Raw genomic sequence first — 88,654 nt, 5'->3', positions numbered from 1 at the left:
TGAAGACCTTCGCCCGCGGCTGGCAGTTCGTCATGGAGCCCGACGGCACCCTGCACGTCACCACCCCGTCCGGGATCACCCGCACGACCTGGCCACCGGGCCTGCGCCGACCCCCACCCGAACCACCCCCGGACCAACCCGACGACGACCCACCGTTCTAGGAGCCTGCTGGATCGGGGACTCGTCCGACGGGGGGAACGGCGCGACGCTGAGATTCAGGAAGGGCACTGGCCTCCTAGAGCACCTTCGACAGGAACGCCTTCGTCCGTTCGTGCTGGGGGTCGGCCAGCATCCGTCGGGGTGCGCCCGCCTCGACGACGACGCCGTCGTCCATGAACACCAGGGTGTCGCCGACCTCGCGGGCGAAGCCCATCTCGTGCGTGACGACGAGCATCGTCATGCCGCTCTCCGCGAGACCACGCATCACGTCGAGGACCTCACCGACCAGCTCGGGGTCCAACGCCGACGTCGGCTCGTCGAAGAGCATGAGCTTGGGTTCCATGGCCAGGGCGCGGGCGATGGCCACCCGCTGCTGCTGGCCGCCGGAGAGCTGGTTCGGGTAGGAGTGGACGCGGTCCCCGAGGCCCACCCGCTCCAGCTGAGCGGCCCCGAGGTCACGGGCGGCGTCCCGGCGGAGCCCCTTCACCTGGATCGGCGCCTCGATGACGTTCTCCAGCGCGGTCATGTGTGGGAAGAGGTTGAAGCGCTGGAACACCATGCCGATGTCCCGTCGCTGCGCGGAGACCTCCCGGTCCCGCAGTTCGTGCAGCTTGCCGCCCTTCTCCCGGTAGCCGATGAGCTCGCCGTCGACCCACAACCGGCCGGCGTTGATCTTCTCCAGGTGGTTGACGCAGCGCAGGAACGTGGACTTGCCCGACCCGGAGGGGCCGATCACGCACATCACCTCGCGCGGGGCGACCTCGAGGTCGATGCCCTTGAGCACGTCGAGCTGGCCGAAGGACTTGCACACTCCCTCGGCCTTGACCATCGGGCCGGCCGGCACCGGGCCGCCCGCGTCGCCGGTCAATGCGAGCTCCCCACGATCCGGGCCGTTCGCTCGGCGCGCTGGGCCCGCGTCTCCCGCGTGCCGAAGCCGCGGCTGAACCGCTTCTCCAGGAAGTGCTGCCCCACCATGAGCAGGCTGGACAGTGCCAGGTACCAGAGGATCGAGGCCACGGCCATCGGGATGATCTGGAAGGTCCGGCTGCCGATCGCCCGCAGCTGGAAGTTCAGCTCGCTGGTCACGGGCACCGCGATGAGCAGCGAGGTGTCCTTGAGCATGGCGATCGTCTCGTTGCCGGTCGGCGGGATGATCACCCGCATCGCCTGGGGCAGGACGATCCGGCGCATCGTCCGGCTCCGGCTCATGCCCAGCGCGCTGGCGGCCTCGGTCTGCCCCGGGTCGACCGACTGGATGCCGGCCCGCACGATCTCGGCCATGTACGCCGCCTCGGACAGCGCCAGGCCGATCAGGCCCGCGGTGAAGCCGGCGAAGATCTGGTTGCCGTCGAGGCCGAGGAACCGCAGGTCACCGCTGAACCCGAAGAAGTCCATCAGCTGGCGGTCGAACGGGATGCCGAGGTCGTAGGTCGCGTACAGCGCACCGAGGTTGGCGCAGAAGAACAGCAGGACGATGCGCGGGATGGCGCGGAAGAACCAGATGAAGGTCCACGCCGCCCCGGACACGACCGGGTTCGGCGAGAGGCGCATGACCGCGAGGACGATGCCGAGCAGCACCCCGAGCACCATCGCCAAGACGGTCATGATCAGCGTCGTCCGGGCTCCGCGGAGGACCGCCGGCGTGAACATGTTGTCGACCATGAAGCCCCACTGGAACACGGGGTTCGTGACGAGCATGTGCACGAACATCGCGATGAGCACCGCGATCAGGCCGGCGGCGATCCACCGGCCGGGGTGCCGCACCGGGATCGCCGTGATCTGCTCCGGCGGCGCCTGCCGGGTCGCGGTGTCGGAGGCCGTCTCGGGGGGCATGGCGAACGGGACTCAGCCGGCGGCCGGGTTCACGGTCGGATCGTCGATCGCGCCGTCCTCGACGCCCCACCGCTGCAGGACCTCGAGGTAGCTGCCGTCGTCGACGAGCGCCTGCACCGCGTCGGCGAGCGCCTGCGCGAAGTCGGTCTCGTCCTTCGGCACGACGTAGCCGTAGGGGGCGGAGTCGTAGATGTCGCCGAGCAGCTCGAGCTGGTCCCCCGTCTGGTCGACCGCGTAGGCCATGACGGGGGAGTCGGCCAGGCCGGCGGCGTCCCGGCCCGAGGCGATCGCGGCGGTGGCCTGGTCCTGGCCGTCGTACTGGTCGATCGTGATGGGCTCGTCGCCGGCCGCCACGCACGCGTCGGAGCGGGCGGTGATGTCGTCGACCTGCACGGTCGCCTTCTGGACGGCGATCGCCAGGCCGCAGGCGTCGTCGGGGTCGACGTCGTCCGGGTTGCCCGCCCGCGTCGCCCATTGGGTGCCGGCCGAGTAGTAGCTGACCATGTTCACCTGGGTCATGCGCTCGGCGTTGATCGTGAACGAGGAGACGCCGACCTCGTACCGCCCCGATCCGACGCCGGCGATGATCGAGTCGAACGGCGCCGTCTCGAACTGCGCCTCGAGCCCCAGCTTCTGGGCCACCAGCGTGAACAGGTCCACGTCGAACCCGACGATCGTCTCGCCGTCCTCGGCGATGAACTCGCTGGGCGCGTAGGTCGTGTCGCTGCCCACCGAGATCACGCCGTCCTCGCTGACCGCGGCGGGCACCATGGCGGCCAGGGCGTCGTCGGCGGCGACCGACGGCAGCGGGGTGGCGCTGCTGCCGTCCCCCGAGCCGGACGACGTGTCGCCGGAGTCCCCGCCACAGCCCGCGGCGACGAGGGTCACGCTGGTCAGGGCCGCCACGGCAGCGGCCGCTCGACGGGTCAGGGGACGTCCGGTCACGGCGACCACTCCTCGGGAGGCGTACGACGCCGACTGTCGCGCGCGGAGCGTGTCGCGTCCGGACCCAGTGGTCGCAGGTTCGCAGGACCTACGTCACCGGTCCTGCCGCTACCCCGTCGGGGTCGCCGTCGTCGGGACCGCCGGCACCGACGTCGTCCCCGTCGTCGTCGGGACGGTGGGGGTGGTCTCCGACGGGAGCGTCGACTCCGTGGTCGGTGCGGTCGTGGTGTCCTCGGGAGTGGTGGGGACGGCGGTGCTCGTGGGGGCGGGCGGCGTGGTCGTCGTCGGCGCCGGGGTGGTGCCGCCGGTCGTCGTGGCGGGCTCGGTCACCGGGGTGTCCCCGCCGGTCGTCGTCGTCCCCTCCGGGTCGGGGCGCACGTTGAGGTAGAGGGCGAACAGGGCCAGGAACAACACCCCGAGGACGGCGGTGGACGTCCGCGCTCGCCCCAGGTGCGAGGGGATGCCCGACCACCAGCGGTGCGGCCGGGCCGGCGGCGGGGCGGTGCTGACCGTCGGCTGGTCCACGACCTCCTGCTCGCGGGTCGCGTCGTCGGGCCCGGTCATGCGTCCCCCTCCCGGCCGGCGCCGTCGACGAGTGCCGCCTCCTGGGCCGGCGGGGGCGCCACGGTGATGCCCTGGCCGGCGAAGGCCCGCACGATGCGGGCGCGCAGGTCCCGCCCGACCTCGAACTGCTTGCCCGGCAGCGTGCGTGCGACCACCCGCACGTTCACCTCGTCCAGCCCGAGGCTCTCCACGCCCATGACGGTCGGCGGGTCGAGCAGCAGCGGCCGCATCGCCGGGTCGCGGAACGCGTCCCGCCCGACCTCGCGGAGGATCTCGTTCACCCGGTTGACGTCCACGCTGGTCGGGACGGGGACGTCGACCACCGCCCGCGCCCAGTCGCGGGACAGGTTGACCACCTTCACGATCTGCCCGTTCGGGACGGTGATCACCTCGCCGTTCTGGGAGCGCACGCGGGTGACCCGCAGCGTGACGTCCTCGACCGTGCCCTCGGCGGGGTCGCCGCCGCCGACGACCTGGATCGAGACGACGTCGCCGAAGCCGTACTGGCGCTCGGTGATGATGAAGAAGCCGGCCAGGACGTCGCCGACGATGCGCTGGGCGCCGAACCCCAGACCCACACCGAGCACGGTCGCTGGTGCGACGAGGCCGGTCACCGGGACGCCGAGCCGCTCGAGGACGAAGAAGACCGAGATCGAGTAGATGAGCACGATCGCCGCCCAGGTGAGCACCTGGGTCAGCGAGTGGCGGTGCTTGGCCGCCTCCGAGCGCACGAGCGCGTCCCCGCCGGTGGCCTTGGCGTCGATGCGGTCGGTGATCCGGTTGCCGGTCCAGGCGACGAACCGGGCGAGCAGCACCGACCCGAGGATGATCAGCACGACCTCGAGGCCGCGCCCGGCGAACCAGGTCAGGACGTCGTCGAGGGCTGCGGACATCAGCGGGCCTCGACGAACAGCGACTGTGCCGAGCGGCCGATCGCGCCCTCGGCGTCGAACAGCACGGCGAAGGCCTGGGCGGCGCCGGAGTCGCCGAGCACCGTCCGCGCGTCCATCCCGAGCCACTCGCCCCGCGGCGGGCGGTGCAGGGCCACGGTGAGGTCGACGTTGGCGAACGTGGCGGCCTGCCAGTCGAGCGCCGCGGAGATCCCGCTGGCCGCGTCGGTCATGACCAGGAGGTGTTCCAGCGGCGACATCGGCTCGCCCTCGACGAGGGTGCACTGCGGCCGGGTCCACGCGGCGGCCGGTCCGGGTGCGTTGAAGCTGCCCGCGGCGAAGCGCCAGTCCAGGGCCCGGTGGTAGGCGATCTCCTGGGTGAAGAAGGCGGCCGATTCCGGCCGGCTCTGCTCGGGTCCGGCGGGCACCGGGACCGGGGGCGCGTCGACGGGCGTCGCGCCGTCGTCGCGGACGCGCATCCGCCAGGCGGTCAGCCGCATGAGGGGGCGGTCGTCGGCGCCGGAGAGCACCGCCTCCAGCAGCTCGATCCGGCGGCCGGGCCGGAGCACCTCGGTGGAGATCCGCATCGGGCCGACCGGGACGGGCCCGAGGATGTCGTAGGCCAGCCGGACGGTCTGGCCGCCCTCGATACCGCTCGCCCGCTCCGCCGCGCGGGCCAGCAGCGCCGCGGGAGGGCCGGCGTGCTGGAAGGCGGGGTCCCAGGGGCCGATGGTCAGCGCGGTGGCCTGGAACTCGGTGGCCTGGAACTCGGTGGCCGCGAATTCGGTGGCCTCGAAGCCGTCGGCCGTCGTGGGGACGTAGAGGGCGCCGGGCAGATCCATACCCGCAGTCTGGCCTGGCGGACCGACGCTCACCGCGAGGGGTCGGGCCCGCCCGGGCTGATCCGCACCGCTCGCCTCAGGGCGCACAGCTCGTCGTCCGTCGCCACCCACCCCGGCGGCATGCGGAGCCCCACCTTCTTCGCCCCGGTGGTGCTGATCGCGGTCCGCACCACCGCCGCGGTCTCCGCCGGGTCCTCCACCAGTTCGCCGCGGGCGGCCCACCGCCGGCCACGGGCGGTGACGGTGACGGAGGCGCCACCGGTGAAGTTCAGCGCCCACGAGGCGTCGGTCAGGGCGTACAGCGCGCCCGCATGGGGACGAGCGAGCACGGGCACGCTCAGCTGTCGTCCGCTGCGCCTGCCGGTGAACTCCAGCAGGAGCACCGCGCCGGTCACGCCGGCGGCGGGGGACCGGGCCAGGGACCGGACTACGGGATTGACCACCCAGCGCATGAGCGTGCGCGGCGGAGGCGTGGACCGGGGGCCGGCCGCGGTCGTCACCGGACCGCACCCATGGTGCGCCGGACGGCTTCGGCCACGCCGGATCCGTCGTCGTCCACCGGCTCCATGTAGAAGCGCGCCCACCGGACGACGTCCTGGTGCCGTTGCCGGTCGAGGCCGAGGACGGTCACGCCACGCATCCGCAGGACGCTCCCGTCGGCCCGGTTGCCCGACCAGTCCCACTCGGCCCAGAGCGCCGGGTCCTCGGGGGAGCCCTCCGCCCAGCGGAGGAGGACGGCCCGGAGATCGGGCACCGCCGCGAGGATGTGGGTCCAGTTCGCCCGGACCTGGTCGCGGCCGGCGAAGCCGCGGGCGGGATGGACGGGCGTCTCGTTGCGGTAGTCCGCCGCGAACAGCGCCACGAGCGCGTCGAGGTCGTGTGCGTCGATCGCCTGCTGGAGGCGGTGGAGCATCGTGGGCGGGTGATCCGTCATCGCGGACCGCCTTTCGTTACATGCCTCTGTATCGGATAGTGGCACCGTGGACTCCTCCCCCGGTGCGGTCAAGAGGCGCTACGACACGACGCGTCGCCGGGCGCGCGCCGACGATGCGCGGCGGCGTGTCCTCGACGCAGCGCAACGGCTGTTCCTGCACGGTGGATATGCGGCCACGACCATGGCCGCGGTCGCTGCCGAGGCAGGCGTCTCCGTGGAGTCGGTCTACAAGGCGCACGGGAGCAAGGCGCGACTGGTCCTCGCCGTCTTCCACCATGCGATCAGGGGAGACGCCCGCGAGTCCGCGGAGGAGCGCGCCGACCGGATCTCGGTCCACGAAGCGGACCCGGTGCGCCGGCTCCGGGGCTTCGGGGCGATCGTCGGCGCGGTGACGGCGCGCGTGGCGCCGCTGATGCTGCTGGTCAGTGCGGCGGCGGGGGCGGACGAGGAACTCGCGGCCGCGTGGCAGCAGATGCAGGCAGAGCGGCTGGAGAGGATGGCCGGCCACGCGCGACGCCTCGCCGACGGCGGACATCTGCGCGCGGGTGTCACCGTGGACGAGGCGCGCGACGTCTTCTGGCTGTTCACCGCCCCGGAGGTCTACGACCTGATGGTCGGCCAGCGGGGGTGGTCGACCGACCGGTTCGGCGCCTGGGTCGGCGACGCGTACGTCGCGGCGCTCCTCGAACCGCACGCTCGGACCGCCTCGTCAGGGCCGGCCGTCTGACTGCCCGCTCCGGCGTGAGTCCCAGAGCGCGGCGGCGGTCCAGGCGGCCGTGACGACGGTGCCGGTCACCCACAGCCAGCGCAGGTCGGCAGGGGTGGACAGCAGCAGCAGGACGGCGACCACGAGGGAGGCGCCGGCCAGCGGGACCGAGCGCGCGAGCGTGCCCAGCGTGCCGGGGCCCGGGACGGCGACGAACACGACGGTGGCCACCACGAAGAGGAACGCGCACAGCGCGGCGAGGATCGCCGACGTCGCGCCGAACTCGCCCGGGAGGCCGATGCCGGCCAGCGTGAACGCGAGCATCGCGCCGGCCAGGGCCAGCAGGGTGCGGCGCCGCCGGTCGGACCAGGGGGGCCGTGGTTCCACGGGACCTCCTCGGTGTCGCTGCGGGCGCCTGTCCAGGGAACAACGCGCCGGAGCCCGCCGGCGTCCCGCGGTGCGCCGGACGACACGTCGCGACTCCCCCCGGTAGGGGGCACAACCCTGGACGGGGACTACATTGCCGGGGTGCCCCGCACCGCCCATCCGGCCCTCGGCTACGCGTTCACGCTGGCGGCCGCGGCGATCTTCGCCGTCAACGGCACGGTGTCGACGCTGGCCCTGCAGGCCGGGATCCCCGCCACCAACCTCACCGCGCTGCGCTGCACCGGGGCGGCGATCACCCTGGTCGCCGTCCTGGCCGTGGTGGCGCCGGCGCGCCTGCGGATCACCTGGCGCGAGGTCCCGTTCCTCGCCGTCTTCGGCGTCGTGGGCGTCGCGCTCACCCAGTTCCTGTACTACGTGGCGATCGGGCGGATGCCGGTCGGGATCGCGCTGGTCTTCGAGATGACGGCGCCGGTGTTCATCGCCCTCTACGTCTGGCTGGTCCGCCGCGAGAAGGTGCGCAGCCGGCTGTGGCTGGCGCTGCTGCTCTCGCTGTCGGGGCTGGTGCTGGTCGCCGAGGTGTGGCAGGGCGGCGGCTCGCTGAACCCGGTCGGCGTGGGCGCCGCCCTGATCGCCGCGCTCTGCCTGGCCACCTACTACCTGATGGGCGAGCGGGGCACGGTCACCCGCGACCCGGTGGCGCTGACCTGCTGGAGCTTCGTGGCGGCGGCGGTGTTCTGGGCGATCGCCGCGCCGTGGTGGAGCTTCGACGCGGGCGTGCTCGCCGAGGACGTGCCGCTCTCGCTGGGCTCGCTCGAGCTGCCGCTGTGGGTGCTGGTCGCGTGGATCGTCGTCCTCGGGGCCGTGGTGCCGTTCTGGCTGTCCATCGCCGCGCTGCGCCACCTGCCCCCGACGGCGGCCGGCCTGGTCGCCACCGCGGAGCCGGTGTTCGCCTCGATCGTCGCCTGGCTGTGGCTCGAGCAGGTGTTGTCGGGATGGCAGGTCGCCGGTGGCGTCGTCGTCCTGACCGGGATCGTGCTGGCCCAGACCGCCCGCGCCACGCCGGTGCCCACCGTTCTCCCCGAGACGCCCGCCGCCCTGGCGAGCTAGCGAGACCGTTCAGCGGAGGCGGCGCACCGGGACGACCATCGGCGTCCCGGCCACGGGATCGGGGATCACTCGCGCCTCCAGGTCGAACACGTCGGCCAGCAGCCGCTCGGTGAGCACCTCGGCCGGTGTCCCCGAGGCCACCAGCGCGCCGTCCTTCATGGCCACCAACCGCTGCGCGTAGCGCGCCGCGAGGTTGAGGTCGTGCAGCACGACGACGACGGTGCGCCCGCGGTCGGCGTGCAGGCGGAAGACCAGGTCGAGGACGTCGATCTGGTGGGACAGGTCGAGATAGGTCGTCGGCTCGTCGAGGAGCAGCAGGTCGGTGCCCTGCGCCAGCGCCATGGAGATCCACGCGCGCTGCCGCTGGCCGCCGGACAGCTCGTCCACCGGGCGGTCGGCGAGATCGGACAGGTCGGTCCACGCCAGCGCCTCGGCCACCACCGCCTCGTCGTCCCTCGACCACTGCCGCAGCCAGCTCTGGTGCGGGTGCCGGCCGCGGGCGACCAGGTCCGCGACGGTCAGCCCCTCCGGCGCGGTCGGCGTCTGCGGGAGCAGGCCGAGCACGCGGGCCACCTCGCGGGTCGGCGTCCGTGCGATCGCCCGGCCGTCGAGCAGCACCCGGCCCGCCTGCGGCCGCATCAGCCGGCCCAGTGCGCGCAAGAGTGTGGACTTGCCGCAGCCGTTGGGTCCCACGATCGCCGTGAACGACCCCTCGGTGAGCTCGAGGTCGAGGTCGTCGACGACGACGCGATCGTCGTAGGCCAGCCGGACGCGCTCGGCCGCGAGACGGACCGGTCCGGTCCGGACGGGTGGGCGGTGCAGGACCTGGGTCATGTCGTTCTCCGCCTTCCGCGGACCAGTAGCCAGAGCAGGTAGGGCGCGCCGAGGACGGCGGTGAGGATGCCGACGGGAAGCGCCTGCGGGAGCGCCGTCCGGGCGGCGAGGTCGGCACCGACCACGAGCACCGCGCCGAGCAGCGCCGAGGCCAGCAGCGGCGGCCGGGAGCCGCCGGTGAGGCGCACCGCGATCTGCGGGACGACCAGCGCGACGAACGTGACCGGTCCCGACGCGGCGACGGCGACGGCGACGGCGACCACCGCGAGCAGCACGACCACCGTCTGGGCCAGGGGCAGCCGCACGCCGAGCCCGCGGGCGGTGTCGTCGCCGAACTGGAGGACGCCGAGCACCCGGCTCGTGGCCAGCGCGAGGGGCAGGACCACGGCCAGCGTCCCCAGCAGCGGCAGGGCGTGGTCCCAGGTGCGGGCGTTGAGCGAACCGGTGATCCAGACGTAGGCCGCGGCCGCGTCGGTGATGTCGGCCCGGGTGAGCAGCCAGTCGGTCAGCGCCGCGGCGGCCGACCACAGCGCGATGCCCACGAGGACCAGCCGGTAGCCGTCGATGCCCGAGCGCCACGTCAGCGCCAGCAGCAGGCTCCCGGCGAGCAGGGCGCCGGCCAGGGCGGCGACGGGGACGCCGAGGCCGCCGAGCAGCGCCCCGGCCGGCCCGCCCCCGCCGGCGAGCACGATGGCCGCGACGGCGCCCACCGACGCGCCCTGGGTGATGCCCAGGACGTCGGGGGAGGCCAGCGGGTTGCGGGCGAAGGTCTGGAACAGCGCACCGGCCAGGCCCAGCGCCGTGCCGACCAGCGCGCCGACGACGATCCGGGGGGCGCGCAGCTCGAGGAGCACGAACGCCTGCGACGGATCGCCGAGGCCGACCAGTGTGCGGAGCACGTCGCCGACGCCGATCGGGAAGTCCCCGCGGCCCAGGCTGAGCGCCGAGACGAGCACCAGGACCACGCCGGTGGTCAGCGGCACGAGCACGGATCGCCAGCGCAGCCGCCCGGACACCGGACCGAGGCGCACGGCCTGGGCGGTCGCCGTCGTCGCGCTCACAGCCCGACCGTCCGGCGGCGGCGGACGAGCGCGATGAAGAAGGGAGCCCCGATCAGCGCCAGGACGATGCCCGCCTGCAGCTCACCCGGCCGTGCCGCGACGCGGCCGAGCACGTCGGCGGTCAGCAGCAGCACCGCCCCGAGGAGACCGGCGCACGGGATCAGCCATCGGTGGTCGGGGCCGGTGAAGGCGCGGACGACATGCGGCGCGACCAGCCCGACGAACGCGATCGGCCCGCAGGCGGCCGTCGCGGCGCCGCAGAGCAGGGTGACGGCGAACAGCCCCACGGCGCGGGCGGGCCAGATGCGCTGGCCCAGCCCGCGGGCGACGTCCTCCCCCAGCGACAGCAGATTCAGCGCGGGCGTGTTCGCCACGGCCAGGGCGATGCCCACGGCGATGAACGGCGCGACCTGCCAGGCGACATCGGCTCCCCGGCCGGCCAGGGAGCCGACGACCCAGAAGCGGAAGCTGTCGAGGGTCTGCGCGTCGCCGACGAGCAGCGCCCGCACGAGGGCGTAGAGCAGGGCCGAGAGGGCCGCGCCCGCCAGGGCGAGGGTCAGCGGGGTGGCGCCGCCGGGGCCGGCCGAGCCGATCGCGTACACGAGGACGGTGCCGGCCAGGGCGCCGGCGAGGGCGAACCACACGTAGCCCGCCGGCGTCCCCACACCGAGCAGCGAGATGGCCAGGACGACGGCCAGCGAGGCGCCCGCGGTCACGCCCAGCAGCCCGGGATCGCCGAGCGGGTTGCGCGTGTGCCCCTGCATCAGCGCGCCCGCGATGCCGAGCGCGGTGCCGACGAGCAGCCCGAGCACGGTCCGGGGGATCCGCAGGCCGCGCACGATCACGGCGTCGTCGGTGGCCAGGGACGGGTCGGCCAGCGCGCGCCAGACGTCGCCCAGGCCGATCGACCGGGTGCCGACGGCGATGCTCGCCAGTGCGGCCACGACCGCCAGTACGACCAGCAGGCCCAGGCCGAGCAGTCGCCGGGTCCGCACGGGCATCCGCCGGGCCGGGGAAGCCGGTGCGACGACCGGAACGGTCACGTGCGGCTCCCAGAGGCGAGGGCAAGCTAGGGAAGGCTTACCTTACTCATCTCCAGGAGATGCGGAGCGGCCCGGGCGGCCCCAGGGCGACCAGGGCCGCGCGCAGCGCCCGGAACCCCTCGGCCGGCAGCCGCGCGCGCCAGCCCTCGACCACCTCCGCGGCCGCCTCCTCCGCGGCGGCTGTGCACGCGCGCCCGCGGTCGGTGAGTTCCAGCAGTCGGGCGCGGGCGTCGCGCGGATCGGGGTGTCGCACGACGTATCCGCGGCCGACCAGCTGCTCGACCAACTGGCTGGCTGCCTGCTTGGTGATCCCCAGGTGCTCGGCGATGTCGGCGTTGGTGGCGGCGCCCGCGCTGATCCGCGCGAAGGCGAAGCCGTGAGCCGGTCGGACGTCGGAGAAGCCGCGCGCCGACATGCCGGCCTGGACGCCGTCGATCAACCGGCCGGCCAGACCCAGCACCGCGGCCGCCGTCGTCCAGTTCTCCTCGTCCATGGCTCCACCTTGACAGAGCAGTCAAGCAGCTTGACCATATGGTCAACCAACTTGACCACTGGAGGAGATCCCTGTGCCCGTCTTCCGCGCCCCCGACGCCCAGACCTTCGAGACCCACGGCAGCCGCTTCACCGCCTACGTCGCGCCCTCCCGCGGCAGCCGCGAGCTGTGCAGCTGGCGGCTCGACGTGCCGCCGGGCCTGATCGGCGCCCCGCACCGGCCCAGCCGCGAGGAGGTCCTGCTCGTGCTGGCCGGCAGCCTCGAGGTCACGCTCGACGGCGAGCGGGCGCAGGTGTGCGCGGGCGACGTCGTCCTCGTGCCCGCCGATGCCGAACTTCAGGTCGACGGCGGGCCCGCGGGAGCCGCTGCCTGGGTGACCACCACCCCGGGCCTGGAGGCCCGGCTCCCGGACGGTTCGACGATCGCGCCGCCCTGGGCGAGCTGAGGCGTCAGTCGGTGCCGGCCTCCATGGCGGCGCGGTCGAGCAGTTCGTCCTCGTCCGAGACCTCGCCGCGCGAGGCGATCACCTCGGCGCCGCCCGCGGTCATCGCACCGATGAGCCCGGTCGAGGCCGCCTGTGCGGCGCCGATGGCCGCGGGCGTCGAACCCCCCACCATGCCGAGCCCGGCGTACTGCTCGAGCTTGGCGCGGGAATCGGCGATGTCGAGGTTGCGCATCGTCAGCTGGCCGATCCGGTCCACCGGGCCGAACGCCGAGTCCTCCGTCCGCTCCATGGAGAGCTTGTCGGGGTGGTAGCTGAAGGCGGGGCCCGTGGTGTCGATGATCGAGTAGTCCTCGCCGCGCCGCAGGCGGAGGGTCACCTCGCCGGTGACCGCCATGCCGACCCAGCGCTGCAGGGACTCCCGCAGCATCAGCGCCTGGGGGTCCAGCCAGCGGCCCTCGTACATCAGCCGGCCGAGCCGCCGGCCCTCGCTGTGGTAGCTGGCGAGGGTGTCCTCGTTGTGGATCGCGTTGACCAGCCGCTCGTAGGCCGCGTGCAGCAGCGCCATGCCGGGCGCCTCGTAGATGCCCCGGCTCTTGGCCTCGATGATGCGGTTCTCGATCTGGTCGGACATGCCCATGCCGTGCCGGCCGCCGATGGCGTTGGCCTCCAGCACCAGGTCGACGGCGGAGGCGAATTCCTTGCCGTTGATCGTCACCGGCCGGCCCTGGGCGAAGCCGATCGTGACGTCCTCGGGGGCGATCTCGACGGCGGGATCCCAGAAGCGCACGCCCATGATCGGCTCGACGGTCTCGATGCCGGTGTTGAGGTGCTCGAGCGTCTTGGCCTCGTGCGTCGCACCCCAGATGTTGGCGTCGGTCGAGTAGGCCTTCTCGGCACTGTCGCGGTACGGCAGACCGTGGGCGAGCAGCCACTCCGACATCTCCTTGCGGCCGCCGAGCTCGTGCACGAAGTCGGCGTCCAGCCACGGCTTGTAGATCCGCAGCGAGGGGTTGGCGAGCAGTCCGTACCGGTAGAACCGCTCGATGTCGTTGCCCTTGAAGGTCGACCCGTCGCCCCAGATCTGGACGTCGTCCTCGAGCATCGCCCGCACGAGCAGGGTGCCGGTCACCGCCCGCCCGAGCGGGGTGGTGTTGAAGTAGCTGCGGCCGCCGGACCGGATGTGGAACGCACCGCAGGTCAGGGCTGCGAGCCCCTCCTCGACGAGCGCCGCGCGGCAGTCGACGAGCCGGGCGATCTCGGCGCCGTACGCCGTCGCCCGGCCGGGCACCGAGTCGATGTCGGGCTCGTCGTACTGGCCGATGTCGGCCGTGTAGGTGCAGGGCACCGCACCCTTGTCCCGCATCCACGCGACGGCCACCGAGGTGTCGAGCCCCCCGGAGAAGGCGATCCCGACGCGTTCGCCGACCGGCAGGGAGGTGAGCACCTTGGACATGCTCAGGATTATGCACGCCTATGCATGACCATGCAAAGGCGGTCAGTTCGCGAGCGCCGCCTCGATCGCCTCGCGGACCTCGGGCGCCTGCGGCTCGACCTTCGTCCGGAACCGGGCGACGACGGCGCCCCTGCGGTCGATCAAGAACTTCTCGAAGTTCCACTGCACGTCGCCCGCGGTGCCCGACGCGTCGGGCGCCTCGGTCAGCCGCTCGTAGAGCGGGTGTGCGTCCGGCCCCTTCACGTCGACCTTCTCGGTCAGCGGGAACGTCACGCCGTAGGTGGCCGAGCAGAACTGCGCGATCTCCTCGGCGGTTCCGGGCTCCTGGCCCTTGAACTGGTTGCACGGGACGCCGAGCACGGTGAAGCCGCGGTCGCGGTACTCCTCGTGCAGGGCCTCGAGGTCGGCGTACTGCGGCGTGAACCCGCACTTGCTCGCGACGTTGACGACGAGCGCCACGCGCCCCTCGGTCAGCGCGCCGACGGTCGCCGGGTTGCCTTCCAGCGTGGCCACGGGCAGGTCAAGGAGGTCGCTCATGCACCGCCGCAGCGCTCAGGGTGCGGACTTCATTCCAGGCTGCTGACGTCGTCGGGCACGTCGACCGCGTACTGGCGCAGCGCCTCGAGGGGCACGATCTCCAGGGCGCGCTCGTTGGTGGCCGCCAGCACGACGCCGGACGCCGCGCCGGCCTGGTAGGCCTGCATCCAGCGGGCGGCGACCACGCACCAGCGGTCCCCCGGCTTCAGCCCCGGGAAGCCGTACTCCGGTCGCGGGGTGATCAGGTCGTTGCCGAGGTCGCGCTGCAGCGCCAGGAAGTCGGCGGAGACGACGGCGCAGACGGTGTGCCGGCCCAGGTCGTCCGGTCCGCTGGTGCAGCTCCCGTCGCGGTAGAAGCCGGTGACCGGGTCGGTGCCGCACGGCTCCAGCGGGGCGCCGAGCACGTTGCGCTCCTCGGTGGGCTCGGGCGTCACGGCGGCTCCTGGCTCCAGAGGGACGGGCGCGCGGTCAGGATGGCAGGGTGCGGACATGAGCGTCGAACCGTCGACCCCCGAGGTCCTGTGGCAGCCCACGCCGGAGAGCGTCGGCGCCACCCGGATCGCGGCGTTCGCGGCATCGGTCGAGCGGCGGCGGGGCCTGTCCTTCGGCTCGCCTCCCGACTACGACACTCTGTGGCGGTGGTCGCTCGAGCACCTCGACCAGTTCTGGGCCGAGGTCGCCGAGTGGTCCGGCGTGCTGCCCGGCGTCCCGGACGACGAGGTGCTGACCGACCGGTCGATGCCCGGCGCCGTCTGGTTCCCGGGACGCACGGTCAACTACGCGGAGCAGGCGTTGCGGCACGCCACTGATCAGCGCCCTGCGCTCATCGCCACCGCCGAGGACGGCGACCCCGTCGAGATCTCCTGGGCGACCCTGCGCGGCCAGGTCGGCGCCTTCGCGGCCACCCTGCGCGAGCTCGGCGTGCAGCCGGGCGACCGGGTGGCCGGCTACCTGCCCAACGTGCCCGAGGCGGTCGTCGCGTTCCTCGGCACGGCCTCGATCGGGGCGGTGTGGTCCTCCTGCGCGCCCGACTTCGGCACCCGCGCGGTGCTCGACCGGTTCGCCCAGATCGAGCCGAGCGTGCTCGTCGCCGTCGACGGCTACCGGTTCAACGGCAAGGACTACGACCGGCGCGACGTGGTCGCCGAGCTGCGGGCCGCGCTGCCCACCGTGCGGGCGACGATCGCCGTCCCCCGGCTGCGCGACGACCTCCCCGACGGCGCGCTGGCGTGGGCCGACGCGGTCGCGGGCGTCTGCGAGCCCGAGTTCGCGGCGCTGCCGGTCGACCACCCGCTGTGGATCGTCTACTCGTCGGGCACGACCGGGCTGCCCAAGGGGATCGTGCACGGCCACGGCGGGGTGGTGCTCGAGCAGCACAAGAACCTCGGCCTGCACCTCGACGTCGGGCCGGGTGACCGCTTCTTCTGGTACGCCTCGACCGCCTGGATCATGTGGAACCTGGCGACGTCGGCGCTGCTCGTGGGCGCGACCGTGGTCGTCCACGACGGCGCCCCGGCCTACCCGCAGCTGGACGCCCAGTTCGCCCTCGCCGCGCGCACCGGCATCACCTACCTCGGCACCAGTGCGGGCTACCTGACCGCGTGCGAGAAGGCCGGCCTCCGGCCGGGCGAGGACCACGACCTCTCGGCGCTGCGGACGATCGGGTCGACCGGCTCGCCGCTGCCCGCCGCGGCCTTCCGGTGGGTCTACGACGCGGTGAAGCCCGACGTGCTGCTCGGCTCGCTGTCGGGCGGCACCGACGTGGCCACCGGGTTCATCGGCAGCTCGCCGTTGCTGCCGGTGACGGCGGGGGAGCTGCAGCGGCCGATGCTGGGCGTCGCCGCGGCGTCCCGGGACGAGGAGGGACGGCCGGTCGTCGGCGAGCTGGGCGAGCTGGTGGTCACCGAGCCGATGCCGACGATGCCGCTCTACTTCTGGAACGACCCGGACGGGTCGCGGTACCGGGAGGCCTACTTCGAGCCGTGGCCCGGCGTCTGGCGGCACGGCGACTGGCTGGAGATCACCGAGCGCGGCACCTGCCTGATCACCGGCCGCTCGGACTCCACGCTCAACCGCGGCGGCGTCCGGATGGGCACCGCCGACATCTACGCCGCCGTCGAGTCGATCCCGGCGGTGCTCGACTGCGTCGTCCTCGGCGTGGAGCAGCCCGACGGCGGCTACTGGATGCCGCTGTTCGTGCAGCTGGCGCCCGGGGAGTCGCTGACCGACGAGCTGGTGGCCACCCTCCGGGCGGCGATCCGCGAGCAGGCCAGCCCCCGGCACGTGCCCGACGAGATCATCGAGGTCCCCGCCGTCCCGCACACGCGGACCGGGAAGCGGCTGGAGGTGCCGCTGAAGCGGCTGTTCCAGGGCGTCGACCCGGCGAAGGCGCTGAACGTGGGGGCCGTCGACGACGCCGCCGCGGTCGAGCACTACGTCCGCCTCGCCCAGGAACGCCGTCAGGCCTGAACCAGCTTTCTGTACCGAAAGCTGACTCAGGGGCGGAACGGGCCGCGCAGGACGGCCCACTGGAGCAGCATGATCGTCTTGGCGTCGGCGATCCGGCCGTCGTCGATCATGTCGAGTGCCTCGTCGATGTCGAGCTCGACGACCTCGATGTCCTCCCCCTCCTCCTCGAGGCCGCCGCCGTTCCCGGTGCGGTCGGCGGGGGAGTACGGCGCGACGTAGAAGTGCAGCCGCTCGGTCACCGACCCGGGGCTCATCCACACGTCGAACACGTGCTCGACCTCGCCGACGGCGACGCCGAGTTCCTCCTCGACCTCGCGGCGGACGGCGGTCTCCGGGTCCTCGTCGTCGAGCAGGCCCGCGGCGGCCTCCAGCAGCATGCCGTCGGGGTGGCCGTTCACGTACGCGGGGAAACGGAACTGCCGGCTGAGCAGCACCGTGCGCCGGTCGGCGTCGTAGAGCAGCAGCGTGGCGCCGTTGCCCCGGTCGTAGGTCTCCCGCTGCTCGGTGGTCCAGGTCCCGTCGGGACGGCGCCGCTCGAGCGTCGTCCGTCGCAGCACGTGCCATCCGCTGGCCAGGAGCTCGACCTCCCGGACGACGATGTCGGGGTTGCCGGCGAGGTCGCGGCCCACCCGGTCCAGGCCGGTGCGGCCGCGATGGTCGGGGACGTCGACGCCGGGCACGCTCACGGGTGAGCACCCTAGGGCGTGGTCTCGCTCACCTTCCGGATGACGACGGCGTGCGGCGGGCATCCCCAGCCACCAAGGTGTACGAACCCACACCCGAAGAGCCCGCCCGCCCCACCCCGCCCGCCGAGGAGTGAGCCGACGATGACGTCGAGCGAGAGCGAGACCTGGCAGCCGAAGCCGCCGGAGCTGTTGCCGCCGTGGCACACGCCGGAGCGGGAGAAGCTGCAGGAGCAGGCCCGCCGGTTCGCGATGGACGAGGTGCTGCCGGTCGCTAACGAGCTGGACCCGCAGAAGGGCGAGATCCCGGCGTCCCTGCTGTCGCGGCTGGCCGAGCTGGGCTACTTCGGCATCACCGTGCCTGCCGAGCAGGGCGGGCTCGGGCTCGGCGTCTTCGAGTACTGCATGGTCAGCGAGGAGCTGGCCCGCGCGTGGATGTCGACGGCCAGCATCCTGGCCCGCTCCCAGGGGCTGGGCACCGCCGTCCTCGACGCCGAGCGCCGGCACGACCTGCTGGCCCGCAGCGCGCGCGGCGACTGGATCGGCGCGATCGCGCTGTCGGAGCCCGACGCCGGCTCCGACCTGGCCGGGGTCTCGACCCGGGCGGTGTTGGACGGGGACGTGTGGGTCGTGACCGGCCACAAGCGCTGGTGCGGCAACGCGAAGGCCGCCGACTTCATCCAGGTGCTGGTCCGCGAGCGCGACCCGGAGGAGGGGGAGTCGCGCTCGGCCGGGCTGGTCAACCTGCTGCTGGAGAAGGAGCGGGGGCAGTTCCCCGAGGGCCTCTCCGGCTACCCGATCGACAAGGTCGGCTACCACGGCTTCCTCACCTGGGACCTGCAGTTCGACGGCGTCCGCATCCCGAAGGACAACGTCATCGACCAGGCCAAGGCCGCCCGGGAGGACAGCGACGAGGAGGGCGAGGCCGCCGAACAGGCCGGGTTCGCCGAGGCGCAGAAGTTCCTGAACACCGCGCGGGTGCACACCGCCGCCCGGGCCGTCGGCCTGGCCCGCGCCGCGCTGGAGGACTCGATCCTCTACCTCCAGGAGCGCGAGCAGTTCGGGCACCCGATCGCCGACTTCCAGGCACTGCGGTTCAACGTCGCGGAGATGGCCGCGCAGATCGAGCAGTCGCGGGCCTTCTACCGCCAGGTCGCCCACCTGCTCGACCTCGGCCTGCCGTGCGCGAAGGAGGCGTCGATGGTCAAGCTCGAGGCGACCGAGATGTCGGTGCGGGTGACCAACCAGGCCATGCAGCTGCACGGCGGGAACGGCTACACGACCGAGCGGCAGGTCGAGCGGCACTGGCGCGACGCCCGGCTGACGACGATCTTCGAGGGCACCAGCGAGATCCAGAAGCGGATCATCAGCGACCGCCTGCTCCCCCGCAGCCCGCTGGCCTGAGCCGCCGTCGTCCGTCCGCGCTCTTGCGCGGTTGCTGCCGCCTTCTGGGTGGTGCACCACTCGCAGGGCGCGCGCAACCGCGCACGAGCAGTCACGGCAACCGCAGCACCCGGGCCTCCCACGGTGCCAGTACGGCGGGGTCGTCGACCGGCAGGTTGCCGAGCACCAGCTCGGCCCCGGTGGTCTGGGGGAGCAGGTCGGCCAGCGGCTGCGGGGTGCGACTCAGGTTGCAGGCCACGAGCAGCACCTCGCCGTCGAGGGACCGCGTGAACGCGTACACCTGCTCGTGGTCGGGCAGCAGCATGTGGAAGTCGCCCAGGGCGACGACCGGGTTCTCGTGCCGGAGCGCGATGAGCCGCCTGTAGTGGGCGAGCACCGACGTGTCGTCGGACCGCTGCCGCTCGGCGTTCCACTCCACGTGGTCGGGGTTGACCGGCAGCCACGGCGTGCCGGTGGTGAAGCCGGCCGACGGCGACGCGTCCCACTGCACGGGGGTGCGGGCGTTGTCGCGGCTCATCTTCCGGAGCGCGGCCAGCACGTGGGCCGGTTCCTCGCCGGCGGAGACGGCGTGCACGTAGTGGTTGAGCGACTCGAGGTCGGAGAAGTCGTCGAGGGTCTGGAACGGGTAGTTGGCCATCCCGATCTCCTGCCCCTGGTACACGTACGGCGTGCCGCGGTGCAGGTGCAGCAGCGTGGCCAGGCAGGTCGCGGAGTCGCGGCGGTAGCGCGGTGAGTCGTCGCCGAAGCGGGAGACCGCGCGCGGCTGGTCGTGGTTGTCCCAGTACAGGGAGTTCCACCCGGAGGTGGCCAGGCCGGCCTGCCATCGGCCGAACGACGCCTTGAGGTCGCGCATCCGCAGCGGCTGGATGTCCCACTTCCGGGCGCCGTGGTCGAGCCCGACGTGCTCGAACTGGAAGACCATGTCGACCTCGGCGCGGGCCGGGTCGGTGAACAGCTCGGCGTCCTCGACGGTCACGCCCGGCATCTCGCCGACGGTCAGGAACGTTCCGTCCCGCCCGGCGAACACCTCGCGGTGCATCTCGGCCAGGAATTCGTGGATCCGCGGGCCGCACAGGAACTGCCCCGAGCCGTCGCCGAGGGAGGAGCCCGGCAGCGGCGGGCCGTCGTGCAGGTGGCCGTCGTCGGCCACCACCTTGCTGATCATGTTGATGACGTCCATGCGGAACCCGTCGACCCCGCGGTCGAGCCACCACCGCATCATCGCGTGGACCGCCTGCCGGACCTCGGGGTTCTCCCAGTTCAGGTCGGGCTGCTTGCGGTCGAACAGGTGCAGGTAGTACTCGCCGCTGGCCGGGTCCAGCGTCCAGGCGGGGCCCGAGAAGAACGACTGCCAGTTGGTCGGCTCCGCGCCCGGGTCACCGGCGGCCATGCCCCCGCGCGGCGGGCGCCACCAGTACCAGTCGCGCCGGGGCGAGGCCGGGGACGACCGGGACTCCCGGAACCACGGGTGCTCGTCGCTGGTGTGGTTGACCACCAGATCCATCAGCAGCTTCATCCCGCGGGAGTGCAGCGCCTCGATCAGCTCGTCGAGCTGGGTCAGCGAACCGAACAGCGGGTCGATGTCCTGGTAGTCGCTGATGTCGTAGCCGTTGTCCGCCTGCGGCGACGGGTAGACCGGCGAGAGCCACAGGACGTCGACGCCGAGGTCGCTCAGGTGGTCCAGCCGGGAGAGGACGCCGCCGAGATCGCCGATCCCGTCGCCGTCGGAGTCCATGAACGAGCGCGGGTAGACCTGGTAGACGACCGCGCGGGTCCACCAGGGGGCGTCGGCGGTCACCGCGTCCTCCTCGGAGTCGGCCTCCGTCAGGACGACGGCGGCGAGTGGTGGACCGCCTCGACGTTGTTGCCGTCGGGGTCCCGGACGAAGACGCCGTAGTACCCCGGGTGGTACTCGGGCCACACCCTCGGCTCGTGCAGGATCTCGGTGCCCGTCTCCTTCGCGGCGGCGAACACCGCGTCGACGGCCTCGCGCGAGGGGGCCTGCAGCGCCAGGTGCACCGGGCGGTGGCCGGAGTCCTCCATCGGGCTCACCCACAGCTGGGGCATCCCGTCGGGCCCGCAGAGGCCCACCACGGGGCCGTTCGGGGTGTCGTGGCGCATGGCCTCGCGGATGCCGCAGGCGGCGAAGACGCGCACGTAGAAGGCGGCGGCGGCCTCGGCGTCGGCAACCTGGAGGCCAAGGTGGTCGATCATGCCCGGACCGTAGCGGCGGGGGCCGACACCCGGGTAGGGCGGACGCGCCGCCGTCGTCCCGGGCCCTTCCTGCGGCCCCACCGGAGCGCTGATTGGATGGGACGACGACGCCGGGACCGTCCCGGTGCGGGAGGGAGAACCGTGGCCGAGCTGACCCGACCCGAGGTCGACCCGCCGACCGGGCCCGCCCCGGACGACCTGGTGATCGAGGACCTCGTCGTCGGCGACGGCCCCGAGGCGACCGCGGGCAGCCTGGTGAGCGCCCACTACGTCGGAGTCACCCACGAGGGCGGCGAGCAGTTCGACGCGTCCTGGGACCGCGGCGACCCGCTGGAGTTCCGCCTCGGCGTGGGCATGGTCATCCAGGGCTGGGACGAGGGCATCGCCGGCATGAAGGTCGGCGGCCGCCGCCGGCTGACGATCCCCGCGCACAAGGCGTACGGCGAGCGCGGCGCCGGCGGCGTCATCAAGCCCGGCGCCACCCTGGTGTTCGTCGTGGACCTGGTGGCGGTGCGCTGACGTCGATCGGTGTCCCCCAGGCGGCCATGTCCGATGCCGAAGCGGCCGCCTGAGGGACATCGTTCCGGCGCACGGGCCGGGAAGTTGAACGTGCAAGGAATCGAGGTGGGTGGCGCCGCGTTGGGCCGGGCGTGCAGGTAGAGATCTGGTCCGACGTCGTGTGTCCGTGGTGCTACATCGGCAAGCGCCGGCTGGAGGCCGCGCTCGAGCGGTTCCCCCACCGCGACGAGGTCGAGATCGTCTGGCGGTCCTTCCAGCTCGACCCGAGCGTTCGCGAGGGCGAGACGCACCCGACGCTGCCCGCGCTGGCCGCCAAGTACGGCACCACCCAGGACGCGATGCGCGCGAACATGGCCCGGGTCGAGCAGGTCGCCCTCGAGGAGGGCCTGCGGTACCACCTCGCCGACGGCGTCAGCGGCAACACGCTGCTCGCCCACGAGCTGCTGCACCTGGCCGCCGAGCGCGGACTGCAGGGTCCGCTCAAGGAGCGGCTGCTGCACGCGCACTTCGAGGAGGGGCGCTCGGTCTTCGACGTCGACGCGCTGGTCGCGCTCGGGGCCGAGGTCGGCCTCGACGAGGGCGAGGCGCGCGAGGCCCTCACCGACCGTCGCTACCTGGCCGCCGTGCACCAGGACGCAGAGACCGCGCGGGCCCTGGGCGCGACCGGCGTCCCGTTCTTCGTGGTCGACCGGACGTACGGCGCCGCCGGCGCCCAGCCCGCCGAGCTGCTGCTGCAGATCCTCGACCGCGCCTGGGCCGAGAGCCACCCGCTGGTGACGGTTCCGGCCGCCGACGCCTGCGGCGACGACGGCTGCGCGCTCTAGTCAGCCGAGCAGCTTCGCCGCGGCCGCCAGCGCCTTCTCCGCATCGGCGGTGAGCTGCCGGACGACGTCGGTCGCCGAGCGCTCCGCCGTCACTAGCCCGACCGCCTCGCCCGCGTAGATCGGGGCGGTGGCGGGGTCGCCGGTGCTCCGGCCCTCGACCACGAGCCGGCGTGCGGCCTCGTCCTGGACGAGGTCGTCCTCGCGGCCGTGCCAGACGCGGGAGAAGTCGTTGACCAGCGCCCGGCCGGGCCAGCGCACGGGCCAGTCGATGCCCTCCGCGACGTCGAAGGCGCGGGTCAGCACGGTCTCGTCGCCGGTGGCCGCGCGCACCCGCTCGCGGGCGGCGGCGCCGTTGAGTCCCTCGGTGCAGGCGAGCAGCGCCGTCCCCACCCAGACGCCGGCGGCGCCGGCCGCGAGCATCGCCGCCATGCCGGCGCCCGTGGCGATGCCGCCGGCCGCCACGACCGGCCGGTCGGTGAGGGTCAGGACCTCCTGCAGCAGCGGGAGCAGCGCGCGCTGCCCCGTGTGGCCGCCCGCCTCGGTCCCCTGGGCGACCAGCACGTCGACGCCGGCGTCGACGGCCCGGGCGGCGTCGGCGAGGGTGTTGACCTGCGCCGCGACGGCGATCCCCGCGTCGTGCAGCGGGCCGACGTAGGGCCCGGGATCGCCGAAGGACATCGACACCAGGCTCGGCTGCGCGGCCACGGTGGCGTCGAACAGGTCCGGCCGGTCGGCGAGGGTCCAGATCATCAGCCCCACGCCGAACGGATCCTGCGAGGCCGCCGGGATCGCGCACTGCTCGGTCACGAACTCAGGCGTGTGCCGGCCGCTGACGCCGATCATCCCGAGGCCGCCGCCCGCCGAGACCGCCCGCGCGAGCTCCCCGCCGGCGACCCCGGCCATCGGCGCCCCGATCACCGGGGTGGTGAGGTCGAACCAGCGGGTCAGCGGCGTCCGGATCACCGGGCCATCGTGCCGCGCGCCGGCCGCCGGCGCGCAGGCGGTGCACCGGCGCCTGCGATCAGGTCGGCGGGGCGATCTGCGTGAACGGCTCGCCGGTGTCGGCGTCGTCGTCGGCCTGCGCGGCGTCGTCGGCCGGGGGCACGCCTCCGGTCAGGGGGAGGCCGCCGGCCGCCGTCTCGTCGGCCGACGACTCGTCGAGGTCGGGGGTCTGCGGGTCGGTATCGGTCATGGCGGGCCCATGCCCGCGCCGTCGCCGTCCGAACCGCTGGTCAACGCGTAACGGATGTGTTACGCATGTGCCGTGCAGTCCCTGGCGGCGCTCGCGGACCCGATCCGGCGGGAACTGGTCGACCTGCTCGCGGGCGGCGAGCGCTCGGCCGGTGAGCTGGCGAGCCGCTTCCCGGTGAGCCGGCCGGCCGTCAGCCGGCACCTCCGCGTGCTGCGTGAGGCCGGGCTGGTGCGCGTGCGCACCGACGGCAAGCGGCGGCTCTACGTCCTGGACCCCCAACCGCTGCGCGAGCTGGACACCTGGCTGGAGCGCTACCGCGACCTGTGGGCCCAGCGACTGGATGCCTTGGACACCGAGATCGCCCGCGGACGGCGGGCAGCGAGGAACGGAGGGCCGTCATGAGCGAGCACGCGAGCGCCGAGGACCGACGGGGGACGGTGACGGCCGAGGCCGACGGCCGTCAGCGGCTGGAGTTCCGCCGGTCCTGGCCGGACCCGATCGACGACGTCTGGTCCGCCCTGACCGAGCCCGAGCGGCTGGCGCGGTGGATCGGCCGGTACGAGGGCGAGCGGGCGCCCGGTGGCGCGGGCACGTTCTTCATGACCCACGAGGAGGGCGAGCACACCGGCTCGCCGGCGACGATCGTCGAGTGCGCGCCACCGCGGCGTCTGGTGGTCGACACGACGGGCCCTGGGGAGATCTGGCGGCTCGAGCTGGACCTGGCCGAGGAGGGCGCCGGCACGGTGCTGGTGTTCCGCCAGTGGTTCGCCGCCGACGCCGACGTCGCCGACTTCGCGGGCGGCTGGCACTGGTACCTCGACAAGCTGGACGCCGAGGTCAGCGGCCGGCCGGGGCCGGCCGAGTGGGACACCTTCTGGGCCGAGGTGGGGCCGGGCTACCGCCCGGCCTGACGATTCGCGCCCGCGACGGCCATGGCGATCGTCCCGGCGAAGCCGACGACGACGATCGGGGTCTCGACCGGGTCGACCACGCGGCCGGTGAGCACCTGCCGGTTGAAGCGCTCCGAGAGGTAGCCGCCGATCATGCTGGTACCGAGCAGCCGGAGCATGCCGCGGGCACGGTCGTCGGGCCCGGCGGCGAGCCGAGCGACCGCGTACGCCTGCGCGGCGAGCATGTAGGACGGCGCGCTGTACGCGGTGCCGAACCACCACGAGTCCCGGCCGACGTGGTCCGGGCTCCCCGTCATGAACGGCACGTCAAAGTGGCGGCGGCGCCGGAGGGCCACGACCTGACCGGTGACGCTCGCGGCGAGCTGGACGGCGGAGACGGCGACGAGGAGCCGGCGGGGTGACATGCCCGCGCACGATAGGGGCGCCGGCCCGTCGACAGACCATGAGATGTGGCGCACACCGCGCTCCGCCAGGGACTTTCGACCTGAACGCAAGACGTCCTAGACGTAACATCTCTCACGGTTACAGACGTCTAGAACGTCGGTAACCTGACGCGATCCGGATCCTTCGACACCTTCCGTCGTTGTCCGGAGCGAGCACCAACGCCGGTGCAGGACTCCGCCCCGGCCCCCCAGAGGATGGAGACGCCGTGACTTCAGTGGCCACCCCCGGTCTCGACAACGCCCCTACGACCCATGCCCGGCTGCTGGCGTGGGTGCAGGAGATGGCCGAGCTGACGACGCCGGACCGGATCGTCTGGGTCGACGGCAGTGACGAGGAGTGGGAGCGGCTCACGGCACAGCTGGTCGAGGCGGGCACCTTCACCCGCCTGCAGGCCAAGCCCAACTCGTTCTGGTGCGCCTCCGACCCCACCGACGTGGCGCGCGTCGAGGACCGCACCTTCATCTGCTCGGTCGACGAGGCCGACGCGGGTCCCACCAACAACTGGATGGACCCGACCGAGATGAAGTCGGTCATGACCGAGCTGTACCGGGGGTGCATGCGCGGCCGGACGATGTACGTCATCCCGTTCTGCATGGGCCCGGTCGAGGCCGAGAACCCGATGTTCGGCGTCGAGCTGACCGACTCGGAGTACGTCGTCGTCTCCATGCGCGTGATGGCCCGCATCGGCAGCCACGTGCTCGAGGCCATGGGCACCGACCGCGCGTTCGTCCCGGCCATGCACTCCGTCGGCGCCCCGCTCGAGCCGGGCCAGACCGACGTCCCCTGGCCCTGCAGCGACACCAAGTACATCGTCCAGTTCCCCGAGGAGCGGATGATCTGGTCCTACGGCTCGGGCTACGGCGGCAACGCGCTGCTGGGCAAGAAGTGCTACTCGCTGCGCATCGCCTCGGTGATGGCGCGCGACGAGGGCTGGCTCGCCGAGCACATGCTGATCCTGAAGCTGACCAGCCCGCAGCAGAAGACCTACTACGTCGCCGCCGCCTTCCCGTCGGCCTGCGGCAAGACCAACCTGGCGATGCTCGAGCCGACCATCCCGGGCTGGAAGGTCGAGACCCTCGGCGACGACATCGCCTGGATGCGGTTCGGCGAGGATGGCCGGCTCTACGCGCTCAACCCCGAGTACGGCCTGTTCGGCGTCGCGCCGGGCACGGGTTGGGAGACCAACCCGAACGCCATGCGCACGATCGAGAAGGGCAACTCGGTCTTCACCAACGTCGCCCTGACCGACGACGGCGACATCTGGTGGGAGGGCATGACCGACGAGCCGCCGGCGCACCTCACCGACTGGAAGGGCCGGGACTGGACGCCGGAGAGCGACGAGCCCTCCAGCCACCCGAACAGCCGCTTCTGCACCCCGATCACCCAGTGCCCGATCCTGGCGCCGGAGTACGACGACCCGAAGGGTGTGCCGATCTCGGCCATCCTGTTCGGCGGCCGCCGCAAGACCACGATCCCGCTGGTCACCGAGGCCCGGGACTGGAACCACGGCGTGTTCATGGGCGCGACGCTCTCCTCGGAGACGACCGCCGCGGCCACCGGTGCCGTCGGCGTCGTCCGCCGCGACCCCTTCGCCATGCTGCCGTTCATCGGCTACAACGGCGGTGACTACTTCCGGCACTGGGTCGAGACCGGCAAGGCGCACGACTCGACCAAGCTGCCGCGGATCTTCTACGTGAACTGGTTCCGGCGCGACGAGGGCGGCGGCTTCCTGTGGCCGGGCTTCGGCGAGAACAGCCGGGTCCTCAAGTGGGTCATCGAGCGCATCGAGGGCACCGCGGCGGCCGAGGAGACCGCGATCGGCCACGTGCCGACGGCGGACTCGCTCGACGTCTCCGGCCTGGACATGACGCCGGAGCAGGTGGAGCACGCGCTGCGCGTGGACAAGGACGAGTGGCAGGCGGAGATCCCGCAGATCACCGAGTGGTTCGAGAAGTTCGGCGACAAGCTGCCCACGACGATGTGGGACGAGCTGGAGATCCTGAAGAGCCGCCTCTCCTCCTGATCCACAGCCCCCGATGATCAGCCTGGCTGGTCGTAAGGGGTCCTGCCTCACCATCGACGCTGAGCCAGGATCCCTTCCGATCAGCCAGGCTGTTCGTCGTTCCGGGGGCTGATCGTCGTTCCGGGTGGCTGATCGTCGTCCCGGGAGGCGCTGCCCCGTCATGTCGAGGCGTCGCCGGGGCGTTGCGGTACTGCGTCGGTTAGCGTGAGTCGCCCTCACTCGTACGACGACAGGCTTCCCCGCTCGTGGCCAATCCCTACCTGCAGGTGCTGCGGACCCCGCACGCCCTGCCCATGGTGTTGGCCGCGTTCATCGGGCGACTGCCGCTGTCCATGGTCGGGCTCGGGTGCGTCCTGCTCGTGGCCTCGGAGACCGGGTCCTACGGGCTCGGCGGCGCGGTCGCGGCCGTGGGCGCGGTCACGACCGCCCTGGCCGGCCCGCTGCTCGGCCGGCTCGCCGACGCCCGAGGTCAGCGGCGCGTGCTGCTCCCGGTGCTCGGGATCTTCGTCGTCAGCGGGGCCTGCTTCCTCGCCGCGGTGAAGGAGGACTGGCCGCTGTGGACGGTCTTCGCCTCCGCCGGCATCGCGGGCGCCTGCATCCCGCCGGTCTCGTCGATGATCCGCGTCCGGTGGACGCACCTGCTGCGCGGCAGTCACCGGCTGCCGACGGCGCTGGCGATGGAGTCCGTCGTCGACGAGTTCGTGTTCATCGTCGGCCCCGTGCTGGTCACCTTCCTGTCGACGACGGGGCACGCGACCTCCGGCGTCGTCACCGCGTTCACCCTGGCCGCCGTGGGGGCCCTGCTCTTCGCGGCGCAGCGCCGCACCGAGCCGCCGCCCGGAGGGCACGAGAGCCGCAACGGCCCGTCGGCCATGCGCACCCCCGGCCTGCGCGTGCTGTTCGTCGTCGGTGCCGCCGTCGGGGCGATCCTCGGGACGCTGGAGATCGCGCTGGTGGCGTTCGCCGACGAGGAGAACGCGATGGCGCTGTCCGGCGTGCTCATCGCGGGGCTGGCCGTCGGGTCGATGGCCAGCGGCATCGGCTGGGGCACCGTGCACTGGAACCACCCGCTGCGGCACCGCCTGGCCGTCGTCCTGATCCTGCTCACCCTGCTCAGCGTCCCGCTGCTGCTGATCGAGGACGTCTGGATCATGGTCCCGTTCGTCGTCGTCGCCGGGGTGGCCGTCTCGCCGTCGCTGATCAGCTCGTTCACCCTCGCCGAGCTGCTGGTGCCGCGGGCGGTGGTCACCGAGGCGTTCACGTGGATCGGCACGGCGCTGGGTCTCGGTGTCGCGGTCGGCGCCTCGGTCGCGGGCAAGATCGTCGACGTCTACGGGGCGAACGCCTCGTTCCTGGTGGCCACGGTCGCCGCCGGCATCGCCGCCGCGGTCGTCGCGCTCTTCCAGCGGTTGCTGCACGTGCCGGCCGAGCACGCCGCCTCCCCGGCACTGGCCCGCTGACGTCGCCGGCCCGCGGGTGACCCGGCCCCGCCCCGCCGCAGGCGGTGGCCGTCGCCTCGGCGTCGAGCCCGAGCGGCTCGGCCGTTGGCTGGACGGCGTCGCCGAACGGCACGGCGCGTTCACCGACGTCCTGCTGGCCGACGGCACCGTGCAGGTCACCTGCGCCGACGGCACGACCGTCGCGCTGCGGGCACCGTTCGACTGGACGCCCGGCCCGGCCCTGCTGACGTCGTTCACCGCGGCGGCCCGCGAACCCCGGCGCGCCGCCGTCCTGCTGGTCCGCCGCGGCCGGTGGGCGGTCGGCGTCTTCGACGGTCGCGATCTGGTGGTGTCGAAGGTCGACGCCCGGCAGGTGCAGGGGCGGACGGCGGCCGGGGGGTGGTCGCAGCAGCGGTTCGCCCGGCGCCGGGGGCACCAGACCGACGCGGTCGTGGAGCACGCCGTCGAGACCGCCGCCCGCGTGCTGCTGCCGCACGCCGCGGAGGTGGTCGCGCTGTTCACCGGTGGCGACCGCGGGCTGGTCGACGACGTGCTGGCCGATCGCCGGCTCGCGCCGCTGGCCGCGCTGCGGAAGGAGCCGGCGCTCGACGTGGGGGAGCCGACGAAGGCCGTGCTGCTCGAGACGCCGAAGCAGTTCCGCGCGGTCGACGTCCACATCGTGGAACCCGGAGAGCGCGTCTGACCAGCTTTCGGTACCGAAAGCGCGATCTCGCACCGGAGCTTTCGGTACCGAAAGCTGGATGACGGTTCCGACGGCGGGGCGTAGCGTCCTTCGACCGTGTCCTCCGCTCTGAGTGAGTCGACCGAGTCCCCCGATCCCGTCCTCACCGCCGAGCGCGCCCACCTGGCGCGCGCGGCCGACTGCCTGACCGAGATGCGCGCCGCGGCGAGCGCCGTGACCGACGCCGGCGTCGACGCCTGGGCCTCCGAGCGCCTGGGTGCCGCGCGGGCCGAACGGCTCCGCGCCCTGGCCGCGGATCCGCACGTCCCGCCGTTCTTCGGCCGCACGGACGGGCGGGTGGGAGAGCGCACGGAGACCTTCCACATCGGCCGCCGGCACGTCCGCGACGCCGCCGGTGACCCGGTCGTCATCGACTGGCGGGCGCCGATGAGCCGGCCGTTCTACCAGGCCAGCGCCGCCGAGCCGCAGGGTCTGGAGCGGCGCCGCCGGTTCGGCTTCGACGGGGGCGAGCTCACCGGCTACGAGGACGAGCTCCTCGGTGCCGGCGACGAGCACGAGAGCCACTACCTCCGCGAGGAGATCGAGCGGCCCCGCAGCGGCCCGATGCGCGACATCGTCGCCACCATCCAGCCGGAGCAGGACGACATCGTGCGGGCGCCGCTGGCCGAGTCGATCTGCGTCCAGGGCGCACCGGGCACCGGCAAGACCGCGGTCGGCCTGCACCGCGCCGCGTACCTGCTCTACACGCACGGCGGCCAGCTCAGCCGGACCGGGGTCCTCGTCGTCGGGCCCAACCGGGCGTTCCTGCGCTACATCGAGCAGGTGCTGCCCACGCTCGGTGAGGTCGACGTCGAGCAGACGACGGTCGCCGGGCTCACCGCCCGGGTGCCGGTCCGCGCGGTGGACCCGCCGCAGGTCGCCGTCCTCAAGGGCGACGCCCGCATGGCCGAGGTGCTGCGCCGGGCGCTGTGGGGAGAGATCGCCAAGCCGGTGGACGACGTCCAGGTGACGCTGACCGGCCGCCGGTACCGCGTGCCGGTCGAGCGGCTCAAGCGCTACGTCGACGACCTGCGCCGCCGCGGCCGCACCGACGACGACCAGCAGTTGCTGCACTACGCCGCCGGCCGGGAGCGCCTCGCGATGCTCGTGGCCGAGGACGCCCGGCGGCAGAAGGAGGCGGCCGGCGGCAGCCCGACCGACGCCGAGACGCGCAAGGCCGCCCGCACCCCCGAGGTCCGCGGCTTCTGCGACACCGTCTGGCCGGCCCGCGACGCCGCCGGGCTGGTGCACGCCCTGCTCACCGACGCCGCCCTGCTGCGACGGGCCGCCCGCGGGCTCCTGGACGACGAGGAGCAGGCGGCCCTGCGCTGGGACCCCGCGCCGCGGAGCGTCCGGACCGCGCCGTGGAGCGAGTCGGACGCTGTCCTGGTCGACGAGGCGGCCGGCCTGCTCGAACGGACCGAGGGCTACGGCCACGTGGTGCTCGACGAGGCGCAGGACCTCTCCCCGATGCAGTGCCGTGCGGTCGCGCGGCGGCTGGCCGCGGGGTCGCTGACCGTGCTGGGTGACCTCGCGCAGGCCACCAGCCCGTGGGCGCCGTCGGACTGGCGCGAGACGCTGGCCGGCCTGGGCCGCCCGGGCACCGTCGTCCGCCCGCTGACCCGCGGCTACCGCGTCCCGGGCGAGGTGCTCGAGTACGCCAACCGGCTGCTCCCGGTCATCGCACCCGACCTGCCGCCGGCCACCGCGGTCCGCTCGGAACCGGGCTCGCTGACCGTCCGGCCGGTCAGCTCCCTGGCCGGCCCGCTGGCCGACGTCGTCGCCGGACTGGCGGCCGTGCCCGGCTCGATCGGCGTCGTCTGCGCCGACCCCGCCGTCGGCGAGGTGGTCGCGCTGCTGGCCGCGGCGGGGCTGCCGGCGGTGGCGCTCACCGACGACGGCGACGCGGCCGCCCGCATCGCCGTCGTCCCGGCGACCCTGGCCAAGGGGCTGGAGTTCGACGCGGTGGTCGTGGTCGACCCGGCCGCGATCGTGGCGGCCGAGCCGCGCGGTCTGCACCGGCTCTACGTCGTCCTCACTCGGGCGGTCAGCACCCTCGTCGTGCTCCACCGCGGCGACCTCCCGGCGCCGCTGATCGACGACCGCGAGGACGACGGCGCAGCCGTGGGACTCGCGTGACCGGAGGTTTCCGAGGGTCGAGCCCGCCCACCGGCGGCGGCGCGGATGGTTGTGAGGCGATCCGTTCTCTGTTGGGGTGAGCCGTTCCCGGAGGGAGGGTCATGGATCGGCACGCGCTCGCGACGCTGCTCAAGCTCGCCGTGACCGTCGTCGTCGCGGGCGCTCTCCTGGCCGGGATGCTGCTGCCGTGGGTGGGCGGTCCGGCGCTGGCCGCCCAGCAGTCGACCAGCCTGCTCGGCGACCTCCCCCTCGAGCTGACCGACGAACCGCCGGCGGGCAACACGGTGATGCTGGCCGCCAACGGCGAGGTCATCACCTCCTTCTACGAGCAGAACCGCGACCCGGTCGCGTCGGAGGACATCGCCGACGTCATGAAGCACGCCATGGTGGCCATCGAGGACGCCCGCTTCTACGAGCACCGCGGCCTCGACCTGCAGGGCACCCTGCGCGCGCTGGTGACCAACGTGGCCGCCGGCGGCGTGCAGGAGGGCGGCTCGACCCTCACCCAGCAGCTGGTGAAGCAGACCCTGCTCCAGACCGCCGACACCCCCGAGGAGCGACGCTCGGCCACCGAGCAGACGCTCGGCCGCAAGCTGCGCGAGGCGCGCTTCGCCATGGCGCTCGAGGAGGTCTACAGCAAGGACGAGTTGCTCACCCGCTACCTCAACATCGTCTACTTCGGCGGCAACGCCTACGGCGTGCAGCCCGCGGCCCGGGCGCTGTTCGGCGTCGACGCCGCCGACCTCACCCTCACCCAGGCGGCGCTGCTGGCCGGGCTGGTGCAGAGCCCGTCCGACGACGACCCGTTCTCCAACCCCGAGGGCGCCACCATCCGGCGCAACCAGGTGCTGGGTCGCATGGCCGAGCAGGGCTACATCACCCCGGACGAGGCCGCCGAGGCCAAGGCCGCCCCGCTGGCCCTCACCCCGGAACCGGCCCCGCGGCGGGGCTGCGTCGAGGCCAGCGTCGGCGCGTACGTCTGCGACTTCGTGCAGCAGTACCTCACCGAGCGGCTCGGCATCAGCCAGTACGAGCTCGACCACGACGGCTACGTCATCCGGACGACGCTCGACCCCGAGCTGCAGCGCTCCGGCGACGCCGCCGTGCTGGCCACCCTGCCGATGGGCGACTCGAAGGCGGCCACGTTCAGCGCCGTCGAGCCCGGCACCGGGCACCTGCTGGCGCTGTCGGTCAACCGGATCTTCGGCTACGACCGGAACGACCCGGCGCAGGAGTCCTACAACCTCAACGTGGCGCCCAGCCGGGGTGCCGGGTCCACGTACAAGGTGTTCGTCGCCGCCGCCGCACTGGCCCGTGGCTACTCGACGCAGTACACGCTGCGGACGTCGGACCCGTACTACTCGCGTGTCTACAAGAAGGACGGCGGCCCGTACCCGGTCCGCAACGCCGGCTCCTACCGCGCGACGCTGGATCTCACGACGGCGCTCTACCAGTCGTCGAACACCTACTTCCTCGCCCTCGAGGACGCCCTGGGCAGCGTCGAGGAGCCGGTGCGGATGGCCGAGGCGATGGGCCTGTACCAGTTCGGGCCCGACGGGCTGGCCGACCAGGTGATCGAGGAGAACCGCGGGTCGTTCACCTTCGGGCCCGACGCCACCAGCCCGCTCGGCCTGGCCAGCGCCTACTCGACGCTGGCGGCCGGCGGCACGCAGTGCGACGTCCTGCCGATCACCGAGCTGCTCGACCGGTTCGGCGAGCCGGTCCTGGCCGACGACGGCGGCGGCCTCGTCCCCACCGGCAACTGCACGCCCGAGGCCATCCCGCCCGGGGTCGCCACCACCCTGAACCAGATGCTCCGCCGCGACGTCGAGCCCGGCTGGGGCGGGCAGACCGGCCGCCGGGCCTACGTCCCGGGGCACCAGATCGCGGGCAAGACCGGCACGACCCAGAACAACTACTCGGTCGCCTTCGTCGGGTACACCCCCGAGATCGCCGCGAGCGTCATGGTGTTCAACCCGAAGCGGAACGAGAACGTCGGCGGCTTCGGTGGCGGCAAGGGCGCGACCATCTGGCACGACGCGATGGCCCCGATCCTCACCGCCCGCGGCAGCAGCGAGTTCCCGCCCGCCGACCCCGTCGTCGAGGCGGGCAACACCCGGCCGGTGCCGTGGTGCAACACGCTCGAGGACTGCCGCAGCGCGCTGATCGCCTGGGGTTTCACGCACACGACCGTCGAGGTCGACAGCGACCTCGAGGCCGGTCTGCTCACCGAACTCAGCCCGCCCCGGGGCGGCCGCGGCGTCCCCGGCCAGCTGGTCACGATCCTGGTGAGCAACGGCTCCCGGTACGTCCCGCCGCCGCCGGTCCCCGAGCCGGCGCCCGTCCCACCCCCGGCGACGGATCCGCCGCCCGCGCCGGACCCGGTCCCCGATCCGCCTCCGGATCCCGATCCCGACCCCGATCCGGAGCTGCCGGCCATCCCGCTCCCGCCGGGGTGGCCGCCGATCCCCGGGCTACCCCGGGGCTGAGCGGCCGGCCCGACCCGCGTCGTCCCGCGCCCGCCGTGCCAGCCTGGCGTCGAGGGCCTGCGTGGCCAGCCAGCCGATGAGCACCACCAGGTGCAGGGCGAACAGCCACAGTCCCAGGGCGACGACACCGCCGACGACCGTCAGCCCGCCGAACGGGGCGCCCAGGTCCAGCGGCAGGGACAGGAACAGCACGAACCCCTGCAGGAACCCTGAGACGCAGGCCGCCGTGAACAGCGCGCCGCCGATCAGCGCGATGCCTCGCACCCGTCCCCCGCCCACGACCCGGAACCCCCAGGCCAGCGGCAGGGTCAACGCGACGAGCACCGAGTAGAAGCCGACCGCGATGCGGCCGAGTGCCGCCCCGGCCCCGCCGGTGTCGGCGAGGTCGGCCATCACCCCGGCGGCGAGCAGCAGCGGGTAGAGCAGCACCGGGGCGAGCAGCAGCAGCGGCAGCGCGGCGAGACGGCCGCGCCAGGCGGTCATCGCCTCCTCCCGCCCGCTGAACCGCAGGAGCGCGCGGCGCAGCCCCTCGCCGTAGAGCGACATCGGCAGCAGGGCCAGGACCCCACCGAGCAGGTCGAGCCGCGCGCCCGCGTCGACCAGCCGGGCGAGGGCGTCCGGCGCACCGAGCTCGGCCGGCAGCAGGTCGCCCAGCCGGCCGCCGAGCTCGCGCACGGTGCCGGTGGACGTGAGCAGCCCGGTGAGCGCGAACGCCAGCACCAGCAGCGGGACGACGGCGATGCCCGCGTAGAAGGTCAGGCCGGCCGCGATGAGCGCGAGGTCGCGGCCGTGCAGACGCCGCCGGATGTCCGAGGCGAGGTCGGCCAGGCCGGCTCGGAGGCCTGGCCCCGGTGTCAGCGCGGGTCCAGGAGGTGGCGGGCCGCCGCGTAGCCGCCGAGTCCGCTGACCGCACCGCCGCGCACCGTGCCACCCGAGGACGCCGCGACGATCCGCGGGTGCCCGGTGGCCACGCCCCAGCCGCCGACCTCGTCGTCGGTGGCGGCGACCGGCCAGGCCAGGTCGCCGTGGAAGATGTGCCCGCCCGGCATGCCCAACGACGCCTCGACGTCGACGGGTGAGGCGGCCTGCAGGCAGGGGCGCCCGTGCGCGTCGCGGGCCAGACAGTCGAGCAGCGGCTCCTCCAGGTGCGCGTCGAGCTGCGCCACCACCCGGCGGACCGCCTCGTCGCGCGTGCCGTCCGGGTCGTCGCGGTAGAGCTCGGCGGGGGTGTGCAGGCCGAACAGGGTGAGCGTGTGGTGCCCGGTGGCCCGCTCGGTCGGGCCGAGGATGGACGCGTCGCTCAGCGAGTGGCAGTACACCTCGAACGGGATGACGTCGGGCAGCCGGCCGGCGGCGGCCTGGGCGTAGGCGGCGTCGATCTGGCTCGCGGCCTCGTCGACGTGGAACGTGCCGGCGAAGGCGGTCGCCGGGTCGGTGCCCGACCGCAACCGGGGCAGCCGGGCCAGCACCATGTTGACCTTCAGCTGCGAGCCCGACGGCCGCGGCCCGGGATCGGCCCCGGTCAGCTCGGCCAGCACGGTCGGGGCGGCGCCGCAGACCACGTGTCCCGCGTCCACCGAGCGCTGCCTCCCGTCGTCGTCGGTCCAGCTGACCGTGACGCCGTCGGCGCGCGGATCGAGCGCGGTCACCGTGGCCCGGGTGACCAGCTCGGCGCCGTGCCGCCGCGCGGCCGCCGCCATGGCCCCGCTGACGGCACCCATGCCGCCCACCGGCACCCGCCACTGCCCGGTCCCGTTGCCCACGAGGTGGTACAGGAAGCAGCGGCCGGCCAGGCCGTCGGCGGCGTGCACGTCGGCGAACGTGCCGATGAGCCCGTCGGTCAGCGCCACGCCGCGCACGACGTCGTCGCTGAGGTGGTCGCCGACCACGTCGGCCAGCGGCCGCTCCCGCAGGTCGTGCCACAGCTCCGGGTCGCGCAGCCGCGCCTCGAGCTCGGCCGGTGCGAGCAGGGGCTCGACCAGGGTGGGGGCGAGGTCCTCGGCGAGGCCGGCCAGCCGGCCGTAGAAGCGCTGCCAGCCCGCGAACTCGGCGTCGGAGCCGGTGAGGGCGGCGAACGAGGTGGCCGTGGCCGGGCCCTCCTCCCGCTCGACGAGCAGCCCGCCGGGGCGGCCGTCACGGGTCAGCGCCGTGTAGGACGCGACCGTGCGGTCGGCCAGCCGGATGTCGAGGTCGAGATCGCCGACGATGCGATCCGGGAGCAGGCTGACCAGGTAGGAGTACGCCGACAGCCGGACGTCGACGCCCTCGAACACCTGACGGCTGACCGCGGCCCCACCGAGGGCCGCCTGCCGCTCGAGGACGAGGACCGACCGGCCGGCCCGGGCGAGGTAGGCGGCGGCGACCAGGCCGTTGTGCCCGCCGCCGACCACGACGACGTCGTATCTGCTGTGCTCCACCGGCGGACGGTATCCGGCCCGTCCGGGGCACTGCCACCGGCCCGTCACCGGCGGGGATTCCGCAGCGTCACCGCCGTCGTCACGAGACCGTGACGGACCGGTTCGCGCAAGGGTTCGGGAAAGTTGGTGCAGAAGGCCACAAATAACATCTTTGTCATTGTCACGGCGTGGTCACGCACCTTACGGTGCGTGTGTCCATCGGGGCTTTCAGTCACTGTCTGAGTGACACCCGGATGGGCGCCGTCGAGCCGGTCGCCCGCACTCGCAGGCGACGGGCCGGGGACCCACCGAAGCACTGGGGTGCAGCGCCGCATCCGCGACGCCGGGCGAACTCCCGCCCGAACCCGTCAGCTAACCCGGTAGGCGGCTCGTGGACGAGAACGGAGAGCCGCCGCACCATGGCGACTGCAACCCCCGCCGCACCGCGCGCGGCCACCCGCCGCCGGTTCGCCCTGCGCTCCGGCTTCGCTCTCGTCGCGGCCGTCGGCATCCTGGTCGCGGGGGTTCCCGCCCAGGCCGCCCCCGGCGATCCGGGCACGTCCGCCGAGGCCGCCGAGCTCGTCGCGGCCCGCGGCCACGAACTCGAGGTCGTCACCGAGCAGTTCAACGAGGCCCGCGAGACGCTCGTCGCCCAGCACGCCGCCGCCGAGGCCGCCGTCGCCGCGTCCAACCAGGCGCAGGCCGCGCTGCTGGCGGCCCAGCAGGCCGTCCGCGGCATCGCCCGCACCGCCTACACCGGCGAGTCGATGAGCTCCTTCCGCGCGCTGATGACCAGCGAGTCGGCCGACGAGTTCGTCGACCGCGTCGCCACCCTGCAGATGGTCGCCGGCCACCAGAACGAGGTCCTCGGCGTGGCCGCCACCGCCAGCATCGCCGCGGCCCAGGCCCAGGCCACCGCCCAGGAGGCCGCGGCGCAGGCGCAGGCGACCTACGACGCCGTCGCCGCCCAGCAGGCCGATCTCGAGGCGCAGATCGCCGACTACCAGGCGCTCTACGACCGGCTCAGCCTGGCCGAGCAGCAGGCCGCCGTCGCCGCCCACCACGGGGACGACCGCGCCAGCCGCGACGACCGCAGCGAGCTCGTCGCCGCCACCGGCCCGATCGTCGCCGGCAGCCAGGCGGCGCAGGTCGCCGTCGACACGGCCATGGCCCAGCGCGGCAAGCCCTACGTCTGGGCCGCGTCCGGGCCGCGCTCCTTCGACTGCTCAGGGCTGACGGCGTTCGCCTACGCCGCCGCCGGCGTGCGGCTGCCGCACTCCAGTCGCATGCAGGCCGGCATGGGCCAGTCGGTCTCCCGGGCCGAGCTCCAGCCCGGTGACCTGGTCTTCTTCTACAGCCCGGTCAGCCACGTGGGCATCTACATCGGCAACGGGCAGATGGTGCACGCGCCGACCTCCGGCGACGTCGTCAAGGTCGCCAGCATCGACGCGATGGGTGGCTACGCCGGCGCTCGCCGGATCGCCGGCTGATCACCCCACCCGCTGCAACAGCCCCCAGACGAACGCCGCCCGGCGCCCGCCGGGCAGCTCCACCTCCCACCGGGTGACGACGCCCGGGTCGACGCTGCGGGCCCCGGGCAGGCCGACGACGTCGTCCAGGGTGTGCTCCCACACGAGCAGGGCGTCGGCGGTGGCCGGCGGGACGGGGGAGCCCGGCGCCCGCACCAGGTGCTCGTTGAGCACCGAGCCGCCCGGGCCGGTCAGCACCTCCCAGTAGAGGTGCGGCCACAGCGGCACCGGCCAGCGGCGCACCTGGACGTCGAGGTCGCCGAACCGGCGGTCCTCGAGCTCGTCGGGCGGGCCGAGCACCGCCGTGCGCAGCGCCAGGCCGCGCGGGGCCCGGGGCGAGTGCTGCAGCGCCTGCCAGCGGGTGTGCGCGGCGTGCGCCTCCCGGCGGCTGGCGCCCAGCCGCGGGAGCGCCTCGGCGACGAGATCCGGGCGGACGTCGGCCATCCGCCGGAGCAGCACGAGGCAGAACTCCCGCCTGGCCAGTCCCCGCACGGGCCCGACCCTGCCAGGATGCGGTCGTGCTGATCGACCCGGCCACCGCCGCGGGGATCGCGGACGGCTCGGTGACCCTCGCCTTCCGCCGCTGGGACCGCCCGCGCATGCGCCCGGGCGGCACCCAGCGGACGGCGGCAGGCGTCGTCCGTATCGACTCGGTCGACGAGGTGGACCCCGACAGCCTGACCGAGGACGACGCCGTGCAGAGCGGCGTCCGCTCGCTGGCCGAGCTCCACCGGCTGCTCGACCGGCGGCCCGGCGCGCACGTGTACCGCCTGCGGGTGGGGCCTGCCGGCCCCGATCCGCGGGTGGAATTGCGCGAGCAGGCCACGCTGTCGGCCGACGAGCGCCGCGCCGTCGACGCCCGGCTGGACCGGTGGGACGCCGCGGCCCGGGGCGGGCGTGGACGCGGCAGGTGCTCGCGCTGATCGCCGACAGGCCGGGCGTCCGCGCGCCCGACCTCGCCGCCTCGCTCGGGCGCGAGACGCTCTCGTTCAAGCGCGACGTCCGCAAGCTCAAGGAGCTGGGACTGACCCGCAGCCTGGCGGTCGGGTATGAAATATCACCCCGCGGCCGGGCCTACCTGCGCTGACCGGCCGGGGAGGATCGGGGCTGTGAACCCCCGTACCGCAGCCACCGCGTTCCGTGCCGTCGCGATCGCCGAGGCGATCTCCTGGATCGGCCTGCTCGCCGGCATGTTCGTCAAGTACGTCCCGCAGACCACCGAGATCGGCGTGCAGGTGTTCGGCCCGATCCACGGCGCGGTCTTCGTCGCCTACGTCCTCCTCGCCCTGGTCGCGAGCCGGGCCCTCCGCTGGTCGCGGGGCACCACCCTGCTCGCCCTGCTCGCCTCGATCCCGCCCCTGGCCACCGTCTGGTTCGAGCGCCGCGCCACCCGCGCCGGTGACCTCCCGGTCGGGAGTGCCGTTCCCGCGTCCTGAGCGGCGCACGCCGGCGGCGGATGGATACGGTCCCCGTCATGCCCGAGCCCGTCCTGCCCTCCACCGCCCGCCTGCTCCTGGCCCGCACGGCGCGGACCCAGCGGGAGGGGCGGGCGCCGAGCCTGGTCGCCGGGGTCGTGCGCGACGGCGGCCTGGCCTGGTCGGCCGCGCGGGGTGAGGTGCCCGAGCCGCACGCCGACGTCCAGTACCGGCTGGGATCGATCAGCAAGACCGTGACCGCCGTCGTCGTGATGCGGCTGCGCGACGAGGGTCGGCTGCACCTCGACGACCACCTCGAGGAGCACCTGCCGGGCACGCCGCTCGGCGACCGCACGGTCGGTCAGTTGCTCTCCCACCTGGCCGGTGCCTCGGCCGAGAGCCCCGGCGGCTGGTGGGAGCGCACGCCCGGCGGCTCGCTCGGCGAGCTGGGGCTGGGGCCGTCCGACGTCGTCCTCGGTGCCGCCCGCCGGTTCCACTACTCGAACCTCGGGTTCGGGCTGCTGGGTGAGCTCGTGGCGCGGCTGCGCGGGACCTCGTGGGAGGACGCCGTCACCGCCGAGGTGCTCGCCCCGCTGGGCATGACCCGGACGACCCCGCGCCCGGTCGAGCCGGCCGCCGAGGGCCGGGCGGTGCACCCGTGGGCCGACGTCGTCCTCGCCGAGCCCGAGCACCATGCCGGCGTCATGGCCGCGGCCGGCCAGCTCTGGGCGTCGCTGACCGACCTGGGGCGGTTCGGCGCCTTCCTGCTCGGCGACACCGCCGGCGTGCTCGACCCCGCCACGCTCGAGGAGATGACCGTCCCGGCGGGCGTCGACTCCTCGGCTGCGGGCTGGGCCTCCTACGGGCTCGGCCTGCAGGTGCTGCGCGTCGACGGGTGCACGCTGGTCGGGCACGGCGGCTCGATGCCCGGCTTCCTGGCCGGGGTGTTCGTCGACCGCGACGAGCAGATCGGCGCGGTGTCCCTGACCAACTCGACCTCGGGCGTGGACCCGCTGGTCTTCGGCCTGCTGACCGACCTGCGGGCCGCGGAGCCGCGGATCGTGGAGCCCTGGACGCCGGCGCCCTCACCCCTGCCGCTGGAGCGGCTCGGCGTCTGGTTCTGGGGCCCGTCGCCCTACGTGCTGCGCTCCGTGGGCAGCGACCTGCTGCACCTGGGCCCGTTGCCGGGCCGCAGTGGGCGGGCCAGCCGGTTCTCCCCGCGGGACGACGGCACCTGGGTTGGGCTGGACGGCTACTTCGCCGGCGAGACGCTGCGGATCGCCGAGGACCACCTGGACCTCGACACGTTCATCTTCACGCGCACGCCCTACGACCCCGAGGCGCCGGTGCCCGGCGGCGTGCACGAGCACGGCTGGCAGTAGCCCTCACGCGCCGCGACGGCGGCGGAGCAACCAGGCGCTCCCCAGGCCGACCGCGAGCACCACCGCCGCACCGAGCCCGAGCAGCAGCAGGTCCGGGCCGCCGGGCTGCTCCGTCCCCGCCTCGCCCTCCAGGGGAAGCCCTCCGGGGGCCCCGGTCGACGTCGTCAGGTTCGTCAGGTCGGCCAGTTCACCGACCACGAGCGGGTCGAGCTCTGCGGTCCCGCCGCAGAGGCCCGCTCGGTACTGGCCGTCCGGCAGATCGGGATCGCTGGTCGCGAAGACGACGAACGGGCCCTTGCCCGACAGCTCCAGCCCGCAGCTGGCGCTCGACGACGCCGTGACCACGCCTTGCGCCTCGCGCACCTCACCCTTGAACACCACGTGCGCGGTGAACACGAGCAGCGCCGGGTCACCGCTGCCGATGACCGGCCAGTCGGGGTGGTCGACGTCGCGGGAGAGCAGCGATCCGGTGAACACCGCGTCGGCGTCGGCGAAGTGCTGTGCGGTCGTGGCCTCGGCGCAGCTGCACGCCTGCGCGGGTGCGGCGACCAGCAGCCCGGCAACCGCGAGCAGCGCCGTCAGCAGCAGGGTGACCATTCCGCGACGCACGGCCGGAGCATGTCGCATCCGGCCCCGCGAGGCGAGATCTGCACACTGGCCCACCTCAGGCGCCTGAACCGGGCCAGTGTGCAGATCTGGCCCCGGGTCTACGCCTCGCCGGCGGCGCTCTCCAGCAGCGGGCCCATGCGGTGGTCGACGAACCGGCGCAGCGCCAGGGCGGTGTCGATCCGCTGGACGCCGGGGATCGCCAGGAGCTGCTCGCTGATCCGCCACAGGTCGTCGGCGTCGCGGGCCACCACGTGCACCAGCAGGTCGGCCACGCCGGACAGGCCGGTCACCTCGAGCACCTCGGGGATGTCGGCGAGACCCCGGCTGACCTCGGCCAGGCTGCGCTGCACCACCTGCACGGTCACGTAGGCGCCGAGCCGGTAGCCCAGCGCCTCGGGGCGCACCCGCCGGTCGAAGGGCGCGAGCACCCCGTTGCTCTCCAGTCGGGTCAGCCGCGCCTGCACGGTGTTGCGCGCCAGCCCGAGCCGCTGCGACAGCGCCATCACGCTCGCCCGGGGATCCTCGCCCAGCGCGAGCAGCAGCCGCGCATCGGTGGCGTCGACATCGGCCATGTTGCTCAGTCTGACATGCGAGGACGTCCTACTACTGCGTCTTCTGCGCAATCATTCCGAGGGATCTTGCGCAGATCGATATCGGGGTGGTGTTGTCGTCGCACCGGGTGGTCGTGTCACCATGTGTGAGTGGCACCACACCCCGGCCGCCACGAGACGTCCACACACCGAGGGCGCCGGTCACCCCGGCACCCGCGGGAGACGGCGAGGAGAATTCCGTGACCGCGTTGAGCCAGGCCACCGAGGTGGTCGACCCCGTACCCGGGGCCGCCGCCCCGCACCTGCCGCAGCAGCCCGACCTGATCCAGCTGCTGACGCCCGAGGGTGAGCGGGTGGAGCACCCCGACTACGCCGTCGACCTCAGCGACGAGGAGCTGCGCGGGCTGTACCGCGATCTCGCGCTGGTCCGCCGCTGGGACGTCGAGGCCACCGCGCTGCAGCGCCAGGGCGAGCTCGGCATCTGGGCCTCCCTCCTCGGCCAGGAGGCCGCCCAGGTCGGCGCCGGTCGCGCGCTGCAGGACGGCGACATGGCCTTCCCCACCTACCGCGAGCACGGCGTCGCCTGGACCCGCGGCGTCGACCCGCTCGACGTGATCAGCCTGTTCCGCGGCGTCGACAACGGCGGCTGGGACCCGGTGGCCACCGGCTTCAACCTCTACACCGTCGTCATCGGCGCGCAGTGCCTGCACGGCACCGGCTACGCGATGGGCATCCAGCGCGACGGCGCCGAGAACGCCGTCCTCGCCTTCCTCGGCGACGGCGCGACCAGCCAGGGCGAGGTCAACGAGGCGATGATCTGGGCGGCGAGCTTCTCGGCCCCCGTCGTCTTCTTCTGCCAGAACAACCAGTACGCGATCAGCGTCCCGCTGGAGCGGCAGTCGCGGGTGCCGCTGTACCAGCGCGCCGCCGGCTTCGGCTTCCCGGGCGTGCGGGTCGACGGCAACGACGTCCTCGCCGTCCTGGCCGTCACCCGCGCCGCGCTCGCCGCCGCCCGGGAGGGCCAGGGCCCGACCTTCATCGAGGCGTTCACCTACCGCATGGGCGCGCACACCACGTCCGACGACCCCACCCGCTACCGGCTGGCCAGCGAGCTGGAGGAGTGGAAGCTGCGTGACCCGATCGCGCGGCTCAAGGCCTACCTCGTGCGCAGCGGCAAGGCCGACGCCGCCTTCTTCGAGGCCGTCGAGGCCGACGAGACCGAGCTGGCCGCGAAGATCCGCCAGGGCACCACCGAGATGGCCGATCCGCCGCTGACCAGCATGTTCGACCACGTGTACGCCGAGCAGACCCCGCACCTCGCGCAGCAGCGGGCCGAGTTCGTCGAGTACCACGCCAGCTTCGCGGACGGGGGCGACCACTGATGAGCACCCAGACGCTCACGATCGGCAAGGCCCTGAACCTCGGCTTGCGCAAGGCCATGGAGGACGACGCCAAGGTCGTGCTCATGGGCGAGGACATCGGCAAGCTCGGCGGGGTCTTCCGCATCACCGACGGGCTGCAGAAGGACTTCGGCGACGACCGCGTCGTCGACACCCCGCTGGCCGAGGCCGGCATCCTGGGCACCGCGGTCGGCCTGGCCATGCGCGGCTACCGCCCGGTGTGCGAGATCCAGTTCGACGGGTTCGTCTTCCCCGCCTACAACCAGATCGTCACCCAGGTCGCGAAGATCCACGCCCGGAGCAAGGGCCGCCTGCCCATGCCGATCGTCATCCGCATCCCCTTCGGTGGCGGCATCGGCGCGGTCGAGCACCACAGCGAGAGCCCCGAGGCCTACTTCGCGCACACCGCCGGGCTCAAGGTCGTCGCCGTCAGCAACCCGGTCGACGCGTACTGGGGCATCCAGCAGGCGATCGCCCATCCCGACCCGATCGTCTTCTTCGAGCCGAAGCGGCGGTACTGGGAGAAGGCCGAGGTCGACACCGACGCCACCCCGGGTCCGCTGTTCGCCTCCCGCGTGGTCCGCGGCGGCGACGACGTCACCGTGCTGGCGTACGGCCCGATGGTGAAGACCGCGCTGCAGGCCGCCGAGGCCGCCGCGGAGGAGGGCCGCTCGCTCGAGGTGGTCGACCTGCGCACCCTGTCCCCGCTCGACCTCGACCCCGTGTTCGAGTCCGTCCGCCGCACCGGCCGCTGCGTCGTCGTCCACGAGGCGCCGCTGACCCTCGGCCTCGGCGCGGAGATCGCCGCCCGGATCACCGAGACCTGCTTCCACTCGCTGGAGGCACCGGTGCTGCGCGTGGGTGGCTACGACACCCCGTACCCGCCGTCCAAGCTGGAGGAGGAGTACCTCCCCGACCTCGACCGCGTGCTCGACGCCGTCGACCGGTCGCTGGGGTTCTGAGGACATGTCGAACCTGAAGCAGTTCAAGCTGCCCGACGTCGGCGAGGGCCTCACCGAGGGCGAGATCCTGCAGTGGCTCGTCGACGTCGGTGACACCGTCACGGTCAACCAGCCGCTCTGCGAGGTCGAGACGGCGAAGGCCGCCGTCGAGCTGCCCTCCCCGTACGCCGGCACCGTGACCGAGCTGCTGTTCGACGCCGGCACGATGGTCGACGTCGGCACGCCGATCATCACCATCGACGTCGGCGGCGGCAGCGCCCCCGCTCCCACTCCCGAGCCCGCCGCCGAGCCCGCCGCTGAGCCCGCGGCCTCCGACGAGCCGGCCGCCGGCCTCATCGGCGGCGCGGCCCCGGGCGGGCGCACCGCCGTGCTCGTGGGCTACGGCCCCCGCACCACCGAGGCCCGCCGCCGGCCCCGCCGCACCGGGGAGACGGTCGCGGCGCGGGCGACCGCACCCACGACGACGGTGCCCGTCGACCATCCCCCGCTCCTGACCACCGCACCCGACGCGGCCACCAAGCCGGTGCGGCACGGGGGTCTCGAGGTCGGGCGGCAGGCCGAGGCGCACGCCCTCAGCGAGGCGGCCGCCCCGTCGTCGGCCGCGCCGCACGGCCGGGGCCGGCTGCGCCCGCTGGCCAAGCCGCCGGTGCGCAAGTACGCCAAGGACCTCGGCGTCGACCTGACGACCGTCCGCGGCAGCGGCGAGAACGGCGTGATCACCCGTGCCGACGTCGACGCCGTCGTCGCGGCCCGCAACGGCGGGGGCACCCTGCTCCAGGGCGACTTCGGCGACTTCAGCGGGTTCCCCGGGTTCGGCGGCGAGCCCACCGCGCGGACCGGCGGCGAGCAGCGGATCCCGATCAAGGGCGTCCGCAAGCACACGGCTGCGGCGATGGTGGCCAGCGCCTTCACCGCGCCGCACGTCACCGAGTTCCTGACCGTCGACGTCACGCGGATGATGAAGCTGCGGGCCCGCCTCGGCGCTCGCCCGGAGTTCGCCGGCCTCAAGGTCAGCCCGCTGCTGTTCGTCGCCAAGGCCCTGCTGCTGGCGGTCAAGCGGCACCCGATGGTCAACAGCTCCTGGGACGACGCCGCGCAGGAGATCGTGGTCAAGGACTACGTGAACCTCGGCATCGCGGCCGCCACGCCGCGCGGCCTCGTCGTCCCGAACATCAAGGACGCCGACCGGCTCTCCCTCGCCGAGCTGGCGGGGGCGTTGGGCGACCTCACCGCGACCGCCCGCGAGGGCAAGACCTCACCCGCGGACATGTCCGGCGGCACGATCACGATCACCAACGTCGGGGTGTTCGGCGTCGACACCGGCACGCCGATCCTGAATCCCGGCGAGTCGGCGATCCTGGCCTTCGGGGCCGTGCGCGAGATGCCGTGGGTGCACAAGGGGAAGATCGCGGTCCGGCAGGTGACCCAGCTGGCGCTCTCCTTCGACCACCGGATCATCGACGGCGAGCTGGGGTCGAGGTTCCTGGCCGACATCGGCGCCATGGTCTCCGACCCGGGGATCTCGCTGGCATTCTGACGCGGTGGACCGACGTCGCACGTCCCTCGTGCTGCTGTTCGTCTTCGTCGGTTGCACGGGTGCGGCGATCCTGATCGGCGGCGGCCGGGCGGCCGGTGAGCAGGGTGTGGCGCCGCTGGTGGTCCAGGCGGTGGGCTCGGTCTGCGCGCTCGCCGCCGCGGTCCTGCTGTGGGCCGACGGCGCGCACCGGGCCGGCGGGGTGGTGGGGGGAGCGGTCGTGCTCCTCGCCGTCCTGGACGGGTTCGCGCTGGCCGACTCCGGTGGCGGGGCGAACATCGGTGCCGGGCTGCTGCGCCTGGTGTGCCTGCTGCTGATCGGCATGGCGACCGCCCGGCTGGCCGTCGACGAGGCCCGCAGCAGAAGGCCGCAGTGACCGACCTCGACCGGCTGCTCGCCTTCGCCGAGCGTTCCCGGCTGCCCGAGGGGGGCTTCGGCTACCTCGGCGACGACGGCCGGGTCGTCGGGGGGCGGCCGGTCGAGACGTGGATCGTCGCCCGGATGACGCACGTGTTCGGGCTGGCCCACCTGCTGGGCCGCCCCGGGGCCGGTGACCTGGCCCGGCACGGCGTCGAGGCGCTGACCGAGGGCCCGCTGCACGACAGCGAGCACGGCGGCTGGCGGGCGAGCACCGACGACGACACGAAGGCGGCCTACCCGCACGCCTTCGTGGTGCTCGCCGGATCGACGGCGGCCACTGCGGGCGTCGAGGGCGGCCGGGCGCTGCTCGGCGAGGCGCTCGCGGTCTGGCAGGACCGCTTCTGGGACGACGACGCCGGCATGGCCGTCGAGCAGTGGGACCGCAGGTGGAGCCGGCTGTCCGACTACCGCGGTCTCAACGCCAACATGCACGGCGTCGAGGCGACCCTGGCCGCCGCCGACGCGCTGCCCGTCGCCGACCAGGACGGCAAGCGCCGGCTGCGGCAGCAGGCACGGCGCACCACCGAGCGGGTCCTCACCGAGTGGGGCCGCGACTTCCGGTGGCGGCTGCCCGAGCACTTCTTCGCCGACTGGACGCCGCTGCCCGAGTACAACCGGGAGCGCCCGGCCGACCCGTTCCGGCCGTACGGCGTGACGGTCGGGCACCTGTTCGAGTGGGCGCGGCTGGCGGTGCACGTCCGGGCGGTCACCGCGCAGCCCCCCGCCTGGCTGTCCGACGGCGCCCGGAACCTGTTCGCGGTCGCGTCCACGGTCTCCGACGGCCACGCGGGCTTCCCGTACACGCTCGACTGGGCGGACCGTCCCGTGGTCGGGGCCCGCATGCACTGGGTGCACTGCGAGGCGATCGCTGCCGCGCACGTGCTCGCCGAGGCATTCGCCGACGAGGGCTACGCGTTGCTCGCGGAGGACTGGCTCGACCTCGGCGAGCAGCTGTTCGCCGACCCCGCCACGGGGAGCTGGCACCACGAGCTCACCCCCGCCGGAGACGTCGGCAACGGCACCTGGGTGGGGCAGCCCGACGCGTACCACCTCGCCCAGATGCTGCTGCTGGCCGGCCGGCCGGTGCGGGGCAGCGTCGCCGAGGCGCTCCGGTAGCGGCTCAGCCGGTGCGGGTGGTCTCCACCAGGTCCTCGCGGCCCGACCCGCCGGAGATCTGGACGGTGAGCACCTGGCCCACGCCGGGCGCGTAGAACTTCAGCTCGGCGACGTCGGGTTCCAACGGCGTGGTCTCCCGGGTCATGAGGACGCCGGTGTAGGTACCCGTCGCGGTCTGCACCTGCTCGTCGGTGGACAGCACCACCGCCGCGTCCTCCGCCTCGTCGGCCAGGTACTCCTGCCGGTACGCGACGCCGGGGCGGGGGTCGGCCGGGACGGCGATGCCCGGCTGCGCCCCGTCGACGCCGGCCTCCCAGGAGCCCTCGGTCGAGACGACCTGCCCGTTCTCGTACTCCGCGGTCTGCTCGCCCAGGTACCAGACGTTGCCGTCGGCGTCCTGGGCGTACCAGTCGAGGGTGTCCTCGACGACGACGCCGTCCTGGCTGACCACGTCGTGGACGACTCGCGCCTCGATGCCCGACGCCACCGTGTACGTCTCGTCCAGCACGCTCACCTCCACGCGCGCGACGCCGCCCTCGCCGTCGGTCTCCTGGTAGACCCACCGGTCCCCGGGCGCCATCGGCCACCACCGGTTGGTGATGTCCACGGTGAAGTCCGCCGGGTCGAGGTCCACGGCCTCGTCCCCTTGCGGCAGGCCGGCGTCGGCGATCGGTGCGGGGTCCGCTCCGCAGCCGGCGAGCGCGGCGCCCGCCACGAGCAGCACCGCGGCGGCCGCCCGGCTGCGGTCAGTCCGCGCCCGCATCGTCGTCCTCCACGTCGGCGTCGCTGCCGACGACGGCGAAGTCCTCGTCGAGCTGGACGTCGACCTGGCTGCCGTCGTCCAGGGTCACCTCGACCTCGTAGTAGCTCTCCTCGTCGCCGACCTCGGTGCCGGTCACCCGGCCGCCGCCGGTCTCGGCCAGGGCGGCCCGCTCGGCCTGCTCCAGGGCGTCGCCGGTGATCGGGACGTCGGGACCCTCGCCGGAGTCGTCCGAGCCGCCGGCGGCGGCCACCCCGGCGCCGGCGGCGACGGCGGCGGCGAACGCCGTCCCGGCGATGATCTTCGTGCTGCGCTTCATGTCTGCCTCCGCTGCTGGGTCGTCATCGTGACGCCGCCGATGCTGGCGACCCGTCCTGAACGGGAGCTGACCCGTTCAGCCCGCTGACAGCCGCTGCGGGTGATCATGGTCGCGAGGGCCGGAGGGATCGCGCGCATGAAGCTGCTGATCGTCGACGACGACGCGAAGATCGCCGCCGCCCTGCGCCGGGGTCTGACCGCGGAAGGCTTCACCGTCGAGGTGGCGCCGGACGGCGTGGAAGGGCTCTGGCGCGCCCGGGAGGGCGGCTACGACCTGATCGTTCTCGACGTGATGCTGCCCGGCCGCAACGGGTACCGCGTCTGCGCCGACCTGCGCCGCGCGGGGGACACGACGCCGATCCTCATGCTCACCGCCAAGGACGGGGACCTGGACGAGGCCGAGGGGCTCGACACCGGGGCCGACGACTACCTGCGCAAGCCGTTCTCCTTCCCGGTGCTGGTGTCCCGGGTGCACGCGCTGCTGCGCCGGGCCGCGCTCGGGGAGCCGCCACCGCTGACCGCCGGTGACCTGGTCCTGGACCTGCGCGCCCGGCGGGTACGCCGCGGCGCGGGAGAGGTGGAGCTGACCGCCCGCGAGTTCGACCTGCTCGCCTTCCTCGTCCGCCGCGCCGGCCAGGTGGTGTCCAAGCAGCAGATCCTGGCCGGGGTCTGGGACGACGCTTTCGAGGGCGACCCCAACGTCGTCGAGGTCTACGTTGCGCGGCTGCGCCGCAAGCTCGACGAGCGGGCGGGCGGGGGCACGATCCAGACCGTCCGGGGCGTCGGGTACCGCCTCGCCCGGGCGTGACGAGCCGGCGCGCGCGGCGTCCGCGCACCCTGCGCGCACGCGTGGCGCTCGGGGCGGCGGTGGCGGTGCTCGGTGTCCTGGCCGCCGCGGGGGCGGCCCTGGTGCTGACCCAGCGGGCGATCCTCACCGAGAACGTCGACGAGACCCTGGCCCTCGCGGCCGACGGCGCGGCCCGGGTCGTGCGCGCCGGCGGCACGGTCACCGCCGAGGATCTCGCCAGCGACGACGTCCTCGTCCAGGTGCTCGACGCCGCCGGGACCGTCACGTCGTCCGTGCCGCCGTCGGACGAGCCCCTCCTCGGCGGCGCCGTTCCTCCGCCCGACGGGGAGACCCGCACGGTGGAGCTGCCCGCCGACGGGAGCGGCCGGCTGACCACCCGCGCGGCCGGCCCGGCCACGGTGGTCGTCGCCGCGCCGCTGGACGACGTGGAGGAGAGCACGGTCGCGCTGGTCCGCGGGCTGGCGATCGGCGTCCCGCTCAGCGCCGCCGTCCTCGCCGCGCTCGTGTGGTGGGCGGTCGGGCGGGCGCTGAGCCCCGTCGAGGGCATCCGGGCACAGGTCGACCGGATCACCGGCCGCCGCCTCGACGAGCGGGTGCCCGAGCCGGCCACCGCCGAGGAGATCGCCCGGCTGGCCCGGACCATGAACGCGATGCTCGCCCGGCTGCAACGCTCGGCCGAGGAGCAGCGCCGGTTCGTCGGGGACGCCTCGCACGAGCTGCGCAGCCCGCTGGCCCGGATGCGCGCCGAGCTCGAGGTCGACGCCGCGCACCCCGGCTCGGCCGATCCCACGGCGACGGCGACGAGCGTGCTCGCCGAGGTGACCGCGCTCCAGCGGCTGGTCGAGGACCTCCTCCTGCTGGCGCGCGGCGATGCGGGGGCGCCGGCGCGGGCGGTGCCGGTGGACCTCGACGACGTCGTCGATCGCGTCGTCCGGGCGCGGTCGGACCCGAGGGTCGACGCCGATGACGTGCGGCCGGTCCAGGTGGTCGGCGATCCCGAGCAGCTCGAGCGGGCGGTCCGGAACCTGCTCGACAACGCCGTCCGGCACGCGCGCGACGCCGTCGTCCTGACCCTCCGCGAGCAGCCGTCGGGCACGGCGGTGCTGACCGTCACCGACGACGGCCCCGGCATCCCGCCCGCCGACGCCGGCCGGGTGTTCGAGCGGTTCACCCGGCTCGACGACGCGCGGTCGGCGGGCGACGGCGGGGCCGGACTCGGACTCGCCATCGCGCGGGACGTCGCCGAGCGGCACGGGGGCGGTCTCGAACTGGACCTGACGGTCCCGGGCGGCGCGCGGTTCGTGCTGCGGCTCCCCGTCGCCCGGACGGGTGGACGTCCCGTGTGACCTGCATACCGGCGGGGTAGGTGGTGCACGACCGAGTTCACGAGCGAAGAGGAGCCAGCAGTGGCCAGCGTGCAGGAGTCCGTCGACGTCGACGTCCCGATCCGGGTCGCCTACGACCAGTGGACGCAGTTCGAGTCGTTCCCGCAGTTCATGGGCGGGGTGGAGCGCATCACCCAGCTCGACGACACGCACACCCACTGGGTCACGAACATCGACGGGGTCAAGCGGGAGTTCGACGCCGAGATCACCGAGCAGCACCCCGAGGAGCGGGTCGCCTGGACGAGCACCGGAGGCGAGGCCAAGCACGCCGGCGTCGTCACCTTCCACCGGCTCGACGAGAACAAGACCCGCGTGATGATCCAGATCGACTGGGAGCCCGAGGGCCTGGTCGAGAAGGCCGGCGCGGCGCTGGGCTTCGACGACCGCCAGGTCAAGGCCGACGCGAAGAAGTTCAAGGAGTTCATCGAGAGCCGCGGCACCGAGAGCGGCGCCTGGCGCGGGGACGTCGAACGCCCCAGCTGAGGGCGATGGTGGCCGGCCCTGGCTGACCACCATGGACGACGACGGCGCCCGTCCCCTCGCGTGAGGGGGCGGGCGCCGTCGTCCTGGGGTCTCGGGTTACTCGGCGTCGAGGTCCTGCTTGACCAGGTCCGCGATCTGCTCGAGCACCGCCGGGTCGTCGCTGGTCACGACCACCTCGGCGCCGCACTTGGCGCCGAGTGTCATGAGCATCAGCGGGGAGCCGGCGTCGACCGGCATGCCGCCGGGCGTCGCGAGCGTGACCGGGACACCGGACTTGCTGACGGCCTCGGCGATCAGCGCCGCCGGGCGGGCGTGCAGCCCGACCCGGGACCCGACGGTGACGGTCTGACTGGGCATGTGTCTTCCTTCCTGCGGAGGGACGCTGTGGGCAGGATGCCCGGTCAGGTGGTTGCCGGCTGGGTGGCGTGCGTGGGGACGTGGGCGTGGGCCAGGTCGACGGCGTCCTCGGGGACCTCCTCGACCTTCGGCCGGCCTATGCTCTTCGCGACGGTGACCGCGATGCCGCCCACGATCGCTCCGACGACGATCGCCAGGAGCCACACCAGGAAGCTGGTGATCGCGAAGAACACGAACACCCCGCCGTGCGGGGCGCGCGCCTCGATGCCGGCGACCGCGACGATCGCGCCCGTGGTCGCGCCGCCCAGCATCATCGACGGGATGACCCGCAGCGGGTCGGCGGCGGCGAACGGGATGGCACCCTCGGAGATGAACGACAGCCCGAGCAGCCACGCCGCCTTGCCGTTGTCCCGCTCGGCCGGGGTGTAGAGCTTCGGGCGGAGAGCCGTGCTCAGCGCCATCGCCAGCGGCGGCACCATCCCGGCTGCCATGACGGTCGCCATGATGACCAGCGAGCCGCTGGTCTGCGCGGACAGCCCCGCGGTGGCGAACAGGTACGCCGCCTTGTTGACCGGCCCGCCCAGGTCGAAGCACATCATCAGGCCGAGGATGATGCCGAGCAGGATGGCCGACGATCCGCTGAGCCCGTTGAGCCAGTCGCCCATCCCGCTCAGTGCCGCGGCGAGTGGCCGGGCGAGCACCACGACCATGAGGCCGCTGGAGATCACGGTGGCCAGCAGCGGGATGATCACGACCGGCTGGAGACCCCGCACTCCCGTCGGCAGCTTCCAGCGGCTGATCCAGAGCGCCGCCAGGCCGGCGATGATGCCGCCGATCAGGCCGCCGAGGAATCCGGCGTCCAGGGTGACCGACACGGCGCCGACGACGAATCCGGGCGCGATCCCGGGGCGGTCGGCGATCGCGTAGGCGATGTACCCGGCCAGGGCCGGCACCAGGAAGCCGAAGGCGGCCTGCCCGAGCACGGTGAAGACAGCGCCGAGGTAGCCGAGGAAGCCGCCGTTGAGCCCCTCGAGGTCCGGGGCGACCGGCAGGTCGAAGAACGAGTTGTTCAGGACCCAGGTCCGGGCGAAGGACAGCCCCTCGCCCGAGGGGTCGGCGTTCACGATCTGATAGCCGCCGAAGAGGAAGCCCAGCGCGATCAGCAGACCGCCGGCCGCGACGAACGGGATCATGTAGCTGACGCCGGTGAGCAGCCAGCGCCGGATCTCGGAACCGGTGCGGGCGCCGCCGGCCGACGACGACGCCGCCGCCTCCGCTCCGGCCCCACCGCCGGCCACGCGGCGGGCGTTCGGGTCGTCGGCGGCGGCCAGGGCCTCGCGGATCATGACGTCGGGCTCGTTGATGGCCCGCTTCGTGCCGCTCTGCACGAGCGGCTTGCCGGCGAAGCGGTGCTGGTCGCGCACGCCCACGTCGACGGCGAAGATGACCGCGTCCGCTGCGCGGATCACGGCCGGGTCGAGCGGGGTCGACCCCGAGGAGCCCTGGGTCTCGACGTGGATGTCGACGCCGGCGGCCTGCGCGGCGGCGGTCAGCTTGTCCGCGGCCATGTAGGTGTGCGCGATGCCGGTCGGGCAGGCGCTGACGACGACGACGCTCTTCCGCGGAGCGGCGGGCGCCGCAGCGGTGGCCGGGACCGACGCGGCGGGCGACGCCGCGGCGGCGGGTTCCGGCGCCGGCGAGACGACCTCGTCGACCAGCCGGACGATCTCCTCGTCCGACGCCGCGGCGCGCAGCGAGGCGACGAACTCCGGCCGCACGAGCGCGCGGGCCAGGGCGGTGAGCAGCGTGAGGTGGTCGGCGTCGCCGTGCGCCGGCGCGGCGATCAGGAACGCCAGGTCGGCGGGGCCGTCCGGGGCGCCGAAGTCGACCTTCGGTGAGAGCCGCGCGAAGGCCAGGGAGGCCTCGGTGACCGCGGCCGAACGGCAGTGCGGGATCGCGATGCCGCCGGGCAGCCCGGTGGCGGCCTGGGCCTCCCGGGCGAGCACGTCGGTCTGCAGCGCGTCGGCGTCGGTGGCTCGGCCGGCGGCGGCGACCAGTTCGGCCAGCCGGCGCACGACCGCGCCCTTGTCGGCGCCCAGGTCGGCGTCGAGCGCGACCAGGTCAGTGGTGATGAGTGCGGGCATGGGGGACCTCTCCCGAGGCGTCAGCGGGCACCCCGGCCGGCGGCCGGGGCGTGGGGGGCGGGCGGGGTGGAGACGCCGCGGCGCGCGTCGGCGGGCGCCCCGGTGGTGACCCGAACAGCGGAGCCGTCGACCTGGGCCGGGGTGGGGACGGCGGATCCGGGCAGGGAGGCGCTGGCCGACCCGTAGGCGACGGCCGTGCCCAGGCGTTCGGCCGGCGGGGCGCCGGCCAGGTCGGCGAGCACGTAGCCGGCCAGGCTGCTGTCGCCGGCCCCGACCGTGCTGCGGACGGTGATCCGCGGCGGCTGGGCCGACCACAGGCCCCCGTCGGCGGTGGAGAGCATCGCGCCGTCGGCGCCGAGCGTCAGCAGCACCGCGGCCACGCCGCGGTCGTGCAGCGAGGCAACGGCGGTGAGAGCCACGTCGGGGTCGGCGAGGATCGCGTCCTCGGGCACCCCGGTGAGCTGGGCGAGCTCCTCGGTGTTGGGCTTGAGCAGGTCCGGCGCGGCCGCGGGGCCGGCGCCGAGCAGGGCCTTGAGCGGCTCCTCGGAGGTGTCGACGGCGATCCGAGCTCCCGTGTCGCGCAGGGCGGCGACCAGCGAGGCGTACCAGTCGAGCGGGGTGCCCGCGGGCAGCGAGCCCGAGAGCACCACCCAGCGGGCGCCGTCGGCGTGCTCGTGCAGCGCCGCGGTGAGCGCCGCGCGGGTCGCCTCGTCGAGCGCGGTGCCGGGCTCGTTGAGCTTGGTGGTGGTGCCGTCGGGCTCGGTGAGCGTGTAGTTGGTGCGCACCGGCGCGGGGACCGGCACGCTGGCCAGCCGCAGCCCCAGCCCGTGCAGCGCCCGGACGATCGGGTCGTCGTCGGCGGCGGGCAGGACGCAGACGACGTCGCCGCCGGCGGCGGCCACGGCGCGCGCCACGTTGACGCCCTTGCCCCCGGGCTCGGTGGAGCTGGGCCCGAGCCGGGCGACCGCGCCGCGCTCGAGCGGTCCGGGCAGGGAGAGCGTGCGGTCGAGGCTCGGGTTCGCCGTCAGTGTCACGACGCGGCCGGCCGGGCGGGGGTTCATGCGACCAGGACCTCGATCCCCATCGTCTCGAGCTCGGCGACGACCGAGGGATCGGCCTCGCTGTCGGTGACCAGGACGTCGACATCGTCCACGGCGGCGAAGCGCACCAGGTGCTCCCGCCCGATCTTGCTGCTGTCGGCGAGCACGATGACCCGCTGCGCCGCGGCGACCATCGCCCGCTTGGTGGCGGCCTCGGCCTCGTCCGGGGTGCTGAACCCGTGCCCGGGGCTGATCCCGTTCGTGCCCAGGAAGACGACGTCGACCCGGAGGTCCTCCATCGCGCGGACGGTGGAATCACCGACCGCGGTCTGGGTGATGCCGCGGACGCGGCCGCCGAGCAGGTGCAGCGTGACGCCGGGGGAGGCCGACAGCCGGGCGGCGATCGGCACCGAGTTGGTGGCCACGTAGAGCCGTCGATCGGGAGGCAGCACGTCGGCGAGGGCCGCGGTGGTGGTGCCGCCGTCGAGGATCACGCTGCCGTCCATGCCGGGGAGCAGGTCCAGGGCGACCGCGGCGATCTTGCGCTTGGCCTCGATGCGCGTGCCGTGCCGCTCGCCCAGGCCGGTCTCGACCAGGGTGAGGGCCGCGCCGGCCGGGACGGCCCCGCCGTGCACGCGACGCAGCAGGCCGGCGCGCTCCAGCAGCGCGAGGTCGCGCCGCACCGTCTCGGTGGTGACTCCGAACCGCTCGGCGACCGCGGTGACCGACACCCGGCCGCGCTCGGCGACCAGGCCGGCGATGGCGTGCTGTCGCTCCTCGGCGTACATGCTCACCTCCGGCTCGTGCGATCGGCCGCCGACCGGATGCCCGGTCGTGTGGGTTTGTGATTGCTACTACGTTGTTTTACGTGGGTTCCGTTGACAAGTCAACAGGAAGTCGTGACTCTGGTCACTGCACCTGCCCCCGCCCCCACACGTTCCAGCGAGGTCTGAGATGTCGAGCACCACCTCCGGCACCGAATCGCTCCCCGCGACCTCCGGCCCCGTCGTGCTCACCGGCACCCCCGTGGTGCCCGGTGTGGCGCTCGGACCCGTCATCCGCCCCTCCGGCACCGTGCGCCTGCCCGACGGGGACCAATCCGACGTGCCGGAGAGCGAACGCCCGGCGGAGAAGCAGCGGTTCGTGGCGGCGGCCGACGTGGTCGCCGGGCGCCTGGCTGCGCGGGCCGCGGCGTCCACCGGCGTGAGTGCCGAGGTCCTCTCCACGACGGCCGGCCTGGCCCGCGACCGGGGGCTGCTCACGGCGGTGGAGCAGCGGATCGATGCGGGTCGTCCCGCCGCGGTCGCCACCTGCGAGGCCGCGCAGCAGTTCGTGGACATGTTCACCGCCCTCGGCGGGCTGATGGCCGAGCGGGCGACCGACGTGCGCGACGTCCGCGACCGGATCGTGGCCGAACTGACCGGTCAGGGCGAGCCCGGCGTCCCGAGCCCCGAGGTGCCCTCGGTGCTGCTCGCCGACGACCTGGCCCCGGCCGACACCGCCGGTCTGGACCCGGCGCGGGTCATCGGCCTGGCCACCCGGCTGGGGGGCACGACCAGCCACACCGCGATCATCGCCCGCCAGCTCGGGCTGCCGTGCGTGGTCGCCGTCGGCGGGCTGGACGACGTCCCGGCCGGGGCGACCGTCCTCCTCGACGGGGAGCAGGGCACCGTGACGGTCGACCCGGAGGAGACCGAGGCGCGGCTGCGGGTGGCGGCGGCCCGAACGGCCGCGCAGGCGCTCGCCGGCTACACCGGGCCGGCGACGACCCGTGACGGGTTCGCCGTAGCAGTGCTGGCCAACGTCCAGGACGGGGCGGGCGCCCGGGCCGCGGCAGCTGCCCACGCCGAGGGCGTCGGGCTGCTGCGCACCGAGCTCGCCTTCCTCGGGCACGCCCAGGAGCCCTCGATCGAGGAGCAGGCGCGGGGCTACGCCGAGGTGTTCGAGGCCTTCGCCGGCCGGAAGGTGGTGCTCCGCACGCTGGACGCGGGGTCGGACAAGCCGCTGGCGTTCGCGACCCTCCCCGACGAGGCCAACCCGGCGCTCGGTGTCCGAGGGCTGCGCATCGCCCGCCGCGATCCCGGGCTGCTCGAGCGCCAGTTGGACGCGGTCGCCGAGGCGGCGCGGCGGACCGGGTCGACCCCGTGGGTGATGGCGCCGATGGTCGCCACCGTGGCCGAGGCGGCCGGCTTCGCGGCGCTGGTCCGCGACCGCGCCCTGGTCCCCGGCGTGATGATCGAGGTGCCGTCGGCCGCGCTGCTCGCCGAGCGGCTGCTCGACCACGTCGACTTCCTGTCGATCGGCACCAACGACCTCTCCCAGTACACGCTGGCCGCCGACCGCCTCTCGGCCGATCTCGCGGACCTGACCGACCCCTGGCAGCCGGCGCTGCTGCACCTGGTGTGGCTGACCGCCCAGGCGGGGCAGCGGGCGGGCAAGCCCGTCGGCGTCTGCGGCGAGGCTGCCGCCGACCCCCTGCTGGCCTGCGTGCTGGTGGGCCTCGGGATCACGTCGCTGTCCTGTGCCGCCTCGGCGGTGGCCGGCGTGGGGTCCCGCCTGGCGCTCACCGATCTCGACGCCTGCCGCCGGGCGGCGGAGGTGGCACTGGCGGCGGCACACCCGCACGAGGCGCGCACGGCTGTCCGGGCGGTGCTGGCGAGCTGATCACTCACCCGTGCGGGTGAGAGAACGTAGCCTAGATCTCAAGTTCGCCTGCGTTTCGTCGGAATATCAAGGTGTGCGCCTGGATTACTATGGGTGTACTTCCTGATCGAACGACGAAAGAGGCACCGAGATGAGCAGCGTGACGTCCAGCTGGCGCAAGCGCATCCAGGCAGCGCGTACCCGGCGGGCGCTCGACGCGGCCCTGGCGCGTACGAACAGCCCGGCGATGCGGGACGAGCTCCTGACGCTGGCCAACAGCAGCCAGTTCTCCCGCTGAGTTCCCGGCGCCGGCCGACCGGCGCCGACGCATCGCGACCCCGGCCCCCTCGAGGGGGCCGGGGTCGCGTGCTGTCCGGGGGGAGGCCGGGCACGGAGAGCTGTCATGCTGTTGCTGTGCGTGCCCGTACCGGATCCCTCCCGGAACTGCTCCGGGGCGTCGGCCGTCGTTCCGCCTCCCCCCGCGTGGGGACGGCGCTCAGGTTCCGGCCGCGATGTGCCGATCTCGTTGTCGTGGGCAACGAGGGGACGTCGGCGGTAGCCGGGTGGTCCGCCGGTCGGCGGACCCTCCGTCTTCCGACCCACCCCGTCGCCCGGTGGCGGGTCGGATGACGACCGCGCGACACGACGAGCCCCGCGAGACCTCCGGCGCCACCACGGGCGGCCTGCTGCGCTACGTCCGGGGACAGCAAGGTGACGCCGCGGTGGCCGAGGTCATCCGGCGGGCCGGCGTCGCGGCGACGGCTGCCGAGCTCGACGACCAGTCCCGGTGGTGGAGCTACGACACCCGGATCCGGCTCTTCCAGGCCGGCACCGAGGTGCTCGACGACCCCCGCACGATGTTCAAGGTCGGCGCCGCCGCGCTGCACACCGGGTTGGCGCACTCCCTGGTGATCCTGCTGCGCGCGATGGGTTCCCCGCGCCAGGTGTTCGGCACCCTGCCTCGCGCCGTCCAGAAGTTCAGCACCACCTCGACGATGGAGATCCTCGAGGTCGGGCCGACGTCGACCACGATCCGCTACCGGCTGCACGACGGCTACCCGCACTCACGGCTGGACTGCGACTACACGCAGGGCCTGCTGACCACCGTCCCGGAGATCTTCACGCTGCCCCCGGCGACGATCGTGCACGACGAGTGCCAGTCCGACGGGTACGCGGCCTGCGTCTACCACCTCACCTGGGAGGCGCGGTCCCGCCTGCCGTGGCGCCGCCGCTCGGCACCCCGCGCCGTCGACCCGGAACTGCACGCGCTGCGGGGCCAGCTCCAGATCCTGCAGTCCGCCGCCACCGACCTCGTCGCCAGCGACGACCTCGACACCGTCCTGCACCGCATCGTGGCCCGCGCGGCGGAGGCCGTGCTGGCCCCGGCGTACCTGCTCGCCGTCGACGACCCCGCCGGAGGTCCGCCGCTGGTGCACAGCGCCGGCGTGCCGGACGAGCAGGTCGCCGGCCTCGCCGCAGCGCTCCGGGCCGGCGGCGACCTCGGACCGGGTGCGGTCGTGGTCGAGGTGGCCTCCGCCCGCCGCAGCCACGGCCGACTGGCGGCGCTCTACCGGCCCGGCGACGGCGCCATCGGCGACGAGACCTCGATGCTGGCCGCCTACGCCGGCCACGCGGCGGCCGCGCTCGACCTGATCATCGCCCTCGAAGGGGCCCGCAACGAGGCCGACCGTGCGGGGGCCCTCCTGGACCTGGCGCACGAGCTGGCGGCCACGACCGACGCGGCCGCCGTGTCGGAGATCGTCAGCGAGGCGCTGCCCCGCATCGTCGGCTGCAGCAGCGCCGGCATCCTGCTCTGGGACCCGGCCAGCGGCTCGCTGCGCTCGGACTCCTCCGTCGGTCTCGACGACGACGGGCACGCACTCCTGCAGGCCACGGTGCTGCGGGCCGAGGACGTGCCGGAGCTCGTGGGCATGCTCACCGACCGCGAGCCCCGGATCCTCAGCGCCGCGACGAGCAGCCCGGTCATGCGCCGGGTCCTCGACGGGGTGGGCACCAGCGACGTCGTCGCCGTCCCGCTCCTGGCCGGCGGCACCTTCCTGGGTGTGGCGACCGCCGGGTGGCGCGACGGCGAGACGCCCACCCAGCTCGACGGCGACGTCCTCGCCCGGCTGCGGGGTGTCGGTGACCAGGCGACCACCGCCCTGCAGAAGGCCCGGCTGCTCGAGACCGTGCGCCACCAGGCCACCCACGACGCGCTCACCGGGCTGCCCAACCGCGTGCTGTTCCTCGACGCCCTCGACCGGGCCATTCGCGGCGTCACCGCGGGTGCGCACCTCGCCGTCCTGTTCTGCGACCTCGACCGCTTCAAGTCCGTGAACGACACGCTCGGTCACGCGGCGGGCGACGAGCTGCTCCGCCAGGTCTCCGCCCGGCTGCGGGCCGCGGTCCGTCCCGGTGACACCGTGGGCCGGCTCAGCGGTGACGAGTTCGCGATCATCCTGCCCGGCCTGGTCGACCCCGCCGATGCCAACAGCCTGTCGCAGCGGGTCGTCGGCTGCTTCGACGTGCCCTTCCGGCTGGAGGGTCAGGACGTGACGGTGGGCACCAGCGTCGGCGTGGCCGTGCAGGAGCCCGGCGCCACGGACTCCGCCGAGCAGCTGCTGCGCCGGGCCGACGCGGCCATGTACCGGCACAAGCAGTACGGCCGGTCGCCGGAGGACGCGCGCTAGTCGCGCAGCCGCGCCCGCAAGGCCGCCTGGTCGGCGGCGCCGAAGCCGTTCTCGTGCAGCCAGCCCGTCGGCCCGCCGAAGCGCTCGTCGAGCAGCGCCAGGACCCGTTCCATGGTCTCGGCCCGCGGGGTGTGACTGGCGACGTCGCGCTGCTCCATGTCCTCGGCGTAGGTCGGGGACGCGGCCAGCTTGGCGACGAGGGCGTCGATCACGTCGGCGGTCATCGCGTAGTCGGCCACGATCTCCTCGTGCGGCACGCCCGCGACCGCCAGGCTGAGGGCGACGACGACGCCGGTGCGGTCCTTGCCCGCGGCGCAGTGCACGACCGAGGCGCCACGCTCCGCGGCGGCCACCGCGCGCAGGGCACCGACGACGGCCTCGCTCCGGTCGTGGAGGTAGCCGAGGTAGTAGCGCACCGCCGGTGGCTCGTCCAGCGCGTGCTCCGGCGCCTGCCGCGGCAGCAGCGACTCGACCCAGCCCTCGGGGAGGTCGGGCAGGTCCTCCTCCTCGACGGCGAACACGTCGGTGTGGTGGCCGCGCTCGGGGAGCAGGCTGAAGTGACGGTGATCGACCTCGGGCAGGTCCCGGAGCGGGCCGCGACCCTCGAGCAGGATCTCCGCCGTCGTCCGCAGGTCGACGACCTGCCGCAGCCCGATCTCCTCGACCAGCACGCGGACGTCCCCGGGGGTCAGGGTCTGCAGGTTGTCGCTGCGCAGCACCCGGCCGGGCACGGTGCGCCCGCCGTCGGTGGTCGGCAGGCCACCGAGGTCGCGCATGTTGGTCAGGCCGTCGAGCCGCACCCAGCGGTCGGTGCGCGTAGAGGTCACCCCCTGACGGTACGACGAGCCGACCCGGCGCCGCCCCCGTCCGGGGCAGTCGTGAGCAGGGTCTCGCAGACGCCGAGCAGGCGGACGCGCAGCTCGCCGGCGCGGTCGGCGAGCTCCCGCTGCCGGCGCACGTACTCGGCCTTGCCCTCGGTGGTCTCGATCGCGACCGGCGCCAACCGGTAGGGCGTGAGGTCGTAGGGCGAGGCCTGCATGTCCAGCAGCCGGACGTCGGCGGCGAGGGCGAAGCAGTCCAACGCGAGCTCCCCGGGGACGGCGGGGCCCAGCTTGGTGGCCCACTTGTGCACGTCCATCGACGCGTGCAGGCAGCCCGGCTGCTCCAGATCGACCTGCGTGGCGCGGGTCGGACGCACCCGGTTGAGCGCCACTGCGGCGGGGGTGAAGAAGCGGTAGGCGTCGAAGTGGGTGCACCGGACCTGGTGGCCGTCGACGACCGCGTCCGTGCCGGCCTGGCCCAGGCGCAGCGGGAGCGCGTGCCGGTGCTCGTCCTGCCGGTAGACCATCGCCCACTCGTGCAGACCGAAGCACCCGGTGAAGGCCGGGCGGGCGGCGGTGGCGGCCAGCAGCCGCTGCACGAAGCGGACGGTGTCCCCCCGGTCGGCGAGGAACGCCGCGACGTCGAGCCGCACCGCACCGTCGTCACCGGTCGCGTACCAGCGCCAGGTGGCGTGCGGCGTGGGACCGGAGCCCGGCTCCAGGACGGCGCCGGCGCCGGGATGCCAGCGCCGCAGCAGGGCGGGGCGGGTGCTGTAGTACTCGTACAGGAAGTCCTCGACGGCGTGCCGCTCGCCGGTGGCCCGGCGCGCCCGGTGCCCCGCCGTCAGGGCGTCAGCCCGCTCGGCGTGCGCCCGCGACCGGGCCGACCACTCCTCCACCGGCAGGCGGACGGCGACAGGCGGCACCGGCCCAGCGTAGGAGCGGTGTCGGACCGGGCGCGCAGGCCGTCGGGAGGTTCGGCAGAGTGGGGAGGGCGGTCGAGCGGTATCGCCGACCATCCACCGACGGAGGTCCTGACCCCATGCGCGTGCCCGATCCTGACCGGCGCAACCTGCTCGAGGGCCAGGTCGCCCTGATCACCGGCGGGGGCGGCAGTCTCGGGCTGGCCACGGCGCGGCTGTTCCTCAAGGAGGGTGCCCACGTCGTCCTGGCCGACCGCAACGCCGAGGGACTGGCCGCGGCGGCCGCCCGGCTGGACGACGTCCAAGTCTCGACCGTGGTGGGCGACGCGACCCGCGAGGAGGACGTCGCCGCCGCCGTCGACACGGTGGTGCAGCGGCACGGCCGGCTCGACGTGCTGGTGGCCAACGCCGGGACGCCGGCGTCCGCTGCGCCGATCAGCGAGTTCGACGTGGCCGAGTTCGACCAGACCTTCGCCGTCCACGTGCGCGGGGTGTTCCTGGTCTGCAAGCACGCCCTGAGGGTGATGAGCGACGGCGGCAGCGTCGTGATCGTCTCCAGCGTGGCCGGGCTGCGGGCCGATCCCGGGGTCGTCGCCTACGTGGCCGCCAAGCACGCCCAGGTCGGGCTGATGCGCTCGGTCGCCAAGGAGGTGGCCGCACGGGGCATCCGGGTCAACACGATCCACCCGGGGCCGGTCGCGAACGCCTTCCAGGCGGGCATCGAGCAGCGTTTGAGCCAGGTCATCGGCACCGACGCGACGAAGATGTTCGACCAGCAGATCCCGCTGGGCCGGCATGCCCAGCCGGAGGAGATCGCCAAGTCGGTGCTCTACCTGGCCTCGCCGATGAGCAGCTTCACCACCGCGAGCACGCTGGTGGTCGACGGCGGCATGAGCGCGTGAGCACTAATCGGGCTCGTTGCCGGGGCGGGTGACTGCGTCCTCGCGCTGGGCGTCGTCGTCGGTCGTGAGGGGCGTGCCGGCCGACCTCTCGGGCGCCTCGCCCGCGCCGTCCGGGTCGGTGGTGTCCGGGGAGTCCCCGTAGCCGCTGGGGTCTGACTCGCTCATGCCCCGAGCATGCCCGTCAGCCGGGGGACCAAACGACGGCGGCCGCCTCCCCGTCGTCGGGGAGGCGGCCACAGCGCCCGAGATCCTTGCGATCAGAAAGCGGCTTCGTCGACCTCCATGAGGGCGTTGTCGGTGTTCTCGACGATCGCCCGCTCCGAGGTCAGGCGCGGCAGCACCTGGCTGCAGAAGAACCGGGTCGCGGCCAGCTTGCCCTCGTAGAAGAACCGGTCCTTCTCGCTGACCTGTCCCGACAGCGCGGCGAGGGCCACCTCGGACTGGCGGACCAGCAGCCAGCCGGTGATCAGGTCACCGGCGGCCAGCAGGAGCCGGCTGGTGTTCTGGGCGACCTTGTAGACCGCCGTCATGTCCTCCTGGGCCTCGGTGAGGTGGCCGAACATCGTGGTCAGCATGCCCTGCACGTCGGACAGCGCCGCCTGCAGCAGTGCCCGCTCCTCCTTGAGCCGGCCGTTGCCGACCTCGGCGTCGATCGTGGCCTGGATCTCGCCGGCCAGCCAGGTCAGCGCGACGCCGCCGTCCTTGACGATCTTCCGGAAGAAGAAGTCCTGGCCCTGGATCGCGGTCGTGCCCTCGTAGAGGGTGTCGATCTTGGAGTCGCGGATGTACTGCTCGATCGGGTAGTCCTGCAGGTAGCCCGAGCCGCCGAGGGTCTGCAGCGACTCGGCGGTGAGCAGCTGGGTGGCCCGCTCGGAGCCGAAGCCCTTCACGATCGGCAGCAGCAGGTCGTTGACCCGTTCGGCGAGCTTCGCCTCCTCGCTGTCGGCCGCGTCCGCCGCCTCGGCCGCGATGACGCGGTCGCGGAAGCTGGCGGTGTAGAGGTACAGCGCCCGCATGCCCTCGGCGTAGGCCTTCTGCAGCATCAGCGAGCGACGGACGTCGGGGTGGTGGGTGATCGTCACCCGCGGCGCGTCCTTGGAGGTCGCGGTGAGGTCGGCGCCCTGGACGCGGGTCTTCGCGTAGTCGAGCGCCACCTGGTAGCCGGCCGACAGCGTGGCGATCGCCTTCGCGCCCACGAACATCCGGGCGTGCTCGATGACCTTGAACATCTGCGCGATGCCGTCGTGCACCTCGCCGACCAGCCAGCCCTGGGCCGGCACCTCGGTGGCGCCGAAGGTGAGCTCGCAGGTCGTGGAGACCTTCAGCCCCATCTTCTTCTCGACGTTGGTCACGTAGACGCCGTTGCGCTCGCCGAGCTCACCGGTCTGCGGGTCGTAGTGGAACTTGGGGACGACGAACAGCGACAGCCCCTTGGTGCCGGCCTTCGCGCCCTCGGGCCGGGCCAGGACCAGGTGGATGATGTTGTCGGAGAGATCGTGCTCGGCCGACGTGATGAACCGCTTCACGCCGGTGATGTGCCACGAGCCGTCGGGCTGCTGCACGGCCTTGGTCGTGCCGGCGCCCACGTCGGAGCCGGCGTCGGGCTCGGTGAGCACCATCGTGGCGCCCCAGCCCTTCTCCAGCATGAGCTGGGCGAGCTGCTTCTGGTCAGAGGTGCCCACCTCGTCGAGGATCGCCGCGAACGCGGCTCCGGAGCCGTACATGAAGACCGCCGGGTTCGCGCCCAGCACCATCTCGAACGCCGCCCAGGTCAGCGCGTGCGGGGCGCCGAAGCCGCCGAGGTGCTCGGGCAGGTCCAGGCGGTACCACTCGCCGTCGTGGATGGCCTGCACCGACTTCTTGAACGACTCGGGCAGGGTCACCGAGTGGGTCGCGGGGTCGAAGACCGGCGGGTTGCGGTCGGCGTCGGCGAAGGAGGCGGCGATGGGGCCCTCGGCCAGGCGCCGGATCTCCGCGAGGACACCGCGCGCGGTGTCGGCGTCCATCTGCTCGAACGGGCCGGTGCCGAACTTGTCCTTGGTGTCCAGGAACTCGAAGAGGTTGAACTCGAGGTCCCGGAGGTTGGCGGTGTAGTGGCTCATCTGCGCTGGCTCCCGTGCTCCGTGCCGGTGGACGGCGATCACCTACTCGCCGGTAACAACGATATTACCGACGAGTAGGTGCGGGACAAGTCGCAGCGCCGGGAGACATGCCCGGACGGGGTGGGTCAGCGGGCGCGCCGGCGGGCCGCTCTGGGGGTCTTCGTCGCGCTCAGGGGGTTCTGCAGGACACGGGGAGCGCGAGACCGACCCCGGGAGCCGTCGTCAGCGGTTGCGCCGGCGCGCCCGGGCGACGGCGCCGGCCAGGGCGACGAAGAGCCCGCCCAGCACCGCGGCGATGACCAGCGCGAGGACCAGCGGCGCCTCGACGTCGGTGAACACGAGGCTGATGTCGACGGTCTGGGTGTTGAAGACGACGAAGAGCACCAGCATCACGGTGACGAAGATCAGCAGCGCCAGGGCGAGGGTGCGCCCGATGGTGCGGCCGGTGCTGCGGGTGGGTGCGGCCGGCGGCGGTGCGGTCGGCCGCCCGGCGACCGGGCCCTGCCCCGGCTGCGCGCCGGGGGGCATGCCTCCCGGCGTCGGGTGTCCGGCCGGTCCGGTGGGCGGGAACTGCGGGTTCGTCACATCACTGAGTGTGCCCGTTCCCGGTGCCGGGCGGCAGGTCAGCGCGCCGCACGAGCCCCGATCAGTCGGCCAGCGCGGGGCCGGCCTCGTGGCGGGGATGGCCGGCCGTCCGCTCGCGCTGCTTCATCCGCGCCTCGTACACGTGCCGGTCTCCCCCGGCGAGCTCGTCGCGGGCCCGGGCGTCGAAGTCGCGGAACGTCGTCCAGTAGTTCGCGTCGTAGTCCTCGACGATCTGGAAGGTCCAGCGGTCGGCGATCACGTTGCGGCCGACGAGGTCGCGCTCCAGGTCGTCGGCCAGGACGGAGTGACCGGCCCGGCGCAGCAGGTCGACGGCGTCCTGCAGCAGCAGGTCGGCCTTGCCGGTCAGCTGGTGGAAGCCGTACAGCAGGCCGCGGGCCTGATCGACGGTCTCGAGGGCCTCGGAGAGCTTGCCCAGCCCCTCGACGGTGGTGTCGTCGAGGTCGGGCCGCGTGCGGTCGGTCGTCACCCGCCCATCGTGCGGCGGGCCGTCGACGGTCGCCCGTTCAGGCGCGGGCGATCGCCGCGTCGACGAGCTTCTCGGCGAGCTGCCGGCCGTGCGAGGCCGGGCCGTCGGGGCCGAGCAGGCCGCCGGAGAGGTACATGCCGTCGATGATCAGGTGGATCTGCGCGGCGAGGTCCTCCCCGTTGCCCGGGATGATCTCGTCGGCCAGCCGCTCCAGCCGCAGGTGCAGCTCGAACTTGTAGTCCGCGGCCGCGCTGCGGGCGGGGTGCTGGGGGTCGTCGTACTCGCTGCTGACGTTGGTGAACGGGCAGCCGCGGAAGCCGGTGCGGGTGACGTCGCGCTCGACCGCGTCGACCACCGAGAGCAGTGCCGCGCGCGGGTCGCCCTGGAGGCGGATCAGCTCGGCGTCGATGAAGCCGAGCACCGTCGCGGCCTTGCGGGCGAGGTAGGCGCCGACCAGGTCGTCCTTGCTCTTGAAGAGCCGGTAGACGGTCATCTTGCCCAGGCCGGTCTCGCGGACCAGCTCGTCCATGCCCACGCTGCGCGAGCTCCGGCCGGCGAACAGTCGCTCGGCGGTGTCCAGGACGATCGCCTGCCGCTCGGCGCGGCTGCGGCGGACCGGTGCGCCGCCTGCAGCATCTGCAGCGGCGAGGACGTCGGCGGCGAGAGTCGGGGCGGCGGTCACGCGGGAATGGTGCACCACATACGTGACGGAGCAGTTCGCGGCACGCCGAGGATGGTTGCTCTGGGTGACGAGGGGTGATCGGGAGCCGCGTGGCGGCGGGGGATCGTGGTGCCGGTGTGGCTACGGAAGGTGACCCTGAGGGTGGTCCTTCTTCAGTTGCGACGGATGCGGCGGGGGTTGGCCAGCATGCGGGCCACGCTCACGGAGGCCGCCTGCTCAGGGGTGCGGTTCTCCTCGGTCTGCTCCGACGAGTCGTCGGCTACCCGGATGTCGCGCTGCGTGTCGGCCATGGGTCAACTCTCCCCCGAGGCTCCGCCGTGGAAACAGCCCCGAACCGGTGATCCTGGTCGCGATGGCGTGAGATCTGCCTCACGTACGCCTCATGCCCGGAACGAGCGGACCAACGGATCCCACAGGTCCAGCGGGGCCGGGTAGGAGGCGTAGACGCTGAACCGGTCCACCGCCCCGGAGAAGCGCTCCTTCACCAGCCGCCCGACGTCCTCGGGCTCCGCGATCACCGCGAAGGTCCGCAGCACCTCGTCGTCGACCAGGTCGCGCATCGCCGTCCACTTGTCCTCGCGGCGGCCGACGGACAGGCCGTGCAACTCGTCGGCGAGCGACTCCCAGCCGTGCAGTTCGAGGACCGGCCGGTAGGCCGGCGTGCTGCCGTAGAACGCGATCGTCTCCTTGACCGCGGCGGCGGCCCGCGCCATCTCCTCCTCGGTCCGGCCGGACACCACCAGCCCCGGCAGGGTCACCGCCACCTGCTCGCGGCTGCGTCCGGACAACGCCAGCCCCTCGGCCAACGCGGGCAGCGTCCGCTCGCGCAGGTAGCGCTCGGTCGTGAAGCCGTGCACCAGCAGGCCGTCGGCGACCTCGCCGGCCAGCCGCGTCATGAGAGGCCCGACCGCCGCCAGATAGACCGGGGGCGGACCCCAGTCGTGGGCCGGCGGCGAGAACATCGGCGTCATCAGGGTGTGCCGGTAGTGCTCGCCCTCGAACCGCAGCGGCGTGCGGTGCTGCCAGGCGTTCCAGATCGCGTGCAGTGCGCCGATGAACTCGCGCATCCGCGCCGCCGGCGCGGTCCACGGCATCGAGAAGCGCCGCTCGACGTGGGCCTTGATCTGGGTGCCGAGTCCGAGCACGAACCGGCCGTGGGTGTAGCGCTGCAGGTCGTAGGCGGTCTGCGCCAGCGTCATCGGTGAGCGGGCGAAGGCGACCGCGATCGCGGTGCCCACCTGCAGGCGCTCGGTGGCCTGACCGGCGGCGAGCAACTGCAGGAAGGGGTCGTGGGCCACCTCCGACGCCCAGAGCCCGGCGTAGCCGCGGGCCTCGACGTCGCGGGCGGTGGCCGCCACGTCGTCGAACGCTGAGGGACCGGACGTCGTGGACAGCAGCGCGGCGTCGAGGAGCACGGCTGCCGAGCCTGCCCGACCCGGGGGCCCCTGGCCAGGGCGGGGCGCCCGACCGTAGGTTCGCACCGGGAGCCGGCAGCGTCGCCGGTGCCGAGGAGGTGGGCGTGGCGGACCGGGCCGAGCTGCTCGTCGACCTGCGGGCCGAGGGCGACACGCTCGACGCGGTGGTGGCCGACCTCGAGGACACCGCCTGGCTGGGGCCCACGCCCGCCGAGGGCTGGACCGTCGCCCACCAGGTCGCCCACCTCGCGTGGACCGACGACCAGGCGCTGCGGGCGGCCACCGATCCCGACGGGTTCACCCGCGCGGTCGCCGAGTCCGGTGCCCGCCTGGCCACCGTCGTCGACGACGCGGCGGCCGACGGCGCCCGGGAGCAGCCCGCCCGCCTGCTGGCCCGGTGGCGGTCGGGGCGGTCCGCGCTCGCCGAGCGGCTCGCCGCGCTCCCCGACGACGCGCGGCTGCCGTGGTTCGGCCCACCGATGAGCGTGGCGTCGATGGCCACGGCCCGGCTCATGGAGACCTGGGCGCACGGGCTCGACGTCACCGACGCGCTGCGGATGCCGCCGTCGGCCTCGCCGCGGCTGCGGCACGTCGCGCACATCGGCGTCCGCACGCGGGACTTCGCCTTCCGGCAGCACGGGCTGACCCCGCCGGACGAGCAGTTCCGCGTCGAGCTGGCGGCGCCGGACGCCGGCACGTGGGCGTGGGGGCCCGAGGACGCCGCCCAGCGGGTGACCGGCCCCGCGCTGGATTTCTGCCTGCGGGTGACGCAGCGTCGCCACCGCGACGACCTGGGCCTGACCGCCGTCGGCGCGGACGCCGACCGGTGGCTGGACCTCGCGCAGGCCTTCGCCGGCCCCCCGGGGCCGGGCCGGTTCCCGGTGGGGACGCCGTGACGCTGTTGCGGATCGGCAACGCGTCGGGCTTCTACGGCGACCGGCGGGCCGCGGTGCGCGAGATGCTGGAGGGCGGGCCGCTCGACGTCCTGACCGGTGATTACCTCGCCGAGCTGACCCTGCTCATCCTGGGCCGCGACCGGGTTCGCGATCCGGGTCTGGGCTACGCCCGCACCTTCCTCGCGCAGATGGAGGAGTGCCTGGGGCTCGCCGTCGACCGCGGTGTCGCGATCGTGGTCAACGCGGGCGGGCTGAACCCGGCGGGCCTGGCGACGGCGCTGCGCGAGCTGGCCGGCCGGCTGGGCGTGCCCGCCCGCGTGGCCCACGTGGAGGGCGACGACCTGCTCGCCCGCGCCGGTGACCTCGGCTTCGGGACGCCGCTGACCGCCAACGCCTACCTCGGGGCCTTCGGCATCGCCGAGTGCCTGCGGGCGGGCGCCGACGTCGTCGTCACCGGCCGCGTCACCGACGCCTCGCTGGTCGTGGGCCCGGCCGTCGCGCACTTCGGCTGGGGCCGCGACGACCTCGACGCCCTGGCCGGGGCCGTCGTCGCCGGTCACGTGCTCGAGTGCGGCGCCCAGGCCACCGGCGGCAACCTGTCCTGCTTCGGCGAGCACCCGGTGCAGCGGCTGCTGCACCCCGGCTTCCCGCTGGCCGAGATCGCCGCCGACGGAACGGCCGTGATCACCAAGCACCCCGGCACCGGCGGGATCGTCGACCGCGACACCGTCACCGCGCAGCTGCTCTACGAGATCGCCGGGGCGCGGTACGCCGGCCCCGACGTCGTCGCCCGCTTCGACACGATCGCCCTCGACGACGACGGGCCGGACCGCGTGCGGATCGCCGGCGCCCGCGGGGAGCCCCCGCCGCCCGAGGTCAAGGTCTGCCTCAACGCGCTCGGCGGGCACCGCAACGAGGTCACCTTCGTCCTCACCGGGCCCGACCTCGCGGCCAAGGAGGCGTTCGCCCGCGCGCAGTTCGAGGCGGCGCTGCCGGCCCGCCCCGCGGAGCTGGTGTGGTCGCGGCTGGGCGAGGGCCGGCCCGACGCCGACACCGAGGCGGCGGCCAGCGTGCTGCTGCGCTGCCAGGCCCTCGACCCCTCGGCCGAGGTGGTCGGCCGGGCCTTCAGCGGCGCCGCCGTGGAGATGGCGCTGGCCGGGTACCCGGGCTTCCACCTCACCGCGCCGCCGGGCAGCGGCTCGCCGTACGGCGTCTACACCGCCGCGTACGTGCCCCAGGCGGAGGTGGCGCACGTCGCGGTCCTGCCGGACGGCACGCGGGTCGACGTCGCCCCGCCCGCCGCCACCCAGCCCCTGCCGCCCCCCGAGCTTTCGGTACCGAAAGCTCCCGCGTCGTCCGGAGCTTTCGGTACAGAAAGCTTGACCCTGCCGACGCGGCGGGTGCCGCTGGGTGCCGTCGCCCGGGCCCGCAGCGGAGACAAGGGAGGGACGGCGAACGTCGGGCTCTGGACCCGCACCGACGAGGCGTTCGCCTGGCTCGCCGCGACGCTGACCCCCGAGAAGGTGCGCGAGCTCCTGCCGGAGGCCGCCGATCTGTCGGTGACCGTGCACGCCTTCCCGAACCTGCGCGCGGTGAATGTCGTGATCGACGGGCTGCTCGGTCGCGGGGTCGCCGCCAGCACGCGGTTCGACCCGCAGGGCAAGGCCGTCGGCGAGTGGCTGCGCGGCCGGCTGGTCGACGTCCCGGAGGCGCTGCTGTGACCGCCGATCCCTGGTCCACGCCCGAGCGCCGGGCGCTGCGCGAGGCGGCGGCCGGCTTCGTCACCCGCTCCGTCGTCCCGCACCTGGCCGGGTGGGAGGAGGCCGGCGAGGTGCCGCGCGACCTGCACCGGGCCGCCGCCGGCGCGGGCCTGCTCGGCATCGGCTTCCCCGAGGAGGTGGGTGGGCAGGGCGGCGACCTGGTCGACGTCGTCACGATGATGGAGGCGATGGTCGGCGCCGGTGCCTCCTCCGGCCTGCTCGCGGCGCTGTTCACCCATTCGATCGCCCTGCCGCACATCGTCGCGTCGGGCGACGAGGACCTGATCGACCGGTTCGTCCGGCCGACGCTGGCCGGGGAGCTGATCGGCTCGCTGGCGGTCACCGAACCCGACGGCGGCTCCGACGTGGCCGCGCTCCGGACGAGGGCACGCCGCGACGGGGACGACTACGTGGTCGACGGTGCCAAGACGTTCATCACCAGCGGCGGCCGGGCCGACTTCGTCACCACCGCCGTGCGCACGGGTGGACCGGGGGCGCGCGGCGTGAGCCTGCTCGTCGTCGAGCGCGGCACGCCCGGGTTCACCGTCACCCGCCGGCTGGCCAAGATGGGCTGGCTCTGCTCCGACACCGCCGAGCTGGGCTACGCCGGGGTGCGGGTGCCGGCCGGCAACCTGGTCGGCGAGGAGGGCACCGGCTTCGGCCGGATCATGCGGCAGTTCGTGACCGAGCGGCTGGCCCTGGCGGTGCACGCCTATGCCGTCGCCGACCGGGCGCTCGCGCTGACGCGGGCCTGGACCCGGGACCGGACGACGTTCGGCGCGCCGCTGGCCGCCCGGCAGGCCGTCGTCCACCGGCTGGTCGAGATGCACCAGCGGGTGGAGCTGGCCCGCACGTATGCGCGCTCGGTGGCCGTCCGGCACGCGGCCGGAGAGGACGTCACGGCCGACGCGTGCCTGGCCAAGAACGCCGCCGTCGCCGCCGGCGAGTGGGTGGTCGACCAGGCGGTGCAGCTGCACGGCGGCACCGGTTACCTGAGGGAGTCCGAGGTGGAACGGCACTACCGCGACGTGCGGATCCTGGGCATCGGCGGCGGCGCGACCGAGGTGCTGGCCGACCTCGCCGGCCGGCTGCTCGGCTACTCCGCGGCCCCCTCCCCCGCCCGGGCCCCGCGATGACCGTCCTCCGCTCGACCCTGGACACCGGCGCGGACGCGTACGGGGAGAACCGCGCGGCCATGCTGCGCGCGCTGGCCGATCTCGACGCCGAGCACGCGAAGGCCCTGGCCGGCGGTGGCGAGAAGTCGGTCGCCCGGCACCGGTCGCGCGGCAAGCTGCTGCCCCGCGAGCGGATCGAGCTGCTGCTCGACCAGGACAGCCCCTTCCTCGAGCTCTCGCCGCTGGCCGCGTGGGGCACCGACTTCGCCGTCGGGGCCAGCGTGATCACCGGCGTCGGCGTGATCGAGGACGTCGAGTGCGTGCTGATCGCCAGCGATCCGACCGTCCGCGGCGGCACCAGCAACCCGTGGACGCTGAAGAAGACGTTGCGGGCCATGCAGATCGCCCGGGAGAACCGGCTGCCGCTGATCAACCTCGTGGAATCCGGCGGCGCCGACCTGCCCACCCAGAAGGACATCTTCATCCCGGGCGGCCAGATCTTCCGCGACCTCACCCGGCTCTCGGCCGACGGCATCCCCACCCTCGCGCTGGTCTTCGGCAACTCCACCGCCGGCGGCGCCTACCTGCCCGGCATGAGCGACCACGTGGTGATGGTCGAGGGCGGGGCGAAGGTCTTCCTCGGCGGGCCGCCGCTGGTGCGCATGGCCACCGGCGAGATCGCCGACGAGGAGGAACTCGGCGGCGCCGCGATGCACGGCCGGGTCAGCGGCCTGGCCGACCACGTCGCCGTCGACGAACCCGACGCGCTGCGGATCGGACGGCGGATCGTCGCCCGGCTCAACTGGCGCAAGCGCGGCCCCGCGCCCGGCCCGTCGCTCGCCCCCCGGTACGCCGAGGACGAGCTGCTGGGGATCGTCGGCTCCGACCTGACGCGGCCGTTCGACCCGCGCGAGGTGCTGGCCCGCATCGTCGACGACTCCGACATCGACGAGGTCAAGCCGCGCTACGGACCGTCGCTGGTCACCGCGTGGGCCCGGATCCACGGGCACCCGGTCGGCGTCCTCGCCAACGCGCAGGGCGTGCTGTTCAGCCAGGAGGCGCAGAAGGCGGCGCAGTTCATCGCGCTGGCCAACCAGACCGACACCCCGCTGGTCTTCCTGCACAACACCACCGGCTACATGGTCGGCAAGGAGTACGAGCAGGCCGGGATCATCAAGCACGGCGCGATGATGATCAACGCCGTCGCCAACAGCCGCGTCCCGCACCTGTCGGTGCTGCTCGGCGCCTCGTACGGGGCCGGTCACTACGGGATGTGCGGCCGGGCGTACGACCCCCGGTTCCTGTTCGCCTGGCCGTCGGCGAAGTCGGCGGTCATGGGACCGGCCCAGCTCGCCGGGGTGCTGTCGATCGTCTCCCGCGCCGCCGCGGAGGCCCGCGGGACGCCGTTCGACGAGGAAGCCGACGCCGCCATGCGCGCCGCCGTCGAGGCGCAGATCGAGGCCGAGTCGCTGCCCGCCTTCCTGTCCGGCCGGGTCTACGACGACGGCGTCATCGACCCCCGCGACACCCGGACCGTGCTCGGTCTGTGCCTGTCGGCCGTGGCCAACCGCGAGATCGAGGGCGTCGGAGCCGGGCGCGGTGCCCCCGGCTTCGGCGTCTTCCGGATGTGAGGGGCCCCGTGATCACCCGAGTTCTGGTGGCCAACCGCGGCGAGATCGCCCGCCGGGTGTTCCGCACCTGCCGCGACCTCGGCATCGGCACGGTCGCGGTCTACTCCGACGCGGACGCCGACAGCCCGCACCGCCGCGAGGCCGATCGGGCCGTCCGGCTGCCCGGTTCGGCGCCCGGCGACACCTACCTGCGCGCGGACCTGATCGTCGACGCCGCCCGGGCGGCCGGGGCCGACGCCGTCCACCCCGGCTACGGCTTCCTGTCGGAGAACGCCGAGTTCGCCCAGGCCGTGCTGGACGCCGGGCTGGTGTGGATCGGACCCCCGCCGGCCGCGATCGCCGCGATGGGCTCCAAGGTCGAGGCCAAGCGGCTGATGGCCGACGCCGGGGTGCCGGTGCTCCCGGAGCTCGACCCCGGCACGGTCACCGCTGAGGACCTCCCCGTGCTGATCAAGGCGTCGGCCGGGGGCGGCGGGCGCGGGATGCGGATCGTGCGCACCCTCGCCGAGCTGCCCGGGGCGCTCGAGGGCGCCCGGAACGAGGCGGCGTCGGCGTTCGGCGATCCCACGGTCTTCTGCGAGCCCTACGTCGAGGCGGGCCGACACCTGGAGGTGCAGATCCTCGCCGACACCGCCGGCACGGTGTGGTCGCTGGGCGAGCGGGAGTGCTCGCTGCAGCGCCGTCACCAGAAGGTGGTCGAGGAGACGCCGTCGCCGATGGTCGACGACGCGCTGCGCGCCGAGCTGTCGGCGGCGGCGGTGGCCGCGGCGAAGGCGATCGACTACGTCGGCGCCGGCACCGTCGAGTTCTTCGCGAGCAATGACGGCAGCTTCTGGTTCCTCGAGACCAACACCCGCCTGCAGGTCGAGCACCCGGTCACCGAGTGCGTCACCGGGCTGGACCTGGTGGCGTGGCAGCTGCGGATCGCGGCGGGGGAGCGGCTGCCCGCCGCGCCGCCGGAGCCGCGCGGTGCCGCGATCGAGGCCCGGCTGTACGCCGAGGACCCGGCAGGGGGCTGGCGCCCGACCGGCGGGACGGTCCGCCGGTTCGCCGTCCCCGGGGTGGCCGCGGAGTTCGACGTCCCCGCGCGGCCGGGCATCCGGCTGGACTCCGGCGTCCTCGACGGCACGCCGGTCGGCACCGCGTACGACCCGATGCTGGCCAAGGTGATCGCGTGGGCGCCCACCCGGGCGGAGGCCGCCGCCCGCCTCGCCGCGGCCCTGGCCGGTGCCCGTGTCCACGGTCCGGTGACCAACCGCGACCTGCTGGTCCGCACCCTCCGGCACCCCGACTTCCTGGCCGGCCGCACCGACACCGCGTTCTTCGACCGGGTCGGGCTCGACGCGCTCGCGGCCCCGCTGGCCGGTGAGACGCAGCTCGGGCTGGCGCTCCTCGCCGCCGCGCTGGCGGGGGCGGCCGCCCGCCGCCGGGACGCGGCCGTGCTCGGGACGCTGCCGAGCGGGTGGCGGAACGTCCCGTCCCAGCCCCAGCGGGTCGCCTTCGCGCTCGGCGACGAGACCCTCGACGTCGAGTACCGGCTCACCCGCGACGGGCTGCTCACCGACGTCCCCGGACTGCGGCTGGTGTCGGCGACGCCCGACGAGGTGGTCGTCGAACTGGCCGGCGTGGAGCACCGCCTCGCCGTCGCCGTCGACGGCGACCTCGTGGACGTCGACGGCGACGGATGGGCGGTGGCGCTGCGCGAGCTGCCGCGATTCCTCGACGCCGCGGCGGTGGTGGCGCAGGGGTCGCTCGTGGCCCCGATGCCGGGCACCGTCGTCGCGGTGCACGTGGCGGCGGGGGATCGGGTCGCGGCCGGGCAGCCCCTGCTCGTGCTCGAGGCGATGAAGATGCAGCACCCCGTTGTGGCCCCGGCCGACGGCGTGGTGGGCTCGGTCGACGCCACGGTCGGTGCCCAGGTGGAGGCCGGCGCCGTGCTGGCCGTGATCGAGGCAGCCGTCATCGGACAGGAAGAGGATTCGTGAGTCTGGACTTCGACGAGGGCGACGAGCTGCGGGCGCTGCGCGCGGCGGTCGCCGACCTCGGCTCGCGCTACGGCCAGGCCTACTTCCTGGCGCAGGCACGGTCCGGCGGCACCACCGGGGAGCTGTGGGCCGACGCCGGCAAGGCCGGGTTCCTCGGCGTCAACCTGCCCGAGGAGTACGGCGGCGGGGGCGGCGGCATGGTCGAGCTCGCGCTGGTCTGCGAGGAGCTCGGCGCGGCCGGCTGCGGGCTGCTCATGATGGTCGTCTCGCCGGCGATCTGCGGCACCGTGATCGCGCGGTTCGGCACCGACGAGCAGAAGCAGCGATGGCTCCCGGGCCTGGCCGACGGCTCCTCGATCATGGCGTTCGCGATCACCGAGCCCGACGCCGGCTCGAACGCGCACGAGATCACCACGACCGCCCGGCGCGACGGCGACGAGTGGGTGCTCACCGGCCGCAAGACCTGGATCAGCGGGGTCGACCTCGCCGACGCGGTCCTCGTCGTCGGCAAGCTGGCCGACGGGCCGAAGGGGACCCTGCGGCCGGCGCTGTTCGTCGTCCCCACCGATGCGCCGGGCCTGTCCGCGCAGCCGATCCCGATGGAGATCGTCAGCCCCGAGCGCCAGTTCCAGGTGTTCCTCGACGACGTCCGGCTGCCCGCCGACGCCCTGGTCGGGCACCCCGACCAGGGGATCGCCCAGCTGTTCGCCGGGCTGAACCCCGAGCGGGTCATGGCCGCGGCCTTCTCGCTCGGCGTCGCCCGGCTGGCGATGCGCAAGGCCACCGACTACGCCCGCGAGCGCCGGGTCTGGGGCACGCCGATCGGCGCCCACCAGGGGCTGGCCCACCCGCTGGCCGCCTGCCAGATCGAGATCGAGCTGGCCCGGTTGATGACGCAGAAGGCGGCCTGGCTGATCGACGCCGGCCGCGACGCCGAGGCGGGGCTGGCGGCCAACAGCGCGAAGTACGCCGCCGCCGAGGCCGCCGCGCGCACCGTCGACCAGGCGGTGCAGACCCACGGTGGCGCCGGCCTGTCCCAGGAGTACGGCGTCGGCGCGCTGCTGGTCGCCTCCCGGTTGAGCCGGATCGCCCCGGTGAGCCGGGAGATGATCCTGAGCTTCGTCGCCCAGCACGACCTGCAGCTCCCCCGCTCCTACTGACCCGACCCAGCTTTCGGTACAGAAAGCTCACGCCTGCGGTGCAGTTCGCCGCGGGAGCGCCAGTGAGTCAGCCGACGGGGACGGGGGCGGGCAGCAGCGGCAGCAGGTCCCGGACGGCGGCGTCGTCGGGCAGCGCCCCGCGCGCACCCGCGCCGGTGGTCGACAGCGCCGCCGCGGTGACCGCGTAGCGGACGGCGTCGGCGAGCGGCTCCCCCGCGGCGAGCGCCGAGGCCAGCGCGCCGCAGAAGCAGTCGCCCGCCCCGGTGGTGTCCACCGGCTCGACCGGCGGCGGGACCTGCACCAGGGCCCGGCCCTCCTCCGGCACGACCAGCGCGCCGCGGGGACCGAGGGTGACCACGACGGCCGACGACGCGACCGATCGGGCCAGGGCGGCCAGCTCGGCCGGGGACCGCTCGCCCGGGTCGACCCCGGCGAGCTGGACCAACTCGTGCTCGTTCGGCACCAGGACGTCGACACGCGCCCAGAGCTCGTCGGGCAGCGGCCGCGGCGGTGCGGGGGTGAGCACGACCGTGCCGGTGGCGACCCGCGCCGCGGCGTGCACCGTCTCCATCGGCACCTCGAGCTGGAGCAGGACGACGGCGGCGGTGCGGACCACGTCGATCTCGACGTCGGCCACGCCGAGCTCGGCGTTGGCGCCCGGGACGACGACGATCAGGTTCTCCCCCGTGCCGTCCTCCACCGGGATCGTGGCGCTGCCCGTCGGCACCCCGGGGACCGCGTGCACGTGGTCCACGGCCACCCCGGCGGAGACCAGCGCGTCCCGCTGCCGCTGCCCGGCCGGGTCCGCCCCGACCCGGCCCACCATGTGCACGCCCGCACCCAGCAGGCCCGCGGCGGCGGCCTGGTTCGCGCCCTTCCCGCCGGGCGCGAGCGCGGCCGCCCGGCCGATCACCGTCTCCCCCCGGCCGGGCAGGCGGCCGACGGTGACCAGCACGTCCTCGTTCAGGCTGCCGACGACGGTGACGGACACGGGGCCTCCGGGGGGCGAGCGGCAGCGGCTGCCGCGATCATGGCGTCGTGACCACCGCGGACGCGCGAACGGTGGTCCGCGCGCCATGATCGCGCGGTGAGGCGGATGCGCAACGACCCGGCCCAGTACGACGAGCTGGCCGACCACTGGTGGCGTCCCGACGGTGAGTTCGCGGCGCTGCACTGGCTGGCGGCGTCGCGCGCCGAGCACATCCCGCCGGCCGCGCACCCGGGCTCGGTGCTGGTCGACCTCGCCTGCGGCGGCGGTCTGATGGGGCCGCACGTCGCGCGCCTGGGCTACCGCCACCTCGGCGTCGACATCGGGCTGCGCGGCCTCGAGATCGCCCGCGAGCACGGGGTGACGCCCGTCCGGGCCTCGGTGCTGGCCGTACCGCTGGCCGACGGGTGCGCCGACGTCGTCCTCGCCGGGGAGATCCTCGAGCACGTCGAGGACGACGTCGGGGTGCTCGCCGAGTGCGCCCGCCTGCTGCGGCCCGGGGGCACGCTCGTGCTCGACGCCCTCGCGGCCGGCCGGCTGTCGGTGCTGGTCAACGTGCACCTGCTGGAGCGCCTGCCGGGCGGGCCCCCCAGGGGTCTGCACGATCCCGCCCTCTTCGTCGACCGGGAGCGGCTGCTCGCCGCGGCCGACCGGCTGGGCCTGGACCTGCGCCTGGTCGGGCTGCGGCCCTCGCTGCGCGAGGCGATCGCGTGGCGACTCGGCCGCCGGAGCGCCGTCACCATGAAGCCCACCCGCTCCACCGCCGTCGTCTTCGCCGGTTACGGGCGCAAGCGCTGACGGGCGTGGGGGAAAGGCGCGTCGTACCGTCGGACAGATGACGCCGAGCCCGTGCGCCCCGGATCACCCGTGAGTGCCGCCGTCGTGACCGGTGCGGGCTCGGCCCTGCCCGCGACGATCGACCAGGACGCGGTCTGGGACGGTTTCTTCGCCCGGCACTACGCGGGCGTCCGCTCGGCCCGCCGCATCTTCGCCGGGGCCGGCGTCCGCCGCCGGCACGCGGTCGCCAGCCCGCTGGACGAGGACCTGAGCCAGTGGGGCACCGGCGCCCGCATGGAGCGCTACGTGCAGGAGGCGCTGCCGCTGGGCAAGCAGGCGGTGGCCGGGGCGCTGGACGCGGCCGGGCTCGCGCCCGGCGACGTGGGGCTCTTCGCCGTGGCCACCTGCACCGGGTACGCCACTCCCGGCCTCGACATCCGGCTGGCCAGCGACCTGGGCATGCCCGCCGGGCTGCAGCGGCTGCTGATCGGGCACATGGGCTGCTACGCCGCCGTCCCCGGGCTCGCCGCCGTCAGCGACTTCGTCACCGCCCGCTCGCGCCCCGCCGTGCTGCTCTGCTGCGAGCTGACCAGCCTGCACGTCCAGCCGGCGCAGGCCGATCTCGAGCAGGTGGTCGCCCACGCGCTGTTCTCCGACGCGGCGGCGGCCGTCGTCGTCGAGCCGGGCGCCGGGCGCGGACGGCGGATGGCGGGGGTCGTCGCCCGCACCGACCCGTCCACCGCCGACCACATGACCTGGGACGTCACCGATCTCGGCTTCCGCATGGGGTTGTCCCCGCGGGTTCCCGACGTCCTCGCCCGGCACGTGGGCGACGTCGTCGGCGAGCTGCTCGCCGGCGCGGGCCTGCGGGTCGAGGACGTCGCCGGGTGGGCGGTGCACCCCGGCGGCCCCCGCATCCTCGACGTCGTCCGGGACGAGCTCGGCCTGACCGAGGAGCAGATGGGCGCCTCGCGCAGGGTGCTCGCCGAGCACGGCAACTGCTCGTCCGCGACGGTCCTGCTGGTGCTCGAGGAGCTCGCCGACGTGGACGGTCCCGTGGTCGCGATGGCGTTCGGACCCGGGCTCACCCTCTACGCCGCGTTGCTGCTCCCGGCCTGAGAAAGGACCCCCTCCTCCCGCACGCTCGGAGCGGTGCGCTGGAGGGGGCCAGGGCGCTAGCGTCCGGAGGCGAACCGGGAGGGGGTCCCCATGGTCGCTGCGGTACCGGTACGGGTCTTCCTCGTCGACGACCACGAGGTGGTCCGCCGCGGCGTGGCCGAGGTGCTCGAGGACGATCCGGGCATCACCGTGGTCGGCGAGGCGGGCAGCGTGACCGACGCTCTGGCGCGCGTGCCGGCCGTGCGTCCCGACGTCCTCGTCGTCGACATGCGGCTGCCCGACGGTGACGGGGCCGAGCTCTGCCGCGGGCTGCGGCACCGCGTGCCCGGGCTCCGCTGTCTGGTCCTCACCAGCTTCTCCGAGGAGGAGGCCCTCCACGCCGCGCGACGGGCCGGGGCGGCGGGCTTCCTGCTCAAGCAGGTCCGCGGCCCGGCCCTGGTGTCGGCGGTGCGGACCGTCGCGGCGGGCGGCACGCTGTACGACCAGGTGCCTCCCGGCCCGCCGCGGGCACGGGGCCCGGCCGCGGCCGGAGGCGACCGGTTGGGCCTGCTCACCGATCAGGAGCGCACGGTGCTGCGGCTGATCGGGGAGGGCCTGACCAACCGCCAGATCGGTGTCCGGATGGGGCTGGCCGAGAAGACGGTGAAGAACTACACCAGCCATCTCCTGGCGAAGCTCGGGCTCGAGCGGCGCACCCAGGCGGCGATCCTCGCCACCGAGCTGCGCGACCGCGCCGCCACCTGACGGTCAGGCGGCGGCGGAGCGGCGGGGCGCGATCCAGCACACCTCGGTGCCCGATCCCCCGGTGCGGATGCTGAACCGGCCCCCGCGGCGCTCGGCCCGGTCGGCGAGGTTGGCCAGGCCGCTGCGCACGGTCACCGGCGGCAGGCCCGCGCCGTCGTCGGTGACGGTGACCCGGACCTCGTCGCCGGCGCTCACCGTGACCGTCACGCGCTGCGCACGGGCGTGCCGCACGACGTTGGTGACCAGCTCCCGGACGACCGCCACGAGGTCGGGGGTGAGTTCGCGCGGGAGGTCGTCGACGGCGCCGCGGAAGCGGAGGTCGCGCTGCAACGCGTGGCCCTCGGTGGCCTGCCGGACGACGTCGGTCAGCTGGCGGCGGACCGTCGAGGGCTCGGGTCCGGTCTCCTGCTGCAGCTCGAAGATCGCCGCCCGGATCTCGGCCATCGTGCCGTCGAGCTCGTCGACGCTCGCCGAGAGGCGGGCCGCCGCCTCCGGATTCCGCGGCGCCAGCGACCGGCTGAGCCGGTCCAGCGACAGCGCGGTCGCGAAGAGTCGCTGCACGACGTGGTCGTGCAGGTCGCGGGCGATCCGGTCCCGGTCGGCCTGCAACCGCAGCTGCCGTTCCCGCTGCTGCGCGCGGGCGAGTTCGAGGATCACCGAGGCGCGGGCGGCGAAGGTCGACAGCAGCTGCAGGTCGTCGTTGCGGAACGGCTCGCGGCCGGCGGTCCGCATGGCGACCAGCAGGTCACGATCGGGCGGGCTGCCGACCGGCGCGATCAGTGCCGGGCCGTAGCCGGCCGTCAGCTCCACGACCGTCGCCGCGCGCCGGCCGAGGACCGCCATGGTGCTGATGTCGTCGATCAGCCGGGCGACGCCGGCCTGATGGGTGGAGCCGACGTAGGTGCCCTCGATCGGGATGCGCACCCCCTCCACGTCGCCGGCCGCCTTCCCCTCCGCGGCGACGATGGTGAGGCTCTCGTCGTCGTCCACGCTCGGGGCGAGGACCGCGCAGAGGTCCGCCGGCGCCAGATCGGCGACGCGCGTGGCGACCGAGCGCAGCACGTCGTCGGGTTCGGCGCCGGACAGCAGGGCGGTGGTCATGTCCGTCCCGGCCTGCCGCCACCGGTCCCGGAGTTCCGTCTGCTCGACCAGCCGCGCGTTGCCGATCGCCAGCCCGGCGACGGCGGCCAGTGCCTGGGCGATCTCGATGTCGACGTCGGTGAACGATCCGCCGGCCTGCTTCTCCGTGAGATAGAGGTTGCCGAAGACGGCGTCCCCGACCCGCACCGGCACACCCAGGAACGACCGCATGGGCGGGTGACCCGCGGGGAAGCCGATCGAGTCGGGGTGCAGGCCGAGATCCTCGAGCCGCAGGACCTCGGGCTCGGCGACGAGCAGGCCGAGGATGCCCTGGCCCGTCGGCAGGAGGCCGATGCGCTCGGCCTCGGCCTCGTCGATCCCGGCGATGACGAACCGGTCGAGGCCTCGCCCGTCGGGCGAGAGCACCCCGAGCGCTCCGTAGGCGGCGCCGACGTGCCGGACGGCGGCGTGCACGATGTCGCGCAGGGTGGCCTCCAGCCGGCTCCCGGACGCCGCCGCCTTCACCGCGGCGGCGAGCACGGGGACGCTCAACGCCGGCGGGTCGGACCGGTCACCGGTCGCCACGGTGTCCGGAAGGTCGGGCGGGGACACGGCCCGACGGTAGGAGGCTCGGCCGGGCAGGGGAAGTCGCCCGGGGACGGGGGAGCGCGGTCATGCGCCTCGAGCGAGGCGACGCGTCGGAGTGCGGGGCACGGCCTGGCGGAGCAGGGTCTTGCTGCCGGCCCCGACGAACACGAGGTCGGCGCCCCGCGCGGCTGCGGTCAGCGCGTCGAAGACCGGGCGGGCCAGGACCTGGGTGCGGCTGCGGCCCTGCACGCCGGTCTCGGCGATGGCGCGCAGCACCTGCGCCTCGAGCCGGTCGTGCGCGGCCAGCTGGGCCCGGAGCGCGCCTCGGCTCGCGCCGCCGAGGGGGTCGTCCTCCGGGGTGTCGAGGACGCAGACGGCGACCACCGTGGCCTCCCGTCGTGCGGCCTCGCGCAGCGCCCAGACCAGGGCGCCGTGCGTCGCGGGCGTGTCGTCGACCTCGACGACCAGCCACGGGTTCTGCCGGCGGGGGAGCAGCGGCGGGAGGCGCAGCGGCTCGACGCTCGCACGCGGCTCCGGGACAGCGGGGTCGACCGACCGGTCGTCACCGTGCGGAGCGGGCTGTGCCTGCTCGGGTTCCCACGGTGACCGGGTCTCGCTCATGGGGGGATCGTGACCGGCGCGCGGGGGCCACCCCAGGGACCTAGGACCCGGCTGCGGACTGCACTCGGTTGTCGTTCCGGAACTGGTGCCATGCGCACGCGTGTCAGCACTCTGCGTGATCTGTGGAAACCGGCACGGTGAGCAAACGCCGGGTGCCCCCGGCGCGCGATGCGCCCTCGCGTGCGCTCTCCGCACGAAAGGAGGGGTGCCCCCCGGAAGGGGTGGATCGGAGCACGTTCTCAAGGAGGACGGCGCCGCATCCGATGGATAGGCATGAGCTTGCTCCGCCGCGCGCGCGGACTCAGCCTGCTGACCCGCTTCGGCGTGGCCAGCCTCGTGCTGACCATCGCGGTGGGGTTCGTGCTGTCCTCGGTGCTCAGCACCGCCATCACGGAGCGTGCCCGCGAGCAGGCCGAGTGGACCGTGCTCGTCGCCGTCCGGCTCGGCCTTCAGCCGCAGCTGTCACCGGAGGATCTCGAGCAGGGCATCGACCCGGCGCGACTGGCTCCCGTCGGCGCCGCCGTCCAGGGCGCCGCGGCCGATCTGCAGCGCGGTGGCGCCGAGCTCGACGACATGGACCCGGTCGAGCTGAAGATCTTCAACCGCGACGGCGAGATCGTCTACTCCGACGAGGCGGACCTGATCGGCCGCACGACCGAGTCCGACGAGTTCGAGGCGGCGCTGCGCGGTGAGGTCGTCTCCGGCTTCTCGCACAGCACGACGGACTCCGACGACAGCGAGATCGGCGACCGCCGGCTGCTCGAGGTCTACGTCCCGGTCCAGTTCGAGGGCTCGGCCACCCCGGACGGCGTCGCCGAGCTCTACCTGCCCTACGCGCCGGTCGCCGAGGCCGTCGAGGCCGACGTCGAGAAGCTCACCTGGACCCTGGTGATCGGGCTCACGGTCTTCTACGGAGGCCTCTTCCGGTTCATCGCCAGCGCCTCGGGCAAGCTGCGCCGGCAGACCGCCGAGCTGCAGGTGTCCGCCGACCGCGACCGCCACCAGGCGACCCACGACGCCCTGACCGGCCTGCCCAACTGGGAACTGCTGCGCGACCGGCTCGAGCAGGCCCTCGTGGCGGCCGGCCGATCCGACGACGAGGTCGCCCTCCTGCTCATCGACCTCGACCGGTTCAAGGAGATCAACGACACGCTCGGGCACACCTACGGCGACAAGCTGCTCCGCCAGGTGGGCCCGCGCCTGCAGTCGGTGCTCCGCGAGGGAGACACGATCGCGCGACTGGGCGGCGACGAGTTCGCCGTCCTGCTGCCGACCGTCGACGGCGAGTCGGAGGCCCGGCTGGTGGCCGAGCGGTTGCGCGAGTCGCTGCACCGCGCCTTCGACGTCGACGGCGTCGTCCTCGACGTCGAGGCCAGCGTGGGCATCGTGCTCTCCCCGTGGCACGGCACCGGCACCGAGGACCTGCTGCGCAACGCCGACATCGCGATGTACGCGGCCAAGGAGCTCAAGGGCGCCGCGGTGGTCTTCGAGCCGGAGGAGCACGCCACCGCCCCCAACCGGCTGACCGTGCTGGGCGACCTGCGCCGCGGCCTGGAGGCCGAGGGCGAGCTGTTCCTGCACTACCAGCCCAAGATCACCCTGGACGGCGAGCGGATCGAGGGCGTCGAGGCCCTGCTGCGCTGGCAGCACCCGACCCAGGGTCTCGTTCCGCCCGGCGACTTCATCCCCGTGGCCGAGGGGACCGGCATCATCCTGCGGCTCACCGAGCGCGTGCTCCAGATGGCCCTCGCCCAGCAGCGGACGTGGCTCGACGCCGGCCACCCCGTCCCGGTCGCGGTGAACCTCTCCACGCGCTGCCTGCTCGACGCCGGCCTCCCCGACATGGTGCAGCGGTTGCTCACCGAGCACCGCGTGCCGGCGTCCCTGCTGCGGCTCGAGGTCACCGAGAGCGCCGTCATGGGCGACGCCGCCCGCTGCATGGACGTGCTGCAGCGGCTGCACGACCTCGGCGTGCGGCTGTCGATCGACGACTTCGGCACCGGCTACAGCTCGATGGCCTACCTGCGCCGGCTGCCCGTCGACGAGCTCAAGATCGACCGCTCGTTCGTGCTGGGCATGTGCACCACCGCGCAGGACGCCGTCCTGGTGCGGACCGCGATCGACCTGGGCCACAACCTGGGCCTGACCGTCGTCGCCGAGGGCGTCGAGGGCGCGGAGCACGTGGACGCGCTGCGCACCCTCGGCTGCGACATCGCCCAGGGCTACCACTTCGCCCGCCCGATGCCCGCGGCGCAGCTCTCGGAGCTGCTCGCGACGGTCGGCACGATCCACGACACCGAGGTTCCCGCCGGGTCGTGACCTGCCCGACCCCTGACTCGTTGTGCCCGGTACCCCGTCGTACCGGAGCCCTCGACGTCAGGACGGTCGCATGCCCCAGCTCTCCCGTCGCCAGCTGATGACTGGTGCGGCCCTCGCGGCCGGCGCCGCGGTGCTGCACCCGGGCGTCGCCCAGGCAGGCCCCGCCGGGGGCGGCGGGCGGACGCTGTCCGCGGACGTCGTCGTCGTGGGGGCCGGGCTCGCCGGACTGACCGCGGCCCGGGCGCTGACCGCGGCCGGGCGCCGGGTCGTGGTGCTCGAGGCCCGGGACCGGGTCGGCGGGCGCACGCTGAGCCACCCGCTGCCCGGCGGGCACGTGGCCGACCTCGGCGGCACCTGGATCGGTCCGACGCAGAACGCGGTGGCCGAGCTGGCCACCGAGCTCGGGCTCGACACGTTCGCCCAGGTGGACGACGGGAACGCGCTCTACTACAGGGACGGCGTCGTCCTCCCGTATCCCAGCGGCGGCCCGACCGGCGGCGCCCCGCCAGACCCGACGATCCTCCCGGACCTGGTCGCCGTCATCGCGCTCATCGACGAGATGTCGACGAAGGTGCCGGTCGACGCGCCGTGGACCGCCGCCGACGCCGAGGACTGGGACCGCCAGACCCTCGAGACCTGGCTCCGCGAGCACACCACCTCCCCCCAGACGCGGGAGGTCGCCTCCGCCGCGTTCAACGCGCTGTTCGGGGCCGAGGCCCGCGAGATCTCGCTGCTCTACGCGCTCTGGTACGTCGCCTGCGCCGGCGACGAGGACAACCCCGGGACCTTCGAGCGGCTGATCGACGTGCGGGGCGGCGCCCAGGAGCGACGCTTCGTCGACGGCGCGCAGTCGCTGTCCCTCCGGATGGCCGCCGCCCTCGGCGAGCGCGTGCAACTGTCGGCCCCGGTGCGGTCGGTGGTCCAGACGGCCGACGGCGTCCGCGTGGTGAGCGACCGGCTCAGCGTGCAGGCCTCGCGCGCGATCATCGCCGTCCCCCCGAACCTGGCCGGCCGCATCGACTACGACCCGCCGCTGCCGACCGCGCGCGACCACTACACGCAGCACAGCCCGCAGGGGCGGCTGATGAAGGTGGAGGCGGTCTACGACCGGCCCTTCTGGCGGGACGCCGGGCTGACCGGTGCCGTGGTCAGCGACACCGGCCCCGGGAAGATCTGCTACGACGTGACGCCCGCCGACGACAGCATCGGGGGTCTGCTCGCCTTCGTCGGTGGCGACGAGGCGCGCCGGTGGGGCGATGACCACGCGGCGCTGCAGGCGGCGGTCCTGGACCAGCTCGTCACGTTCTTCGGGCCACAGGCGGCCGCACCGCGCGAGGTCGTCGTCCAGGACTGGAGCGACGAGGTGTGGAGCCGCGGCGGACCGGTGCACCTGCTCGGACCAGGCGCGCTGACCCAGGACCGCGAGGCGATCTGGGCGCCCGTCGGCCGGCTGCACTGGGCGGGCACGGAGACGGCGACGTTCTGGCACGGCTACATGGACGGCGCGATCTCGTCCGGCCGGCGCGCCGCGGCCGAGGTGCTCGCGGCGAGGTGATGTGCCGCATGGACGGGGGCCGGGGCGGGTAGCGCCGAGGCTCGGAGAGGAGCACGTCATGGCTACCAGGGCGAGCGTGAAGAACGAGAAGCAGTACGAGGCGCTCAAGGACAAGGGCATGTCGAAGGAGCGGGCCGCCAAGATCGCCAACTCCCCGGACGCGTCCAGCAAGGGCGGGAAGAAGTCCGGGTCGGGTGGCGACCCGAAGCAAGGCGGCACGACCGCCCAGAAGAAGAAGGCGGGACGGAAGGGCGGCAAGGCCGCGGCCAAGAAGTCGTGACCATGCTCTGGTGAGAGGCGTGGAGCGGGTGACGAGAATCGAACTCGCACTGTCAGCTTGGGAAGCTGATGTTCTACCATTGAACTACACCCGCGTGTGGCCCTCAGATGTTACCTGGCAGGCCCGCGGGCACGACCAGCCCCCCTGTGCGCGCCGGCCCACTCCTCGGCGAGCGCGACGCGGCCCTCGGTGAGTGCGGGCCAGTCGGCCTGCTGCACGCGGAAGGGGCCGGTCGCCAGGCCCACCAGGACCGCCGCCACCCGCGGTCGCACCTGGGCCGCGGGCCACCGGCCGAGGGCGTGGTCCTCCACGGCCCGCCGGTAGCGGACGGCCGTGGCCGGCTCGGGGAGGATGTGCTCGAGCAGGACGACGTGCCCCAGCAGCGTGGCCCAGTCGTCGATGCGGTGCCCCCGGCCGACGGTGTCGACGTCGAGCAGCCCGACGACCGCGCCGTGCTCGACCAGCAGTTGCGACTCGTAGAAGTCGCCGTGCACCGGTACCGCGGGGTGGCCGCCGGGATCGGCGGCGGCGAGGGCGGCGCACAGCGCGTCCAGCCGGGGGCGCAGCTCACCGGCCACCGCGCCCAGGACGGCGGCGTGGTCGGGTACCCGGGCCAGCGCGTCTCCCGGGGGCCGGCTCCCGGCGGCCCGGAGGTCGGCAGCGGCTGCAGGGAACGCGTCGAGCAGACGCTCGAGCTCGGCGGGGGAGGGCAGGCCCCGGCCGTTGCCGGCGAGCAGGGGGCGCATCGGCTCCCCCGGCAGGCCCGGCAGGACCAGGACGCCGTCCTCGGTGGCGGCGAGCACCGGCGGCACCGGCACGGCGCCGGCCAGGACGCGGTGACGCTCGGCCAGGCGGCCGAGCACGGCCGGGCGCACGACCTTCAGGAAGAACGGGCCGGCCGACGACTCGACCTGCACGACGGCCCGCCGTCCGGGGCGGTAGGAACGCAGGCGGAGCCGGACCGGGCCCGTCGCGAGCCCGAGCCGCTGGAGGGTGGCCGCGACCGCGGCGCCGGAGGACGCCCAGGCCAGCGCGGGCAGGGCCGGATCGTGCGGCCAGCGCCACACGCCGACCCGGATCCGGTGCCCGTCGGCGGTGGCCGGGACGATCGTGGCGCCGCCGGGGATGCGGTTGCCGGTGGTCGCGACGAGCGACTCCCGCGTCTGCCGGCCGTCGGCCCAGGCGACCGTGGCCGAGTACCGGACGGTCGCCGCCCCGTCGGGCTGCAGCGTGACGCCCGTGGGGTCGAGCCGCTCCACGCGGCCCCCGTCGAGCACCCCGGACCACAGGCCGCCGGCCGCCGCGCCCGTCAGCAACCGGAGGGCGGGCGGCCGGGTCGGGGGCACCCGCCCACGTTAGGGCAGGTCAGCGCCGCATCTCCGCGAGGAACCCGGTCGCTTCCGAGCGGAGCTTCTCGGCCATCTGCGAGAGACCGGTGACGTCGGTGGCGTCGGCGCCGAGGGACGCCGATCCGTCGACCGCCGCGGCGATCCCGTCGACCAGACCGTTCATCTCGGCGACGGTGTCGCCCACGTTGCTCATGACCGCGGCGACGTCCTCCGACGCCTGCCGGATCTGCTCGACCTGCGCGGTGACCCGCTCGGTGGCCCGCCCGGTCTGGTCGGCGAGGTCCTTGACCTCGGAGGCGACGACGGCGAAGCCCTTGCCGGCCTCCCCGGCGCGGGCGGCCTCGATCGTGGCGTTGAGCGCCAGCAGCCGGGTCTGGGCGGCCACCGAGTCGATCAGCGCGATGATCTCCTTGATCTCGGCCGACGAGCGGGTCAGCGACGTGATCGTGTCGCGGGCCGCCGTCACCTCCGTGCTGGCCGCCGAGGCCGCACCGGTCAGCCCGGACGCCGACGCGCTCATCTCCGTCGACGCCGTCGCCACCTGCTCGGACATCGCGAGGACGACCGACTCGAACTCGTCGGCCAGCCGCAGCCGGGAGTTCTGAGCCTCGGCCACCCGGCCCGCGGACTGCTCCATCGCGCCGCGGGCGGTGTTGATGTCGGTGGCGCTCGAGCGGAACGCGCCGCGCAGGCCGGTGAGCAGGAGCTTGCGATGGAAGCGGCCCTCGGCGGCCGAGGTCAGCGCCGCGCTCGACTCGCGGACGAACGCGTCGGACACGTCGAGCACGCGGTTCACGGCGTGGTGCAGCGCCCGCAGGTCGGCGATGTCGGCGGTGTCGGCGGTCGGCTGCATGCGCGCCTCGAGGTCGCCGGCCGCGGCGGCCTCGCAGGTCTCGGTCAGCCGGCGCACGAACGCGCGGTAGGCCGCCAGCTCCGCGGCCGCGTCGTCCTTCTTCGCCCGGAAGCCCACGTCAGATCTCCTCACGGCCGATGACCGACCAGATGAACGCCTCGTAGGACTCGGCCTGTGCGGCGATCAGCTCGCCCAGCAGCGCTGTCGAGGCGGCCACGGCAGCCTTCCCGTTCGGGTGTCGCCGCTCCTC

At 74.1% G+C, this 88,654-nt stretch carries 91 protein-coding genes, 1 tRNA gene and 1 riboswitch (1 of these 93 running past the window's edge); of the genes, 43 read left to right on the top strand and 49 right to left on the bottom strand.

Annotated elements, in window-relative coordinates:
• Window positions 1-235 precede the first annotated feature (235 nt).
• The 8 genes from ABD644_RS03745 to ABD644_RS03710 form a co-directional block, all read right to left on the bottom strand.
• Entirely contained in the window at window positions 236-1,027 is a 792-nt protein-coding gene (locus tag ABD644_RS03745) for an amino acid ABC transporter ATP-binding protein (RefSeq protein ID WP_425547376.1), read from the bottom strand.
• Window positions 1,024-1,992, bottom strand: a complete 969-nt coding sequence (locus ABD644_RS03740) for an amino acid ABC transporter permease (protein ID WP_344687178.1) — start codon at window positions 1,990-1,992, stop codon at window positions 1,024-1,026. The genes ABD644_RS03745 and ABD644_RS03740 overlap by 4 nt, the downstream gene beginning before the upstream one ends.
• A gap of 12 nt (window positions 1,993-2,004) precedes the next feature.
• On the bottom strand, window positions 2,005-2,937 hold the full coding sequence (locus tag ABD644_RS03735; protein WP_344687177.1) for an ABC transporter substrate-binding protein: 933 nt from the start codon (window positions 2,935-2,937) through the stop codon (window positions 2,005-2,007).
• 108 nt (window positions 2,938-3,045) lie between these two features.
• Complete coding sequence (locus ABD644_RS03730; RefSeq protein ID WP_344687176.1) at window positions 3,046-3,501, bottom strand: Rv3103c transmembrane domain-containing protein; 456 nt, start codon at window positions 3,499-3,501, stop codon at window positions 3,046-3,048.
• Window positions 3,498-4,394: a mechanosensitive ion channel family protein gene (locus ABD644_RS03725; protein ID WP_344687174.1), complete on the bottom strand. Its 897-nt coding sequence runs from the start codon at window positions 4,392-4,394 to the stop codon at window positions 3,498-3,500. The genes ABD644_RS03730 and ABD644_RS03725 overlap by 4 nt, the downstream gene beginning before the upstream one ends.
• Window positions 4,394-5,233 (bottom strand): thioesterase family protein, encoded by an 840-nt coding sequence (locus ABD644_RS03720; protein WP_344687173.1) that lies wholly within the window; start codon window positions 5,231-5,233, stop codon window positions 4,394-4,396. Before ABD644_RS03720 ends, ABD644_RS03725 begins: the two co-directional genes overlap by 1 nt.
• 29 nt (window positions 5,234-5,262) lie before the next feature.
• The gene (locus tag ABD644_RS03715; RefSeq protein WP_344687172.1) at window positions 5,263-5,733 is read right to left on the bottom strand and encodes a PNPOx family protein; all 471 of its coding nucleotides are present in this window, start codon (window positions 5,731-5,733) and stop codon (window positions 5,263-5,265) included.
• The gene (locus tag ABD644_RS03710) at window positions 5,730-6,167 is read right to left on the bottom strand and encodes a nuclear transport factor 2 family protein (protein WP_344687171.1); all 438 of its coding nucleotides are present in this window, start codon (window positions 6,165-6,167) and stop codon (window positions 5,730-5,732) included. The genes ABD644_RS03715 and ABD644_RS03710 overlap by 4 nt, the downstream gene beginning before the upstream one ends.
• Window positions 6,168-6,213: 46 nt before the next feature.
• Between ABD644_RS03710 and ABD644_RS03705 the strand changes: the two genes are divergently transcribed.
• Window positions 6,214-6,894, top strand: coding sequence for a TetR/AcrR family transcriptional regulator (locus ABD644_RS03705; RefSeq protein ID WP_344687170.1), 681 nt, complete (start codon window positions 6,214-6,216; stop codon window positions 6,892-6,894).
• On the opposite strand, the gene ABD644_RS03700 is transcribed toward ABD644_RS03705, so the two are convergent.
• A complete protein-coding gene (locus tag ABD644_RS03700) occupies window positions 6,877-7,260 on the bottom strand; it encodes a hypothetical protein (protein ID WP_344687169.1) in 384 nt (127 codons plus the stop codon). The genes ABD644_RS03705 and ABD644_RS03700 overlap by 18 nt on opposite strands.
• A 141-nt stretch (window positions 7,261-7,401) precedes the next feature.
• Here ABD644_RS03700 and ABD644_RS03695 point away from each other — a divergent pair, with 141 nt between their 5' ends.
• Complete coding sequence (locus ABD644_RS03695) at window positions 7,402-8,367, top strand: EamA family transporter (protein WP_344687168.1); 966 nt, start codon at window positions 7,402-7,404, stop codon at window positions 8,365-8,367.
• Between the two features lie 9 nt (window positions 8,368-8,376).
• Here the strand turns inward: ABD644_RS03695 and ABD644_RS03690 are convergent, their stop codons facing one another.
• From ABD644_RS03690 to ABD644_RS03675, 4 genes are read right to left on the bottom strand one after another with little or no spacing between them, the layout of a single operon-like run.
• Window positions 8,377-9,201: an ABC transporter ATP-binding protein gene (locus tag ABD644_RS03690; RefSeq protein ID WP_344687167.1), complete on the bottom strand. Its 825-nt coding sequence runs from the start codon at window positions 9,199-9,201 to the stop codon at window positions 8,377-8,379.
• Window positions 9,198-10,262 carry a FecCD family ABC transporter permease gene (locus tag ABD644_RS03685; protein ID WP_344687165.1) on the bottom strand — a complete coding sequence of 355 codons (1,065 nt, stop codon included), beginning with the start codon at window positions 10,260-10,262 and terminating at the stop codon, window positions 9,198-9,200. The genes ABD644_RS03690 and ABD644_RS03685 overlap by 4 nt, the downstream gene beginning before the upstream one ends.
• On the bottom strand, window positions 10,259-11,305 hold the full coding sequence (locus ABD644_RS03680; RefSeq protein WP_344687162.1) for a FecCD family ABC transporter permease: 1,047 nt from the start codon (window positions 11,303-11,305) through the stop codon (window positions 10,259-10,261). Before ABD644_RS03680 ends, ABD644_RS03685 begins: the two co-directional genes overlap by 4 nt.
• Before the next feature lie 46 nt (window positions 11,306-11,351).
• A complete protein-coding gene (locus ABD644_RS03675) occupies window positions 11,352-11,798 on the bottom strand; it encodes a MarR family winged helix-turn-helix transcriptional regulator (RefSeq protein ID WP_344687161.1) in 447 nt (148 codons plus the stop codon).
• Between the two features lie 73 nt (window positions 11,799-11,871).
• Here ABD644_RS03675 and ABD644_RS03670 point away from each other — a divergent pair, with 73 nt between their 5' ends.
• Window positions 11,872-12,243, top strand: coding sequence for a cupin domain-containing protein (locus tag ABD644_RS03670; protein ID WP_344687160.1), 372 nt, complete (start codon window positions 11,872-11,874; stop codon window positions 12,241-12,243).
• 4 nt (window positions 12,244-12,247) lie between these two features.
• Here the strand turns inward: ABD644_RS03670 and argG are convergent, their stop codons facing one another.
• The 3 genes from argG to ABD644_RS03655 are packed head-to-tail and all read right to left on the bottom strand — an operon-like array spanning window position 12,248 to window position 14,667.
• Window positions 12,248-13,696, bottom strand: coding sequence for an argininosuccinate synthase (gene argG, locus ABD644_RS03665; RefSeq protein ID WP_344687159.1), 1,449 nt, complete (start codon window positions 13,694-13,696; stop codon window positions 12,248-12,250).
• A 42-nt stretch (window positions 13,697-13,738) separates the two neighbouring features.
• Entirely contained in the window at window positions 13,739-14,233 is a 495-nt protein-coding gene (locus ABD644_RS03660; protein ID WP_344687158.1) for a glutathione peroxidase, read from the bottom strand.
• A 29-nt stretch (window positions 14,234-14,262) separates the two neighbouring features.
• Window positions 14,263-14,667 carry a DUF2237 family protein gene (locus ABD644_RS03655; protein ID WP_425547374.1) on the bottom strand — a complete coding sequence of 135 codons (405 nt, stop codon included), beginning with the start codon at window positions 14,665-14,667 and terminating at the stop codon, window positions 14,263-14,265.
• 55 nt (window positions 14,668-14,722) lie between these two features.
• Here ABD644_RS03655 and ABD644_RS03650 point away from each other — a divergent pair, with 55 nt between their 5' ends.
• Window positions 14,723-16,702 carry an acetoacetate--CoA ligase gene (locus ABD644_RS03650; protein ID WP_344687156.1) on the top strand — a complete coding sequence of 660 codons (1,980 nt, stop codon included), beginning with the start codon at window positions 14,723-14,725 and terminating at the stop codon, window positions 16,700-16,702.
• Between the two features lie 26 nt (window positions 16,703-16,728).
• On the opposite strand, the gene ABD644_RS03645 is transcribed toward ABD644_RS03650, so the two are convergent.
• Window positions 16,729-17,388: an NUDIX domain-containing protein gene (locus tag ABD644_RS03645; protein ID WP_344687154.1), complete on the bottom strand. Its 660-nt coding sequence runs from the start codon at window positions 17,386-17,388 to the stop codon at window positions 16,729-16,731.
• A 141-nt stretch (window positions 17,389-17,529) separates the two neighbouring features.
• On the opposite strand from ABD644_RS03645, the gene ABD644_RS03640 reads away from it, so the two are divergent.
• Window positions 17,530-18,789, top strand: a complete 1,260-nt coding sequence (locus ABD644_RS03640; RefSeq protein ID WP_344687152.1) for an acyl-CoA dehydrogenase family protein — start codon at window positions 17,530-17,532, stop codon at window positions 18,787-18,789.
• A 91-nt stretch (window positions 18,790-18,880) separates the two neighbouring features.
• Here the strand turns inward: ABD644_RS03640 and ABD644_RS03635 are convergent, their stop codons facing one another.
• Entirely contained in the window at window positions 18,881-20,587 is a 1,707-nt protein-coding gene (locus ABD644_RS03635) for a glycoside hydrolase family 13 protein (RefSeq protein ID WP_344687151.1), read from the bottom strand.
• A gap of 26 nt (window positions 20,588-20,613) precedes the next feature.
• A complete protein-coding gene (locus tag ABD644_RS03630; protein ID WP_344687150.1) occupies window positions 20,614-21,003 on the bottom strand; it encodes a VOC family protein in 390 nt (129 codons plus the stop codon).
• Window positions 21,004-21,144: 141 nt separating this feature from the next.
• On the opposite strand from ABD644_RS03630, the gene ABD644_RS03625 reads away from it, so the two are divergent.
• Both ABD644_RS03625 and ABD644_RS03620 read left to right on the top strand, forming a co-directional pair.
• Window positions 21,145-21,522: an FKBP-type peptidyl-prolyl cis-trans isomerase gene (locus tag ABD644_RS03625; RefSeq protein ID WP_344687149.1), complete on the top strand. Its 378-nt coding sequence runs from the start codon at window positions 21,145-21,147 to the stop codon at window positions 21,520-21,522.
• A gap of 131 nt (window positions 21,523-21,653) precedes the next feature.
• Window positions 21,654-22,346 (top strand): DsbA family oxidoreductase, encoded by a 693-nt coding sequence (locus ABD644_RS03620; RefSeq protein WP_344687148.1) that lies wholly within the window; start codon window positions 21,654-21,656, stop codon window positions 22,344-22,346.
• Here the strand turns inward: ABD644_RS03620 and ABD644_RS03615 are convergent, their stop codons facing one another.
• Together ABD644_RS03615 and ABD644_RS03610 are read right to left on the bottom strand one after the other, a co-directional pair.
• Window positions 22,347-23,309: an NAD(P)H-dependent flavin oxidoreductase gene (locus ABD644_RS03615; protein ID WP_344687147.1), complete on the bottom strand. Its 963-nt coding sequence runs from the start codon at window positions 23,307-23,309 to the stop codon at window positions 22,347-22,349.
• A 58-nt stretch (window positions 23,310-23,367) separates the two neighbouring features.
• Window positions 23,368-23,538 carry a hypothetical protein gene (locus ABD644_RS03610; protein ID WP_344687145.1) on the bottom strand — a complete coding sequence of 57 codons (171 nt, stop codon included), beginning with the start codon at window positions 23,536-23,538 and terminating at the stop codon, window positions 23,368-23,370.
• Window positions 23,539-23,610: 72 nt separating this feature from the next.
• Between ABD644_RS03610 and ABD644_RS03605 the strand changes: the two genes are divergently transcribed.
• Both ABD644_RS03605 and ABD644_RS03600 read left to right on the top strand, forming a co-directional pair.
• Window positions 23,611-23,940, top strand: coding sequence for an ArsR/SmtB family transcription factor (locus ABD644_RS03605; RefSeq protein ID WP_344687144.1), 330 nt, complete (start codon window positions 23,611-23,613; stop codon window positions 23,938-23,940).
• Window positions 23,937-24,449, top strand: coding sequence for an SRPBCC family protein (locus ABD644_RS03600; RefSeq protein ID WP_344687143.1), 513 nt, complete (start codon window positions 23,937-23,939; stop codon window positions 24,447-24,449). Before ABD644_RS03605 ends, ABD644_RS03600 begins: the two co-directional genes overlap by 4 nt.
• On the opposite strand, the gene ABD644_RS03595 is transcribed toward ABD644_RS03600, so the two are convergent.
• Window positions 24,434-24,853, bottom strand: a complete 420-nt coding sequence (locus tag ABD644_RS03595; RefSeq protein ID WP_344687141.1) for a hypothetical protein — start codon at window positions 24,851-24,853, stop codon at window positions 24,434-24,436. The genes ABD644_RS03600 and ABD644_RS03595 overlap by 16 nt on opposite strands.
• 245 nt (window positions 24,854-25,098) lie before the next feature.
• Between ABD644_RS03595 and ABD644_RS03590 the strand changes: the two genes are divergently transcribed.
• The 5 genes from ABD644_RS03590 (at window position 25,099) to ABD644_RS03570 (ending at window position 33,725) form a co-directional block, all read left to right on the top strand.
• Window positions 25,099-26,916 (top strand): phosphoenolpyruvate carboxykinase (GTP), encoded by a 1,818-nt coding sequence (locus tag ABD644_RS03590; RefSeq protein WP_344687140.1) that lies wholly within the window; start codon window positions 25,099-25,101, stop codon window positions 26,914-26,916.
• 245 nt (window positions 26,917-27,161) lie between these two features.
• Window positions 27,162-28,376 carry an MFS transporter gene (locus tag ABD644_RS03585; RefSeq protein ID WP_344687138.1) on the top strand — a complete coding sequence of 405 codons (1,215 nt, stop codon included), beginning with the start codon at window positions 27,162-27,164 and terminating at the stop codon, window positions 28,374-28,376.
• A gap of 16 nt (window positions 28,377-28,392) precedes the next feature.
• Entirely contained in the window at window positions 28,393-29,058 is a 666-nt protein-coding gene (locus ABD644_RS03580) for an acVLRF1 family peptidyl-tRNA hydrolase (protein WP_344687137.1), read from the top strand.
• Between the two features lie 96 nt (window positions 29,059-29,154).
• Window positions 29,155-31,236 carry a HelD family protein gene (locus tag ABD644_RS03575; RefSeq protein ID WP_344687136.1) on the top strand — a complete coding sequence of 694 codons (2,082 nt, stop codon included), beginning with the start codon at window positions 29,155-29,157 and terminating at the stop codon, window positions 31,234-31,236.
• A 101-nt stretch (window positions 31,237-31,337) separates the two neighbouring features.
• Entirely contained in the window at window positions 31,338-33,725 is a 2,388-nt protein-coding gene (locus tag ABD644_RS03570) for a transglycosylase domain-containing protein (protein ID WP_344687135.1), read from the top strand.
• On the opposite strand, the gene ABD644_RS03565 is transcribed toward ABD644_RS03570, so the two are convergent.
• Complete coding sequence (locus ABD644_RS03565; protein WP_425547378.1) at window positions 33,711-34,466, bottom strand: YhjD/YihY/BrkB family envelope integrity protein; 756 nt, start codon at window positions 34,464-34,466, stop codon at window positions 33,711-33,713. The two genes, ABD644_RS03570 and ABD644_RS03565, sit on opposite strands and share 15 nt — an antisense overlap.
• 113 nt (window positions 34,467-34,579) lie before the next feature.
• Entirely contained in the window at window positions 34,580-36,142 is a 1,563-nt protein-coding gene (locus ABD644_RS03560) for a phytoene desaturase family protein (protein ID WP_344687134.1), read from the bottom strand.
• 243 nt (window positions 36,143-36,385) lie between these two features.
• A riboswitch (cyclic di-AMP (ydaO/yuaA leader) is annotated at window positions 36,386-36,523 on the top strand.
• Between the two features lie 17 nt (window positions 36,524-36,540).
• On the opposite strand from ABD644_RS03560, the gene ABD644_RS03555 reads away from it, so the two are divergent.
• Entirely contained in the window at window positions 36,541-37,611 is a 1,071-nt protein-coding gene (locus tag ABD644_RS03555) for a C40 family peptidase (protein ID WP_344687133.1), read from the top strand.
• On the opposite strand, the gene ABD644_RS03550 is transcribed toward ABD644_RS03555, so the two are convergent.
• Window positions 37,612-38,142, bottom strand: a complete 531-nt coding sequence (locus ABD644_RS03550) for a hypothetical protein (protein WP_344687132.1) — start codon at window positions 38,140-38,142, stop codon at window positions 37,612-37,614.
• A 26-nt stretch (window positions 38,143-38,168) separates the two neighbouring features.
• Here ABD644_RS03550 and ABD644_RS03545 point away from each other — a divergent pair, with 26 nt between their 5' ends.
• Genes ABD644_RS03545 through ABD644_RS03530 form a run of 4 tightly spaced genes read left to right on the top strand, consistent with a single transcriptional unit; the run spans window position 38,169 to window position 40,447 of the window.
• The gene (locus ABD644_RS03545; RefSeq protein WP_344687131.1) at window positions 38,169-38,573 is read left to right on the top strand and encodes an ASCH domain-containing protein; all 405 of its coding nucleotides are present in this window, start codon (window positions 38,169-38,171) and stop codon (window positions 38,571-38,573) included.
• On the top strand, window positions 38,561-38,737 hold the full coding sequence (locus tag ABD644_RS03540; protein WP_344687130.1) for a hypothetical protein: 177 nt from the start codon (window positions 38,561-38,563) through the stop codon (window positions 38,735-38,737). Before ABD644_RS03545 ends, ABD644_RS03540 begins: the two co-directional genes overlap by 13 nt.
• A 22-nt stretch (window positions 38,738-38,759) precedes the next feature.
• Window positions 38,760-39,086, top strand: a complete 327-nt coding sequence (locus ABD644_RS03535; RefSeq protein ID WP_344687128.1) for a DUF3817 domain-containing protein — start codon at window positions 38,760-38,762, stop codon at window positions 39,084-39,086.
• 38 nt (window positions 39,087-39,124) lie between these two features.
• Window positions 39,125-40,447 carry a serine hydrolase domain-containing protein gene (locus tag ABD644_RS03530; RefSeq protein WP_344687127.1) on the top strand — a complete coding sequence of 441 codons (1,323 nt, stop codon included), beginning with the start codon at window positions 39,125-39,127 and terminating at the stop codon, window positions 40,445-40,447.
• Between the two features lie 3 nt (window positions 40,448-40,450).
• On the opposite strand, the gene ABD644_RS03525 is transcribed toward ABD644_RS03530, so the two are convergent.
• Entirely contained in the window at window positions 40,451-41,056 is a 606-nt protein-coding gene (locus tag ABD644_RS03525) for a hypothetical protein (RefSeq protein ID WP_344687126.1), read from the bottom strand.
• Between the two features lie 98 nt (window positions 41,057-41,154).
• Window positions 41,155-41,628 (bottom strand): Lrp/AsnC family transcriptional regulator, encoded by a 474-nt coding sequence (locus tag ABD644_RS03520; RefSeq protein WP_344687125.1) that lies wholly within the window; start codon window positions 41,626-41,628, stop codon window positions 41,155-41,157.
• Window positions 41,629-41,846: 218 nt separating this feature from the next.
• Here ABD644_RS03520 and pdhA point away from each other — a divergent pair, with 218 nt between their 5' ends.
• Genes pdhA through ABD644_RS03495 form a run of 5 tightly spaced genes read left to right on the top strand, consistent with a single transcriptional unit; the run spans window position 41,847 to window position 47,039 of the window.
• Complete coding sequence (pdhA, locus tag ABD644_RS03515) at window positions 41,847-42,989, top strand: pyruvate dehydrogenase (acetyl-transferring) E1 component subunit alpha (protein ID WP_344687124.1); 1,143 nt, start codon at window positions 41,847-41,849, stop codon at window positions 42,987-42,989.
• Window positions 42,989-43,969, top strand: coding sequence for an alpha-ketoacid dehydrogenase subunit beta (locus ABD644_RS03510; protein WP_344687123.1), 981 nt, complete (start codon window positions 42,989-42,991; stop codon window positions 43,967-43,969). Before pdhA ends, ABD644_RS03510 begins: the two co-directional genes overlap by 1 nt.
• 4 nt (window positions 43,970-43,973) lie before the next feature.
• Window positions 43,974-45,506, top strand: a complete 1,533-nt coding sequence (locus ABD644_RS03505; RefSeq protein WP_344687121.1) for a dihydrolipoamide acetyltransferase family protein — start codon at window positions 43,974-43,976, stop codon at window positions 45,504-45,506.
• A 4-nt stretch (window positions 45,507-45,510) separates the two neighbouring features.
• Window positions 45,511-45,879: a hypothetical protein gene (locus tag ABD644_RS03500; protein ID WP_344687120.1), complete on the top strand. Its 369-nt coding sequence runs from the start codon at window positions 45,511-45,513 to the stop codon at window positions 45,877-45,879.
• The gene (locus ABD644_RS03495; protein ID WP_344687119.1) at window positions 45,876-47,039 is read left to right on the top strand and encodes an AGE family epimerase/isomerase; all 1,164 of its coding nucleotides are present in this window, start codon (window positions 45,876-45,878) and stop codon (window positions 47,037-47,039) included. The genes ABD644_RS03500 and ABD644_RS03495 overlap by 4 nt, the downstream gene beginning before the upstream one ends.
• A 4-nt stretch (window positions 47,040-47,043) precedes the next feature.
• Here ABD644_RS03495 and ABD644_RS03490 read toward each other — a convergent pair whose 3' ends face one another.
• Window positions 47,044-47,802, bottom strand: coding sequence for a hypothetical protein (locus tag ABD644_RS03490; protein ID WP_344687118.1), 759 nt, complete (start codon window positions 47,800-47,802; stop codon window positions 47,044-47,046).
• Window positions 47,786-48,118: a PepSY domain-containing protein gene (locus ABD644_RS03485; RefSeq protein WP_344687116.1), complete on the bottom strand. Its 333-nt coding sequence runs from the start codon at window positions 48,116-48,118 to the stop codon at window positions 47,786-47,788. The genes ABD644_RS03490 and ABD644_RS03485 overlap by 17 nt, the downstream gene beginning before the upstream one ends.
• A gap of 135 nt (window positions 48,119-48,253) precedes the next feature.
• Between ABD644_RS03485 and ABD644_RS03480 the strand changes: the two genes are divergently transcribed.
• From ABD644_RS03480 to ABD644_RS03470, 3 genes are read left to right on the top strand one after another with little or no spacing between them, the layout of a single operon-like run.
• The gene (locus ABD644_RS03480) at window positions 48,254-48,925 is read left to right on the top strand and encodes a response regulator transcription factor (RefSeq protein WP_344687115.1); all 672 of its coding nucleotides are present in this window, start codon (window positions 48,254-48,256) and stop codon (window positions 48,923-48,925) included.
• Window positions 48,926-48,966: 41 nt separating this feature from the next.
• On the top strand, window positions 48,967-50,271 hold the full coding sequence (locus ABD644_RS03475) for a sensor histidine kinase (protein ID WP_344687114.1): 1,305 nt from the start codon (window positions 48,967-48,969) through the stop codon (window positions 50,269-50,271).
• Window positions 50,272-50,331: 60 nt separating this feature from the next.
• Window positions 50,332-50,793, top strand: coding sequence for an SRPBCC family protein (locus ABD644_RS03470; RefSeq protein WP_344687113.1), 462 nt, complete (start codon window positions 50,332-50,334; stop codon window positions 50,791-50,793).
• Between the two features lie 96 nt (window positions 50,794-50,889).
• Here ABD644_RS03470 and ABD644_RS03465 read toward each other — a convergent pair whose 3' ends face one another.
• Genes ABD644_RS03465 through ABD644_RS03450 form a run of 4 tightly spaced genes read right to left on the bottom strand, consistent with a single transcriptional unit; the run spans window position 50,890 to window position 55,122 of the window.
• A complete protein-coding gene (locus ABD644_RS03465; protein WP_344687112.1) occupies window positions 50,890-51,150 on the bottom strand; it encodes an HPr family phosphocarrier protein in 261 nt (86 codons plus the stop codon).
• Between the two features lie 44 nt (window positions 51,151-51,194).
• A complete protein-coding gene (locus ABD644_RS03460) occupies window positions 51,195-53,294 on the bottom strand; it encodes a PTS fructose transporter subunit IIABC (RefSeq protein WP_344687111.1) in 2,100 nt (699 codons plus the stop codon).
• 20 nt (window positions 53,295-53,314) lie between these two features.
• On the bottom strand, window positions 53,315-54,355 hold the full coding sequence (locus ABD644_RS03455; protein WP_344687109.1) for a 1-phosphofructokinase family hexose kinase: 1,041 nt from the start codon (window positions 54,353-54,355) through the stop codon (window positions 53,315-53,317).
• Window positions 54,352-55,122, bottom strand: a complete 771-nt coding sequence (locus ABD644_RS03450) for a DeoR/GlpR family DNA-binding transcription regulator (RefSeq protein ID WP_344687200.1) — start codon at window positions 55,120-55,122, stop codon at window positions 54,352-54,354. The genes ABD644_RS03455 and ABD644_RS03450 overlap by 4 nt, the downstream gene beginning before the upstream one ends.
• Before the next feature lie 166 nt (window positions 55,123-55,288).
• Between ABD644_RS03450 and ABD644_RS03445 the strand changes: the two genes are divergently transcribed.
• From ABD644_RS03445 to ABD644_RS03435, 3 genes are all read left to right on the top strand, one after another.
• Window positions 55,289-56,998: a phosphoenolpyruvate--protein phosphotransferase gene (locus tag ABD644_RS03445; RefSeq protein WP_344687108.1), complete on the top strand. Its 1,710-nt coding sequence runs from the start codon at window positions 55,289-55,291 to the stop codon at window positions 56,996-56,998.
• Between the two features lie 130 nt (window positions 56,999-57,128).
• On the top strand, window positions 57,129-57,275 hold the full coding sequence (locus ABD644_RS03440) for a hypothetical protein (protein ID WP_344687107.1): 147 nt from the start codon (window positions 57,129-57,131) through the stop codon (window positions 57,273-57,275).
• 328 nt (window positions 57,276-57,603) lie between these two features.
• Complete coding sequence (locus tag ABD644_RS03435; RefSeq protein ID WP_344687106.1) at window positions 57,604-59,667, top strand: diguanylate cyclase domain-containing protein; 2,064 nt, start codon at window positions 57,604-57,606, stop codon at window positions 59,665-59,667.
• On the opposite strand, the gene ABD644_RS03430 is transcribed toward ABD644_RS03435, so the two are convergent.
• Both ABD644_RS03430 and ABD644_RS03425 read right to left on the bottom strand, forming a co-directional pair.
• Window positions 59,664-60,494 carry a tyrosine-protein phosphatase gene (locus tag ABD644_RS03430; RefSeq protein ID WP_344687105.1) on the bottom strand — a complete coding sequence of 277 codons (831 nt, stop codon included), beginning with the start codon at window positions 60,492-60,494 and terminating at the stop codon, window positions 59,664-59,666. The two genes, ABD644_RS03435 and ABD644_RS03430, sit on opposite strands and share 4 nt — an antisense overlap.
• On the bottom strand, window positions 60,491-61,414 hold the full coding sequence (locus tag ABD644_RS03425; protein WP_344687104.1) for a 3-methyladenine DNA glycosylase: 924 nt from the start codon (window positions 61,412-61,414) through the stop codon (window positions 60,491-60,493). Before ABD644_RS03425 ends, ABD644_RS03430 begins: the two co-directional genes overlap by 4 nt.
• A 116-nt stretch (window positions 61,415-61,530) precedes the next feature.
• Here ABD644_RS03425 and ABD644_RS03420 point away from each other — a divergent pair, with 116 nt between their 5' ends.
• Window positions 61,531-62,313, top strand: coding sequence for an SDR family NAD(P)-dependent oxidoreductase (locus ABD644_RS03420; protein WP_344687103.1), 783 nt, complete (start codon window positions 61,531-61,533; stop codon window positions 62,311-62,313).
• Between the two features lie 3 nt (window positions 62,314-62,316).
• Here ABD644_RS03420 and ABD644_RS03415 read toward each other — a convergent pair whose 3' ends face one another.
• From ABD644_RS03415 to ABD644_RS03385, 7 genes are all read right to left on the bottom strand, one after another.
• Window positions 62,317-62,478 carry a hypothetical protein gene (locus ABD644_RS03415; RefSeq protein ID WP_344687102.1) on the bottom strand — a complete coding sequence of 54 codons (162 nt, stop codon included), beginning with the start codon at window positions 62,476-62,478 and terminating at the stop codon, window positions 62,317-62,319.
• A 92-nt stretch (window positions 62,479-62,570) separates the two neighbouring features.
• Window positions 62,571-64,415 carry an acyl-CoA dehydrogenase gene (locus ABD644_RS03410; RefSeq protein WP_344687101.1) on the bottom strand — a complete coding sequence of 615 codons (1,845 nt, stop codon included), beginning with the start codon at window positions 64,413-64,415 and terminating at the stop codon, window positions 62,571-62,573.
• A gap of 222 nt (window positions 64,416-64,637) precedes the next feature.
• Window positions 64,638-65,000, bottom strand: coding sequence for a lipopolysaccharide assembly protein LapA domain-containing protein (locus tag ABD644_RS03405; RefSeq protein WP_344687100.1), 363 nt, complete (start codon window positions 64,998-65,000; stop codon window positions 64,638-64,640).
• 61 nt (window positions 65,001-65,061) lie between these two features.
• Entirely contained in the window at window positions 65,062-65,487 is a 426-nt protein-coding gene (locus ABD644_RS03400) for a hypothetical protein (protein ID WP_344687099.1), read from the bottom strand.
• 37 nt (window positions 65,488-65,524) lie between these two features.
• Complete coding sequence (locus tag ABD644_RS03395; protein ID WP_344687098.1) at window positions 65,525-66,169, bottom strand: TetR/AcrR family transcriptional regulator; 645 nt, start codon at window positions 66,167-66,169, stop codon at window positions 65,525-65,527.
• Between the two features lie 152 nt (window positions 66,170-66,321).
• Entirely contained in the window at window positions 66,322-66,459 is a 138-nt protein-coding gene (locus ABD644_RS03390; protein ID WP_344687096.1) for a hypothetical protein, read from the bottom strand.
• 90 nt (window positions 66,460-66,549) lie between these two features.
• Window positions 66,550-67,584: a TIGR03617 family F420-dependent LLM class oxidoreductase gene (locus ABD644_RS03385; RefSeq protein ID WP_344687095.1), complete on the bottom strand. Its 1,035-nt coding sequence runs from the start codon at window positions 67,582-67,584 to the stop codon at window positions 66,550-66,552.
• A 104-nt stretch (window positions 67,585-67,688) separates the two neighbouring features.
• On the opposite strand from ABD644_RS03385, the gene ABD644_RS03380 reads away from it, so the two are divergent.
• The 6 genes from ABD644_RS03380 to ABD644_RS03355 are packed head-to-tail and all read left to right on the top strand — an operon-like array spanning window position 67,689 to window position 76,131.
• Complete coding sequence (locus tag ABD644_RS03380) at window positions 67,689-68,480, top strand: TIGR03084 family metal-binding protein (protein WP_344687094.1); 792 nt, start codon at window positions 67,689-67,691, stop codon at window positions 68,478-68,480.
• Complete coding sequence (locus ABD644_RS03375) at window positions 68,477-70,201, top strand: acyclic terpene utilization AtuA family protein (RefSeq protein WP_344687093.1); 1,725 nt, start codon at window positions 68,477-68,479, stop codon at window positions 70,199-70,201. The genes ABD644_RS03380 and ABD644_RS03375 overlap by 4 nt, the downstream gene beginning before the upstream one ends.
• Window positions 70,198-71,376: an acyl-CoA dehydrogenase family protein gene (locus tag ABD644_RS03370; protein ID WP_344687092.1), complete on the top strand. Its 1,179-nt coding sequence runs from the start codon at window positions 70,198-70,200 to the stop codon at window positions 71,374-71,376. The genes ABD644_RS03375 and ABD644_RS03370 overlap by 4 nt, the downstream gene beginning before the upstream one ends.
• Window positions 71,373-72,986, top strand: coding sequence for an acyl-CoA carboxylase subunit beta (locus tag ABD644_RS03365; protein ID WP_344687090.1), 1,614 nt, complete (start codon window positions 71,373-71,375; stop codon window positions 72,984-72,986). The genes ABD644_RS03370 and ABD644_RS03365 overlap by 4 nt, the downstream gene beginning before the upstream one ends.
• 8 nt (window positions 72,987-72,994) lie before the next feature.
• A complete protein-coding gene (locus ABD644_RS03360; protein ID WP_344687089.1) occupies window positions 72,995-74,971 on the top strand; it encodes an ATP-binding protein in 1,977 nt (658 codons plus the stop codon).
• Window positions 74,968-76,131 carry an acyl-CoA dehydrogenase family protein gene (locus tag ABD644_RS03355; protein WP_344687087.1) on the top strand — a complete coding sequence of 388 codons (1,164 nt, stop codon included), beginning with the start codon at window positions 74,968-74,970 and terminating at the stop codon, window positions 76,129-76,131. The genes ABD644_RS03360 and ABD644_RS03355 overlap by 4 nt, the downstream gene beginning before the upstream one ends.
• A gap of 67 nt (window positions 76,132-76,198) precedes the next feature.
• Here the strand turns inward: ABD644_RS03355 and ABD644_RS03350 are convergent, their stop codons facing one another.
• Window positions 76,199-77,122 carry a ribokinase gene (locus ABD644_RS03350; RefSeq protein ID WP_344687086.1) on the bottom strand — a complete coding sequence of 308 codons (924 nt, stop codon included), beginning with the start codon at window positions 77,120-77,122 and terminating at the stop codon, window positions 76,199-76,201.
• Window positions 77,123-77,227: 105 nt separating this feature from the next.
• Between ABD644_RS03350 and ABD644_RS03345 the strand changes: the two genes are divergently transcribed.
• From ABD644_RS03345 to ABD644_RS03335, 3 genes are all read left to right on the top strand, one after another.
• Complete coding sequence (locus ABD644_RS03345; protein WP_344687199.1) at window positions 77,228-77,917, top strand: methyltransferase domain-containing protein; 690 nt, start codon at window positions 77,228-77,230, stop codon at window positions 77,915-77,917.
• Window positions 77,918-77,986: 69 nt separating this feature from the next.
• Entirely contained in the window at window positions 77,987-79,015 is a 1,029-nt protein-coding gene (locus ABD644_RS03340; protein WP_344687085.1) for a type III polyketide synthase, read from the top strand.
• Window positions 79,016-79,105: 90 nt separating this feature from the next.
• The gene (locus tag ABD644_RS03335) at window positions 79,106-79,759 is read left to right on the top strand and encodes a response regulator transcription factor (RefSeq protein ID WP_344687084.1); all 654 of its coding nucleotides are present in this window, start codon (window positions 79,106-79,108) and stop codon (window positions 79,757-79,759) included.
• A 3-nt stretch (window positions 79,760-79,762) separates the two neighbouring features.
• Here ABD644_RS03335 and ABD644_RS03330 read toward each other — a convergent pair whose 3' ends face one another.
• Window positions 79,763-81,451, bottom strand: a complete 1,689-nt coding sequence (locus ABD644_RS03330) for a sensor histidine kinase (protein ID WP_344687083.1) — start codon at window positions 81,449-81,451, stop codon at window positions 79,763-79,765.
• Window positions 81,452-81,511: 60 nt separating this feature from the next.
• On the bottom strand, window positions 81,512-82,048 hold the full coding sequence (locus ABD644_RS03325; protein ID WP_344687082.1) for a universal stress protein: 537 nt from the start codon (window positions 82,046-82,048) through the stop codon (window positions 81,512-81,514).
• 273 nt (window positions 82,049-82,321) lie between these two features.
• On the opposite strand from ABD644_RS03325, the gene ABD644_RS03320 reads away from it, so the two are divergent.
• From ABD644_RS03320 to ABD644_RS03310, 3 genes are all read left to right on the top strand, one after another.
• Window positions 82,322-84,367 (top strand): putative bifunctional diguanylate cyclase/phosphodiesterase, encoded by a 2,046-nt coding sequence (locus ABD644_RS03320; protein WP_344687081.1) that lies wholly within the window; start codon window positions 82,322-82,324, stop codon window positions 84,365-84,367.
• A 70-nt stretch (window positions 84,368-84,437) separates the two neighbouring features.
• Window positions 84,438-85,922, top strand: coding sequence for a flavin monoamine oxidase family protein (locus ABD644_RS03315; protein WP_344687080.1), 1,485 nt, complete (start codon window positions 84,438-84,440; stop codon window positions 85,920-85,922).
• Window positions 85,923-85,980: 58 nt separating this feature from the next.
• Window positions 85,981-86,202 (top strand): DUF7218 family protein, encoded by a 222-nt coding sequence (locus ABD644_RS03310; protein ID WP_344687079.1) that lies wholly within the window; start codon window positions 85,981-85,983, stop codon window positions 86,200-86,202.
• Between the two features lie 20 nt (window positions 86,203-86,222).
• Here the strand turns inward: ABD644_RS03310 and ABD644_RS03305 are convergent.
• The 4 genes from ABD644_RS03305 to ABD644_RS03290 all read right to left on the bottom strand — a co-directional run.
• Window positions 86,223-86,296: transfer RNA gene (locus ABD644_RS03305), tRNA-Gly, on the bottom strand.
• Between the two features lie 16 nt (window positions 86,297-86,312).
• On the bottom strand, window positions 86,313-87,548 hold the full coding sequence (locus ABD644_RS03300; RefSeq protein WP_344687078.1) for a hypothetical protein: 1,236 nt from the start codon (window positions 87,546-87,548) through the stop codon (window positions 86,313-86,315).
• 19 nt (window positions 87,549-87,567) lie between these two features.
• Window positions 87,568-88,521 carry a methyl-accepting chemotaxis protein gene (locus ABD644_RS03295; RefSeq protein ID WP_344687077.1) on the bottom strand — a complete coding sequence of 318 codons (954 nt, stop codon included), beginning with the start codon at window positions 88,519-88,521 and terminating at the stop codon, window positions 87,568-87,570.
• Window position 88,522: 1 nt separating this feature from the next.
• Window positions 88,523-88,654, bottom strand: the 3' portion of a protein-coding gene (locus ABD644_RS03290; RefSeq protein WP_344687075.1) for a PAS domain-containing protein. It continues 435 nt past the right edge of the window; 132 of the gene's 567 nt are visible here — the last part of the coding sequence; its start codon lies beyond the right edge, outside the window — the gene reads right to left on this strand; the stop codon is at window positions 88,523-88,525.

It is taken from the genome of Blastococcus jejuensis (assembly GCF_039534705.1).
Lineage (GTDB): Bacteria > Actinomycetota > Actinomycetes > Mycobacteriales > Geodermatophilaceae > Blastococcus_B > Blastococcus_B jejuensis.
This window is presented reverse-complemented; position numbering and strand designations above follow the sequence as displayed.

Bases quoted from the DNA above. Each gene is read 5' to 3' on its own strand.
- ABD644_RS03465 (WP_344687112.1), bottom strand. From the start codon at position 51,150: ATGCCCAGTCAGACCGTCACCGTCGGGTCCCGGGTCGGGCTGCACGCC.
- ABD644_RS03610 (WP_344687145.1), bottom strand. From the start codon at position 23,538: ATGACCGATACCGACCCGCAGACCCCCGACCTCGACGAGTCGTCGGCC.
- ABD644_RS03725 (WP_344687174.1), bottom strand. From the start codon at position 4,394: ATGTCCGCAGCCCTCGACGACGTCCTGACCTGGTTCGCCGGGCGCGGC.
- ABD644_RS03555 (WP_344687133.1), top strand. From the start codon at position 36,541: ATGGCGACTGCAACCCCCGCCGCACCGCGCGCGGCCACCCGCCGCCGG.
- ABD644_RS03660 (WP_344687158.1), bottom strand. From the start codon at position 14,233: ATGAGCGACCTCCTTGACCTGCCCGTGGCCACGCTGGAAGGCAACCCG.
- ABD644_RS03505 (WP_344687121.1), top strand. From the start codon at position 43,974: ATGTCGAACCTGAAGCAGTTCAAGCTGCCCGACGTCGGCGAGGGCCTC.
- ABD644_RS03420 (WP_344687103.1), top strand. From the start codon at position 61,531: ATGCGCGTGCCCGATCCTGACCGGCGCAACCTGCTCGAGGGCCAGGTC.
- ABD644_RS03530 (WP_344687127.1), top strand. From the start codon at position 39,125: ATGCCCGAGCCCGTCCTGCCCTCCACCGCCCGCCTGCTCCTGGCCCGC.
- ABD644_RS03310 (WP_344687079.1), top strand. From the start codon at position 85,981: ATGGCTACCAGGGCGAGCGTGAAGAACGAGAAGCAGTACGAGGCGCTC.
- ABD644_RS03450 (WP_344687200.1), bottom strand. From the start codon at position 55,122: ATGTACGCCGAGGAGCGACAGCACGCCATCGCCGGCCTGGTCGCCGAG.
- ABD644_RS03730 (WP_344687176.1), bottom strand. From the start codon at position 3,501: ATGACCGGGCCCGACGACGCGACCCGCGAGCAGGAGGTCGTGGACCAG.
- argG (WP_344687159.1), bottom strand. From the start codon at position 13,696: ATGTCCAAGGTGCTCACCTCCCTGCCGGTCGGCGAACGCGTCGGGATC.
- ABD644_RS03335 (WP_344687084.1), top strand. From the start codon at position 79,106: ATGGTCGCTGCGGTACCGGTACGGGTCTTCCTCGTCGACGACCACGAG.
- ABD644_RS03740 (WP_344687178.1), bottom strand. From the start codon at position 1,992: ATGCCCCCCGAGACGGCCTCCGACACCGCGACCCGGCAGGCGCCGCCG.
- ABD644_RS03415 (WP_344687102.1), bottom strand. From the start codon at position 62,478: ATGAGCGAGTCAGACCCCAGCGGCTACGGGGACTCCCCGGACACCACC.
- ABD644_RS03445 (WP_344687108.1), top strand. From the start codon at position 55,289: ATGTCGAGCACCACCTCCGGCACCGAATCGCTCCCCGCGACCTCCGGC.
- ABD644_RS03345 (WP_344687199.1), top strand. From the start codon at position 77,228: ATGCGCAACGACCCGGCCCAGTACGACGAGCTGGCCGACCACTGGTGG.
- ABD644_RS03595 (WP_344687141.1), bottom strand. From the start codon at position 24,853: ATGTCACCCCGCCGGCTCCTCGTCGCCGTCTCCGCCGTCCAGCTCGCC.
- ABD644_RS03455 (WP_344687109.1), bottom strand. From the start codon at position 54,355: ATGAACCCCCGCCCGGCCGGCCGCGTCGTGACACTGACGGCGAACCCG.
- ABD644_RS03630 (WP_344687150.1), bottom strand. From the start codon at position 21,003: ATGATCGACCACCTTGGCCTCCAGGTTGCCGACGCCGAGGCCGCCGCC.
- ABD644_RS03390 (WP_344687096.1), bottom strand. From the start codon at position 66,459: ATGGCCGACACGCAGCGCGACATCCGGGTAGCCGACGACTCGTCGGAG.
- ABD644_RS03490 (WP_344687118.1), bottom strand. From the start codon at position 47,802: ATGCGGGCGCGGACTGACCGCAGCCGGGCGGCCGCCGCGGTGCTGCTC.
- ABD644_RS03480 (WP_344687115.1), top strand. From the start codon at position 48,254: ATGAAGCTGCTGATCGTCGACGACGACGCGAAGATCGCCGCCGCCCTG.
- ABD644_RS03600 (WP_344687143.1), top strand. From the start codon at position 23,937: ATGAGCGAGCACGCGAGCGCCGAGGACCGACGGGGGACGGTGACGGCC.
- ABD644_RS03320 (WP_344687081.1), top strand. From the start codon at position 82,322: ATGAGCTTGCTCCGCCGCGCGCGCGGACTCAGCCTGCTGACCCGCTTC.
- ABD644_RS03690 (WP_344687167.1), bottom strand. From the start codon at position 9,201: ATGACCCAGGTCCTGCACCGCCCACCCGTCCGGACCGGACCGGTCCGT.
- ABD644_RS03710 (WP_344687171.1), bottom strand. From the start codon at position 6,167: ATGACGGATCACCCGCCCACGATGCTCCACCGCCTCCAGCAGGCGATC.
- ABD644_RS03650 (WP_344687156.1), top strand. From the start codon at position 14,723: ATGAGCGTCGAACCGTCGACCCCCGAGGTCCTGTGGCAGCCCACGCCG.
- ABD644_RS03640 (WP_344687152.1), top strand. From the start codon at position 17,530: ATGACGTCGAGCGAGAGCGAGACCTGGCAGCCGAAGCCGCCGGAGCTG.
- ABD644_RS03485 (WP_344687116.1), bottom strand. From the start codon at position 48,118: ATGAAGCGCAGCACGAAGATCATCGCCGGGACGGCGTTCGCCGCCGCC.
- ABD644_RS03365 (WP_344687090.1), top strand. From the start codon at position 71,373: ATGACCGTCCTCCGCTCGACCCTGGACACCGGCGCGGACGCGTACGGG.
- ABD644_RS03410 (WP_344687101.1), bottom strand. From the start codon at position 64,415: ATGAGCCACTACACCGCCAACCTCCGGGACCTCGAGTTCAACCTCTTC.
- ABD644_RS03520 (WP_344687125.1), bottom strand. From the start codon at position 41,628: ATGGCCGATGTCGACGCCACCGATGCGCGGCTGCTGCTCGCGCTGGGC.
- ABD644_RS03675 (WP_344687161.1), bottom strand. From the start codon at position 11,798: ATGGACGAGGAGAACTGGACGACGGCGGCCGCGGTGCTGGGTCTGGCC.
- ABD644_RS03570 (WP_344687135.1), top strand. From the start codon at position 31,338: ATGGATCGGCACGCGCTCGCGACGCTGCTCAAGCTCGCCGTGACCGTC.
- ABD644_RS03460 (WP_344687111.1), bottom strand. From the start codon at position 53,294: ATGCCCGCACTCATCACCACTGACCTGGTCGCGCTCGACGCCGACCTG.
- ABD644_RS03510 (WP_344687123.1), top strand. From the start codon at position 42,989: ATGAGCACCCAGACGCTCACGATCGGCAAGGCCCTGAACCTCGGCTTG.
- ABD644_RS03720 (WP_344687173.1), bottom strand. From the start codon at position 5,233: ATGGATCTGCCCGGCGCCCTCTACGTCCCCACGACGGCCGACGGCTTC.
- ABD644_RS03315 (WP_344687080.1), top strand. From the start codon at position 84,438: ATGCCCCAGCTCTCCCGTCGCCAGCTGATGACTGGTGCGGCCCTCGCG.
- ABD644_RS03435 (WP_344687106.1), top strand. From the start codon at position 57,604: ATGACGACCGCGCGACACGACGAGCCCCGCGAGACCTCCGGCGCCACC.
- ABD644_RS03440 (WP_344687107.1), top strand. From the start codon at position 57,129: ATGAGCAGCGTGACGTCCAGCTGGCGCAAGCGCATCCAGGCAGCGCGT.
- ABD644_RS03325 (WP_344687082.1), bottom strand. From the start codon at position 82,048: ATGAGCGAGACCCGGTCACCGTGGGAACCCGAGCAGGCACAGCCCGCT.